This is a genomic window from Acinetobacter sp. WU_MDCI_Abxd143, from assembly GCF_025514195.1.
GTDB classification, from domain to species: Bacteria; Pseudomonadota; Gammaproteobacteria; order Pseudomonadales; family Moraxellaceae; genus Acinetobacter; species Acinetobacter pittii_H.
In genome coordinates, this window is record NZ_JAHPTH010000010.1 from 1 (window position 1) to 115,343 (window position 115,343).

The 115,343-nt window shown below is 38.5% G+C and carries 108 protein-coding genes, 1 tRNA gene and 1 pseudogene; 61 read left to right on the forward strand and 49 right to left on the reverse strand.

Annotation, left to right across the window (positions count from 1 at the left end):
* Positions 1 to 452: 452 nt before the first annotated feature.
* The 4 genes from KTI79_RS15020 to yccS form a co-directional block, all read right to left on the reverse strand.
* Complete coding sequence (locus KTI79_RS15020; protein ID WP_032056171.1) at positions 453 to 1,238, reverse strand: YdcF family protein; 786 nt, start codon at positions 1,236 to 1,238, stop codon at positions 453 to 455.
* Between the two features lie 113 nt (positions 1,239 to 1,351).
* Complete coding sequence (locus KTI79_RS15025; protein WP_086375824.1) at positions 1,352 to 3,934, reverse strand: PepSY domain-containing protein; 2,583 nt, start codon at positions 3,932 to 3,934, stop codon at positions 1,352 to 1,354.
* A 155-nt stretch (positions 3,935 to 4,089) separates the two neighbouring features.
* Positions 4,090 to 4,665: an SdpI family protein gene (locus tag KTI79_RS15030; RefSeq protein ID WP_002116136.1), complete on the reverse strand. Its 576-nt coding sequence runs from the start codon at positions 4,663 to 4,665 to the stop codon at positions 4,090 to 4,092.
* 100 nt (positions 4,666 to 4,765) lie between these two features.
* Complete coding sequence (yccS, locus tag KTI79_RS15035; RefSeq protein ID WP_032056169.1) at positions 4,766 to 6,940, reverse strand: YccS family putative transporter; 2,175 nt, start codon at positions 6,938 to 6,940, stop codon at positions 4,766 to 4,768.
* Positions 6,941 to 7,067: 127 nt separating this feature from the next.
* Here yccS and KTI79_RS15040 point away from each other — a divergent pair, with 127 nt between their 5' ends.
* Complete coding sequence (locus KTI79_RS15040; RefSeq protein WP_086375825.1) at positions 7,068 to 8,282, forward strand: multidrug effflux MFS transporter; 1,215 nt, start codon at positions 7,068 to 7,070, stop codon at positions 8,280 to 8,282.
* Positions 8,283 to 8,307: 25 nt separating this feature from the next.
* Here KTI79_RS15040 and KTI79_RS15045 read toward each other — a convergent pair whose 3' ends face one another.
* Entirely contained in the window at positions 8,308 to 9,015 is a 708-nt protein-coding gene (locus KTI79_RS15045; protein ID WP_032056167.1) for a nitroreductase, read from the reverse strand.
* 511 nt (positions 9,016 to 9,526) lie between these two features.
* Between KTI79_RS15045 and KTI79_RS15050 the strand changes: the two genes are divergently transcribed.
* From KTI79_RS15050 to sbmA, 6 genes are all read left to right on the forward strand, one after another.
* Positions 9,527 to 9,730: a hypothetical protein gene (locus KTI79_RS15050; protein WP_032056166.1), complete on the forward strand. Its 204-nt coding sequence runs from the start codon at positions 9,527 to 9,529 to the stop codon at positions 9,728 to 9,730.
* A 184-nt stretch (positions 9,731 to 9,914) separates the two neighbouring features.
* Positions 9,915 to 10,055 carry a hypothetical protein gene (locus KTI79_RS15055; protein ID WP_079284424.1) on the forward strand — a complete coding sequence of 47 codons (141 nt, stop codon included), beginning with the start codon at positions 9,915 to 9,917 and terminating at the stop codon, positions 10,053 to 10,055.
* Positions 10,056 to 10,154: 99 nt separating this feature from the next.
* Positions 10,155 to 11,630 carry an alanine/glycine:cation symporter family protein gene (locus tag KTI79_RS15060; RefSeq protein ID WP_032056165.1) on the forward strand — a complete coding sequence of 492 codons (1,476 nt, stop codon included), beginning with the start codon at positions 10,155 to 10,157 and terminating at the stop codon, positions 11,628 to 11,630.
* A gap of 170 nt (positions 11,631 to 11,800) precedes the next feature.
* Positions 11,801 to 12,775, forward strand: a complete 975-nt coding sequence (locus KTI79_RS15065; protein ID WP_025469745.1) for a patatin-like phospholipase family protein — start codon at positions 11,801 to 11,803, stop codon at positions 12,773 to 12,775.
* Between the two features lie 204 nt (positions 12,776 to 12,979).
* Positions 12,980 to 14,215: a threonine ammonia-lyase gene (locus KTI79_RS15070; RefSeq protein ID WP_032056164.1), complete on the forward strand. Its 1,236-nt coding sequence runs from the start codon at positions 12,980 to 12,982 to the stop codon at positions 14,213 to 14,215.
* 237 nt (positions 14,216 to 14,452) lie between these two features.
* Positions 14,453 to 15,649, forward strand: a complete 1,197-nt coding sequence (gene sbmA / locus KTI79_RS15075; RefSeq protein WP_032056163.1) for a peptide antibiotic transporter SbmA — start codon at positions 14,453 to 14,455, stop codon at positions 15,647 to 15,649.
* A 38-nt stretch (positions 15,650 to 15,687) separates the two neighbouring features.
* Here sbmA and KTI79_RS15080 read toward each other — a convergent pair whose 3' ends face one another.
* Positions 15,688 to 16,437 carry a DUF4850 domain-containing protein gene (locus KTI79_RS15080; RefSeq protein ID WP_032056162.1) on the reverse strand — a complete coding sequence of 250 codons (750 nt, stop codon included), beginning with the start codon at positions 16,435 to 16,437 and terminating at the stop codon, positions 15,688 to 15,690.
* A gap of 124 nt (positions 16,438 to 16,561) precedes the next feature.
* Between KTI79_RS15080 and KTI79_RS15085 the strand changes: the two genes are divergently transcribed.
* Positions 16,562 to 17,626 carry a DUF1176 domain-containing protein gene (locus KTI79_RS15085; protein WP_032056161.1) on the forward strand — a complete coding sequence of 355 codons (1,065 nt, stop codon included), beginning with the start codon at positions 16,562 to 16,564 and terminating at the stop codon, positions 17,624 to 17,626.
* 83 nt (positions 17,627 to 17,709) lie between these two features.
* A complete protein-coding gene (locus tag KTI79_RS15090; protein WP_032056160.1) occupies positions 17,710 to 18,228 on the forward strand; it encodes a hypothetical protein in 519 nt (172 codons plus the stop codon).
* Positions 18,229 to 18,283: 55 nt separating this feature from the next.
* Here KTI79_RS15090 and KTI79_RS15095 read toward each other — a convergent pair whose 3' ends face one another.
* The 8 genes from KTI79_RS15095 to gatC all read right to left on the reverse strand — a co-directional run bounded on the left by KTI79_RS15095 (position 18,284) and on the right by gatC (position 25,261).
* Positions 18,284 to 18,955, reverse strand: coding sequence for a uracil-DNA glycosylase (locus KTI79_RS15095; protein WP_032056159.1), 672 nt, complete (start codon positions 18,953 to 18,955; stop codon positions 18,284 to 18,286).
* Positions 18,948 to 20,093 carry a hypothetical protein gene (locus tag KTI79_RS15100; RefSeq protein ID WP_050679142.1) on the reverse strand — a complete coding sequence of 382 codons (1,146 nt, stop codon included), beginning with the start codon at positions 20,091 to 20,093 and terminating at the stop codon, positions 18,948 to 18,950. The genes KTI79_RS15095 and KTI79_RS15100 overlap by 8 nt, the downstream gene beginning before the upstream one ends.
* The gene (locus KTI79_RS15105; RefSeq protein ID WP_032056157.1) at positions 20,083 to 20,688 is read right to left on the reverse strand and encodes a hypothetical protein; all 606 of its coding nucleotides are present in this window, start codon (positions 20,686 to 20,688) and stop codon (positions 20,083 to 20,085) included. Before KTI79_RS15105 ends, KTI79_RS15100 begins: the two co-directional genes overlap by 11 nt.
* Complete coding sequence (locus KTI79_RS15110; RefSeq protein WP_032056156.1) at positions 20,685 to 21,089, reverse strand: hypothetical protein; 405 nt, start codon at positions 21,087 to 21,089, stop codon at positions 20,685 to 20,687. The genes KTI79_RS15105 and KTI79_RS15110 overlap by 4 nt, the downstream gene beginning before the upstream one ends.
* 104 nt (positions 21,090 to 21,193) lie before the next feature.
* Positions 21,194 to 21,775, reverse strand: a complete 582-nt coding sequence (locus tag KTI79_RS15115; protein ID WP_199964129.1) for a DJ-1/PfpI family protein — start codon at positions 21,773 to 21,775, stop codon at positions 21,194 to 21,196.
* A gap of 170 nt (positions 21,776 to 21,945) precedes the next feature.
* Entirely contained in the window at positions 21,946 to 23,415 is a 1,470-nt protein-coding gene (gatB, locus tag KTI79_RS15120; protein ID WP_032056154.1) for an Asp-tRNA(Asn)/Glu-tRNA(Gln) amidotransferase subunit GatB, read from the reverse strand.
* Positions 23,415 to 24,893, reverse strand: coding sequence for an Asp-tRNA(Asn)/Glu-tRNA(Gln) amidotransferase subunit GatA (gene gatA, locus KTI79_RS15125; RefSeq protein WP_032056153.1), 1,479 nt, complete (start codon positions 24,891 to 24,893; stop codon positions 23,415 to 23,417). Before gatA ends, gatB begins: the two co-directional genes overlap by 1 nt.
* A 53-nt stretch (positions 24,894 to 24,946) precedes the next feature.
* Complete coding sequence (gatC, locus tag KTI79_RS15130; RefSeq protein WP_000107700.1) at positions 24,947 to 25,261, reverse strand: Asp-tRNA(Asn)/Glu-tRNA(Gln) amidotransferase subunit GatC; 315 nt, start codon at positions 25,259 to 25,261, stop codon at positions 24,947 to 24,949.
* A 133-nt stretch (positions 25,262 to 25,394) separates the two neighbouring features.
* Here gatC and KTI79_RS15135 point away from each other — a divergent pair, with 133 nt between their 5' ends.
* The 6 genes from KTI79_RS15135 (at position 25,395) to KTI79_RS15160 (ending at position 30,216) form a co-directional block, all read left to right on the forward strand.
* Positions 25,395 to 26,435, forward strand: coding sequence for a rod shape-determining protein (locus tag KTI79_RS15135; RefSeq protein ID WP_000601379.1), 1,041 nt, complete (start codon positions 25,395 to 25,397; stop codon positions 26,433 to 26,435).
* Between the two features lie 16 nt (positions 26,436 to 26,451).
* Positions 26,452 to 27,309, forward strand: a complete 858-nt coding sequence (gene mreC, locus KTI79_RS15140; RefSeq protein ID WP_016143153.1) for a rod shape-determining protein MreC — start codon at positions 26,452 to 26,454, stop codon at positions 27,307 to 27,309.
* Entirely contained in the window at positions 27,296 to 27,787 is a 492-nt protein-coding gene (mreD, locus tag KTI79_RS15145; protein ID WP_086375826.1) for a rod shape-determining protein MreD, read from the forward strand. Before mreC ends, mreD begins: the two co-directional genes overlap by 14 nt.
* A complete protein-coding gene (locus tag KTI79_RS15150; protein WP_032056152.1) occupies positions 27,775 to 28,335 on the forward strand; it encodes a Maf-like protein in 561 nt (186 codons plus the stop codon). The genes mreD and KTI79_RS15150 overlap by 13 nt, the downstream gene beginning before the upstream one ends.
* 113 nt (positions 28,336 to 28,448) lie before the next feature.
* Entirely contained in the window at positions 28,449 to 29,903 is a 1,455-nt protein-coding gene (rng, locus tag KTI79_RS15155; RefSeq protein WP_016143155.1) for a ribonuclease G, read from the forward strand.
* 139 nt (positions 29,904 to 30,042) lie between these two features.
* The gene (locus KTI79_RS15160; RefSeq protein WP_002116397.1) at positions 30,043 to 30,216 is read left to right on the forward strand and encodes a PA1571 family protein; all 174 of its coding nucleotides are present in this window, start codon (positions 30,043 to 30,045) and stop codon (positions 30,214 to 30,216) included.
* Between the two features lie 29 nt (positions 30,217 to 30,245).
* Here the strand turns inward: KTI79_RS15160 and KTI79_RS15165 are convergent, their stop codons facing one another.
* Both KTI79_RS15165 and KTI79_RS15170 read right to left on the reverse strand, forming a co-directional pair.
* Positions 30,246 to 31,631 (reverse strand): WS/DGAT/MGAT family O-acyltransferase, encoded by a 1,386-nt coding sequence (locus KTI79_RS15165; protein WP_016143156.1) that lies wholly within the window; start codon positions 31,629 to 31,631, stop codon positions 30,246 to 30,248.
* Between the two features lie 171 nt (positions 31,632 to 31,802).
* Positions 31,803 to 32,537 (reverse strand): phosphoadenylyl-sulfate reductase, encoded by a 735-nt coding sequence (locus KTI79_RS15170; RefSeq protein ID WP_005064416.1) that lies wholly within the window; start codon positions 32,535 to 32,537, stop codon positions 31,803 to 31,805.
* A gap of 184 nt (positions 32,538 to 32,721) precedes the next feature.
* On the opposite strand from KTI79_RS15170, the gene thrH reads away from it, so the two are divergent.
* A complete protein-coding gene (gene thrH / locus KTI79_RS15175; RefSeq protein WP_002116438.1) occupies positions 32,722 to 33,339 on the forward strand; it encodes a bifunctional phosphoserine phosphatase/homoserine phosphotransferase ThrH in 618 nt (205 codons plus the stop codon).
* Positions 33,340 to 33,397: 58 nt separating this feature from the next.
* On the opposite strand, the gene KTI79_RS15180 is transcribed toward thrH, so the two are convergent.
* Entirely contained in the window at positions 33,398 to 34,753 is a 1,356-nt protein-coding gene (locus KTI79_RS15180; RefSeq protein WP_032056149.1) for an outer membrane protein transport protein, read from the reverse strand.
* Positions 34,754 to 35,350: 597 nt separating this feature from the next.
* Positions 35,351 to 36,049 (reverse strand): NAD(P)H-dependent oxidoreductase, encoded by a 699-nt coding sequence (locus KTI79_RS15185; protein WP_032056148.1) that lies wholly within the window; start codon positions 36,047 to 36,049, stop codon positions 35,351 to 35,353.
* Between the two features lie 159 nt (positions 36,050 to 36,208).
* On the opposite strand from KTI79_RS15185, the gene KTI79_RS15190 reads away from it, so the two are divergent.
* Positions 36,209 to 37,234, forward strand: a complete 1,026-nt coding sequence (locus tag KTI79_RS15190) for an AraC family transcriptional regulator (RefSeq protein ID WP_086375827.1) — start codon at positions 36,209 to 36,211, stop codon at positions 37,232 to 37,234.
* 48 nt (positions 37,235 to 37,282) lie between these two features.
* On the opposite strand, the gene KTI79_RS15195 is transcribed toward KTI79_RS15190, so the two are convergent.
* On the reverse strand, positions 37,283 to 38,275 hold the full coding sequence (locus KTI79_RS15195) for a fatty acid desaturase family protein (protein ID WP_032056146.1): 993 nt from the start codon (positions 38,273 to 38,275) through the stop codon (positions 37,283 to 37,285).
* Positions 38,276 to 38,380: 105 nt separating this feature from the next.
* Positions 38,381 to 39,181 carry a PaaX family transcriptional regulator C-terminal domain-containing protein gene (locus KTI79_RS15200; RefSeq protein WP_086375828.1) on the reverse strand — a complete coding sequence of 267 codons (801 nt, stop codon included), beginning with the start codon at positions 39,179 to 39,181 and terminating at the stop codon, positions 38,381 to 38,383.
* A gap of 354 nt (positions 39,182 to 39,535) precedes the next feature.
* On the opposite strand from KTI79_RS15200, the gene KTI79_RS15205 reads away from it, so the two are divergent.
* From KTI79_RS15205 to hchA, 4 genes are all read left to right on the forward strand, one after another.
* Positions 39,536 to 40,354, forward strand: a complete 819-nt coding sequence (locus KTI79_RS15205; protein ID WP_016143164.1) for an undecaprenyl-diphosphate phosphatase — start codon at positions 39,536 to 39,538, stop codon at positions 40,352 to 40,354.
* A gap of 158 nt (positions 40,355 to 40,512) precedes the next feature.
* Complete coding sequence (locus tag KTI79_RS15210) at positions 40,513 to 41,409, forward strand: AraC family transcriptional regulator (RefSeq protein ID WP_032056144.1); 897 nt, start codon at positions 40,513 to 40,515, stop codon at positions 41,407 to 41,409.
* 32 nt (positions 41,410 to 41,441) lie between these two features.
* Positions 41,442 to 42,452, forward strand: a complete 1,011-nt coding sequence (locus KTI79_RS15215; RefSeq protein ID WP_079284423.1) for an NAD(P)H-quinone oxidoreductase — start codon at positions 41,442 to 41,444, stop codon at positions 42,450 to 42,452.
* Positions 42,453 to 42,660: 208 nt separating this feature from the next.
* Complete coding sequence (gene hchA / locus KTI79_RS15220) at positions 42,661 to 43,536, forward strand: glyoxalase III HchA (protein WP_032056142.1); 876 nt, start codon at positions 42,661 to 42,663, stop codon at positions 43,534 to 43,536.
* 13 nt (positions 43,537 to 43,549) lie between these two features.
* Here hchA and KTI79_RS15225 read toward each other — a convergent pair.
* Together KTI79_RS15225 and KTI79_RS15230 are read right to left on the reverse strand one after the other, a co-directional pair.
* Positions 43,550 to 43,622: transfer RNA gene (locus KTI79_RS15225), tRNA-Arg, on the reverse strand.
* 59 nt (positions 43,623 to 43,681) lie between these two features.
* On the reverse strand, positions 43,682 to 45,061 hold the full coding sequence (locus KTI79_RS15230; RefSeq protein WP_031946772.1) for an amino acid permease: 1,380 nt from the start codon (positions 45,059 to 45,061) through the stop codon (positions 43,682 to 43,684).
* 378 nt (positions 45,062 to 45,439) lie between these two features.
* On the opposite strand from KTI79_RS15230, the gene prpF reads away from it, so the two are divergent.
* The 3 genes from prpF (at position 45,440) to KTI79_RS15245 (ending at position 48,127) form a co-directional block, all read left to right on the forward strand.
* Positions 45,440 to 46,627, forward strand: a complete 1,188-nt coding sequence (gene prpF / locus KTI79_RS15235) for a 2-methylaconitate cis-trans isomerase PrpF (protein ID WP_032056141.1) — start codon at positions 45,440 to 45,442, stop codon at positions 46,625 to 46,627.
* A gap of 161 nt (positions 46,628 to 46,788) precedes the next feature.
* Complete coding sequence (locus KTI79_RS15240; protein ID WP_086375829.1) at positions 46,789 to 47,700, forward strand: polyprenyl synthetase family protein; 912 nt, start codon at positions 46,789 to 46,791, stop codon at positions 47,698 to 47,700.
* Positions 47,701 to 47,758: 58 nt separating this feature from the next.
* Positions 47,759 to 48,127 carry an MmcQ/YjbR family DNA-binding protein gene (locus KTI79_RS15245; RefSeq protein WP_032056139.1) on the forward strand — a complete coding sequence of 123 codons (369 nt, stop codon included), beginning with the start codon at positions 47,759 to 47,761 and terminating at the stop codon, positions 48,125 to 48,127.
* 74 nt (positions 48,128 to 48,201) lie between these two features.
* Here KTI79_RS15245 and KTI79_RS15250 read toward each other — a convergent pair whose 3' ends face one another.
* The 4 genes from KTI79_RS15250 to KTI79_RS15265 form a co-directional block, all read right to left on the reverse strand.
* Positions 48,202 to 49,056, reverse strand: coding sequence for an SPFH domain-containing protein (locus KTI79_RS15250; protein ID WP_002116544.1), 855 nt, complete (start codon positions 49,054 to 49,056; stop codon positions 48,202 to 48,204).
* Between the two features lie 28 nt (positions 49,057 to 49,084).
* A complete protein-coding gene (locus KTI79_RS15255; protein WP_032005387.1) occupies positions 49,085 to 49,546 on the reverse strand; it encodes an NfeD family protein in 462 nt (153 codons plus the stop codon).
* Between the two features lie 105 nt (positions 49,547 to 49,651).
* Positions 49,652 to 50,569 carry a patatin-like phospholipase family protein gene (locus KTI79_RS15260; protein WP_032056137.1) on the reverse strand — a complete coding sequence of 306 codons (918 nt, stop codon included), beginning with the start codon at positions 50,567 to 50,569 and terminating at the stop codon, positions 49,652 to 49,654.
* A 66-nt stretch (positions 50,570 to 50,635) separates the two neighbouring features.
* Positions 50,636 to 51,262, reverse strand: coding sequence for a lysophospholipid acyltransferase family protein (locus KTI79_RS15265; RefSeq protein WP_086375830.1), 627 nt, complete (start codon positions 51,260 to 51,262; stop codon positions 50,636 to 50,638).
* 128 nt (positions 51,263 to 51,390) lie between these two features.
* On the opposite strand from KTI79_RS15265, the gene KTI79_RS15270 reads away from it, so the two are divergent.
* The 6 genes from KTI79_RS15270 (at position 51,391) to KTI79_RS15295 (ending at position 58,383) form a co-directional block, all read left to right on the forward strand.
* The gene (locus tag KTI79_RS15270; RefSeq protein ID WP_032056136.1) at positions 51,391 to 52,650 is read left to right on the forward strand and encodes an MFS transporter; all 1,260 of its coding nucleotides are present in this window, start codon (positions 51,391 to 51,393) and stop codon (positions 52,648 to 52,650) included.
* Positions 52,651 to 52,723: 73 nt separating this feature from the next.
* Positions 52,724 to 52,915: a hypothetical protein gene (locus KTI79_RS15275; protein ID WP_032056135.1), complete on the forward strand. Its 192-nt coding sequence runs from the start codon at positions 52,724 to 52,726 to the stop codon at positions 52,913 to 52,915.
* Positions 52,916 to 53,179: 264 nt separating this feature from the next.
* Positions 53,180 to 54,508, forward strand: coding sequence for a DcaP family trimeric outer membrane transporter (locus KTI79_RS15280; protein ID WP_032056134.1), 1,329 nt, complete (start codon positions 53,180 to 53,182; stop codon positions 54,506 to 54,508).
* A gap of 178 nt (positions 54,509 to 54,686) precedes the next feature.
* On the forward strand, positions 54,687 to 56,336 hold the full coding sequence (locus tag KTI79_RS15285) for a phosphoethanolamine transferase (RefSeq protein WP_086375831.1): 1,650 nt from the start codon (positions 54,687 to 54,689) through the stop codon (positions 56,334 to 56,336).
* Between the two features lie 14 nt (positions 56,337 to 56,350).
* Positions 56,351 to 57,025, forward strand: a complete 675-nt coding sequence (locus tag KTI79_RS15290) for a DNA-binding response regulator PmrA (RefSeq protein WP_002116411.1) — start codon at positions 56,351 to 56,353, stop codon at positions 57,023 to 57,025.
* 23 nt (positions 57,026 to 57,048) lie between these two features.
* Positions 57,049 to 58,383, forward strand: a complete 1,335-nt coding sequence (locus KTI79_RS15295; RefSeq protein WP_032056092.1) for a two-component system sensor histidine kinase PmrB — start codon at positions 57,049 to 57,051, stop codon at positions 58,381 to 58,383.
* Between the two features lies 1 nt (position 58,384).
* Here the strand turns inward: KTI79_RS15295 and KTI79_RS15300 are convergent, their stop codons facing one another.
* On the reverse strand, positions 58,385 to 59,092 hold the full coding sequence (locus KTI79_RS15300) for a phosphatase PAP2 family protein (RefSeq protein WP_079284418.1): 708 nt from the start codon (positions 59,090 to 59,092) through the stop codon (positions 58,385 to 58,387).
* A 69-nt stretch (positions 59,093 to 59,161) separates the two neighbouring features.
* Here KTI79_RS15300 and KTI79_RS15305 point away from each other — a divergent pair, with 69 nt between their 5' ends.
* Entirely contained in the window at positions 59,162 to 59,323 is a 162-nt protein-coding gene (locus KTI79_RS15305; RefSeq protein ID WP_104075282.1) for a hypothetical protein, read from the forward strand.
* Between the two features lie 48 nt (positions 59,324 to 59,371).
* Here KTI79_RS15305 and KTI79_RS15310 read toward each other — a convergent pair whose 3' ends face one another.
* Positions 59,372 to 60,559, reverse strand: coding sequence for an ammonium transporter (locus KTI79_RS15310; RefSeq protein WP_016143347.1), 1,188 nt, complete (start codon positions 60,557 to 60,559; stop codon positions 59,372 to 59,374).
* Between the two features lie 302 nt (positions 60,560 to 60,861).
* The gene (locus KTI79_RS15315; protein ID WP_032056095.1) at positions 60,862 to 61,746 is read right to left on the reverse strand and encodes a LysR family transcriptional regulator; all 885 of its coding nucleotides are present in this window, start codon (positions 61,744 to 61,746) and stop codon (positions 60,862 to 60,864) included.
* 116 nt (positions 61,747 to 61,862) lie between these two features.
* Between KTI79_RS15315 and KTI79_RS15320 the strand changes: the two genes are divergently transcribed.
* The 5 genes and pseudogenes from KTI79_RS15320 (at position 61,863) to KTI79_RS15340 (ending at position 66,098) form a co-directional block, all read left to right on the forward strand.
* Positions 61,863 to 62,768: an AEC family transporter gene (locus KTI79_RS15320; RefSeq protein ID WP_032056096.1), complete on the forward strand. Its 906-nt coding sequence runs from the start codon at positions 61,863 to 61,865 to the stop codon at positions 62,766 to 62,768.
* Positions 62,769 to 62,863: 95 nt separating this feature from the next.
* Positions 62,864 to 63,880 carry a molecular chaperone DnaJ gene (locus KTI79_RS15325; protein ID WP_032056097.1) on the forward strand — a complete coding sequence of 339 codons (1,017 nt, stop codon included), beginning with the start codon at positions 62,864 to 62,866 and terminating at the stop codon, positions 63,878 to 63,880.
* Positions 63,881 to 63,994: 114 nt separating this feature from the next.
* Positions 63,995 to 64,384 (forward strand): annotated as a pseudogene (locus KTI79_RS15330) (endonuclease domain-containing protein).
* A 197-nt stretch (positions 64,385 to 64,581) separates the two neighbouring features.
* Positions 64,582 to 65,217, forward strand: coding sequence for a hypothetical protein (locus tag KTI79_RS15335; protein ID WP_032056098.1), 636 nt, complete (start codon positions 64,582 to 64,584; stop codon positions 65,215 to 65,217).
* Positions 65,218 to 65,240: 23 nt separating this feature from the next.
* Entirely contained in the window at positions 65,241 to 66,098 is an 858-nt protein-coding gene (locus KTI79_RS15340; protein WP_032056099.1) for a hypothetical protein, read from the forward strand.
* A gap of 45 nt (positions 66,099 to 66,143) precedes the next feature.
* Here the strand turns inward: KTI79_RS15340 and KTI79_RS15345 are convergent, their stop codons facing one another.
* Positions 66,144 to 69,041 (reverse strand): valine--tRNA ligase, encoded by a 2,898-nt coding sequence (locus KTI79_RS15345; protein WP_032056100.1) that lies wholly within the window; start codon positions 69,039 to 69,041, stop codon positions 66,144 to 66,146.
* 196 nt (positions 69,042 to 69,237) lie between these two features.
* On the opposite strand from KTI79_RS15345, the gene KTI79_RS15350 reads away from it, so the two are divergent.
* From KTI79_RS15350 to KTI79_RS15360, 3 genes are read left to right on the forward strand one after another with little or no spacing between them, the layout of a single operon-like run.
* Entirely contained in the window at positions 69,238 to 69,909 is a 672-nt protein-coding gene (locus KTI79_RS15350; RefSeq protein ID WP_032056101.1) for a hypothetical protein, read from the forward strand.
* A 25-nt stretch (positions 69,910 to 69,934) separates the two neighbouring features.
* On the forward strand, positions 69,935 to 70,741 hold the full coding sequence (locus KTI79_RS15355; protein ID WP_032056102.1) for an SDR family NAD(P)-dependent oxidoreductase: 807 nt from the start codon (positions 69,935 to 69,937) through the stop codon (positions 70,739 to 70,741).
* Positions 70,742 to 70,794: 53 nt separating this feature from the next.
* Positions 70,795 to 71,229 carry a nuclear transport factor 2 family protein gene (locus KTI79_RS15360; RefSeq protein ID WP_032056103.1) on the forward strand — a complete coding sequence of 145 codons (435 nt, stop codon included), beginning with the start codon at positions 70,795 to 70,797 and terminating at the stop codon, positions 71,227 to 71,229.
* Here the strand turns inward: KTI79_RS15360 and KTI79_RS15365 are convergent.
* From KTI79_RS15365 to sdsA, 8 genes are all read right to left on the reverse strand, one after another.
* Entirely contained in the window at positions 71,226 to 71,660 is a 435-nt protein-coding gene (locus tag KTI79_RS15365; protein WP_032056104.1) for a YbjQ family protein, read from the reverse strand. The genes KTI79_RS15360 and KTI79_RS15365 overlap by 4 nt on opposite strands.
* 7 nt (positions 71,661 to 71,667) lie before the next feature.
* Positions 71,668 to 72,018, reverse strand: a complete 351-nt coding sequence (locus KTI79_RS15370; RefSeq protein WP_017402611.1) for a YbjQ family protein — start codon at positions 72,016 to 72,018, stop codon at positions 71,668 to 71,670.
* A gap of 108 nt (positions 72,019 to 72,126) precedes the next feature.
* Positions 72,127 to 73,581 carry a multidrug efflux RND transporter outer membrane channel subunit AdeK gene (adeK, locus tag KTI79_RS15375; RefSeq protein WP_032056105.1) on the reverse strand — a complete coding sequence of 485 codons (1,455 nt, stop codon included), beginning with the start codon at positions 73,579 to 73,581 and terminating at the stop codon, positions 72,127 to 72,129.
* Entirely contained in the window at positions 73,581 to 76,757 is a 3,177-nt protein-coding gene (gene adeJ, locus KTI79_RS15380) for a multidrug efflux RND transporter permease subunit AdeJ (RefSeq protein WP_032056106.1), read from the reverse strand. Before adeJ ends, adeK begins: the two co-directional genes overlap by 1 nt.
* 12 nt (positions 76,758 to 76,769) lie before the next feature.
* Positions 76,770 to 78,020: a multidrug efflux RND transporter periplasmic adaptor subunit AdeI gene (adeI, locus tag KTI79_RS15385; RefSeq protein WP_016143195.1), complete on the reverse strand. Its 1,251-nt coding sequence runs from the start codon at positions 78,018 to 78,020 to the stop codon at positions 76,770 to 76,772.
* Positions 78,021 to 78,044: 24 nt separating this feature from the next.
* Positions 78,045 to 78,671: a phosphatase PAP2 family protein gene (locus KTI79_RS15390; protein WP_032056107.1), complete on the reverse strand. Its 627-nt coding sequence runs from the start codon at positions 78,669 to 78,671 to the stop codon at positions 78,045 to 78,047.
* 183 nt (positions 78,672 to 78,854) lie between these two features.
* Positions 78,855 to 80,915 (reverse strand): site-specific recombinase, encoded by a 2,061-nt coding sequence (locus KTI79_RS15395; protein WP_032056108.1) that lies wholly within the window; start codon positions 80,913 to 80,915, stop codon positions 78,855 to 78,857.
* Between the two features lie 14 nt (positions 80,916 to 80,929).
* Complete coding sequence (gene sdsA / locus KTI79_RS15400; protein WP_032056109.1) at positions 80,930 to 81,907, reverse strand: All-trans-nonaprenyl-diphosphate synthase; 978 nt, start codon at positions 81,905 to 81,907, stop codon at positions 80,930 to 80,932.
* A 441-nt stretch (positions 81,908 to 82,348) separates the two neighbouring features.
* On the opposite strand from sdsA, the gene rplU reads away from it, so the two are divergent.
* The 7 genes from rplU (at position 82,349) to KTI79_RS15435 (ending at position 88,136) form a co-directional block, all read left to right on the forward strand.
* Positions 82,349 to 82,660, forward strand: a complete 312-nt coding sequence (gene rplU / locus KTI79_RS15405) for a 50S ribosomal protein L21 (RefSeq protein ID WP_000271409.1) — start codon at positions 82,349 to 82,351, stop codon at positions 82,658 to 82,660.
* Positions 82,661 to 82,678: 18 nt separating this feature from the next.
* Entirely contained in the window at positions 82,679 to 82,936 is a 258-nt protein-coding gene (gene rpmA / locus KTI79_RS15410) for a 50S ribosomal protein L27 (protein WP_002116037.1), read from the forward strand.
* 239 nt (positions 82,937 to 83,175) lie between these two features.
* Entirely contained in the window at positions 83,176 to 83,871 is a 696-nt protein-coding gene (gene lolA / locus KTI79_RS15415; RefSeq protein ID WP_032056110.1) for an outer membrane lipoprotein chaperone LolA, read from the forward strand.
* 116 nt (positions 83,872 to 83,987) lie between these two features.
* A complete protein-coding gene (locus KTI79_RS15420) occupies positions 83,988 to 84,788 on the forward strand; it encodes an RsiV family protein (RefSeq protein WP_032056111.1) in 801 nt (266 codons plus the stop codon).
* Positions 84,789 to 84,906: 118 nt separating this feature from the next.
* Positions 84,907 to 86,178 carry a serine--tRNA ligase gene (serS, locus tag KTI79_RS15425; protein ID WP_032056112.1) on the forward strand — a complete coding sequence of 424 codons (1,272 nt, stop codon included), beginning with the start codon at positions 84,907 to 84,909 and terminating at the stop codon, positions 86,176 to 86,178.
* Positions 86,179 to 86,245: 67 nt separating this feature from the next.
* A complete protein-coding gene (gene cysG, locus KTI79_RS15430) occupies positions 86,246 to 87,619 on the forward strand; it encodes a siroheme synthase CysG (RefSeq protein WP_032056113.1) in 1,374 nt (457 codons plus the stop codon).
* 43 nt (positions 87,620 to 87,662) lie between these two features.
* Positions 87,663 to 88,136, forward strand: coding sequence for a tRNA (cytidine(34)-2'-O)-methyltransferase (locus KTI79_RS15435; RefSeq protein WP_002116042.1), 474 nt, complete (start codon positions 87,663 to 87,665; stop codon positions 88,134 to 88,136).
* 63 nt (positions 88,137 to 88,199) lie between these two features.
* On the opposite strand, the gene KTI79_RS15440 is transcribed toward KTI79_RS15435, so the two are convergent.
* Positions 88,200 to 88,580: a winged helix-turn-helix transcriptional regulator gene (locus KTI79_RS15440; protein ID WP_032056114.1), complete on the reverse strand. Its 381-nt coding sequence runs from the start codon at positions 88,578 to 88,580 to the stop codon at positions 88,200 to 88,202.
* Positions 88,581 to 88,697: 117 nt separating this feature from the next.
* Here KTI79_RS15440 and KTI79_RS15445 point away from each other — a divergent pair, with 117 nt between their 5' ends.
* Complete coding sequence (locus KTI79_RS15445) at positions 88,698 to 89,258, forward strand: flavodoxin family protein (RefSeq protein WP_032056115.1); 561 nt, start codon at positions 88,698 to 88,700, stop codon at positions 89,256 to 89,258.
* 38 nt (positions 89,259 to 89,296) lie between these two features.
* Here KTI79_RS15445 and KTI79_RS15450 read toward each other — a convergent pair whose 3' ends face one another.
* From KTI79_RS15450 to rpoD, 6 genes are all read right to left on the reverse strand, one after another.
* Positions 89,297 to 90,682 (reverse strand): APC family permease, encoded by a 1,386-nt coding sequence (locus tag KTI79_RS15450; protein WP_014207482.1) that lies wholly within the window; start codon positions 90,680 to 90,682, stop codon positions 89,297 to 89,299.
* A 265-nt stretch (positions 90,683 to 90,947) separates the two neighbouring features.
* Entirely contained in the window at positions 90,948 to 92,132 is a 1,185-nt protein-coding gene (locus KTI79_RS15455) for an iron-containing alcohol dehydrogenase (protein ID WP_086375832.1), read from the reverse strand.
* Between the two features lies 1 nt (position 92,133).
* Positions 92,134 to 92,667: a hypothetical protein gene (locus tag KTI79_RS15460; RefSeq protein ID WP_032056119.1), complete on the reverse strand. Its 534-nt coding sequence runs from the start codon at positions 92,665 to 92,667 to the stop codon at positions 92,134 to 92,136.
* An 81-nt stretch (positions 92,668 to 92,748) separates the two neighbouring features.
* Entirely contained in the window at positions 92,749 to 93,402 is a 654-nt protein-coding gene (gene lipB / locus KTI79_RS15465) for a lipoyl(octanoyl) transferase LipB (protein ID WP_032056120.1), read from the reverse strand.
* Between the two features lie 204 nt (positions 93,403 to 93,606).
* Complete coding sequence (locus KTI79_RS15470; RefSeq protein ID WP_016143210.1) at positions 93,607 to 93,894, reverse strand: YbeD family protein; 288 nt, start codon at positions 93,892 to 93,894, stop codon at positions 93,607 to 93,609.
* A 97-nt stretch (positions 93,895 to 93,991) separates the two neighbouring features.
* Positions 93,992 to 95,878: an RNA polymerase sigma factor RpoD gene (rpoD, locus tag KTI79_RS15475; protein ID WP_016143211.1), complete on the reverse strand. Its 1,887-nt coding sequence runs from the start codon at positions 95,876 to 95,878 to the stop codon at positions 93,992 to 93,994.
* Positions 95,879 to 96,236: 358 nt separating this feature from the next.
* On the opposite strand from rpoD, the gene KTI79_RS15480 reads away from it, so the two are divergent.
* From KTI79_RS15480 to KTI79_RS15490, 3 genes are all read left to right on the forward strand, one after another.
* Positions 96,237 to 96,443: a PA3496 family putative envelope integrity protein gene (locus KTI79_RS15480; RefSeq protein ID WP_002116495.1), complete on the forward strand. Its 207-nt coding sequence runs from the start codon at positions 96,237 to 96,239 to the stop codon at positions 96,441 to 96,443.
* 74 nt (positions 96,444 to 96,517) lie between these two features.
* A complete protein-coding gene (locus KTI79_RS15485) occupies positions 96,518 to 97,042 on the forward strand; it encodes a YecA family protein (protein WP_032056121.1) in 525 nt (174 codons plus the stop codon).
* 226 nt (positions 97,043 to 97,268) lie between these two features.
* Positions 97,269 to 98,390, forward strand: coding sequence for a hypothetical protein (locus KTI79_RS15490; protein ID WP_032056122.1), 1,122 nt, complete (start codon positions 97,269 to 97,271; stop codon positions 98,388 to 98,390).
* 61 nt (positions 98,391 to 98,451) lie between these two features.
* Here the strand turns inward: KTI79_RS15490 and KTI79_RS15495 are convergent, their stop codons facing one another.
* Positions 98,452 to 99,384 carry a rhodanese-related sulfurtransferase gene (locus KTI79_RS15495; RefSeq protein ID WP_005064553.1) on the reverse strand — a complete coding sequence of 311 codons (933 nt, stop codon included), beginning with the start codon at positions 99,382 to 99,384 and terminating at the stop codon, positions 98,452 to 98,454.
* Between the two features lie 111 nt (positions 99,385 to 99,495).
* On the opposite strand from KTI79_RS15495, the gene KTI79_RS15500 reads away from it, so the two are divergent.
* Positions 99,496 to 99,981, forward strand: coding sequence for a DUF1289 domain-containing protein (locus KTI79_RS15500; RefSeq protein WP_005064555.1), 486 nt, complete (start codon positions 99,496 to 99,498; stop codon positions 99,979 to 99,981).
* A 73-nt stretch (positions 99,982 to 100,054) separates the two neighbouring features.
* Here the strand turns inward: KTI79_RS15500 and gltA are convergent, their stop codons facing one another.
* Complete coding sequence (gene gltA / locus KTI79_RS15505) at positions 100,055 to 101,329, reverse strand: citrate synthase (protein ID WP_002116327.1); 1,275 nt, start codon at positions 101,327 to 101,329, stop codon at positions 100,055 to 100,057.
* A 364-nt stretch (positions 101,330 to 101,693) separates the two neighbouring features.
* Positions 101,694 to 101,798, reverse strand: coding sequence for a hypothetical protein (locus KTI79_RS15510; RefSeq protein WP_079284422.1), 105 nt, complete (start codon positions 101,796 to 101,798; stop codon positions 101,694 to 101,696).
* 447 nt (positions 101,799 to 102,245) lie between these two features.
* Here KTI79_RS15510 and sdhC point away from each other — a divergent pair, with 447 nt between their 5' ends.
* The 10 genes from sdhC to sucD all read left to right on the forward strand — a co-directional run bounded on the left by sdhC (position 102,246) and on the right by sucD (position 113,902).
* Positions 102,246 to 102,647, forward strand: coding sequence for a succinate dehydrogenase, cytochrome b556 subunit (sdhC, locus tag KTI79_RS15515; protein ID WP_079284419.1), 402 nt, complete (start codon positions 102,246 to 102,248; stop codon positions 102,645 to 102,647).
* The gene (gene sdhD / locus KTI79_RS15520) at positions 102,647 to 103,012 is read left to right on the forward strand and encodes a succinate dehydrogenase, hydrophobic membrane anchor protein (RefSeq protein WP_000833672.1); all 366 of its coding nucleotides are present in this window, start codon (positions 102,647 to 102,649) and stop codon (positions 103,010 to 103,012) included. The genes sdhC and sdhD overlap by 1 nt, the downstream gene beginning before the upstream one ends.
* Positions 103,013 to 103,024: 12 nt before the next feature.
* A complete protein-coding gene (gene sdhA, locus KTI79_RS15525; RefSeq protein ID WP_002116225.1) occupies positions 103,025 to 104,860 on the forward strand; it encodes a succinate dehydrogenase flavoprotein subunit in 1,836 nt (611 codons plus the stop codon).
* A gap of 14 nt (positions 104,861 to 104,874) precedes the next feature.
* On the forward strand, positions 104,875 to 105,585 hold the full coding sequence (locus KTI79_RS15530; protein WP_004705893.1) for a succinate dehydrogenase iron-sulfur subunit: 711 nt from the start codon (positions 104,875 to 104,877) through the stop codon (positions 105,583 to 105,585).
* Positions 105,586 to 105,868: 283 nt separating this feature from the next.
* Positions 105,869 to 105,997, forward strand: coding sequence for a hypothetical protein (locus KTI79_RS15535; RefSeq protein WP_002116082.1), 129 nt, complete (start codon positions 105,869 to 105,871; stop codon positions 105,995 to 105,997).
* 157 nt (positions 105,998 to 106,154) lie between these two features.
* On the forward strand, positions 106,155 to 108,995 hold the full coding sequence (locus KTI79_RS15545; protein ID WP_016143215.1) for a 2-oxoglutarate dehydrogenase E1 component: 2,841 nt from the start codon (positions 106,155 to 106,157) through the stop codon (positions 108,993 to 108,995).
* Complete coding sequence (odhB, locus tag KTI79_RS15550) at positions 108,995 to 110,188, forward strand: 2-oxoglutarate dehydrogenase complex dihydrolipoyllysine-residue succinyltransferase (protein ID WP_016143216.1); 1,194 nt, start codon at positions 108,995 to 108,997, stop codon at positions 110,186 to 110,188. The genes KTI79_RS15545 and odhB overlap by 1 nt, the downstream gene beginning before the upstream one ends.
* Before the next feature lie 61 nt (positions 110,189 to 110,249).
* The gene (gene lpdA / locus KTI79_RS15555; RefSeq protein WP_002116053.1) at positions 110,250 to 111,683 is read left to right on the forward strand and encodes a dihydrolipoyl dehydrogenase; all 1,434 of its coding nucleotides are present in this window, start codon (positions 110,250 to 110,252) and stop codon (positions 111,681 to 111,683) included.
* 147 nt (positions 111,684 to 111,830) lie between these two features.
* Entirely contained in the window at positions 111,831 to 112,997 is a 1,167-nt protein-coding gene (gene sucC, locus KTI79_RS15560; protein WP_001048573.1) for an ADP-forming succinate--CoA ligase subunit beta, read from the forward strand.
* Between the two features lie 14 nt (positions 112,998 to 113,011).
* Positions 113,012 to 113,902, forward strand: coding sequence for a succinate--CoA ligase subunit alpha (gene sucD, locus KTI79_RS15565; RefSeq protein ID WP_000114637.1), 891 nt, complete (start codon positions 113,012 to 113,014; stop codon positions 113,900 to 113,902).
* A 409-nt stretch (positions 113,903 to 114,311) separates the two neighbouring features.
* Here the strand turns inward: sucD and trpS are convergent, their stop codons facing one another.
* Positions 114,312 to 115,325, reverse strand: coding sequence for a tryptophan--tRNA ligase (gene trpS, locus KTI79_RS15570; RefSeq protein WP_032056127.1), 1,014 nt, complete (start codon positions 115,323 to 115,325; stop codon positions 114,312 to 114,314).
* Positions 115,326 to 115,343 lie beyond the last annotated feature (18 nt).

Sequence of the window (115,343 nt, forward strand, 5' to 3'; positions counted from 1 at the left end):
GGCGCTTAGCTCAGTTGGTAGAGCGTCTGCCTTACAAGCAGAATGTCGGCGGTTCGATCCCGTCAGCGCCCACCATAATTTCTATCAGAAATTTAAAATTCCCTAAATTTATACTCATCTATAAATATCTTATACTTACATGTAAATTTATTTACTATGTGATTCAGTATAGATACAACTTTTCTATTCTAAAATTAAAGTCCTTATATCTTTAAGTTATTCTTTTTATTGATCGCTAGTTTTTTAATTTTTTAGCATTAGTGTTTCTTCATGCTTTTGATGGGATTCCTCAACCTCATTAAATTGCATTACTAGTAGTTAAAGATAAGCATCTAGCCTGTAATTTACTAGTTTTAGCTAATATCAGCTTTGTATTTGTACCGATCACCAATATTTTACAAGTAAAAAAACTGCTATTTTTTTAAATAACAGTTTTTTTTATTAAATTATTTTTAATATTCGTTTAAAAGCCAGCCACTTGCATATGCGAAATATTCACGTAACCATGCATTGTAGCGAGTAGCCAATAGCGTCTCGGCAGCGACTCCATAAACTTGGGTATAGCCCTGTTTTTTTGCGATTGCTACTGCTCGAGGTATATGAAAATCACTTGTCACAATAGCGATTGGCTGGTTTAAGGTAATCTGATGTTGTTCTAATAAGGGTTTACTATTTTTTAAATTAAGCTCAGTACTAGTACTCTTATCTTCAAGGATCATTTGATCTTTTACGATATGATACTTTTGTTCAAGATAACGAGACATAACCAATGCTTCGCTTTCTTTTTCTGAAAAATCAAGACCACCTGTTAGAATAATCTGTGCCTGCTGCTGTTTTAGGGCTAAAGGGCCGGCTTTATCTAAGCGTTTTGCAAGAATTGTGGATGGTTTGCCATTTTCGATACCACTTCCTAAGACAATAATTGCTTTTACAGGAGGAATATTATTTGAAGTATCTTTATTTTCTTTAATAAAGCTAAAAAAATAGCCTAAGCCAATTAACCATATCCAGAAGCATAACCATCCAAAACGCCAAAGTGTGTGTAAGCGATAGTGATAGAAGAAAAAGCGTTCTAAATGATAATAAAATAAGGAATATAGGCAGAAGAAAGCACCTAAAATTAAAGGAATAACGGTGCCTACATTAATTTTATTGAGACAAATTAGAACTAATCCATCTAGAAATAAAATCGAACCAATGATTGCTAGGAAAATACGGATCCACTTACTGACTTGCATTGTGCTTAGAGTTGCAATTTAAATTGCAGACAGTGTAAGCAAAATCATTCTGAATGCAATAAAAAACCGAGTAAAGCATTAAGCCATTACTCGGTTTTAGTTTTTATTGATCTTTAATAAACATCACGGCGGTAACGACCTTGTTGTCTTAACTCATCTACCCGTTCTTCACCTAAAATTTCGATAAGTGCTTGATCAACTCCGCTTGCCATACCATCAATACTACCGCATACATAAAGAACAGCGCCGCGTTCTATCCAGCTTACTAATTCTGCTGCATTCTGACGAATTACATCTTGAACATACATGCGTTGTTCTTGGTCTCTCGAAAATGCTAAATCAAGGCGTTTTAACATTCCTGTGGTTTTCCAGGCCTCAATAGTCGATTCATAGAAGAAATCACATGCTCTTTGACGTTCACCGAAAATTAACCAGTTTTCAGTGTAATCATGACGCGTACGGGTGTGTAATAGGCTCATTAAGCCAGCAATACCTGTTCCGTTACCAATACAAATAATAGGGCGGTTGTCATCAATTAGATGGAAAGATTCATTGGTACGAATACGCAAAGCAATTTCATTATTAACTTGGGTATGTTGAGTGAGCCAACCCGAACCTAAACCTAAGTTACTAGACGCATCATATTGTTGACGTACGACCAAACGAAGGACTTGTTGAGAAGGAATACTCGCAATCGAATACTCTCGTGTTGGTAAGTTAGGAAGCTGTTCTAATAAATGGTCCAGATTAGCAAATGGCTCAATTTCACCAGTTAAATCTTTATTCCAAAGTGCTTTTTCAATTGAAATCTGTAATGAATCAACTTTTGAATTTTTAAGAATATGGTGGTGCTGCAAAAACTCATTAATTCGTTCAGCACTATTGCCTGGCTGTATTTCAGCAATATCACCCGCTTGCCATATTGCCTCATGACTTGCTTTAAGTTCGATATTATAAGCAGGTTGACCTAAGCTATTTGGATTGAGTAAGTCGCGTTGCTGTAATGTCCAACTATCAAATACTTTTTCCAGATTTACCACATGCAAATCTAATTTAGTTGCCTTCGCGAGAGATTGATTCCAATTTTGAATATCCGATGGGTTTGCATTATCAACTTCAATTGTATTGAAGAGAGCATGGGCTCCATTGGCTTTGAGCCAAGCATCCACCGCATGGCCAAAACTACAATAAGTGTCTGGATATTCTTTAGAGCCTAGCGCTAGAACAGCATAGTTGATGTGCTTAAGATCCACATTCAATTTTAAAAGTTTCTTAGCAAAGCTTGTAGCAAGATCAGGAGCATCACCAGTACCATAAGTACTGATCACGAATAAAACCTGTTGATGTTGCTCTAAATCAGTTTGTGTTAGCTGCTGTACAGGTTTTACCTGAACAGGTTGATGAGCCTCTTGTAAACTTGTTGCCGTGCTCCAAGCTAGTTGTTCAGCTACACCTGTTTGAGTTGCATAGGTAATAAGCCAAGGTTTCGCATTTGGATCAATGTATTGTCCTGCTAAAGACTGACGAGCCGCCTGTGTTAATTTTTTCTGTTTACGGCGTTTAAGATACAGCATCCACCCAGTAACCAAGAACAAAGGCATTGCTAGAGAAGCAAGCATTGCAAAGAATTGATAAATTGGTCCAAAGAAGCTACCGCGGTGTACGGGTAACATGCTGCTCATAATCTTTTGATTAAGCTTTTTGTCTTCGTAAAGCTCCATCTTTTCGATGTTGCCAGTTTGATAATTATAGATGGCTTGGTTACGTGCCCGTTCGTGTTGTGGGGTAGCATCGACAAAGCTTAACTCAATTTTTCCATCATCTTTTTTCGGTAAGCTTAATGTTAGAGTCGAATAATCACGTCCGACCTGACTATTAAAGCCGCTCCATGTTTGATTAAGTGCTGTAATGAGCTGAGTATTATCTAATTGAGGCTCTGATTTTTTATCATTATTACGATCAGATTGTTTACCTTGCTGCATTCCACGATTTTGAGGAGTAGTGCCATGATCTTGTCGTTTAGGTTGTTCAACTCCCATCACTTTGAACATGCCACTACGCCACCAGTCATAAGACCAATATAGTCCTGTACATGCGAAAAGAAGATAAAAAACAATGACCCATGTGCCGACAACAGCATGTAGATCCCAAATAAAATTCCGGCCTTTGAGTTTCGGTTTAACAGCCAACCATTGACGAGCAGAATGCTTTTTAGGCCAACGTAAATATAACCCACTGAGTACGAAGTAAATTAGCATGAGTGCGCAGGCACCAGTAATTTGTTTACCAACTTCACCTGCTGTTAAATTACGATGAATTTGTTGTATGAGTAACAACAACTTTCGGCCTTTAACATCTGGAAGAACCTCAGCGTTATAAGGGTTCACCATCATATTATAGCCACGGCGTTCACCTTCTTTTTCAATGTTTACAATAGAAGAAGAGGTGGGGTTCTTGGCAATCGTAATGCTATTAATTTTGATTTCAGGTTGGGTTGTATTGAAATGCTGGTAAAGCTGAGCAGGAGTTAATTTTGGAGTGTTTTCAGCTTGAACAACATAACTATCAGAATTCACCCATTTTAAAATTTGTTGGTCATAAGAATAAATTGCACCTGTAACACCCATAATGGATAAGATTAGGCCAGCAGTAATACCCAGAAACCAATGAATTTGAAATAAAATTTTTTTAAACATGGTCGAAAATGTAAATATGATGGAGATCTTGTAACGAAGTATAGCCGAAGATTGGGGAGATAATATGGATTTTGGAGATAATATTAATTTTCATTATCATTTATTTTTAGCTTAATAAAAAACCTCCATGAGGAGGCTTTTTATAAAATCTAGACTTACAAGGTTTTTGGTTCGCCTACAGATTCTTTTAAGTGTGTGCGAATTGTGTTGAACGAGAAGTTTTTAGAATCCATGCGCTTAGGTAGGATATAAGCACCTTGTTGTTCTTGGCCTTTTGGATCTTTTACTTTGAAATTGACCAAAATAAAATCAGGTGTATTGTACCATTCGTAGATATTTTTCCATCCAATAGTACCTACGCCTTCTTGTAAGCCCATTTGTTGACGCATCACAATACCATGAGGCTGCACACCTAAACGAATACCTTTGATTTCCTGTACCGGAAATTCATTCATTTTACGTTTAACGTACCACTCTAATCCGTATTTACGACCTAGGTAGTAAAGTACAACAGCGACAATAGCAACCCAGCAAAAAACAGTAGAGTAGTTCTTAATAAAAATAAGACCTAATATAGCTAGGGCTAAAACGACACCCATAATTGCCCAAATTTTTGTGCTGATTTTATTAGTGCTGCGCCAGATAAGAAGCTGTGCATTACGTTGTTCAGCTTCTGACACGTCATAGGGAACAGGCTGAAGCGTATAAGCGTATAAAGTTTTCGCGGTCATAGTGCAAATAACAAATTGTAAACTGTTTTAAGTTTAGCATTAATTGGCATAAGTCAGGAAAGGATATTATGCCAATTTCATACTAATTTCTGACTCAAATTTATAATGATGCAAGCTCACTGGCATCATTATCAAGATCATGACTTAGCCGTTGTTTTAACATACTAAATCGGTTCAATACACCAAGCATGAGCGAGAGCTGCTGTAAAATAATGAGTGATTTTTGGTCTTCCTCATTATTTTGACTTAAACGTTGGCGTATCGTTTGGAGCATATTTTGCGCTGTAAGATCAGGCATCTCATCTCTTAGTAAAGCACCTTCAATGTCATCTAGCGCTTGGTCTAAAAGTTTAAGAACAGCTTGGTCCTGAATATTTTCTCGATGTGCCCCAAGTGCTGCGATATAACTTAAAAACGTATGGTTTAAACATAAAAATTCAAAGATATCGGATTTACGGGTAGGGTCAAAGTCTGGCTCAGTCGCTAAAGTTGAGATAAGTGAAGCAACCTCGGCATCAGTATTATGAGCAGCCCGTCTTACAATACGGTAATTCAGCGCATGATTGCGGCCTTCATGATATTGTTTAACGACTTCAGCTAAATAGTTACATTGAGCTTGTAATGAACGTCTGATGTTGCGGGGTAAACGTCGGAATTTCCAGTCAGGCCAAATAAAAGTCACGCCAAACCAAGCTAGCGCACATCCAATTAAAGTATCTACAAATCGAGGAATGGCAGCAGCCATTGCTGAACCGTCAAGATTAAAGTTGATTAATGCAAGAATGGTAATAAAGGCTGTTGCTTGAGCATATTGCTTACTACGTAACTCAAAAAATAGAACCCCACTTAATATCAACATAAATAGTTGTCCTTCGGTTGAAGGAATTAAGAAGATAATCGCAAGTCCAACGACAATACCAATTAAAGTTCCGACAATTCGTAAGCGTAAGCGACGTTTAGTTGCGTTGAAGTTGGGTTGGCTTACAAACAGAGCCGTAAGCATAATCCAATAGCCATACTCAATATTGGTCATTTGAATCAATACATATCCAATAAAAAGAACAATTGAGACGCGAATTGCATGGCGGAAGAGTACAGATTCGGGAGTTAAATTCTGTTTTATTCGGATAACAATATCATTCCATCCTTGTAAATCATCATCTTTAAGCTGGTTCTCGGCTTGTTTTACTTTATCGGATTGAATGTGTTGTTCAGTTTCCAAATTGAGCAACTGAGAGTCGATAGACTTTAAATTTTGGTACAAAGCGAAAAGAGCATTTACCCATAAAAGGTCATAATGCTGATCACGTCTTAACTTCTCTAAAGATAGTCTTAAGTTCTCAAAACTCTGCTTAAAACGTTTGTTATGGTTATAAGGTTTGCGTTGTAAAATACATTCGTTTAACTCTTGGCAAGCTTTGCCTTGAACCGCCAAAATTCGTTGAAATCTAAATAAAATATCGCTGTGTTGAAAAATTTTGGCTAACTTTTGATAGTCGATATGGGCTGAGTCAGCACGCTCATGAATGTCTTGAGCAACAAAATAATAATGTAGGCTTCGGCGTGTATCTTTTTGTCCACGGTCACCTTTTAAACGAGTCAATAATGCTGTTTTTAAGTCATTAAAAATCGTAATTAATTTACCATTTTCTAATGACAGCTCAATCATACTTTGCTGATAGCTGGCAGGCGTCATATCTACATCAAACAAATTTGACTTTGCAAATAGAAAATCACCTAGAGATGCATAAGACGCTGCGAGTTTGTCTTGAAGTTGGCGGACCGGAAATAATAAAAAGCTAATAGTGGCAATGAGGCCATACCATGCAGCACCTGCGACTAAAAGGGCCGGTTGAATATACCACTGATCGAAAAGGTGAACACCCAACATGGTATAGACCGAAACAACCAAACAGCCATAAGAAATGGTGGCGTAACGACGTCCCAGTGAACCTAGTAAAATCCAGCCAATACATGAAGCAATCAACCCTAAGGCAAAAGCCATTGGGTAGGGGAAAAGTAGTTGTACAGAAGCTGCAGTAACGAAGAACCCAATATAAGTATAAATTAGGTTCATGATTCGCACGGAAAAGCGATCATCAATATCACTCAAACCTGCTGCGACCACACCTAAAGTGAGTGGAATAGTTGCTAATTGATAGCCTAAAAAATAAGGCACGAAAGCAGTTCCTGAAAAGGCTATCAGCATTCGCACGTTATACATAAATGTTGTGTTATAAGTCGCTCTTTTTAGGCGTTTAAACCAAGATTTCAAAGGAAGTCCTTGCTGATCAACCTGAGTGATAAAGGATTTGTGTATTTCTACACCAATGTTGCACAAATCATACGATAGACAGTGTAAGCTTGTCTGTATGCAAATGAGTGAAAAATGAAATATCGTTATGTCTGAACAAACAGCCCAGCGTCAATACTCTATTGGCTGGATTATGTTGCTCGCTTTACTTACGGCTTTAGGGCCGTTATCCATTGATATGTACTTACCTGCGTTACCACAAATGGCCCATGATTTTGGGGTAAGTACGCAAATGGTGGCAAATACTCTACCAGCTTATTTTTTTGGTTTAGCCATTGGACAACTAGTTTATGGCCCTTTAAGCGATCGTATTGGTAGAAAGAAACCACTTTACTTTGGCCTCGCGCTTTATGCAGTCGCAAGCTTATTTTGTGTAATGGCTACTAATGAATGGAGCTTGATTGCGGCCCGTATTTTACAAGCTTTAGGTGGTTGTGTTGGTGTAGTCATGGCTCGTGCGGCAATACGTGATAAATTGGACGTTCAAGGCTCTGCACAAGCTTTCTCAAGCATGATGATTGTCATGGGACTTGCACCAATTTTGGCTCCTATGATCGGAGCATGGATTTTAATTTGGTTTCCGTGGCAGGCTATTTTTATTGCGCTTTCAATTGTGGGTGCGCTGTGTTGGCTATGCGTACATTTCTTTTTTAAAGAAACTTTGGCAAATGATAAAAGGCTTAAGCTATCGCTCTATCAAGTGGTGACTTTATATGGAGCTATTTTCAAAGATGCGAGTTTCCGCTTACCTACGTTTGCAGGCTGTTTAACAGGGGCTGCATTATTTTGCTATATCAGCTCAGCACCTGCAGTGTTTATGGATCAGTACGGACTTAATCAGCAAGAGTTTGCTTACGTGTTTGGACTAAATGCTTTTGGCATTATGTTGATGTCTTCTTTAAACAAGCATTTAACAACACGTGTTGAAATTACTAAACGCTTAAAATCGGGTTCCCTTGTGCAAGTGACTGGAGCCATCATTGTATTTATTGCTGGTTTAATCCCTGCAGCGCCTTTATGGCTTGTTATGGTAGGGTTATTTTTAGCTATTTCGGGTATTGGTTTAACAGGCCCAAATGCTATGGCGTTAGCAATGTCCAAACAAGGTGCTCGCGCTGGGACAGCAAGTGCAATTATGGGAAGTATGCAATTCGCTTGTGGCCTTTTAGGGGGCGTGCTTCTTAACTTCCTGATTTGGTCCGCATCGCTCAATATGGGCGTAATGATGGTGTTATTTACACTAAGTGGTTTTATTGTCGTATTGAAAGCGACACAACAGGTCAAAACCAAGCCATTCTCATAGCTTTTAGAGAATGGCCACTTATAGCTTATTCGTCTAGAAAAACTGTGAAATTTTCAACAGGTTCTCTAGGCGTAATAAAGGTATTTACAATGTGGTTAGGATCGGCATGACCTAATGCAATTGCACATACCAGTTCTTCGTCATCTGATGCACCTACTATATCTAAAACAATAGGGTGAAAATGATTCCAAGCTGCTTGTGGGCATGTATCTAAACCACGTGCCTTGGCAGCGACCATCACGTTTTGGATCATCATCGCGATATCCATTTTAGAACCGATTCCCATCGTTTTATTTACGGTAAAGAAAAGGCCGACTGGTGCATCAAACAATTTAAAATTGCGTAACTGCTGCTCAGCCATTTTTTCTTTTTCACCTTTTTTGATTTCGAGTAAACCATAAAGCCCCCAACCATTTTCACGGCGGCGGTCAATAAAAGGAGATATCCATTTTTCAGGATAATAGGCAAAAGTTTCTTTGTATTCTTCTGCAAGTTCAGGATTTTTTGAAACTTCAATTTGTGCAGCACAGACACGTTCAACTATTTCATCACGCTTTTTGCCTGTGACCACATAGATTTTCCATGGTTGGGTATTCGTTCCAGAAGGTGCTCGACTTGCGACTCGTAATATATCTTTAATGACTTCTGGCTCAATTGGGGTATTTAAAAAAGCGCGGACAGAATGTCGAGAAGTGATAGCTTCATCAACGAGACGAACTTGTTCCAGATTCATGAATACTCCTATATCCTTTTCTTAAATACTTAATACTTTTTGAAGCTTAATTTCACGTTTTGAAAGTACTTCATTTATAAGCAAAAAATATTAGAAAAGAGATATCCTTACAGATATGATAACTCGTTTGGTTTGGACATAATGTCTGATTAATTCTAATGTGAATATGCCACTTTAGATCTAAATAGACAAACAAAGTATGATGTTTTTTGACTATAAAAATAAATCTATGGCATCAGTTGGATTAAAAATCACTCAATTGAAAAAAAGGTATAATATGTTTAAAAACAGTACAAAGCAGATGATTTTGAATAAAAAACAATCGGAAATAACATAAAATTTTAATGAAAAACATACACAAAATTTTAAATTTCTGCATAATACCGACTTTTTTACGCAGGTATGATTTCTCCATACTCATGTTAGGAAAGAAATGGCTGCATACAAAATCCCTTTACAAAAGAATTTTGATGTAGAAATGGAGAAATACACGAGGAATAAGGAGCTTTACATGAGTCTACCACTCATCAACAAGCAGTTCATGAAACAAGGATTGGCGATTACCATTGCAACCATGAAAATGAACATGACTCACGCAACTACTGAGCTACAAGAAAAACAACAGCTTAGTACAGATCTAAACGCACTCTTCTTCAATCAAGGGGAAAGGAGCGCAGATAGTCGCGTTATGGCGATGGCTTGTTACAGTCTTTGAAATTTATATCCAGTTTAGACATTCGCTCTCAAGTATATGTAAATATGCTTATTGGCTTAAATCCAAATTTTGTATAACTCGATTAATTGATGGGAATCATTAGACGAGATTATTTAGCGGTGGTCATTTGTTAGTTTCCAAGTTTGTAGCTGAGTCGATCTATACTACTTTTCCGAAAAAGGAAGTGTTCAGTAGTGCGATGATATTATTTTTTTTGAAGGTCACATTCTCTCATGCAACCTTCAAAGGCTTAGTGTTGGGCATGATGTTGCTTAAACTTGTGACGATAATTGCTATTCAATTGACATTAAAAGTTTTTTCTTAAATGTACTGAAGGAGTCCCAATTTTGAGGGGCTTTTTTGTTTATTGCAGTATTTTGGCTTGTGCTAATAGCACATTAGCAAGAACGTAAGCGGACCGAGTATGAATGAACAACTCAATGCCACACTGATGTCGTGGGTACAATTTTTTAATGATCCTTTATGGGATTTTCTGGTTATTTTCTTGCTGGCTGTCGGTATTTTTTATACGGTCTTAACAGGGGCAGTGCAAATTCGCATGTTCTTGCAAAGTATTCGTGTCATGAAAAGTAGCCGTACAGAAGGCACAGATGAGCATGGCCTTACACCTTTCCAGGCGTTTGTAACGGGTCTTGCGAGCCGTGTTGGGGTGGGTAACATTGCCGGTGTGGCAATCGCGATTGCAATTGGTGGTCCTGGTGCAGTGTTCTGGATGTGGGTAACTGCTGTACTTGGTATGAGTTCTGCTTTTATTGAGTCTACACTTGCTCAGCTCTTTAAAGTTAGAGATAGCAAGACTAAGCAATTTCGCGGTGGACCGGCTTACTATATTACTCAAGGTTTACGCAGTAAAACCTTTGGTGTGGTCTTCGCACTAGCACTCATCTTTACTTATGGGTTCGTATTCAACTCAGTCCAAATCAATGCGATTGCTAATGCTTCTTCACATGCTTGGGGTTGGGACAAAGCTAATCTTATTGCTCATTTAGGTGGTGTTGATCTAGAAATTTCATGGGTTGGCCTTGCGCTTGTCGTTATGGTTGCATTGGCAATTTTTGGTGGTATTAAACGTATCGCTAAATTTGCAGAGATGTTTGTACCTTTAAAAGCGGGTCTTTATCTAGCCGTCGCTCTATATATCGCATTAAGCAACTATGCAATTTTGCCTGATATTTTAAAACTGATTGTGACTGAGGCTTTCCACTTCAATGCTGCGGCAGGTGGTTTCTTTGGTGCGGCTGTATCAATGGCAATGATGCAAGGGATTAAGCGTGGTTTATTCTCAAACGAAGCAGGTATGGGTTCGGCGCCAAACGCGGCTGCTGCATCTGATGTAAAACATCCTGTAAACCAAGGTTTAGTACAAATGCTTGGTGTATTCGTAGATACGTTCATTGTATGTACAAGTACTGCAATCATCATCTTAGTTTCAGGCGTTTACCAAGACGCAGGTTTTGTTGGTGTTGAATTAACACAACGTGCCTTAGAAACTCAAGTTGGACATTGGGGATCTGATTTCCTAGCTGTTCTATTATTCTTATTCTGTTATTCAGCTGTATTAGGTAACTATGCTTATGCAGAAGGTAATGTACAGTTTATTAATAACAACCCGAAAGTCATGTTCATCTTCCGTATTTTCGTATTGGTGATGGTGTACTTCGGTGCAATCGGTAGTGTTCCACTCGTTTGGTCAATGGCTGACTTGTTTATGGGAATCATGGCAACCATTAACTTGATTGCAATTTTACTATTAACGCCAATGGCACGTACTTTGTTAAAAGATTACCGCGAGCAATTAAAACGAGGCATTAAAGAGCCTGAGTTTAAAATTGACAAGTATCCAGAATTGAAGAAAAAAGTTGATTCAGATATCTGGTAAGTTTCAAAAGGCCTCTTATATATAAGAGGCCTTTTTCATATAGGGGATAAATAAAATACTTGAGTCTAAATTTTAAACATGACAAATTAAATAAATTCACTACAGCTTTTCACGAAAGTAGCAACTAAAATTGCAATCCGAACTTAATCCTCATAGTGCGAAGATGGGCCATGAAACAGCTTAAATTGTGGGTTCTCGGACTCTCTATGGTGTTGGCGGGATGCCAGACCACCACACACTTGTCTGCTGCTCTAAAACCGCAAACGACAGAAGCTTATGCTCGTTCTGTTGATCAGCCATTTGCAAGAATTAAAAAAATGCAAAAACGTCCTGTTGTCGCGCTTGTATTGGGTAGTGGTGGAGCACGAGGTTATGCTCATATCGGGGTGATTGAAGTTCTAGAACAACATGGTATTCGCCCGGATTTTATTGTAGGTACGAGTGCGGGTAGTATTGTTGGGGCAATTTATGCCAGTGGTAAAACACCTGCTGAACTGCGTGATACTGCTTTAAAAATGAAAGCTGGTGATGTCCGTGATATTAGTATCGGATTAAAAGGTTTTTTTGATGGCAAAAAAGTAGAGAACTACGTTAATCAGCAAGTAAATAACATGCCACTCGAAAAAATGAAGATTCCAATGTATGTGGTGGCAACTGAACTGAAGCATGGTACCAAAACCGTATTTAACTACGGCAATACTGGTCAAGCCGTAAGAGCCTCTGCTTCCATTCCGAGTATGTTTGTGCCGACTAAAATTGGTAAATCTGAATATGTCGATGGCGGGTTAGTGAGCCCTGTGCCAGTTGAAGTGGCTCGTGATTTAGGTGCTGATGTCATTATTGCAGTTGATATTTTAGCTCAACCTATTTACACAGAAACTTCGAATGTATGGGGATTGTTTAACCAGAATATTAATATCATGCAAGGGCGTTTGGCAGCAGAAGAATTGCAATATGCAGACGTTGTTATTCAGCCAGACTTAAGAGAAAAAGCACATATTTTTGATGTCAAAGGCCGTGAAGCTACTATGAAATCTGGTATAGACGCAGCTAATGCCAAGCTTTCTGATATTCAGTTTGCTATTGATGAAAAAATAGCTGAACAAAATATGTCTACGGAAGGTTTAAGTGCTCAAAGCCAATAAATAAACGTTAATATTTTGAGAATTAAATAAAAAAGTCCACAACGGGCTTTTTTTATGGAAGTTAAAACTCCAATTTTTGGAATAAAATTTTTTGTATATTAGAGACATGTTGGATATGCTGAAAACTCTAATGGTTAATATGAAATATTGTTGCCGTTTTTTAAAAAATAATTGATTTGTAGTGTATTGAGGCTGACTAGATAAATGATACAGCAACAGGTTAAAAATGGCTTTCCAACATTAGATGATGTTTATGCTGCCGCAGAGCGTTTGGAAGGTTTAGTTGTAAAAACTCCCTTTGTTTTCTCAGAAACCATTTCTAAAACCTTAGGGGCTGAGATGTGGTTGAAATTTGAAAACTTACAATTTACAGCTTCATTTAAAGAGCGGGGTGCTCTGAATAAACTGTTGTGTTTATCTGAACAAGAAAAGCAACATGGTGTTATTGCAGCTTCGGCAGGCAACCACGCCCAAGGTGTAGCCTATCATGCTCAGCGGACAGGTGTGACTGCGACTATTGTAATGCCGAAATCTACGCCAAACGTTAAGGTACAACGAGTACGTGAGTATGGTGCGCGCGTTATTTTGCATGGGCAGGATTTTTCGGAAGCTGCTGCTGAAATGCACCGTGTTGCGCAAGAAGAATCTTTAACGATTATACACCCATTTGATGATGCTGAAATTATTGCGGGTCAAGGCACCATTGCACTTGAAATGCTTGCGGCTGTGCCTGATTTGGATATTTTGGTTGTGCCAATTGGTGGTGGTGGTTTAATTTCTGGTATTGCAATTGCTGCTAAAGCGATCAATCCAAAAATTAAAATTATTGGGGTGCAATCGGTTGTATACCCAAGTATGGCAAAACTACTGTGCAATTATCAACATGCGGTTTCAATGGGCTCTACTGTTGCTGAGGGTATTGCGGTAAAAACTCCAGGTGAGCTTACGACCCAAGTTGCTAAAGAATATGTTGATGACATTGTCGTTGTCACTGAAGACATGATTGAAGAAGCGATTGCACTATTACTTAATATTGAAAAAACAGTATGTGAAGGAGCAGGAGCGACAGGTATTGCTGCAATTATGTCGCGTCCCGATCTGTTTTTAGGTCATAAATTGGGCGTGGTGCTGTCGGGTGGCAATATTGATACACGTGTTATGGTCTCTGTGTTGCAACGCCATTTAACGCGTACAGGCCGTATGGTGCGTATTCGTGTTGAATTACCGGACAATCCAGGTGCTTTAGCTCGTTTGACGGCCATTATTGCTGAGCAAGGTGGTAATATTTATGAACTACGTCATGAACGCTTTGCGGCAACAAGCCGTGCCAAAGAAAGCGCTGTAAGCGTTGATGTAGAGTTAAAGAGTGCCTCAGACCTAGATTTGCTCATTCAAGCAATGCAATTAGAAGGCTATATTGTTCGTAAAGAAGAGATTTAATCTCTGATATCACTGTGTTATAAAAGCTGTATATGGCTCTATCAAGAGTCATATACAAGGTAATTTAAATGGATTAAATTGCCAAAAAGGGATTAATTTACAAAAAAACGATCAAATCCTTCAATGGAATAGGAAAAACTGACAATTCTCTAAACTTTACCCTTCACAATTTTAAGGTTTAGGTTTTAGTATTCCTTTCATTGTAAATTTGAAGAAATATAGGGATATCCACGCTCAATGTTCAAATCATTTTTTCCATCACCAAGGTATTTCTTTATATCTGCGGTCATTTGGATCGCGCTCAATATGGTGCTCTGGTATACAGGTGGAGATCACTGGGGAGAGTATTTAGGCTTTCCGCAGGGTTATGCAGAGGCTGAATTGCCTATTGGCGTAAGCCGTTTTTGGTCGCCTGCTTTTTTATGGTTCTATCTTTGGTTTTTAATCTCTACTGCGCTTTTTGCTGGCTTTTGGAAAATTATTTCTAATAATCCTTGGCAGCGTTGGTCAGTGTGGGGTTCAGCGTTTATTCTGTTCAATATTTGGTTTGCTGTTCAGGCTAGCGTTGCGATTAATGCATGGTATGTACCATTTTGGGATTTAATTCAAAAAATGCTTTCGAGTGGAGGAGGAGATCTCTCGGCATTATATAGCGAGACAATGGTCTTTCTTTATATTGCTATGGTTGCCGTGACTCTTGCTGTGATTAATGCCTTTTTTACAAGCCATTATGTATTCCGCTGGCGTACAGCAATGAATGAATATTACACAGAAAATTGGGAAAAACTACGTCATGTTGAAGGTGCTTCGCAGCGTGTGCAAGAAGACACTATGCGCTTTGCAACAATTCTGGAAGATTTAGGGGTAGAGTTAGTAAAAGCGGTTATTACCTTGATTGCGTTTTTACCGATTCTATTTCAACTGTCTAAACATGTTCCCGTTTTACCAATTGTTGGTGAGTTAAATCATTCTTTAGTATGGGCCGCAATAGTGTGGTCAATTTTCGGTACAGTTCTATTAATGGTAGTAGGGATTAAGTTGCCAGGTTTGCAATTTAACAATCAGAAAGTAGAAGCGGCTTATCGTAAAGAACTTGTTTATGGTGAAGACCATGCTGATCGTGCAAAACCTGCTACCTTGCGTGAGTTATTTAGTAATGTACGTAAAAATTATTTCAGACTTTACTTCCATTATGCCTATTTTAATATGACAGCTATTTGGTATGGCCAACTTGATGTTTTATATAACTTGGTTGTCCTTTTCCCATCAATTGCTGCTGGTAAACTCACATTAGGTTTAATTCAACAAATTGCAAATGTATTTGGGCGTGTACGGGAATCCTTCCAATACTTAATTAGTTCATGGAAAACAATTATTGAACTGCTTTCAATTTATAAGCGTTTAAAAGCTTTTGAATCGATATTACATAAGTAAAAAAAGCCCGCGAAAGCGGGTTTTTTATAAGTATTGGATTAGTGCATTGTATTATAAAAATTGAGAATAGGACCAACTAAAGACTGCTGCGATTTATCTAAGGTGACTTGAATTTCTTTATAGTTAAACGTGTCTTCATCATCATATTTGGCAATACCATGGGTTTTATTGTTCACTTGCGGAATTTGGTAACTAAAAAAAGCCACTTTTTTAGAAGGGTAAACAATATTAATCAGTTTTTTAGGGTCTTTGAATCCGCCATATTCATTTACAAGACTTTCTTTTAATAGTTCAGGAAAATAAAGCGTTGCATTTGGTAGTCCACAGCCAACGCAAAATGAAGAGTCGTAAAGTTCTATAGCTTGTTTTTGATCTGTACTCATTATTAGAGCAAAACCAGTCCCATTAGCGCCTGCATTTGCTTGCACATCTTGCCAATTACTTGGAACGAGCACCAAACCTGTTTCAGGTAATGCAAGAAGCTTGAGTTGTTTTGCATGTTGAGCATCGAGTTTAAAATTAAAATGGCAGCTTTTAGGTGTACAGGTTTCAAAGTCTTTAAGTAAACCATTCTCTGTTGGGCTTTGTGCTGTAACACCATAAAACGGGACTGTAACGCCGTTTAAAAACTTTGCCTCTCCTAGAGCGTAGAATTGATTATCTGCTTTGCGGGTTGCAGCAGAGCTATAAAACTTTGGAAAATGGGGAGTAAAGCTTTTTACTTCTGCATAAACATTTGAATTTAGGCTGACTAATGTTGCCCATAATAAAAAATTTAGTTTTTTCATTTTTAGAAAGTAATCAATTTAAATCTTATATAAATCTAACATATTCTTTTAAACTAGACGGTAACTCAAAATTTAACGCTATTGTTAACTTCATAATAAAACAGACGTGTAGAGACATGAAAAAATGAAAAATATACTTTCAATTGGTTGTTTGGCAGTAATAAGCTCTTATAGTTTTGCTCAAGATATAAAAGGTATTTCATTTTCTCACCAAGAGTGGGAAATCTATTGCAGTAATACAGGCACCTGTAAGGCAGCAGGGTATCAAAATGAGGAAAATAGTGACAATCCTGCTTCAATTTTATTAACACGTAAAGCTGGCCCAAAACAACCTGTGCAGATTGAATTTGCTTTATCAGACTATGAACAAAGCATGCCAGCAAACCAGCTTAAAAATATTCATTTTTATATAAATGGCAAAGATTTAGGAGCTGTGAGTGTAGATGGTACTGAGTTACCACTTATGGGTAAACTGAACAGCTCGCAAGTCAATGCTGTACTACAGCAATCCAAACAGAAGACCGAAATTGTATTTAAAAATGCACAGCATAAATGGAAAATTTCTGATGCTGGTATGACTGCTGTGTTACTAAAAATGGATGATTTTCAGAAGCGTATCGGAACTGTTGGGGCTTTGGTTAAAAAAGGCAGCACCAATGAAACCAAAGTGCTTATGCCTGAGCCAAAACTACTTGTTAAACGTATTAAGACTTCAAACAAACCTTATTTAACTTTACAGCCTAAAAATAAACAGTACCAGGCAATACACCGTAGTTTGATGACTGCTAAACCCAATCCTAAAGAAGACTTTTGTGAAGGAATTTATGGTGGTAATAGTGATGAAGCCCAACCACAGAAAATTGAGCTATATAAACTAACCAATAAGAAAGTTCTGGCGACTACGTTGTGTTGGAGAGGCGCCTATAACGAAGGATATGGTGCTTGGGTACTCGATGAGTCTTTAAATGGTAAGGCCGCGTTTGTGACTGAATCCGCTTCAGATTTTGATAGCGGTATTATCAGTAGTGCTCAAAAGGGAAGAGGCATTGGAGACTGTTGGGCAAGTGAAGAATGGGTGTGGGATGGCAAGAGTTTTGTACAGACTAAGGATATGTGGACAGGGATGTGCAAAGGCTTGGCAGCAGGTGGAGTGTGGGAACTTGATCGAATAGAGTCTGTGGTGAAATAGGTATTTTGCGGTTACAGAGTCATAACAGGTAACACCACTAGCTCTGTGATACAAAGAACAGATTGTTTATTGGAGCTAGACCTATGTCACGTCAAGTTTATGCGATTGCCCGCCGTAAGTTTTCACATTTGAGCCGTTCAGTTTGTATGGCAGTTGCTGTACTGGGTACAACACAAATTGCGATGGCTGGCCCAACAGTTGATCAGTTAAGTGACTGTTTAGTTAAGGCTACAACGGCTTCAGACAAAACTACGGTACTTCAATGGACATTTACAGCTTTAGCTGCCCATCCAGATTTAAAAGCATTTAGTAATGTAACGCCTGAGCAAAAAGATCAGTTAGACCAAAAACTGGCTCAGGTTTTACAACGTGTGATTGTGGAGCAATGTTCTACCCAAACTAAAGCTGTGATTCAGACTGAAGGTGTTAAGGCGGTTGGGGAAGCTTTCCAACAGTTAGGCCAAAGTGCTGGTGAAGATATTGTTAAAGATCCCGCAGTTAAACAGCAACTGCAGGGCACATTACGCTATATCGACTTAAATAAATTAGTGACTACGTTTTTAACACCAGAGATTTGGAATAAGTTAGGAATTACACGGTAATTTTATATGTGAGATAGATCCATAAACTTAAATTCGATAATTAAACAAATAAATCTTAAAAAAGATTTATTTGTTTTTCATTGTCAATCTGATATAAATTTTTCATTTGAGTTTTAAAAATGGTAACTCCACCATAGCTAGGATGCCTTACCGAAGCTATTGGAATATCAACAAATTTTATTTTTTTTAAGGAATTAACAGAATCATTGCCAATGCAAATAATTCTTTTTATATTCAAAGAGGTAATCAATAGCTCAAGTATTCTTAAACCAAAAATTTCCTCTTCTCTATTAAATTTTCTATTGGTAAGTTGATTATTTGTTTCATAAGGGTGAAAAGGATATATATTCCAAAATATAATATTATTAGGAAGATTATTGAAAATTTCCCATATTGTATTAGCTGAGACTTCTGATGAAATAATTTTGCTTTTTGATAATATTTTTAGATCTAAACCTAACTTTAAATTTAGTTTCTCAATATTATTTTCACTTGTAAATGGAATACCCGTTCTTCGGCCTCCTTTATAACCTAAATCTCTTCCTATCCATAAATCAATAGTATTTAACTTAGAAAAATATTTTAAGTATTCCTCTAAATTTTTCTTTCTCACTTTATATGAGTTCTTGGCATCAAAATAATCACATGTATCTTTGTATGGGTTAAATGAATCCTCAAAACTTTGCTTTGATAACTCAGATATGATTAATTTTAATTTCTTATTCATTTTTTATTTTCTCAAACTCTATGGATCTTTCTGTCAAATCAATATTTATTATTCCGACTTTATGAGTTGTTAATTCCCTAAAAACTTTGAAACCCTCATAAATAGCCTTTTTCCATAAAGCTGGTGGACAATTTTCTACTTCATATCCTTTTACAAAAAGTTGGACGTTTTTTATTAGTTTTGTTGATATATCTTTTTGATTTACAAAATAATTGTATTCTTTTGCTTGATTGAAAATCCAAGCGGAAATTCCTTCTTCAACAACTATGGCTCTTCCAGAATCTTCATTTTCGTCAAAATCAGGTTTACTTTTCCTTTTTCTTTTTAATAAAGCACGGAATACTGGAGACCAATGAAGTATTGCAGTATATGAAATATGGAATACATCATGATATCGATAATTATCTCTGTCTTTATGATTATCAGTTAAAGGGTCACCAAGAAATACATCTCCATATTTCATGTGAATACGTCCAGAAGAGCGTTGAACAAACTCGATTTTTATTTTATCAGGAAATTTTTCATCTTCTGGAAATGTATAGTCAAAAGGTTTTTCAATTTTAGGATATTCATCTTTAATTTTATCCCATTCAAAATTATCATTTTTAATTTTTTTAGAGTTTGTATTTATAATCTTTTTCAAATCTTTTTGATAAAAAAATAAAATTCTCCAAAAAGTTTTAAGAAATCCAGTGAAACTATCTTCATCTTTATTTTTTAGTTCTTTAGACTTCTCATTTAAACTGAATAATAGATCATTTTTAAATTTTTGATGATCTTCTAAAGAGTCTTTTTCTACAATATAAGGAAGATATTTAGGTTCAATCTTTTCTAAAAATTCAGGTTTATATAATATTTGGCTAGTCTTTTGAATGAGATCTTCTAATGAAAAGCCTAATTCAATAGTTGCCATTGTAAAGTACCATAAAATATCCCCAAGTTCTTCTTCAACTTCTAACTGAGTAATTTTAGTCATTTCACCTAAAGCTTCTTCTTTAATTTTTCGCTTGGATATAGATAATAAGCTACCTATTTCTCCATATAATCCAAGAAGAGCGTAATCAAAGCGATTTTTCTCAATTTGACAAGTGTTATTAACAAGGCACTGATAGTCTTCAATGAAGTTATTACCATTCATTAGGATCCCCCTGTATTCCTCTTGGTAAACTATCCCAATAGTTTTTTAAAAATTTTTTAAAATCTGGATGAAATCTATTTTTATGATGCCTTTTTATTGAGATATTTTTATAAGTATCTCTATCAGTACATAAACCTAAAGGTATATCTATAGAATTACTACCAAAATAAACGAAGTTGTCACTAATAAGAACTTTATCTACTTGGGTGTCATGTAAGATATTCCCTTTATGGTTAATACCATTTTTATAAGAGTGATGTGAATCGAGTTGTTTAAAATCACCATTTTTATCATTATAATAGATATTATCTCCATATTGTCTTTTAGGAGTTGCATAGACAATTGGTTTTTTAAATTCAAATCTTGGATCATTAAAATACTCATTAAAACTTAGTATTTCAGTAACCTGCATTGCATAAATTATCTTTTTTGTATTTGCTTTCCTATACTTGGCCCCTGCTAAACCAAAAATTACATCACCAATTTGAGCAGATTTTCGTGTTCTAGGTTTACAATCCGCTAAAGTGCAATAGCCGAAAAATGGATTAGGTGCAAATCCATAATCTCGATCTACTATATAAGAAAAGAATTTCATTTTAACCGTTTTCCTGTTTTACAATTCACTCTAATTATTTCTTTAGTTTCTAGTTCTAAACAATCTGGTGTTTGAAGTATTACTTTCTTCTTTTCTAAAATTGAGTTTAATAAAGGAATATTGTCTTCACAAATAATAGAGTCAAAAAGATCTTCTAAGTTTTTAGAAAGATATTTTGTCGAAGATGATTTTGCCCATACACCTAAAATATAAGTAGACTGTCTCATCTTTTCTAAAATTTTTTCTTCAAATGGATGTAGGTCTTGATCTATCAATATGATTAATTCATTAATATTAATGTTGCTATTATCTGTATAAAGATAGCTTAAATACTCCTTATCTAAGGTATTTTGAATTTTATTTAGCAAAGTTGAATTTTTCCCATATAAAATGATTGTCATTAATTTTTCCTTAATATGTCTATTTTAATCTATAAAAGTTTTATATTATCTGTAAATATATTGAAATTAGTTCTATCAGTAAAGAGTTGAATTAAATTAAATATTTAATAAATACTAATCTTAGCCCCTAAAACTTTCACAAATTGAGCTAACCAAGCTGGATGTGCCGGCCAAGCTGGAGCAGTCACCAAATGACCATCTGTAAGTGCTTCAGTCACAGCAATATCTGCGTATTGTCCACCTGCCAATTTTACTTCGGCTGCACATGCTGGATAAGCTGAGCAGAGGCGGTCTTTTAATACATCTGCCGCAGCGAGTAACTGTGCACCGTGGCATACAGCTGCAATTGGTTTTTTCACTCTATCAAACTCACGTACAATTTCAATAACACGTTCATTCATGCGTAAATACTCTGGTGCACGGCCACCCGGAATCACTAGACCTACATAGTCTTCGGTATTAATGGCATCAAAATCATAGTTAATGGCAAAATTGTGACCGCGTTTTTCACTATAAGTTTGCTCGCCTTCAAAATCATGAATAGCCGTCGCAATATGATCACCGTTCTTTTTATTTGGGCAAACAGCATGCACGGTATAACCTAAACCTGTTAAGAACTGAAAGGGAACCATAGTTTCATAGTCTTCTGCATAGTCACCGACCAACATTAAAACCTTTTTAGACATGATTTATCTCTCTTTTTAAAATATAAGTTATCTAAATTCTTAATTTAAATTAGCACAGTCACTGAGTAATTTTTTAGGAAAAAAGTGCATTCTTTAGTCGAAGGGTGTTTTAGAAGGAGATAAAAAAGCCCCGATAAATCGAGGCTTTTTTATTGAGTTAGCTAATGAAATTAACCAATCAATTTTTTCATTAATTCATTTACTTGAGCAGGGTTGGCTTTACCCTTAGAAGCTTTCATGACTTGACCAACAAGACCGTTAAAGGCTTTTTCTTTACCAGACTTGTACTCTTCAACCATTTTTTCATTGGCTGCAAGTACTTCTTTAATAATCGCTTCAATTGCACCTGTGTCAGTTTCTTGCTTTAAACCTTTTTCAGCAATGATGTCATCGGCAGATTTACCTTCCGATTCCCACATAAAGCCAAAGACTTGTTTAGCAATCTTACCGCTAATGGTGTTGTCAATAATGCGTGCAATCATGCCGCCAAGTTGTTCAGCAGAAACAGGAGAGTCTGCTAAGTCTAGGCCAGCTTTGTTTAACGCACCTGAGAATTCACCCATTACCCAGTTTGCTGATACTTTACCTTGCTTCGCACCGCCAGCAGCAGCCACAACAGCTTCATAGAAGTCTGCCATTTCGCGTGAGAGCGTAAGTACGTGAGCATCGTACTCAGTTACACCAAACTCTGCGATAAAGCGCGCACGGCGAGCAGCAGGGAGCTCTGGAAGTGCAGCGCGAGCAGCTTCAATTTGCTCATCAGCAATAATCACAGGTAACAAATCTGGATCGGGGAAGTAGCGGTAGTCATTCGCTTCTTCTTTAGAACGCATAGAGCGCGTTTCCATTTTGTTTGGATCGAACAAACGAGTTTCTTGGTCGATACTTCCGCCGTATTCCAAAATTTCCATTTGGCGTTCAATTTCAACATTGATCGCTTGCTCAATGAAACGGAATGAATTGAGGTTTTTAAGTTCACAGCGCGTACCAAAAGGTTGGCCCGGACGACGTAAAGACACGTTACAGTCCGCACGGAATGAACCTTCTGCCATGTTACCGTCAGAAATACCCAACCAACGTACTAATGTGTGAATCGCTTTGATGTAAGCAACTGCTTCTTCAACCGAACGCATGTCAGGTTCAGAAACGATTTCAAGCAAAGGTGTACCAGCACGGTTTAAGTCAATGCCAGACATACCTTCAAATTGGTCGTGTACAGATTTACCTGCATCTTCTTCAAGGTGAGCACGAGTTACACCAATACGTTTAGTCGTGCCATCTTCAAGTTGGATGTCGATATGACCCAAGCCGACAATCGGATTGTCCATTTGGCTAATTTGATAGCCTTTTGGCGAGTCAGGATAGAAGTAGTTTTTACGTGCAAATACAGAAGCTTGGTCGATATATGCATCAATTCCAAGACCGAAGCGAATAGCAAGATCAACCACTTTTTCATTCAAAACAGGCAACACACCCGGCATAGCCAAGTCTACAAGGCTTGCTTGCGTGTTTGGGTCTTGACCAAATTCAGTCGATGAACCAGAGAAAATTTTAGAATTGGTTGCAAGCTGAGTGTGAATCTCGATACCAATAACGACTTCCCAACCGTCAATCAATTTCAACTTTTGAGCTTCAGCCATTATGCATTCTCCTCAGCAATTGCCGCACGTTGAGTATGGAAATCGGTGTTTTGTTGGTATTGATGAACAATCGACAACAGTTGTGATTCTGACCAGTAGTTACCAATCAACTGTAAGCCAATGGGCAAGCTATCTTTATCAAAACCAACAGGAGCGTTAATCGCTGGTAAGCCTGCCAAGTTTACTGCAAGTGTATAGATATCGCCTAAATACATTTCAGTTGGGCTTAAGTTTGCACCAATTTTATAAGCAGTTGTTGGTGCAGAAGGAGCCGCAATCACATCTACATTTTCAAATGCTTTTAAGAAGTCTTGTTGAATCAAACGACGTACTTTTTGAGCTTTTACATAATAAGCATCGTAATAACCCGCAGAAAGCGCGTAAGTACCAATGAGAATACGACGTTGAACTTCTGGACCGAAACCTTCTGAACGCGAACGTTTGTAAAGATCCATCAAGTCAGCTGGGTTTTCACAGCGGTAACCGTAGCGAACACCGTCATAACGTGACAAGTTAGATGATGCTTCTGCTGGCGCAATCAGGTAATACGTCGGCACATAAGCTTCAGTCATGTTGAGATCGATCTCAACAAGTGTAGCACCCATTTCTTCAAGCTTTTTCAAAGACTCTTCAACACGTGCTTTTACGTCAGCATCTAAACCTGCAACGTTAAAGTATTGTTTAGGAATACCAATACGTAAACCTTTTACAGATGTGTTATTCAAGTTTGCAACGTAGTCATCAACTTCCTTTTTAACCGAAGTTGAGTCTTTCACATCGTGACCTGCAATTACATTCATTAGGTAAGCACAGTCTTCGGCAGAACGAGCCATCGGACCTGCTTGGTCTAAAGATGATGCGTAAGCAATGATACCGAAACGAGATACACGACCATAAGTTGGTTTTAAGCCTGTTAAACCACAGAAAGAAGCAGGTTGGCGAATTGAACCACCTGTATCAGTACCCGTAGCGAAAGGCGCTAAATCTGCCGCTACAGCAGCAGCAGAACCACCTGATGAACCACCAGGAACGTGGTCAAGCGCCCATGGGTTGCTAGTTGCCCCAACATATGAGCTTTCTGAAGTTGAGCCCATCGCAAACTCGTCCATGTTCACTTTACCTAAAGTGACAAGACCAGCAGCTTTTGTTTTTTCAACAACAGTTGCATCGTAAGGAGAGATGAAGTTGTCTAGAATTTTTGAACCAGCAGTTGTTTTAATGCCTTTGGTACAAAAGATATCTTTATGCGCAAGAGGAATACCCGTTAGAGCAGTTGCATTGCCTGCTTTTAAAGCAGCATCGGCAGCGTCTGCTTCCGCGAGCGCCTGTTCAGGTGTAACCGTCACATAGCTTTTTACCAGTGGGTCAATTTTAGCAATACGTTGCAAATAATGTTCAGTCAGTTCGCGAGATGAAAACTTCGCTTGGCTTAAGCCCTCAGCAAGTTCACGAATTGATAAGCGATGTAAATCAGTCATGAGTAAAATTTCTTTACATTCAAAATAGGGAAGATGGGTTAATTGAGTAAAAGTTATTCAATCACGCGAGGAACAAGATACAAACCATTTTGAGTTGCAGGCGCAACTGCTTGGTATTCATCTCGATGATTGCTTTCAGTTACCACATCAGCACGTAAAGGTTGAGGATTGTCAAAAGGACTTTTCAAAGGTTCTACGCCTTCCGTATCAATGCCTTTTAAGGTTTCCATCATGCCTAAAATTTTATTTAGACTTTGAGCATATTCAGCAGATTGCGTATCATTGAGCGACAATCGAGCAAGATTGGCGATTGCTGAAACTGTTTGTGCATTTAAATCTGCTGAATGCTGTGCATCCGATGTAGACATAACATCACCTAATCAGTATTAAAAATTTTCAAAATATCGTGCGTTATAATAAGCGATTGACTTGTTCAAATCATCACATTTAGTTTAAAGTTGCCACCTTGCATCCACATGAAAGTTTAACTGAGAACGAACCGTGATTCTAAAACGACTAATTGGCTTGTTTTCGCCGGATCTAGCCATTGATTTAGGTACAGCAAATACACTTATTTATGCACCAGGCCGCGGCATTATATTAAATGAACCAACAGTTGTGGCAATTCGTCACAGTGGTTCACAAAAAATTGTTGCTGCTGTAGGTCTAGATGCTAAGCAAATGCTGGGCCGTACGCCTGCGAATATTTCTGCAATTCGTCCAATGAAAGACGGTGTAATTGCGGATTTTGAAGTGACTGAAACCATGTTGAATCAGTTTATTGGTAAAGTTCACGAAAAACGTTTGTTCCCACCTGCACCTCGTGTAGTTGTATGTGTACCATGTAAATCAACTTTGGTCGAGCGTCGTGCGATTCGCGAAGCAGTATTTAATGCTGGTGCCCGTGATGTTCGTTTGATTGAAGAGCCTATGGCTGCTGCAATTGGCGCAGGTATGCCAGTTGAACAAGCGTGTGGTTCTATGGTTGTGGATGTTGGTGGTGGTACAACTGAAATTGCAATTATTTCATTGCAAGGTTGTGTTTATGCTGACTCTTTACGCATCGGCGGCGATGTTTTTGATGAGCAAATCATCAATTATGTACGTAAAGCTCACGGTTGTGTAATCGGTGAAACCACTGCTGAAATTATTAAAAAAGAAGTCGGTATGGCTGTTTCTGATGGTACAACATTAGAAATCGAAGTACGTGGTCGTAACCTTGCAGAAGGTGTGCCTCGTGCAATTACCGTAACTTCTGACGAAATTACTCAAGCTATTTCTGATCCGTTACAAAGCATTGTAAGTGCTGTGAAATCTGCTCTTGAACAAACTCCTCCTGAACTTTCTTCTGATATTGCTGAGCGCGGTATTGTGTTGACAGGTGGTGGTGCGCTACTTCGTAACCTTGATAAATTATTAGCTCAAGAAACTGGTTTACCGGTTGTTGTTGCTGAAGATCCTCTTACTTGTGTAACCCGTGGTGGTGGTAAAGTATTAGAATTCTTCGACAATCCGAACCATGACATGCTTTTCGTCGGTTAAGTTTAAGGATTAGGCGGTGCAACCGAATATTTTTTCAAGACAGCCGCCATCTTTCCGCTCGTTCATTATTGCGGTCATTACATGCTTGGTTGTGCTGTTCTTTGATTGGCGCATGCCTTATGTAATTCAGCCAGCAAGGGATGTCTTGTACGCTGCATATAACCCAATTTATGCATTGGCCAGTTATCCAGTACTGTCGAGAGAATGGCTGAATCAACAAACAAAATCTGAAGCACAACTGCGTCGTGAAAATACCGCGATGCAGGCTGAGCTTTTACAAGCTCAAGTCCGCTTACAGAAGCTTTCTGAATTATCTGCTGAAAATACTCGTTTACGAGGACTTCTTGATACACCGTTAATTATTGATGGACGTATGGAAATTGCCGAAGTGATTGGGACAGATGCAGATCCATTGCGTCATATCATCATTATTAACCGAGGCTCTATGGACCATATAAAGGTCGGACAAACGGTTTTAGATGATAAGGGGATTATGGGGCAGATCATTAATGTGTATCCTCATAGCTCACGTGTAATGTTGTTATCTGATAAAGAGCATTCACTGTCGGTACGTCTTGAGCGTACAGGAATGCGAGCGATTGTTTCTGGTACAGGTGATTTAGGCCGTTTAAAAATGGAATATGTTCCGACCAGCGCTAATATTCTGGTGGGTGATAAAGTGTTTAGTTCAGGCTTGGGTGAACATTTCCCAGCAGGTTACGCTGTAGGTACAGTTGCCAAAATAAGACGTCATAATTCAGGCGAGTTTGCTGAAATTGATGTCACACCAGCAGCACAATTAGCCACAGGACACCATGTAGTTGTACTTTTCTCTGAGTCCTTAGCGAAGGAGCAGCCTTATGCCGATCGCTAAACTGAAACGAGAAAAGCGTAAAGACCCATTATGGGGAATTATTCTCTCTGTTATTGTGGGTCCTGTACTCATGGTTTACCCGCTATCCTATGATATTTCAGGTTGGCGACCATTATTCATGTTAATGATTATGCTATTTTGGGTAGTATGTCAGCCAACATGGTGTGGAGTTTGGTTTGCGTTTGGGATGGGGATTTTTACAGACTTACTACTTGATGCGCCTTTAGGTCTCAATGCCTTAAGTTTTGTAATTGTGACTTTTCTTACCCGTTTTTTAATTCGGGAACGCCGTATTTTAACTTTTGTTAATTTATGGACGATAGCAACGCTGGTCATTATTGCCCACTTAGCATTTATGTGGGTAACACAGACGATGGGCGGAATTCATTTTTCGATTGCTAGACATTGGCAACCTTTGATGACAAGTATCATTACGTGGCCAGTCGTCTATTATTGTTTGGCAAAATGGCGCATATAGTTTTAGCATCTAGCTCTCCTCGTCGGAAAGAGCTGTTACAACAGCTAGGCTTAGATTTTGAAATCTATAGTCCTGACATTGATGAATCTGTTCATGAAAATGAGCTGGTTCATCATTATGTTGAACGTTTAGCTAGAGAAAAGGCAAAAACTGTATTGAAGCTTTTTCCAGAAGCAATTGTTATTGCTGCTGATACAAGTCTAGGACTTGATGGTCAAATTATTGGTAAGCCTGAATCGAAAAATCATGCCTTTGAAATCTGGAAACAATTGTCTGGACGTTGGCATGATGTGTTTTCTGGATTATGCGTTGCGACTCAACAACAAATGTTAAGTCAGGTGGTGCAAACACAAGTTGAATTTCAGCACCTAACTACACAAGATATGGAAGATTATTGGTCCACGGGTGAGCCTGTTGGAAAGGCGGGTGGATATGCAATTCAAGGAATTGCTTCGCAATATATTCCCCAAATTCAAGGAAGTTATAGTAATGTGGTAGGACTTCCTTTATACGAATTTGCACAGTTATTCAAAAGAGTAAAGACATAAGGGGTTGTTATCATTCTTCATTGAATAGCATTGTCGATGAACATTAGACAACGTTAAAGTTAACAGCTTCTCTGACTCTTTAATAAAAATTTTATAATGCTTTGAGTTTATGTATGTCAGAAGAACTACTTATTAATGTCACGCCTATGGAGTGTCGGGTGGCATTAATCGAAAATGGAACTGTTAATGAGCTGTATGTCGAGCGTACAGTCAAGCGCGGTCTAGTCGGCAATATTTACAAAGGTAAAGTAGTAAGAGTGCTTCCGGGCATGCAAGCTGCCTTTGTGGATATTGGTTTGTCTCGAACAGCCTTTTTACATATCAATGATATGGTTTGGCCTCGTTCACAGCCTACCCCAAATGTCTTTGAATTATTACATCCTGGACAAACCCTTACTGTCCAAGTTATGAAAGATATGTTGGGTACAAAAGGTGCGCGTCTAAGTACAGATCTTTCAATTCCTTCTCGCTATCTGGTTCTCATGCCATATGGAAATCATATTGGCGTTTCTCAGCGTATTGAGTCAGAAGAGGAGCGAGAGCGACTACGTAATATTATTGAAAGTATTCAAGCAGAACATAATTTACCCGGTAGCGTGATTGTCCGTACGGCTGCCGAAGGTGTGGATGAGGCAGAAATTGCACAAGACATGTGCTATCTGAGTAAGTTATGGGAATACATTCAGCGTAAACAGACTGATGTTGCTGTCCCTTCTTTAATTTTTGAAGAACTTCCATTACCTCAACGTATTATTCGAGATTTGGCGAGCGAAGAAACGGCAAAGATTTATGTCGATTCGCGAGAGATTCATGCAAAGTTGCTCGAATTTGTAGAAGAGTTTGTTCCGAATATGAAGAGTCGTCTTATCCATTATCCGGGCGAGCGACCACTATTTGATCTTTATAATGTTGAAGAAGATATTCAAAAAGCCTTACAAACTCGCGTAGCTTTGAAGTCGGGCGGTTATCTGATGATTGACCAGACTGAAGCCATGACAACGATTGACGTTAATACAGGTTCATATGTAGGCGGTCGTAGTCTTGAAGACACGGTTTTTAAAACCAATATGGAAGCGACTCAAGTTATTGCGCGTCAACTTAGACTGCGTAATTTGGGTGGTATTCTTATTATTGATTTTATTGACATGCAAGAAGCCACTCACCGTGAAGAGGTGATGCGACAGTTTGAGAAAATGCTTGAGCGAGATCACGCGAAGACCAAAATTACTCAAGTGTCAGAACTTGGTCTGGTGGAAATGACTCGTAAACGAACTCGTGAATCATTAGAACACTTGTTATGTGAATCATGTCCAACATGCCAAGGGCGTGGTTTTGTCAAAACAGCGGAGACAGTGTGTTACGAAATATTTCGTGAGATATTACGATATACCCGCGCATTTGAATCAACGAGTGGCTTTACTGTTGTTGCGCATCCTTCTGTGATTGATCGATTATTAACAGCAGAAGCACCAGCAGTAGCCGATTTAGAGCATTTTATTAACCGTGTTATTAAATTTCAGGTCGAAAATTTATATACGCAAGAGCAATACGATATCATTTTAAGTTAAAGTTGTAACAAGATATCGCTTAATCCTTGTTACAACTGAAATTTTACTTTCATTCATGAATTTTAAATACTACTTACATACAGTAGCCCTAGACGTTCTCCCTATTAAACGTCTTAGCAAACAATAAGAGGTATAACCCATGAATGTAAGTGAAAACTTAATTAGCAACGGCCTTAAACATGTTTTAGAAAGCACGCCAGTAAATAGCTGCTATATGTTGAATGACCAAGGTAAAGAAGTACCGATCACAACTGCAATGATTCGTTCAGTATGTCATCAGTTGCTTAACCAGTGCCGCACAATCAAAAAATAAGGGGCCAATTTAAAGCCCCTTAACTTTTTCTAACTTGCTGAATGATGTTTCAGCTGTTTCTCTGCAATAATTTCTTCAAAACGTTGAATCTCATCTTCTAAATGAGTCAAAAGGTTTTGCATTTTTGGCAAAGCATTTCGACAAGCTGTTAATCCAACTTCAAGCTTATCCAAATAACTGGTCATGGTAATGTTTAGAGCTTGTCCATCCATGACAATCGAAGCAGGGTAGAGGGCATCTAATTTCGCGCCATTCCAATAAAGCGGCTCACGTGGTCCTGGTACATTGGAAATCACTAAATTGAACGCCTGACGCTTAGGAAGCATTCCTGACATGATGTTTAATCCTGCCGGACCATAAACTACCGCACTATAGTTTAAAATTTCATTCGCTGTCATGCGGCTAAAACGTTGCTTTGAATTTTGCATGCTGCGACGAATGATTTCTAGGCGTTCTAACGGTTGATCTTTATGCGTCCCTAAATTTGCCAAAATCATGGTAATTCGGTTGCTCATGTCAGAATCATCTGTACGTAATGAAGCTGGAACCATGGCAATCAGTGGCTTTTTTGGTAAGCTATTTTGGCTAATTAAATATTCACGTAAAGCACCTGAACATACAGCCAGCACAACATCATTAATCGTTACGCCTAATGCTTTTGAAATTTTTCTAAGGCGGCTGAGTTCAAATGATTGGGCTGCAAACCGACGTGAAGCACTGACCCTCTGGTTCAAAATCGACACTGGTGCCTGAAAGGTAGAAACATAATCAGGGTTTTTGCCCATTTCTTTGAAGATCGTCTGAGATAGCTCTTGCATAACTTTTGGAGCGATATCGAGTTGAGACTTAATGCCGCCTAAAATACTTTTAATTTTACTTGTACTTGGCGTCGGTACTTTTAGGCGTTTAGTTCTTTTGCTCTCAACACACCATAAAGGAACAACATGTTTTTCTTCTGGTGTCTTTGATAGAGATTTCTCGATCAAACGCATACCTGCAACGCCGTCGACCATTGCATGATGGATTTTAAAATACATGGCAAAACGATTGCCTTCGATTCCTTCGATAATGTCACAAGTCCAAAGTGGCTTTGCACGATCAATTAGTGAACTATGCTGCTGTGAAATATAAACCAGAAGTTCACGAATACGGCCAGGATGAGGCAGCGCAATGTGACGAAAGTGATGATCGATATCAAACTCTTCATCTTCATCCCAAAATAAGCCATTTAAACGGTTATTGAAGGGAGGAATAGGAATACTTTTTGAACGTCGAATATCTTCTACTAAATCATGTACAAAAGTTTCTGGCGCATTTTCAGGAATTTCAAATAAAAATAATCCACCGACATGCATGGGTTGCTGTCTTTTTTCAAGTGACAGAAAAATGAAATCAATTGGGTGTAATGGACGCATAAATCATTGTGCCTCATGCATTTTTCTAAGAAGCTCTTATCTGAGCTCTTGTTAGAATTATAGAACCGTAAAATTAAGTATATAGCGTTTAGAGTAGAGAAAATATGACTTTGTGTACGGAACATGACATAAAAAAAACCACTGATTTACCAGTGGTTTTTTGATAATAAATTACTTTTTCATATTACCTGCATGTAATCCACATTCTTTTTGAGTGGCTTCTTCCCACCACCAGCGACCTTCACGCTCATGTTGGTTTGGTAATACAGGTCGAGTACATGGTTCACAGCCAATAGAAACAAAACCGCGCTCATGAAGAGGATTATATGGAATTTCCATCATACGGATGTAGCTCCATACCTCAGCACTTGTCCAGTTTGCTAGAGGATTATATTTAATAAGTTGCTTTCCTGGACCCGAGAAGCCAGCATCAGCTTGTACTACAGGAATCTCTGTACGTGTACCAGGGCTTTGATCTTTACGTTGACCCGTAATCCAGCCATCTAAAGTCGCAAGTTTTTTACGTAAAGGCTGAACTTTTCGGATACCGCAACATTCTTGATGCCCATCTGTAAAAAAGCTGAATAAACCTTTTTCGTTTACCATGTTTTGAACAGCTTCAGATTCAGGGAAACAAATTTCGATATTGATATTGTAGTGTTTACGGACAGTTTCAATAAATTGATAGGTTTCAGCGTGGAGTCGGCCAGTATCAAGACTAAACACACGGAAAGGCTTACCCAAACGTGAAGCAATATCAATTAACACAACATCTTCTGCTCCCGAAAACGAAATTGCAATTTCACCTTGTTGGCTTAAGGCAAGTTCTAAAATTTCTCGAGGGCTTTTGGTTGCATATTCAGCAGCAAGAGCATCTACGATATCAATAGTCGGAATAACGGTCATGTGTGTTCCTGGCAAAAGGCTTGGGCGCATTGAGTTATGAAAAATATTCTAAAGGATAGTTGATAAAGTGCTTAGCACTTTAATTTCGATCCTTATGAATAAAATTGATTTGATCAATAACAACGCAAAACTGAAAATCTTAATGGTATGATACAGCAATTTTTAACCAACGTTGGAAGCATTCATGGAAATCGTATGCCTAGATCTGGAAGGGGTTTTAGTTCCTGAAATCTGGATCAATTTCGCAAAAAAAACAGGGATTAAAGAACTCGAAGCAACAACTCGTGATATTCCGGATTATGATGTTTTAATGACTCAGCGCCTTAATATCTTAAAACAACACGGTTTAGGCTTAAATGATATTCAAGAAGTCATTGCTGAGATGGGGCCATTACCGGGGGCAAAAGAGTTTGTTGAATGGGTGAGTACGCATTTCCAACTCGTGATCTTATCAGATACCTTCTATGAATTTGCGCATCCTTTAATGAAGCAATTAGGGTGGCCAACGATTTTCTGTCATAAGTTAGAGACAGATGAAGAAGGAATGATTACGGCTTATAAGTTACGTCAGCCAGATCAAAAACGTGAGTCTGTCAAAGCACTACATGGTTTAAATTTCCGAGTAATCGCTGCAGGTGATTCGTATAACGATACAACCATGCTTGGTGAAGCAGATCATGGTTTCTTGTTTGATGCACCAGCAAACGTGATTGCTGAGTTTCCACAGTTTCCAGCTATTCACGGGTACGATGCATTAAAAGAAGCAATCCGTTCAGTTTCACAGCGTACAATCCCAGCTTAAGAATAAAGAATAAAAAAGGCGCTTAAAGCGCCTTTTTTATATGAATGAGTTTTGAAACTTAGAATTTATAACCAAGTTTTAAACCATAAGCGATTGCATTGTTGTCAGAAAATTCTGCAACGTATTGATCCGTACCTGCCTGTGCGCCAGTTTGAGCTTTAGCATCACCCAACCAGAAATATTTTACGCCGCCAGCAATAAACGTTTGTGGGGTAGGGCTGTATTGAACACCTAAACCTACGTTCCAGTAACCTTCAGTTGGACCTAAAGTAGTTACAGGGTTACCTGCACCAGAGTCCCAACCTACAGAAACGTTACCAGCCCATTTATCATTAAGTTTACGGCCCACACCAGCGTTCACAGACCATTGGTCATCAGAATATTCAACTAAGTTAAAGCCGTTCGGACGCCCAATAAGTCCACCTACAGCTTCTGATACTTTGCCAAATTTATACGGACGAATCGCGAAATCTTTCCAATTCACCCAGCGTACATTCGCGAATGCGACTGTATTTGCCATAATCCCTGTCTGGAAATCAAGGTTTACAGACTGAGGTGTAGTAATTTTAGTTTGACCTTCTACTTGGTTTGCAGCAATAGCTTTACCAATTGTCTGTTGGATCGCTCCTGCTTGAGCGGGAGTTAACTGACCAGCAGCAACTAATTGCCCAATAGTTGATCCAAGCATCCCAGCATTTGCCGTGATTGAGTCTGCAAGTGCGATAGTTTCATCTGCATTAATTTTATGATCAATTTCTGAACGATATGTAATAGACGCTTTAAGTGCAATTTCTGGAATCTGGAAAGCGGCCCCTGCTAACCAACCAGCTGCTCCATCTTCAGGAATAGAAGCGTCATAGCCATTATATAAACTATATGCAGAACCTCTTAAATGAACATTTCCTTTAATCGTTTGGTATACACCACCACCATAAAAGTTAAAGTTTTCAGTAGGCTGGAAACCAAAAATCATTGAAATATTTTGGCTATCAACTTCAACAGAAGTTCCACCTTGAGTTCCGCCTAAAGCACCTGTTGTAATTGGTAAACTACCAAGGATTGGATCTGAAGGGCTTGCTACGAAAGCATTATTTCCAGAATATTGTGCATCAGCTCCAAATGGTTGATCGTAAAGTAAACCAAAAGAAAATTTATCAGTAAGTTGTAGTTTTAAGGCTGCACTTGGGAAATAATAATCATCTCCCATATCGCCAATGTTCCGACGCGTTGTGGTTGTACCTGCTTCTTTCCCAGCTACATCTGGATCTAAAACAGAAATACCCGCTTCAAAGTAATTGCCTGGCTGCAAAAATGCAGAGATAGATTGTCCAGAGCGATCCAATGCTGCTGCAAAAACCCCAGTTGCAGGCAGCGTTGCTAAAATCATTGCAGTGCTCAGATGTTTTAATTTCATTTTAATCTTTCCTTGAACTTCAAGACATTTTTTTAAAAGTAACAGAGTTAAACCGTTTAAACTGTGTTGCCTTCAAAGCTACTAATTACAAGTAATAGAAGCTTTGATAACTCCATGTAACAAAAATAGCATAATTACAATAAGAGTAAATCTGTTATATGAACTGAGGAGTACTCACTTTTTATACAAATAATGTCAATAATGGATGAAATATGAAGGAATATTTGCATTGTTAAATTAATTTAATTAATTGATATTTATATTTTTTATCTATTAGTGGTAGCCTTTATTTTTATGACATTTTTGTCACAAATCCAAGAAAAATGGTCAAAGATTTTTTTGTAAAAATATGAATTAAGTGATTATGAAATGAGTATTAGTTGTCATTTTTAGTTGATAAGTCCAGTTTCTCTACATCTGTATATTATTGATTAAATTTTATATTATTCATTTTATGAAAAAGTTTACCTTAATTTTTTTACCATTTGATCTATTTTTTGAGCGAATTTGGATTCTATATTTGAAAGTTATGTGTATAAAAAACCGAAAATAATGATCTAAATTCGGTTATTTAATTTTAAGAGCTAAAACATTGCATTAGAGTGGGTAGAGTTGTTCATCAAATTGCTCAAGTTTGGGAAATGTTAATGACTCGAGCTGGTCCAGATGAGTAAGGTAGATTACATAGTCTTCAAGAAGGGTTTGTCGTGCTTCTTGGCTAATGTATGGTACATGGTAAGCAATGAATGGAGGTAGGACTTCAAAACCAGCATATGCCAAAGTACCACGTTGAATCGGCGATAAATAATTTTCGATTGGTCCATGAATTGAGTTCTCTCCAAACATGTGTGTTCTACCACCGAGTGTTAAACACAACATCGCTTTTTTACCTATCATGCCGCCATGGTTGTAAAACCGCTTACCCCCATAAAAAAGCCCAGATACAAACACACGATCAATCCAGCCTTTTAAAATTGCTGGCACAGATGTCCAATAAAGTGGGAAATTTAAAATGACGAGATCAGCTTTTTTTACCTTTTCAATTTCTACTTGAATATCTGGAGCTAGAAGCTGATTTTTGCTGGCATTTCTTTGTTCTAGTGCATAGTTAAAATACTCAGGCTGATTAAGCTCTAAAAAATCCTCTTGGGATGCAATAGGGTTAAATTGCATCGCATATAAATCTGAAATTTCTACGCTGTGCCCCAATTTTTCTAAGGTTTGCTTAGCTGTACTTTTTAAAGCAGTGGTGAAAGACTGTGGTTCTGGATGAGCATGGACAATTAGAATGTTCATAGGGGAGGACCTGTATTCTTTTCAGAAATTGTGCTGTCTAGTGCAATTCAGCGGATTTTGTTTTGAATAACTATGCATCAATTTAAAAGCATGGCATAGTTCATGAACTGACAGTTTTTACCATTTCGCGCCATTTTATTTTGCTCATATGGGTTGCTCATGAATCCAGAATTACCCGGAACTTATATTAATTTAATCGTTGAGACTGTTAAGCGGTGGGGTGTCTCTGGTGAGCAGCTTTTAGATGGAAGTGGAATAACTTTAGATCAATTAAAAAAGCCCTACTGGTATGTTGAGTTCAACATCTTAAATCAGCTTATTGAACGGGCGATCGAGTTATGCAAAGAGCCAGCATTAGCAGGATATTTAGCTTTAAGCATGACGGCTTCATGTTATGGTTCAGTCGGAATGGCTGCCATAGTTTCTCCAAATTTAGGAGAAGCACTGAAAATACTTGAACAATTCATTGGTTCACGTTGTAAGGTTTTTAAACCAGAATTAAAACAAGAAAATAATGATGCATATTGGTCCATTCATCAGCCCGTCAATGCATTTCAGCTGAGCCCCAATGCCAACATTTTTTTGTTAGTCGGTTTTGTTCAAATTGCAAAAAAATTAACAGGGCTTTCTCATTTGGGAAAAGTTGAATTACAAATGCCAGAGCCGATAGGTTTTGGCCAAATCAGTCATCAACTGGCTGTGACTTGTTTATTTAACCAAAAGGGTAATCGTTGGATATTTCCAAAAGAGTATTTAGCACAATCTGTATTAACGGCAGACCCAATGCTAGTGCCGTTATTAAATGCGCAATGTAAGCGGGATATAGAGAAATTAAACTTAAAAAGTGGTTGGAAAGGACAAGTCAAACAAGTTGCCGAAAAATTGCTTTTGAATGGGGAGATTGAGGCATTAAAAGTTGGGCAAGTGGCTCATATCATGAATATGTCAGAGCGAACTTTGCAACGCTATTTAGCTCTTGATCACACTAGTTTTACCTTTTTGGTGGACTCACTGAAAAAGGACCATGCTCAGAAACTTTTAGCACAAAATAACATGTCGGTTGAAAAAGTGGCTTTAATGCTGGGGTATGCCGAGACTTCTCACTTCACTCGTGCGTTTAAGCGCTGGATGGGGATGACGCCTAAATATTTCCAAACCCAGCATAAAATGGCGGATTCAAATTAAAGGGCCACAAATTTAAATTCATGGCCTTTCATTTATGATTTGAGTCAATTAAGTAGATTGTTCTGGCTTAGATGAGAGTGATTCAATCACTTCAAAATAGCTAGGCGGTGCAGGAACATGTCCGCGATCTCTCAATAGACGATGCATGCGCGGCAGTTTGAAGTAGGGCACCGAAGCCATTAAATGGTGTTCCATGTGGTAATTGACATGAATAGGCGCCACAAAACTTCTAGCAATCCAACCTGCACGTGTAGTACGGGTATTGGTTAAAGCTGTATTACTCGTTTGCATACCTGCATGTTCGGCCATTGAGCGAATTCTTAAAAATAAAGGAAAGGGTGTCAAATACGCTAAAGGCCATAACCAATAAAACCGTTGCTGGCCAAAAGCTTTTAAAACACCATAAAGAGCAACATTGGTAGCAATGGCACCACTACTGTTTTTTATAAGACTTTTGGCATAGTCAACGAAATCTTTATTGCTTCGATCTAGCCACACCTGATCATTTGCAACGGTCCATTTCATTAGATCTAGGTCCATTAATACTCGGCCAAAGCTAAACTTTAATCCCGTCATACCCGTTAAGTCGCGTAAAAATTTACGAGTAAGCGATTTTTTGCTTACAGGAAAACCAGAAACTAAAGAAAGATCTGGGTCATCTGGAGTAGATGTTTTTGCATGATGACGAACATGATGTACGCGATATTTTTGTAGATCATTCCAGATTGGGCGGGCACATAGCCATTCACCTACAAAGTCATTTATTTTTTTATTTTTGAACAAGCTTTTATGCGATGCATCATGCATCAAAATTGCTAGACATAACTGGCGACCCGCCAATATGGCCAAAGCTAGCATACAAGCAAGTAATTTGCCCCAGCTCGGTAAGTAATCCCACATCATGATTAAGCTCGCAAATGTTCCGCCAATAACGGCCCATGTGCTTGCAACAGCCCAAGCGCCGTATGCATCTGAGGGTTGTGTGAGCTCTTGTATTTCTTCTCTGCTAAATAGATCGGTCACACTCACTTGTGCATTCATTTTTATTCTCCCAAATCAGATTTTGGCATTCATATTTTATATTACAAATATAATCATAAAATTTAATAATGTGAAATATTTGTTTGTAAAAAAATAAATCGCCCGTTAGTGGGCTAATTCATTTTCATAAAGTTTCTGCCACAGCTTTTGTCCAATCGAATCGAGCTGCTGTACATTTTGAGCAAACTGATTGCGGGCATGTTCATCAACAAATGGAGAAGGCAGTAGAGGATCATTCATGAGTAAGGTAATGGTTTCACGTCCTAATAATAAAGCTTGGGTAGCGGCCTCATTTAAGGATAAATTTTTATATTTCAAAAGCCATTCTTGAATATCTTGACTATACATTTCATAGTTCTTTTCAAGCTGTTTGGTATCCCACAAAGAAGGAATTAACGAAACTGTTTTTGCGTCAAATTTTTGAATAATAGAAATTTTAGCTTCATTTTCAAGACCTGCTAAAATGAGCTCTTCACATGTTTTTTCAAAGCTATACGCTAAATTATCTGGACGTATATAAATTCCAGTTTCGAGTTCTCTAAAACCAAATTGACTTAAAGCGCGTTCTCTCTTTTTTAAAGCGGTCCGATAAATACGACCTAAAGTTCCAGTAAAGACTACCAGATATTGATGTTGCCATTCTTTAGTCTGCTTAATGCCATTTTTACGATTCAAAATGACTTTTGCCCATTCTTTGGTGGATGGCGAAAGTTGATAAATACCGCGTTCTACACTTTCTATCATGCCTTCATTTAATAGCCGAGTCGTAGCCACACGAATACCATTGTCACTCATATTAAAAAGTTTAGCGGCAATCAATATTTGTTTAATGGTGAGCTGAGGATAAGCAGAGGAAAGAAATAAATCGATAATGAGATGGCGTGCATTAATTTTGGTATTTTTCATTCAGATAGAATTTTTGATATGAGCTGCATTTGATCAGAATAATATCATGTTTTTTTAAGGACTTTTTAAGATCATTTTGTAGAGTAAGTAAAGGTAAAAAGCTTTGTCTATAACAAGAAAAACTTTGGTAGTTATTAACCAAGTTTTATCTTTTTACGATAGTTAACCCAAGTTTGTCATCATGATGTGATACATTATCGCACTTTAAATAAACTGCCTTTAACTAGGGGCAATAACCACAAACGTTAGAAATGATCTGATATTGAACATGTGTTAAGTCTAATTTATTGACTTACCAATTTCGATAAAACAAATTTTAGGTCGTTCTAATGATTAACTTTCTTTGAGCAAGTTATGGAAAATTTTGAAGTTATAAAAGCACTGTTTTTAGGCTTTGTCGAAGGCTTAACTGAATTTTTACCCATCTCGAGTACAGGCCATTTAATTTTATTTGGTCATATTATCGATTTCCACTCAGACGGCGGTCGTGTATTTGAGGTCGTAATCCAGTTAGGTGCTATTTTGGCAGTGTGCTGGTTATACCGACAAAAAATTATTAACTTGATTAAGGGATTCTTTAGCGGTGATGTGGAGTCACGTCATTTTGCGATCAGTGTGCTTATTGCATTCTTTCCAGCAGTCATTATTGGTGTTCTAGCTGTCGACTTTATTAAAAGTGTTCTATTTAGTCCAATTGTGGTTGCGATTGCTTTGATTGTCGGTGCTCTTATTATTTTCTGGGTGGAATCTAGACAGTTTGAACATAAGACCCTAGATGCAACTAAAATTACTTTTAAACAAGCGCTTTTAGTAGGTCTTGCTCAGTGTGTGGCGATGATTCCGGGAACTTCACGTTCAGGCGCAACAATTGTAGGCGGAATGTTTGCAGGCTTATCACGTAAAGCGGCTACAGAGTTCTCTTTCTTTCTGGCAATGCCGACCATGTTGGGTGCTGCGACTTTTGACTTGATTAAAAATGCTGACGTACTCACTTCAGACAATATGATTAATATTGGGGTAGGTTTCGTTGCTGCTTTTATTGCCGCGCTGTTTGTTGTAAAAGCATTGGTACTGTTTGTTGAGCGTCACACGTTACGTGTATTTGCTTGGTACCGAATTGTACTTGGCGTAATTATTCTGATTGCAGCAATGTTCTTTAATTTATCGGCTTAAATAGCAAGATAAAGTGAAAAAACCTAGAATGCTCTAGGTTTTTTTATGCCTAAAAATTGATTTGAATTGCCTATTTATACAAAGTAAACGTAAGACAGATGTTTTCATTTTAAGTTCATTGTTATATTGATTATTAGATTACCTCTCACAATAAAACTATGCCGCAAAATCATCTTACAGAACATTTGGTCGATGCATTTTTGCACTTGGCTCCAGCAGAAGGCCTCTATCCTACTTTTATCTCTAACATCACCTTAATGCGGGTAGATCATTCCACACCACCTATTGCCGTGCTGCAAGAACCCTCAATTGTTTTAGTGATACAGGGATTAAAGCGTGGATATATTGGTAAAGAAATCTTTCAGTTTCAACAAGGACAGTGCTTATTTATCTCAATTGCAATACCGTTTGATTGCGATACTGTAGTTGAAAATAATGAACCCCTGTTGGCAATCGCAATAAAGTTTGAACCACAAATGATGACTGATCTCATTACTAAAATGGATAAACAGCAACAAGGGCTTACTGAAGATGCTCATTCAGAAGATTTAAAATTAAGCTGTGGGCTTAGAGTGATTGACATGAATGTGACTATTTCAGAGGTTGCTCTACGATTACTCAATTTACTTCGTTCTAAACAAGATACTTTTATATTGGGTGAGCAAGTTAAAAGAGAATTGGTTTATCGTGTGGTGCAGGCTTCAGGCGGCAATCTAGTCGAAAGTTTATCTGCTATGGCAAGTCGAAATGGCGTGATTTATACCATTTGTGAAATTATTCAGCGTGATTATTACCATAACTTAACAGTTCAAGATTTGGCGAAACAAGCGGGCATGAGCATATCGCTTTTTCATCAGACTTTTAAAAAGGTGACGAATTATTCTCCCTTACAGTACATCAAAATTACTAGGTTACATAAGGCACGTGAGTTAATCATGAATAATAAAATGGGTGTAGCAGAAGCAGCCTATGAAGTTGGTTATGTCAGTGCTTCTCAATTTAGCCGAGAATTTAAGCGACTGTTTGGAGTTCCACCCAAGTCCTCAATTATTTAACGTAGATTAGTATTTTGAAATATAAATCAAACATGGAGCATTATATGACCCTTCCAACAACCATGAAAATTATTGAAATTACGGCTCCGGGTGGACCTGAGGTTCTAAAACTTCAAGATGCAAATATTCCAGCACCTCAACCAGATGAAGTCTTAATTGAGGTAAAGGCTGCTGGAATTAACCGTCCTGACGTTTTGCAGCGTATGGGTTTATATCCTATGCCTAAAGGTGTTACTCAAATACCCGGACTTGAAGTCGCTGGTGTTGTGGTTGCTGTAGGCGAGCAAGTCGATCAATTCAAGGTTGGCGATAAAGTTTGCGCCCTAACAAATGGTGGCGGTTATGCAGAATATTGTGCGGTAACTGCAACTCAAGTATTACCAATACCTGAAAATTTATCATTTACTCAAGCTGCTGCGATTCCGGAAACATTTTTTACAGTTTGGGCAAATCTATTTGATATTGGCCGTTTAAAGAAAGATGAAACCGCACTGATTCATGGTGGGGCAAGTGGTATTGGAACCACAGCTTTAGCCATTTGCCATGCTTTGGGGATTAAAACTTTTGCTACGGTTGGTAGTGAAGATAAAGTTGAAGCACTCTCAAGTTTAACGACAGCAATTAACTATAAAACCCAAGATTTTGAGCAAGAAGTTTTGAAACATACTCAAGATCAAGGTGTTGATGTTATTTTGGATATTGTGGGTGGTTCTTATTTCACAAAAAATTTAAATCTATTAAAACGTGATGGCCGACTTGTCATTATTGGTTTTATGGGTGGTCGAATCGCAAAAGAATTTGATTTACAAAAACTGATTTTAAAACGTGCCACAATTACGGGTTCAACGATGCGAGCACGTAATAGCCAAGAAAAAGCAGAGATTGCACAATCTTTGCATGAGCATGTATGGCCATTATTGGCTCAAGGTAAATGTTTACCACAAATTTATAAAACGTATGCTTTTTCAGATGTACAAAGTGCTCACGAATGTATGGAACAAGGTGATCATATTGGAAAGATCGTTTTAGAAATGAATGCGTAATACTGTAATCATTGAAGTTTGGGCGAACGACAGGTTCGCCTAAACTGAATTTTATAATTCTAGATTCTGCCTATTTCTCTATAAAAATTGCCAAATTCTATTGGCAGATTGCACCAGTTCCATAACTTCACTTATAAATTGAGTAAGAAATAAAAATGGGTTCTTACCTTATTATTTCTTTCCATACTGATGAAAAAGGATAGTAACAATGAATACCGCAAATATTGATGATAAAAATCCTACTCCAGATTTGGCTGAAGATAATGCCTTTTTCCCATCACCTTATTCACTGAGTCAATATACTGCACCTAAAACCGATTACGATGGCACGACTTATTCAACGCCGTATGCGGGCAATAAAAAAGTTTTAATGATTGCAACTGATGAACGTTATATTCAGATGCAAAACGGTAAGTTCTTTTCAACAGGTAACCATCCTGTAGAAATGCTTTTACCGATGTTTCATTTAGATAATGCAGGCTTCGAAATTGATATTGCGACACTTTCAGGTAATCCAGCCAAGCTTGAACTGTGGGCAATGCCAAAACAAGAACAAGTGGTATTAGACACTTTTCAGAAATATGCAGATAAATTAAAAAATCCGCTAAAACTAGCTGACATTTTAGAAAATGCAGTCGGTGAAAACTCACCATATGCGGCTGTATTTATTCCGGGTGGGCATGGCGTATTAGCTAAAATTCCACATAGCCTTGAGGTGAAAGAAGTCCTTAAATGGGCGGTTGAACAAGATAAATTTATTATTACTTTATGTCATGGTCCAGCTTCATTACTGGCTGCGGCAGTAGATGAACAGCCAGAAAACTGTATTTTTAAAGGTTATCAAATTTGTGTATTCCCTGACTCATTAGATAAGGGAGCAAATATTGATATCGGTTATATGCCAGGTGCTTTACCTTGGCTAGCAGGTGAAAACCTTGAAAAACTCGGTGTCGAAATTTTAAATAAGAGCATTACAGGTCAATGTCATAGAGACCGTAAATTGCTAACTGGTGATAGTCCGCTTGCTTCTAATAATTTAGGCAAACTTGCAGCTGAAACGTTGTTGGCTGAAGTGAAGGATTAAGTTATGAAATATGTGCGCCCTGCGGGACTCGAACCCACGTCGGTCGCTTAGGAGGCAACTGCTCTATCCAGTTAAGCTAAGGGCGCATAATTTTCTGATTATAAACAAAAAAGCCATTGTCGAGACAATGGCTTTTTAGATTTATTTATTCTTCCGGATTCTCAATGGAATCTAGTTTTTTAGGATTTAAATAGTCAAAAAGTACGAGCATTGCAGTAATCCAAATAGGGATCATCATTACTGACTCTTTGAAACCTTGAGTCCACATAATATAGAGAACCACAGCAATAAACGCTAAAACTAAGTAATTACTAAAAGGTGACCATAACGCTGGAAAAGATGTCTTAATATTCGCATGCTTAACAAAGCGTCTATACTTCAAATGTGTAATTGATATCATTGCCCAGTTTAGAACAAGTGCACCAACCACAACGTACATAAGATGTCCAAGAGCATCTTCAGGTACAAAGTAATTTAAAAGAACGCAACCAAAGATTAATAAAGCAGAAAGCAGAACAGCGGGAATAGGAACCCCCTGTTTATTGGTTTTTGCAAAAACTTTTGGTGCATTACCTTGTTGAGCGAGACTGTATAGCATACGACTATTTGCAAACATCCCACTGTTATAAACAGATAGAGCAGCAGTTAAAATAATAAAGTTAAGTAAGTGTGCAGCCCAACCAATTCCCATTTGGCTAAAAATCATAACAAATGGACTTTTGTCGAGACCGCCAAGATCTAATTGGTTCCATGGCACTAATGAAAGTAAGATCGCTAGTGAACCGATATAGAAAATCAAAATACGGAAAACGACTTGGTTAATTGCTTTTGGAATCGTTTTTTTCGGATCTTTTGCTTCTGCTGCGGCCATACCAATCAGTTCAATACCACCAAAGGCGAACATCAAGAAAGCCAACATATAGAAGAGGCCGCTAAAGCCATTTGGAAAAAATCCACCATGAGACCAAAGGTTACTAAATGAAATATTTGAGCCTACATCTGCTGTAAATAGTAAATAAAGCCCAAAAACAATCATAGAGATGACCGCAGCAACTTTAATAATAGCGAGCCAGAATTCGGACTCACCATAAAATTTGACGTTTGTTAGGTTAATTGCCGTAATCACGACAAAGAAAAATAAGACAGAAGTCCACGCTGGAATATGAGGCCACCAATAATTAATATATTTGGCTACCGCGGTGAGCTCGCTCATCGCAACCAGAACGTAGAGTATCCAATAGTTCCATCCGGTTAAAAATCCGGGAAATTTCCCCCAATATTTATACGCAAAATGGCTGAACGATCCTGCAACAGGTTCTTCAACAATCATTTCTCCCAAGTGACGCATAATCAAAAACGCGATTAAGCCGCCAATGGCATATCCTAAAATAATGGATGGTCCCGCAGATTGAATCACTTGCGCCGAGCCTAAAAATAATCCGGTACCAATTGCTCCACCCATAGCAATTAATTGGATGTGTCGATTTTTTAGTCCTCGTTGCAGTGTAGAAGATTCGTTGGTCAAAGGTCTTCACTCACAATGAATAAGTAAATTATTCTAATAGATGGAGTTATTTTAGCCTAGACTACAAATTAATAAGCTGTGACTGAAAAGTAATTATAAAAAATATTTAAAATCATAATCTTACTTTTAATATTTTAATATCGAGTGAAAAGTACGCTAAAAAATATAATTTCATATAGACTTTTTTTCTTAGATTTTGCTTAGATTAAGTCATTGTCAGCATATTGCTTAATTCTCAAAATATGCTCGCGTCAATACGATTGATGTATAAAGCAGATCGCTATCTCTTGGCCTTAAAACAATTTAAGATGCAGAGAAGGGTAAACAAGAATGCTTGTTTTGATATAGAAGAACATAATAGTAAGGATAACAGTTGATATGAGTTCAGTACCGCAAATTAAAATTCCAGCAACTTATATGCGTGGTGGAACTAGTAAAGGTGTCTTTTTTAAACTTGATGATTTGCCGGAAAGAGCTCAAGTTGCAGGTCAAGCAAGAGATCAGCTGTTACTACGAGTCATTGGTAGTCCAGATCCTTATGGAAAACAAATTGATGGGATGGGAGGAGCCACTTCGAGTACCAGCAAAACTGTTATTCTCGCTAAAAGTTCTCAGCCAGATCATGATGTCGATTATTTATTTGGTCAGGTTTCAATAGATCAGGCTTTTGTAGATTGGAGTGGTAACTGCGGTAATTTGACTGCTGCTGTTGGTTCTTTTGCGATTTCAAATGGCTTAGTTGATGCAGATCGTATTCCTGAAAATGGCCTCTGTACGGTTCGAATCTGGCAGAAAAATATTCAAAAAACTATTATTGCGCATGTGCCTATCACCAATGGTCAAGTTCAAGAAACCGGAGATTTTGAACTGGATGGAGTGACGTTTCCTGCCGCTGAAGTTCAAATTGAGTTTTTAGACCCAGCCGATGATGGTGAAGAAGGCGGTGATATGTTCCCGACAGGAAATATCGTTGATGAATTAGATGTTCCTGATATTGGCCGTTTCCAAGCGACATTCATTAATGCAGGTATTCCAACTATTTTCTTAAATGCAGAAGATTTAGGTTACCAAGGTACAGAATTACAAGATCATATTAATAGTGACGCGACTGCACTAGCACGTTTTGAAAAAATTCGTGCCTATGGCGCGGTACAAATGGGTTTGATTAAAGATATTTCAGAAGCAGCAGCGCGTCAGCACACACCAAAAATTGCTTTTGTTTCTAAACCTAAAAACTATACCGCTTCAAGTGGTAAGTCAGTTTCAGAGAGTGATGTCGATTTACTGGTTCGTGCTTTGTCGATGGGTAAATTACATCATGCGATGATGGGAACAGCAGCGGTTGCGATTGGCACAGCAGCTGCCATTCCGGGAACGTTAGTAAACCTTGCTGCTGGCGGCGGCGAACGTGAAGCAGTACGTTTTGGTCATCCATCTGGAACATTACGTGTTGGTGCTCAAGCGGAACTGATTAATGATCAATGGGTCGTGAAAAAAGCCATTATGAGCCGCAGTGCACGTGTGTTAATGGAAGGTTGGGTACGCGTTCCAGGTGACAGCTTCTAAAAGTTGTTAAATAAGAAAAAGCCTCTCAATCATGTAGAGGCTTTTTACAGTTGCCTTCAAAAACTCATCACCCACTTTTAACAGCGAATCGTGTATGATGTAGCGCATGAATGCTTCATTACATTCAATAAAATTTCTCTACTGATTTTATCGAGGCGACTGTGTCATCACTCTCTCAAGTTAATGCGGATGTTTTAAAACAAGCTCAACAACGTATTCAACAAGATTTATTGACGACACTGGCCGCGTTCTCAATTCCAGAGCCTTTAAAAAGTGCAGTACACCATGCAGTCATGCTTGGTGGAAAACGTGTACGTCCGGCTTTGTGTTATGCCACGGCTTCTTTACAGTCAAATCCGAATTTTGCTGCGGCTCGCCGTGCTGCGGTCGCAGTTGAACTTATTCATTGTTACTCATTAGCGCACGATGATTTGCCTTGTATGGACAATGATTTGCTTCGTCGTGGTCAGCCGACTTGTCACGTTGCGTTTGGTGAAGATACGGCTTTGCTTGCAGGCGACATTTTACAATCAATGGCTTTTGAGGTTTTAGGTAGCCGTTTGTTTGATGAACAAGGGCAGGGTACCGATGCCGCAATTGTACTAAAACAAATGCAGATTTTAGCAACTGCCAGCTCTAAAATGGTCTCTGGACAAGTTTTAGATTTGCAAGCTGAAGGCAAGCAAATCACTCAAGACGAACTTGAAAATATCCATCGCAATAAAACCGGTGCGCTCATTCAAGCGGCCATTATGATGGGTGCAGTGACAATTTTCTCTGGAACAGATCAAGCAATTCCAAAGTTACGTCAATATGGGCAGACCATTGGTTTGGCTTTTCAGGTGTTAGACGATATTCTTGATATTACTTCGAGTACCGAAACCTTGGGTAAAACTGCAGGTAAGGATGAACAAGTACAAAAGTCGACGTACCCAGCCTTAATGGGGCTCGAACAAGCAAAGGCCTATGCTAAAGAATTGCATGATCAAGCTTTTGAAGCTTTAGCTCATTTTGGTGACGATGCAAAAGAATTAGTAGATATCTCACAATTCCTTTTAGCACGTACCAATTAATAATATTAAATCAATATTCATAACTTCTATTCATATTCAATGAATAAAGGAGAAAAGAATGAATGGTGCCCAGCTTCATCAAAATGCAATTGAAATCGCTCGAAATCTTCCTTTTAGTGAGCAGACTCATCCATTTGGGCCTGAATATGAAGTTTTTAAAATATTAGAAAAAATATTCATGCTGACTACAGAAGTCGCGGGCGTCAAAATGATTAATATCAAATGTGATCCTTATAAAAGTCAGGAATATCAAGAACTCTATTCATTTATTGTTCCGGGCTATCACATGAATAAAAAACACTGGATTTCGATTACACCGCATAAGAACTTAACAACCGATTTACTTCAAGATTTAATTCACGATTCTTATGATTTGGTTGTAAAAAAACTCCCTTTGAAAGATCAGAAAAAATTAAAAAACCAATAATATAAAATATAAAAAAACGGCGACATAATAGTGGTCGCCGTTTTGATTTCAATTACGTATTGAAAGTAACTAAATTAATTATGTTTTCCCATAATTCCGCGAATTGTATTTAAAACATCGGCAGGTAAAACCACAGTTTTAGCATTGCTTGATTTCGCCATATCTTGCATCGCTTTGACATACTGTTCACCTAATAGGTAGGCAACTGGCGTTTCTTTATCACCCACTGCACTTGTCACCATCTCAATGGCCTTTTGCGACGCTTCAGCCAAAACAACTTGTGCTTCTGCATCACGGCGAGATGCTTCTAAGCGACCATCAGCTTCTAAAATTGCAGCTTGTTTTTCACCATCAGCTCTCGTTACTGTAGCACGACGTTGACGTTCTGCCGCAGCTTGAGCTTCCATGGCAGCTTGCATGGTAGAAGAGGGTTGAATATCTTGAATTTCGACAGTTTTTAAAGTGATGCCCCAATCTGAAATATCATCGGAAATCGCAGCTTTGAGCTTCGCTTTAATATGATCTCGTGAAGACAAAGCATCATCTAGATCCATTTCACCGACAATAGAACGTAACGAAGTTTGTACAAGGTTTTGAATGGCCCATGTATAGTTTTCAATACCATAGACCGCTTTTTCTGGTGTGGTTAAATTAATATATGCCACAGCATTCATGAGTAATACAGCATTGTCACGCGTAATCACTTCTTGAGATGGGATATCTAACACAATATCTTTAGTGGTAACTTTATAAGCCACTTCATCAACATAGGGAATCACAAAATTAAGCCCGGGATTAAGGGTAGAATGATATTTCCCTAAACGTTGAACAATCCACTTATAACCCTGAGGAACAATACGAACCCCTTTAAAAATGGTGACAGCCACAAAAGCCAAAAAGGCTAAAACAATAATAGTGCCGACTGGCATGAAAATACCCTCTCTTTATCTTTAATGTTTATGAAGTACCATGGGACTGGACAATTAAGTCGTTACCCGAAATATCAATAACTCTAACACGATCACCAACTCTGACTGGTGTGGTGCTTCGACAGTTCCACTCATCGGCCCCTAAAATAGGCATTGGAAAGCGAACGATAATTTGATCATGGTCGAGACCGGTTTGGATCACCATACCAATTTGACCAATAGTCGCTTCACGGGGTAATCCCGCTTTCGTTTTATCAATTGATAATGGTTTAATAAATTTGAACCAAAGAATGGTGCATAGCACTGACAGAACTATCCACAATACAATTTGCGTTGTGAGGCTAATATCTGGAAATAACCAGTAGAGAAAGCACACCATAATGGCGGCAATACCAAACCAAAGCGCGGCAAAGGCGGGTAGAATCAGTTCAGAAAGAATAAGTAAGATACCCAATACAAACCAGTGCCAAGGTTGTATAACAAACTCCATAGATCTGCTCTTTTATATATCTTTATGATGGGTAAAAGTGACTCAATATCACTTTTACCACTGTAGCAGATGATGGGGAGTGTGGATAGAAAAAAACCACCTCAATTAGAATTTAGGGCGTGGTGCAGGCTTAAATGCAGCTGGAGATTTTTTGAAGTTTGCAATTGCAGTTTCAACTTGGCGTATTTGTGCTTGAGCAGCTTTTTCGCCTTCCAAAATTGCTTGGTTACTTGACTTGAGATCAAGCGTGCCTAAGTGGCCCACTTTAGGTTGGATGACAACATTTGCCTGCTTGAGTTCTTCATTAATACTTTGTTGACCCATAATATTAATGGTTTGATCCAGTAATCCCCACATATTGGCTGGGCGATTTCCTGCTGGACGCGCAGAAATATCGACTGCAATCACAATATCTGCACCCATGTCACGAGCGGTTTTAACAGGAATTGGGCTAACCAATCCACCATCGACATATTTCTGTTTGCCAATTGTTGCCGGTACAAACACATTCGGAATACTACAAGATGCACGTACGGCTTGGCCTGCATTACCTTTAATGAAGTCAGCTTTTTGACCATTATCAAGGCGTGTTGCCACGGCAGCAAAACGGATTGGGAACTTCTCAATCGGTTTATTGCCTACATTACGGTTAACGTAGTCCTGTAACTTTTGTCCAAGAATAATACCCTGACGATTAAGTGTTAAATCGCGGATATCTGACTCTTGTAACTTTAGAGCCAGACTTTGCAATTGATAAGGCGTTTGTCCACTTGCGTAGATACTTCCAACAAAGCTACCGGCACTGGTACCCGTTACAATTTTAGGTTTAATTCCGTGAGACTCTAAAACCTTAATTACACCAATATGTGAAAATCCTTTTGCTCCACCGCCACCTAAAGCAAGTGCAATCACAGGTTCACGGGCTTTTATTGAGGTTGTCGGTGTTGGTGTCTTGCTAAATTTATCACAGCCAAATAGTGCTAGAGAGATAAATCCAATACTGGCAAATTGAGCAATTTTCATCTTTAAAAATAATCTATGTCGAGATAAATTAAGAAGGGCCATGAGACCAGATTTGCTCAATTTTTGCTAGGTTTTTTTCACTAGATTTTGTAAAGGTTCAGCGAGCCAATTGCGATTTTTAGGTGAAATTTTTCCTTCATAACGCTCAAAAATCTTGGTGAGATCTTCATCATAGTTGCCACTTGGGTTTAGGTGACCTAAGCAGTGAATCGTCTTGTGATCATAATCAAAAGAAAACATCACAATGGGAATATTGGCTTTTGCAGCGATATGATAAAAGCCACTTTTCATTTTTTTTGCTTTTTTACGTGTGCCTTCGGGCGCCATTCCAATCCAGATCTTGTCATATTTTTGAATGGTTGCAACGACTTGCTCCGTAAGTCCATTGGCTGTGTCACGTTTAACTGGAATGACTCCAGCCCAATCTAAAGCTCGTTTAAACGGTGGTTTAAAAAGGGCATCTTTACCTAATACCGTAATTTGGATACCTAATCCGAAAATCGCAAGAAAGCCATACCATCCATCAATATTGGAAGTATGGGGGGAAATAATCGCAACTGCTTTTGGAAAATTAGGAACTTCGCCTTCAATTGTCCAACCTTGCGCTAAAAAAAGTTTTTTAAATAGCGCCCGGCTTAAAGCAGTACCGCGTTGAGGTACTAAATCAGGTAAATTAGGGAAATATTGATCCATATTTTTTTAAATTTTAACTTGTCCTAGTTTTATCTTAATCTTTTGAAATATATGCTTCATTGGCAAAATGTAAGAACAACATGACATTTGATGTTATTCCTCATTAAACAAATAAAAAGTAGGTTTCTATGTTGCGGCAGCAAAATTTTTATCTTCTGCTATTTTCTTTATATTGGGCACAAGGACTGCCTGTCGGCTTTATGACGCACGCTTTACCCGTGATCTTAAGGGCAGAAGGAGTTTCACTCGCCCATATTGGTGGCTTTGGCTTATTAATGTTGCCTTGGTCAATCAAGATTTTTTGGGCGCCGTGGGTTGACCGACACGCACTTTCCCGTTTAGGTCACTATCGTAGTTGGATATTACCTACTCAGTTTTTGACTGTAGCTGTACTGTGCATTTTGTCTTTTTTCCCCGTTCAAGCTTTAGATCAACCCATTTATTTATTTGCCTTTTTTATTTCACTTCTTTTTATGAATTTAACTGGAGCAACACAAGATATTGCGACCGATGCTTTGGCAGTCAATTTGTTAAAACATGATCAGCAGCATTGGGGCAATACATTTCAGGTCATTGGTTCGCGGTTAGGTTTTATTGTTGGGGGAGGTGCCGTACTTTGGTGCTTAGACTGGTTAACATGGCAACCCACTTTTTTGCTATTAGCAACCATAGTATTTTTAAATACTTTACCCGTTTTATTATTTAAAGAGCCTCAACACACTTCTCATCTAAATGAAGAACCCAAACTTGGCCAACAAAATTTAGTTCTAAAAATTAAAGCCTATTTGAGATATTTTTCCCAAAGTAAAAAGCTCCGTTCTTGGTTAATAGTACTCATCACTTTTAAAGTCGCGGACGGCTTAGCGGGACCATTACTCAAACCTTTAATGGTGGATATGGGATTAAGTTTTACTCAAATTGGTGTTTATATCACGATGCTCGGTGCAGTAGCGGCACTCGCTGGGGCGGCAATAGCAGGAGGAGTGCTTAAGTACTTTTCAAGACCAACAGCATTAATGGGTTTTTCAATTTTTAAAATTATGAGTCTAGGAGCCTATGCTTATTTAGCCTATGCGTATGAACGAAAAATTCAGCTCAATGTTTGGGCTATCTATATAGTAAATGCGTTAGAAGACGCCTTCTCGGCAATGTTATTGGTGGTTATGTTGACTCTAGTCATGCATTACAGTCGCAAAGAATATGCGGGGACAGATTTTACCTTTCAGGTTTCAGTCATGGCGACTGTGAGTGGTCTTCTTTATAGTTTTAGTGGGGTGATTGGTGATGTACTTGGTTATTTCTATTATTTGATAGCTATTGTCATTATTGCAGTGATTACTTTACTGCCTATTTATCTCTGGAAACATGAAAAACTACAGGAAAATTAATGTTAACTAAATGAAATAAAGAAACTTAATATTGCTTAAGCCATGATCTAGCCTAGATCTAATACCTTTGTCTATGTTTTTAAAAATGTATATTTTTAGCTATTTAAATGCGCTATTAATTGTGCCATCTTGTGTGGGTAGCAAATGGAAGCTAACTGGAGAAAAAATGGATTTCGATAACAAGAAAAATCATGTGAATCAATCAAAATCGGCAGAAAAATGTTCAATTAGATTGGTTATTAGCCTAAAGTCTAAAAAAGAATAATGAAATAACGATTTAATCATTCTATAAGATAAGAGAGTTGTGTAGGATTCGTTACAACATGAAGTTAAGGTAAAAATCTGTAAAACAAAGTATGTCTTTGGTTATGGGCTTTAGTCTTGCACAGCGTTGAAATTGGTTTTGGTTGCGGTAATAAAATTAATGTAACCAAAGTGGAGGAGAGTTGATTTTTTAGCCCCTTAATTTAATGGCGTAAATCAACTTGGCATGGATAGGCAACATAAAATATATTTTTAGGAGTTCTTGATGGATCTATTCCTTAATCGTAAATCTTTCGTTATTAAAAGTTTAGCTCTTACAGTAACAGCTTTAATGATGAGTGGGGCACATGCTGCAACTTCCGACAAAGCGGAAATTCAACAGCTTCGTAAAGAAGTTGAAGCACTTAAAGCTTTAATTCAACAGCAACAACAAGTACAGCAACAACAACAGCAAGTACAGCAACAACAGCAAGTACAACTCGCTGAAGTTAAAGCACAACCTCAAGCTGCTGCGCCAGTTTCACCTTTAGCAGGATTTAAATCTAAAGCTGGCGCTGATGTGAATCTATATGGTTTTGTTCGTGGCGACGCTAACTATATTATTGAAGGTGCTGATAACGACTTTGGTAAAGTAGCTGAGTCAAAAGGCGAAGCAAAAGACAAAATTCGTGCAACTGCTAAAACGACTCGTCTAGGCCTTGATTTCACAGCTCCAGTAAATGATGCTAAAGTTGGTGGTAAACTCGAAGTTGACTTTGCTGGTTCAACAACAGATTCAAATGGCTCATTGCGTGTTCGTCATGCTTATGTAACATATAATAACTGGCTATTTGGTCAAACGACTTCAAACTTCTTAGCTAATCATGCACCAGAAATGATCGACTTCTCGACAAACATTGGTGGTGGTACTACTCGTGTTCCACAAGTACGCTATAACTACAAACTAGGACCAACAACACAATTGTTTGTAGCGGCTGAAAAAGGTGATAGCGCTGGTCTTACTGGTACAAAAGATACAGATGGTAGCTGGGTAAATGACAGTATTAAATATAGTTTGCCAGTATTAACTGCTAAAATCACTCAAGGCTATGCAGATGGTAAAGGTTCTGCTTCAGCTCGTGCATTAGTTGAAAACTATAAATCAAAAGCTGGCGGTGATAACCAAACTGGTTGGGGGGTTGCTGTTGGTACAGACTTTAAAGTATCTGATCCTTTAAAACTATTTGCGGATGCATCTTATGTTGTAGGTAACAGTAACTACTTATATGGTAGTAATAAGGCCTATACAATCGTAAACGGTGATATTGAGCAAAATGAATTTGTAGCCGTACAAGTGGGTGGAACTTATAAAATTTTACCTAACTTACGTTCTACTCTAGCATATGGTGCTCAGTTCTCTGATGACGGCACTGATTATGCTAAAGCATATGCAGCTGGTAATGAAAAAGTTCAACAAGCATGGCTTAACGTCATTTACACACCAGTTAAACCAATTGATTTAGGTGTTGAATACGTTAACGGTAAACGTGATACATTTGATGGTAAGTCTTACAAAGACAACCGTGTTGGTTTAATGGCTAAATATAGTTTCTAAAAACAATATTTAGTTAAAAACTCAAAAGACGAGGTTAAATCTAACCTCGTCTTTTTTTATATAAATTAAAAGAATTAGTATGCTTTAAAGCTTCTGAATTAGATCATTTTTTATTTAAGTCATTTTTAAGTTTCAATTTCTACATTAGAGCATCATAAAAAGATTGTAGTCACCCAAGATGCTGAATTTTTTTTCTACTTTAAAAAATAAACAGATTTCGCTGTTTATGTTTAATTTAATTTTAGCTATTTGGTTGGGGGCCATTCTCAATATTGGTTTCTTCCATAGCATTGATATTTTAACTCCATATTTTGGAGTAAAGGCTATTCTATTTTTAGCTGCCACAGTGTTTATTGTGGTTACTGCTTATTATGCGCTTTTACAAATCTTAAACTGGAAATGGACGGCCAAACTTTTTGCAATTTTGCTGGTCTTTATTGGTGGTTTTAGCTCTTATTTTGTAAATACATTAGGTGTAATCATCTCGCCAGATCAGATTCAAAATATGATACAAACCGATGTCTCTGAAGTTTCTGATTTAATTTCATTACGTTTTGGGCTTTGGACAATTTTCTTTGTGGTTTTACCTATTATTTTAATTACGCAGGTAAAACTTAAAAAAGAAAAAGTATCTTATTTATTGATGAAAAAGCTTGGTTCGATTGTAGCCTCATGTGCAATCGTGGGTATTTTACTATTTGTTTACTATGTTGATTTTGCATCTATTTTTCGTGAGCATCGTGATTTGAAAGGTATGATCTCACCACAAAATAGCATTTCTTCCTTAATGTCTTATTACCACAAAATGGCACCTAAGAAGAACTTGCCACTTATACATTATGGAGAAGATGCTCATCAAGTTCAGCAAGTACAAAGCAACTTGCCTAAATTAATGGTTCTCGTTGTTGGTGAGACAGCTCGTGCGGAAAGTTTTGCATTAAATGGTTATTCGAAAAATACGAATCCGGAACTTTCTAAACAAGATATTTTGAATTTTTCCCAAGTCAGCTCATGTGGTACAGCAACTGCTGTGTCGGTTCCATGTATGTTCTCTGGAATGCCTCGTGTTGATTATGATGAACAGTTAGCAAGTCATCGTGAAGGTCTATTGGACATTGCTAAACGTGCGGGTTACCAAGTAACTTGGATTGATAATAACTCTGGCTGTAAGGGCACTTGTGATCGTGTTGAACAGTACAAAACACCTGAAAAGTTAAAGCAAAAATGGTGTAAAGATGGCGAATGCTATGATGATATTTTAATTGATAGCTTAAATGAGTATTTAGCGACTATTCCTAAAGAAGACACTCGTCCGCGACTCATTGTTTTACACCAAGTCGGAAGTCATGGTCCAGCCTATTACAAGCGTGCACCTGCCCAATATCAACCGTTTAAACCGACTTGTGATACTAATGCGATACAGGGTTGTTCTCAAACAGAGTTATTAAATAGTTATGATGACACAATTGTATATACAGACCATGTGTTAAGTCAGATCATTAATAACCTAAAAGAATTATCGAAATATCAAACAGGTTTATGGTATTTATCTGATCATGGTGAATCAACGGGTGAACATGGTTTATATTTACATGGTTCACCGTATGCAATTGCACCGACCCAACAAACGCATGTACCAATGATGATGTGGTTTTCTGATAGCTGGAAACAACACAACCTTGCACAAGTGAGTTGTTTAGGCCAACAAACTAAAGAAAAGTTAAGTCAGGATAATTTATTCCCAAGCTTACTGAGTTTGTTAGGTGTAAAAACTCAGGTCATCAACCCTCAACTGGATATGCTGCACTCTTGTGCCCATGTGAATTAAAGCGAGCCTAGAACATGACAAAAATCTTGATGATTGAAGATGATTTTATGATTGCAGAGTCAACAATAACGTTGCTGCAATATCATCAATTTGAAGTGGAGTGGGTCAATAATGGCTTAGACGGTCTGGCTCAGTTGGCTAAAAATAAATTCGATTTAATTCTTTTGGACTTAGGGCTACCTATGATGGATGGCATGCAGGTCTTAAAGCAAATTCGCCAAAGAGCGGCAACTCCCGTCTTAATTATTTCAGCGCGAGATCAGTTACAAAACCGTGTTGATGGTTTAAACCATGGTGCAGATGATTACTTGATCAAACCATACGAGTTTGATGAGTTACTTGCCCGTATTCATGCGCTATTACGCCGTAGTGGCGTAGAGGCTCAGCTTGCGAATCATGAGCAACTATTACAAAGTGGTGATCTGGTTTTAAATGTTGAACAACATATTGCAACCTTTAAAGGACAGCGTATTGATTTGTCTAATCGTGAATGGGCAATTCTGATTCCTTTAATGAGTCACCCAAATAAAATCTTTTCTAAAGCAAATCTTGAAGATAAGTTATATGATTTCGATAGTGATGTGACCAGTAATACGATTGAAGTATATGTGCATCACTTGAGAGCCAAACTTGGGAAAGACTTTATCCGAACTATTCGAGGATTGGGTTACCGTTTAGGGCAATCGTAACTTAATTTTGGAACTTCATAACAGTGCATTATTCATTAAAAAAACGACTGATTTGGGGCACCTCAGTTTTCAGTGTCATTTTAGGTTGTATATTAATTTTTAGTGCTTATAAAGTTGCACTGCAAGAAGTCGATGAAATTTTAGATACGCAAATGCGTTATTTAGCTGAGCGCACAGCTGAATATCCATTGAAAACGGTAAGCAGTGAGTTTGATTTTCATAAAACTTATCATGAAGAAGATCTATTTGTAGATATTTGGGCTTATAAAGACCAAGCTCATTTATCTCATCACCTCCATTTATTGGTTCCACCCGTTACACAAGCAGGTTTTTATTCGCATAAAACTAGTCAAGGTTTAATCCGTACTTATGTTTTGCCATTAAAGGATTATCAAATCCAGATTAGCCAACAAGAAAAAGTCCGTGAAGCTTTTGCTTGGGAGCTTGCGGGCAGTATGTTTATTCCATATTTGATTATTTTACCTTTTGCGATTTTTGCTTTAGCTGCAATTATTCGTCGTGGGTTAAAGCCGATCGATGACTTTAAAAATGAACTGACTCATCGTGACTCAGAAGAGCTGACGCCTATTGAAGTTGTAGATTATCCTCAAGAATTGTTACCCACAATTGATGAAATGAATCGACTTTTCGAGCGCATTTCTAAGGCACAAAACGAGCAGAAACAGTTCATTGCAGATGCAGCCCATGAACTTCGAACCCCTGTGACTGCTCTGAATTTACAAACTAAAATTTTAATTAGTCAATTTCCTGAGCAGGAATCGCTGCAAAATTTGAGTAAAGGATTAGCGCGTATTCAGCACTTGGTGACACAGCTTTTAGCGCTGGCTAAGCAGGATGTTTCTTTAAGTGTGATTGAACCGACGAGAGCTTTTCAGCTTAATGATGTCGCTTTAAATTGTGTTGAACAGCTTGTTAATCTGGCTATGCAAAAAGAAATCGACTTGGGCTTTGTTCGTAACGAGCCAATTGAAATGCATAGTGTTGAACCAACTGTTCATTCAATTATTTTTAACTTAATTGATAATGCAATTAAATATACACCCCATGAAGGGATGATTAATATTTCTGTTTTCACTGCTACAGATGGCGATGCGTGTATACAAGTTGAAGATAGCGGGGCGGGGATTGACCCAGAGCATTATGATAAAGTTTTAAAACGTTTTTACCGTGTACATCATCATCTTGAAGTGGGGAGTGGTTTAGGTCTATCGATTGTAGATCGAGCAACTCAACGTTTAGGTGGGAATTTGACACTAGACAGAAGTTTAGAGCTTGGTGGACTTTCGGTCTTGGTCAAACTTCCAACGATTTTACATGTTCATGAAACAAGGACTTGAGTTAGGCAAGTTCTTGTTTGACTCGTTTCTCAAATTCAAAGCGGTGAATACAAATGGCATAAAACAAGATATTTACCGCCCAAACCACCCAACCTGTCCATAAATTATGACTCAGGAAATGTGCTCCACGCATCATTTGTGCCCATCCCATCATAAAGCCTAATAAAATGCCTGAAATGAGATAAAAATAGGCACGTTTAGGTTGCTCAAGACGATAAACAAAATAACCTGTCATTAAAATGAAACCAGCACTTGCATGGCCGCCCGGAAAACAATGCCCATGCTTAGCAGTAAAATCCCATACATAACTTAAAGCAGTCGGATGAACCATATTCCAAGGGCAGGCATGAGCAGATTGTGATTTTAAGAGACCAACCAGTGCGCTACCAATCATGCTCACAAAAAACATATAACCATTTTGCCAGCGATAAAGCTTTAATTTCTCAACTTTAAATGATACAAGCCATAGACCGAAAAAGATGACATAAATGCCAGTAATGATCTGCTTTACAATCTCATGATTAAGTCTTTCTAGATACCAATTGTCTCGATTGAAAAAATGACCTGTTGAATCAATCCAAGGCTGGATGAGGTACATATCAATTTTCCCACCCACTGGAAAAACGATTAAAAGCAGGAAAAAACTGAGAAAAAGAAAAATGATATTAATCTGGAAAAATTGTTTTTGTTGATTCATGCCATGCAACATCAATTAGATCGTGAGTAAAGGCATTACATAAAATAAAACTTAAATTGCTCTTAAACTAAATTTAATTTCGTGACCAAAATGATGAGTGAGTGTATCCATTCACAACCTGTTGAGCATAAGAAGTTTAAAGTTTTTGCAAACTATTTGAATAGTAATAAACAAGGAACAGGTTTTGTGAATGGAAATGGTTTTGGTTACTTTTGCCGAAACAAAAGTAACGTAATTGACTGATGTTATTTGCTATTACAGAAGAAAAGACTCTGTCGTGCCTACACAGAATTAAAACATACCTTCTTCAGAGTTTGCCGAAATTTTATGAATAGACAAATCTGCACCACGAAACTCATCTTCTTGAGATAAGCGAATGCCAATGGTCGCTTTAAGTAAACCGTAAACAATAAAGCCGCCAGCAAGCGCAATAGCAATTGCGAGCGCTGTTCCGATGAGCTGTGAGATAAATGATACGCCGCCTAAGCCACCAAGCCATTGTTGACCAAATAGGCCTACTGCAATACCACCAAATGCGCCACATACACCATGTAGCGGCCATACACCTAACACATCGTCAACTTTAAGTTTGTTTTGAGTATAGGTGAATAGATACACAAACATGGCACCCGCTGCACCACCAATAACAAGTGCACTGATTGGATGAACAATGTCAGAGCCTGCACAGATTGCCACTAAACCAGCAAGTGGACCGTTGTGTAAGAAACCAGGGTCATTTTTCCCAATCGCATTTGCTGTAATTGTACCGCCAACCATTGCCATAAGTGAGTTAATGGCAACTAAGCCAGAAATTGCATCAACACGCTGAGCACTCATGACGTTAAAGCCAAACCAGCCGACAATTAAAATCCATGAGCCAAGTGCCAAAAATGGAATAGAAGAAGGTGGATGAGCACTTACACGACCATCTTTCTTATAACGACCAGAACGGGCACCCAATAAAATGACAGCAGCAAGTGCAATCCAACCGCCCATGGCATGAACTACGACTGAACCTGCAAAGTCGTGAAAAGCTGCGCCAAAGGTTGTTTCTAACCACTTTTGCAGACCGTAGTTACCATTCCAGACCATACCTTCAAAAAATGGATATACCAGCGCAACTAAAGCAAGTGTGGCAATTGCTTGTGAACGCATTTTTGCACGTTCAGCAATACCACCCGAAATAATGGCAGGAATTGCCGCAGCAAAAGTAAGTAAAAAGAAGCAACGCATGAGGTTATAGCCATGATCACTTGATAAAACCGTACCATCATGGAAGAAGTGCTGGCCATAAGAAATGTAGTAGCCAACAAAGAAATATGCGATTGCAGAAAGGGCAAAGTCAGTCAGAATTTTACTAAGTGCGTTCACCTGATTTTTATGGCGAACCGTACCAAGTTCCAAGAATGCAAAACCTGCGTGCATGGCAAGAACCAAAACTGCACCAAGTAATAAGAAAAATAGATCTACATTTTGCATAGCATGCTCGAAAAAAGTGCTAAATTCCATTTTGGAACAAATCTGGGTCTGTAAATTGCACCAAAATAGATTTAAGGAATCTAAAAACCTAAGTTTGTCGAAACAAACTCAATTGCATAAAAGTGAATATGCAATAAGCGCACCAATTTGGATTAAATAAGTGGTTTTTGGCGATAAATGGTGCGTTGATTTGGTTAAAGAGGGGTAGTTTTGGCGCTTTTTATGTTACAAGTCATCTAATACGCTTATAAAATGACCTGAAAGAGTTCGTTATAAAATTCCTAAAAATTATTTGTAATCATTTAATGATCTGACCAAACCGATTGTGCGACTTCAATAAAAGCTTTTGCAGCGGGACTCATGTGCTTTTTATTTTTGACCGCGAGACCAATAGAACGTTTAAGGTTCGGTTTAAAAGGGCGTTTAACCACGTGGGGATAAAGTGAGAGTAACTCTTTGGTGAGCACCATATCAGAGACAATCGAAATCCCTAACTGGTTATGGACCATGCTGACGATACTTAGAATTTGTGAAACATAAAATTTGATGTCGGGTTTCACATTAAAGTTTTTTAAAATTAATTCGACCTGATGTCGACTACCCGCCATTGTCATAATAAAAGGGCAGTTTTCTAGCTGTGCTGGATCAATATAGAGTTGCTGCGCAAGCGCGTAACTATTCGGAATTAGGGCCACAAAACGATCTTCAATTAATGGAAACGTGTCAAAACGCTCATCTGGCATAATTAAAAAACCAACCTCTATGCGCCGTTCCAATAACCACTGGGCAACTTCTTTATCTTCACCTTCATCAATATAAATTTCGATTTTAGGGTAGCGCTGCCGAAAGGTTTCTAAAATTTCAGGCAATAGATATATGGATGATGAAGCCCCAAAAGATCCAATACGTAATGTGCCTTCATTTAAACCGTGGATTGCAGCCACTTCTTTTTCTAAGGTATCGGAAATGCTTAGTAGCTCTTTTACATGAGTAAGTAGCTGCTGTCCTGTCGTAGTCAGCTCAATATCACTCTGGGATCTTGAAATCAGGTTAATGCCCCATTGTTGTTCTAATGATTTAAGCGCATGAGAAACTGCCGACTGTGAAATTCCCAATTTTTCTGCTGTAGCAGTAAAGCTTTTTAGTTCTGCAATGAGTGCGAAAATTTCAAGTTGGGTAAATGTCATGTTGTATTTGTTATGAGTAAAAACTCATTTTATCATGAGTTTTCATTATCTTTAATATATGAGTAAGCCAAGGTAGTTCCTAAACTAGCAAGCCCCGACAAAACTCGAGAAAAGAAATGAATAGCATTGTTTTATCTCTTTTTCCTTTAGTTGCACTAATTGCATCGGGATACTTATTTAAAAAATATCGTTTTTTTAGCGATGAGTTTTGGGCTGGGGCTGAGAAGCTGAATTACTATATTTTATTTCCTGCTTTGCTTTTCAGTACGTTATCGACCGCGAAAATTGACTTACAAAGCTTGAGTACAGCCATCATTGCGATGTTGATTGTGGTTTTAGCAGTCACCGCCTTTTTATACATCCTCCGAATGTTTTGGCAAATACCCCCTGCACGTTTTGGTGTGCACGTACAAAGTATGGTTCGCTTTAATACCTATATTGGTTTGGCATTAGTGACTTCGCTTTTTAAAAGTGAAGGAATGGCAATACTGGCAATTTTATTGGCGCTTTGCATTCCACTGGTAAATGTTATTTCGGTGCTTGCTCTAACCTCTAAAGAACACATGGCAATTAAACCTGTTTTGATTGCACTCCTTAAAAATCCTTTAATTGCATCGTGTGTAGTAGGGGCAGCAGTCAATGCACTTCAAATCCCGATTTGGGAAGGCTTTACTCACTTTATCAAGCTTTTTTCAGTGTCGAGTTTGCCACTGGGTTTGTTATGTGTTGGCGCAGCTTTACAGTTTATGCAAATTAAAAAAGACATTGTGGTATTGGCGGCAGACACGTTTGCACGACTTTTAGCAGTACCTGCTTTGGCTTACGCAGTTTGTATGTGGTTTGGTTTGCCAAGCTTGCAAACACAAATTTTAGTTATTTTCTTTGCGCTACCGACTGCTTCAGCTTCATACATTTTAACCAAAGTTTTAGGTGGCGATAGTCAGCTTATGGCAGCCGTGATTAGCTTTCAAACTCTATGTGCTGCCGTCACTTTACCACTGGTGATTTGGTGGATTTCTTAAGATATAAATTTTAGGTCTCTTAACACTTAAAGAATGCTTGGCTACCTTCCTCATCTGATTATTGCTACACTTTTTTCTTTTTCAGGTGGATGAATATGTCCTTTGATCTCAAAGTGAGCTTGCAGCAAAGGTCTGAACCATCTGCACAGCAGAAAAAACTGAATCGCCTGATTGATAAAATAGAACAGCAAAAAGTTAGCCTGAGCACATGGCAAAATGCGCAAGCCGAGATTCAACAGCATATTCGGCAAAAACTGATGCCTGTGTATAGTGATTTACATGCAGTCTTATTTCAGCAGTTGGATCAACTTTGGAATATGTTGCATAGCTATGAGTTTTCTAAAGCAGACATGCAACAACTCGATGAAAAAAATGCCCAGCTTGCACAAATGTTGAAGCGTTCCAAAATGCTATCTGCTGAGCAGTTGGACTTAGTGAAGCAAATTGATACCTTTTATCAGCAACATACTCAAGAGTTAGTAAAAAAGAATAAAAAAGCTCAGCCAATAAAATCTGAATATGAAGAAAGCGTTGATGAAAGTCCAGAACTTGAAGAAGACTTTGAACAGTATGCTGCCGAGCAACAACAAGCGCGAGAACAAGCCAAGCAGCAAAGACAGCAACAGAAACGTGAACAAGCTGAGCAAATGGCAGCGCAGTCACTCAAAACAGTTTATTTAAAAATTGCCGCGATGATTCACCCAGACCGTGAGCAAGATGAAACAAAAAAACAGGAAAAAACTGAGTTATTCCAACAAGCAAGTCAGGCCTATGAAAAGCAGGACTTGTTCTATTTACTCAAACTCCAATTACAACTTGAACAGAATAAAGGGCTAGGCGCTAAAGAATTATCTGCCGAGCAGTTGCGGTTTTATAAACTGGCATTAGATGCACAAAGTCAGCAGCTTGAAAGCCAAATTGCTGAGATTTTGGATTCTTTTCAGTTAGCCAAGAATGTGAAAGCAGAGCATGTACATATTAGTGATGTCTATAAAGCTGTAGATGCTGACTGTGCTGAGTTAAAACAACAGTTGAAGTGGGAAAAGGAACGTTTAAAACATATGAAAAAAGTGAGTGGGGTAGAGATGTTATTGGGGCATGGGGTTTTGTAACCTATCCCTCTCCGATGAGGAGAGGGAACTTCACTGTTTATCGAATAATAAGTTAATTCACAAAGGATACTCCTTCTCCCTTAGGGTGAGAGTAATTAAAATGGAAAATAAAGAATGAAGCTAAATCTACAATTATTAGAATTTGCCAAAACCATGTGAAGCAATGCGACAGATGCCGAAAATCTTATGTGGCAATTTTTTCATTCTAAACGATTCATGAAGTTGAAATTTCGCAGACAGCATGTGATTGCATTATATATTGTGGATTTTTATTGTCATGAATTAGGCTTGGCCATTGAGTTAGATGGTAGGCAGCATGGTACTGATGATGAGAAAGAATATGACGCTGAATGAACTAAGTTTTTAGAGACTTTGGGTTTTAGAGTTTTAAGGTATTGGAACAGTAATACATTAGGTCGGACGGATGTGGTGTTAGAGGATTTGTGGCGGAAATGTTCTGAACTAATACTCACCACTTCTATAAAGAGAGAGAATTTCATGTGAAATTTATGCACGTATATATCTATCGATGATTTAAGTATCATGTGAAAAATATTAACTGAATTAAATAAAAATCTTAAATTTAAGATTAATAAAATCACATTTTTAGTATTATTGCGACAAACTATGTCTCTGATAAGATGTTAAATAATTAATTTGATATGATAATTAAGGGACGTTATAAAGTAAGGAATGAAAAAATGTTAGTAAGAAATATTGTACATTTATGCCTTACAATGATTTCAATGGCTCTGGCGGTTCTAATTTTTCTTATTTCACATGAAAAATTATGGATCGATGAGTTCAAGATGCGTATCAATTATACGGAACTTTTATCTTTGCCAATAATTAACAAAATTGATAGCAGTGTTTTAAAGCTAGTTTTCCCTTATGTAACTTACGGTCTAATTCTACTGATATTGATTTTTTTAACTAATCTTTCAATTAAATACTTAATTTTTAAATTAGATAAAATTCTTTTTGATAAAGAACAAATAGATGTTTTTGAACAGGCTAATGATTTTTATTTGCCAGTGTATTTGGGGTATGCATTTGTAGCTATTAGTCTACCAACAATAAAATCTTTTATTTTATTTTTTATTTTAATGTTATTTATTTTGTATAACACTCGCTTCTTCTACTTCAATCCATTGTTTTTAGTCTTGGGGTATAAATTTTATTTTGTGAATAACAAAGATAAATCTAGAATATTGATCATTACAAAAAAAGAAGTAAAGATAGCATCAGATTTTTTCATAAATTCTGATGGTAGTAAAACACAAGAGGTTGCTTTAATTAAGATTAATAATCATACTTATCTTTTAAAAAATAGCTAATTGAGAAAAATGGAATTCACTTTATGAATTGTCTTTATGCTAGGGCTAACTCAAAATTTTATCTTGTATTGTCTGATGATAATTGTCCGGATCTATTTACATTTTTAGATACAGATAACATAAAAGCTGTTCCATATACATATCCAAGTTCTCTTGAAGATGACGAATGGTTTTATCATGTTTTAAAAAAGGATGAGGATGAGGATGAGGAATCTGATGAAGATGAAAAAATTTCAGATCCTTTAGAAAGATTAAATCGTCAAATTAAAACAAGCCTACCAACTATAGATGAGAGTGATTACCAAAAAATTCTATATATTGTCTATAGAAAAAGTGGTACTGATTGGTTTGTTTTACAAAAAATCCCTAATAAATCTAAGGTTTATGGTAAGAAAGTCTTAACTTTTTCTGAGCAGGCTCAGGTGGTTACAAAACCATTTATTATTATCAATGAAGAACCAGACGCACTTTATAATATCACTACAAATACCTTATATTTCAAAAATATTAGCCGAATAAATAATGTTTTTAACAACTTAAATTTATTATATAGAGAAGCATCTAAGCCAGAAAAACAGACTTTTTTAAATCTTCCACTTTTGAATGTTTCTAGTGATTTTGATATTGATAAAATTAGTATGGTAAATAGTAAACATATTGCTTTAGTTTTATCGCAATATAATTCATATGATGATGCTGTTAAAACAGAGTTACATTCTTATATGGAGCAGATTAATGATTTATCAAAAGATGAAAATGGTAAATATATTATTAATAATGATGAAGATTTGAGAATCTTTATTTATGCTTTACAAGAGCGTTACTACACTACATTTGCTACTAAAGAAAATAGATTAGCGAAATCATTTATTAAAAAATAAAAAAATCCCCTCATTTGAGGGGATTTTTTGAATCAAATTACTGCATTAAAGCGCAGCAATTTGCTCCATATTCGCTTTAACTTTCTCTAACTGAGCAGCAAACTCAGCAAGCTTCGCTTTTTCACCTTCAACAACAGCCGCTGGTGCTTTAGAAACAAAGCCTTCATTTGCAAGTTTGCCCGCGATTTGGTCGTGTTGCTTTTGGATTTTATCCAAGTCTTTTTGCAAACGAGCAAGCTCAGCTTTAGGGTCAATTAAGCCTTTCATTGGTACAAATACCGATGCATGGCTTACAACGCTAGAGCAAGACAAAGGTGGCTCTTGGTCTTTATTCAAGAACTCAATGCTTTCAACTTTTGCCAATGCTTTGAACAATGCTTCAATACGAATGATTTGTTCACGTTCAGCATCAGATGTGTTTTGAAGTAATACTGGCAACAAGCGCGCATTACCTAAGCCCAACTCACCACGAATGTTACGTACTGCACCAATCAAACCTTGAAGCCACTGCATATCTGCTTCAGCTTGTTCATTGATTTTTGCTTGCTCTGGAATAGGGTATTGAGCAGTCATAATCGTTGGACCACCTTGACCAAGCATTGGTGCAAGAGTCTGCCAGATTTCTTCTGTCAAATACGGCATTAACGGATGAGCCAAACGTAAAGAAGCTTCCATCACAGCAAGCAATACACGGCGTACTTCAGCTTTACGCTCTTCTGAAACTTCTGCATCATTCAGAACTGGTTTAGTTAACTCAACATACCAGTCACAGTATTCATTCCAGATAAAGTCATAAATCGCTTGTGCAGCAAGGTCTAAACGATACGTTGCAAACGCTTGATGTACAGCAGCTTCAGCTTTTTGCAGACGGCTGATGATCCATTGTTCTGGAAGTTCCCAAAGATCAGGGCGCGCTTCTTGACCAACAGTTTGACCTTCAACATTCATCAGAACGAAACGAGTCGCGTTCCAGATTTTGTTACAGAAGTTACGGTAGCCTTCAACACGTTTTAAGTCGAACTTGATGTCACGACCAGTGTTTGCAAGTGCACAGAACGTGAAACGAACTGCGTCAGTACCATAAGCATTAATACCTTCAGGGAACTCTTTGCGCGTTGATTTTTCAATCTTCGCTGCATCTTTAGGGTTCATTAAGCCAGTTGTACGTTTTGCAACTAAGCTTTCTAAATCAATACCGTCAATCAAGTCTAATGGATCAAGTACGTTCCCTTTAGACTTCGACATTTTTTGACCTTCACCATCACGTACCAAGCCGTGAACGTAAACAGTCTTAAATGGAACTTGAGATGTACCATCTTCATTTTTCATGAAGTGTAGGGTCATCATGATCATGCGGGCAACCCAGAAGAAAATGATGTCAAAACCAGTCACCAATACATCTGTTGGGTGGAAAGTTTTTAAGAAATCATTTGCTGCATCTTTTTGTGCATCGCCAGTCCAACCTAAGGTTGAGAATGTCCAAAGTGCAGATGAGAACCATGTATCAAGAACATCTTCGTCTTGTTTAAGTTCAACGTCAGCAGCGATGTTGTTTTTCGCACGTACTTCTTCTTCGTTACGACCTACATAGATATTGCCATTTGCATCGTACCAAGCCGGAATACGGTGACCCCACCAAAGCTGACGTGAAATACACCAGTCTTGAATGTCACGCATCCACGCCATGTACATGTTGCTGTACTGCTCTGGAACAAACTTAATGCGGCCATCTTGAACTGCTTCAATTGCAGGTTCAGCAAGCGGAGCAATTTTTACGTACCATTGGTCAGTAAGTAACGGCTCAATGATTACACCTGAACGGTCGCCACGTGGCGCTTTTAAGTCATACGGTTGGATTTGGTCTAACCAACCTTCAGCTTCAGCTTGGGCAACTAATTTTTTACGTGCTTCAAAACGCTCTAAACCAGCATAGTCTGCAGGTGCAGTAATGGTTTTAGAAATTTGTTCGCCAGCTTTTGCAATATATTCAAACTCACCTAAAACTTCGGCGTTTTTGTTGAAGATATTAATGATTGGTAAGCTATTGCGTTTACCTAGGTCATAGTCATTGAAGTCGTGAGCAGGCGTGATTTTTACACAGCCAGTACCGAAGTCTTTTTCAACGTAGTCGTCGGCAACGATTGGAATTAAACGACCCGTAATTGGCAAGACGATGTTTTTACCAACAAGGTGCGCATAACGCTCATCTTCAGGATGAACAGCAACGGCAGTATCACCGAGTAAAGTTTCAGGACGAGTTGTTGCAACCACTAAATAGTCTTTGCCGTCTTGAGTTTTAACTGATTTGTCTTCAAAGAAATATTTAAAATGCCAAAGTGAGCCTTTTTCTTCTTTGCTTTCTACTTCAAGGTCAGAAAGAGCTGTTTGAAGTTTAGGGTCCCAGTTTACTAGGCGCTTACCACGGTAAATTAAACCGTCTTCGTGCAAACGAACGAATACTTCTTTAACTGCGTTTGATAAACCTTCGTCCATCGTGAAGCGTTCACGTGACCAGTCTACAGAAGAACCCAAGCGACGGATTTGTTTAGTGATCGTGCCGCCAGATTGTTCTTTCCATTCCCAAACTTTTTCAATGAACTTTTCACGGCCTAAGTCGTGACGAGTTACACCTTGTAAGCCAAGTTGACGCTCAACAACCATTTGAGTTGCAATACCAGCATGGTCTGTACCTGGTTGCCACAACGTGTTTTTACCCATCATGCGGTTATAACGGGTGAGGGCATCCATAATGGCATTGTTAAAGCCATGGCCCATGTGCAAACTACCAGTGACGTTTGGTGGCGGAATCATGATACAGAATGATTCACCGTGACCAGAAGGTTTGAAGTAACCTTGTTCTTCCCACGTTTTGTACCACTTCTTTTCGATCTCGGTTGGATCGTATGTGGTTGCAATATTTTGAGCGGTTTGAGCGTCAGTCATAGTAGCTTAGATCGAATATGCATAAAAAATTGCATCTATTGTAGCAAAAAAATGCCTCGAAATTAATGTGCTGAAAACAGATAAACGGTTTTGTATTTTTTTCAAAAAACGGTAGATTTATGAAAGATGGATCACAATTTAATCGTGTGGCGACACGGCACAAAAATTACAAAAGTATTGAAAAAGGATGCTGCTGATGAGTTATGAAGTTTTTTTGAAAATTTCCGATTCAACTTATACCCAATTCGAGGCCATTCGGCAAAAACTACATGATGGGGTAAGTCAAAGTCAGGCAAAAGTTTTGGGGGATGTATTGTCTGATCTTTCTTGTGAAATTATTGAGCAGGTTTTTTCTGTGCTTTTACAGTCAGGAAATGCAACCATGTCTCCAAAACAACAGGCTGAGTCTGAAAAAGTCATTCAGCAAGTTTTAGAGACTTTTCGAAAATACATGCCTTGGTCGGTTTCATTCTTTGGAAATGAACGTCTTTTACCCTTGGTTGACTACATGACATCTCTCATGAAAGAGCAAGGGCAGCAAGTTTATATTACCTATCCGGTCACGCTTCAACTTGTGCAACAAGCCCAAACCCTTACACAGCAAATTCGTGACGGTAATATGCAAAGTATTACGGCTGCTTTCGAGACGCTTATACAAATTGTGGATTTAGGCGTAACAAGCCTAGTACGTGAACCTAAAAAGCGTTTAAAATTTAATTTGGTTGTCGATAAAACTCTTAACGGAGTCATCAACATGACGACGCATTTGGGCTATAAACGTTTGGAAAAGTTAGGGACACAGGTCGATCAGACCACAGCAACTCATTATATCAACCACTTTTTGGCCTTCATGCATCAAGCAGCATAATTTAAAAAGATAATAGGAACATCACATGGCCAAACTTGATACTTTGCAAAATAAAGTGGTATGGATTACGGGCGCATCTTCTGGTTTGGGTAAGGCCTTAGCAGGGGAGTTGGCTTTACAAGGCGCAAAGTTGATTTTGACCTCGCGTCGTTTTGAAGAATTAGAAGAAGTGCGGGTTGGCTTATTAAACCCCGATCATCATTTGTCTGTGGTTGCAGATATTACTGATGAAAAGCAGGTTCAAGAGGCTTACAAGCAGATTTTAAAGGCGAAAGGCCGTATTGACTGGCTCATCAATAATGCAGGTTTAAGTCAACGTGCTTTAATTAAAGACACGACCATGGCAACTGAACGGGCCATTATGGAAGTTGATTATTTTTCACAAGTCGCGTTAACTAAAACCGTATTACCGACCATGCTAAAACAAAAGTCTGGCCGAGTTGTATTTGTTTCGAGTGTAGCGGGTTTATTGGGAACACAGTACCGTGCAAGCTACTCGGCTGCTAAAGCGGCGATTCACATGTGGGCAAATAGTTTACGTGCTGAGGTCTCCGATCAAGGTGTCGAAGTTTCAGTTATTTTCCCTGGTTTTGTAAAAACTAATGTTTCTTTCAATGCACTCAATGGTGCAGGGGAACCTCAAGGCCATCAAGATGAAGCAATTGAAAATGGTTTAGAGGCAGATATTTTTGCAGAGCAAGCTGTAAAAGCGTTAGTACAGGGTCAAGAATATATTGTTGTGGGTGGGGCTAAAGAAAAACTAGGAGTAATGGTTTCTCGGATGTCACCAAAACTTCTTTATAAAATGATTCGGAAAACAAAAGTAAAATAAAAAAGTGATTTCGCTGTGCTAAATTGGTGAAAAACCCGCATAGAAGGTTCACCATGGATCAGGATTATCACCGTATTTTAGAAGTCGTCACGCGTTTTCAATTGGTCTTTGATCAGAAAAATTGGGACGCTTTTGATGAGTTGTTGGCAGATCAACTTGAGGTGGACTATTTCCAATTTAGAGGAGAACCTTTATGTGTCGTGTCTTGTCATGAATATAAAGGCTCTCGGCAACAAGCTTTATCCCATTTACGACTACAGCATAACCTAAGTAATCCTCTAATTCGGATTGAACAAGATCAAGCATGGCTAGAATGTAATTATCAAATTTATCGTTTTTCAGAAAATGATTATTTTCATTCTTTTGGTCGTTATTATTTTACTTTGGCAAAACAACAAGACCAATGGAAAATTACCCGAATTTGCCAACACTTAACTAAAAAAATTGGCAATCCGCGCATTCATTTTTCTGAGGTTGGGCAGTATTAATCTTTAACTGCTGTTCCATAAGCAAAAACTTCGACCATTCCGCCTTGCATTCCGAGTTCGGTTGTACTCAGCCGAACTCCCATAATATGAGTAGCACCGACACTTTGAGCTTGTTGTTTTAAACGTACAATCGCCTCTCGGCGAGCGCGTTCAACAATACTTTCATAACTGGTCAGTCTTCCACCTAAAACATTTTTTATAGATGCCAATACATATTTAAAGTAATCATGAGAAATCACAACATTGCTACTAACAAAGTGGCCTAGCTGATCACTCGTTGCAAAACGATTAGTATCAATTCTGATATGGGTAAATTGTCGCTCTTTTTCTAGAAGTTCATTCAAATGTTTTCGTTCAATATGGCGGCCAAAAGCCCAACCAATGCTGAAAAGAATGAGAAAAATAACAAGCTGAAAAATAAGATTGTCCATTTTCTACCTATGCATTAAATGGATCGGGTAGATGAGGGGCTTGAGGCTGCACAACCACTGCTGTGCCATATACAAATAACTCAGAAGCACCTTGTGCAATATTGGAAGTTGAAAAGCGAATACCCACAATTGCATTCGCACCAAGTTGCTGGGCTTTTACAATCATACGCTGCATGGCTTCTTGGCGAGATTCTTCTAATAATTCTGTATAACCCGTCAGTTCGCCACCTACGATATTTTTTAAACTTGCCATCAAGTCTCGGCCAACATGCTTACTACGAACGGTACTTCCGTAAACAACATCCAGCTGCTTTACAATGTGGTGGCCTGGAACACTTTCTAAATTACTCAATAACATTGTTTTTTATCAATCTAAATTCTTAAGGTTTCAAGATAAAAAATATTCAGATGAGTTGCAATAAAAAAGCCCACCGAAGTGAGCTTTTGTGAATAAGTTATTTAAAACTTATTGCTTTTTAAGTTCAGCACTAGATGGTTGATTAACCACTGTATCTGAAGTATTTGCTTTTAAACCACCACCTAGAGTTTTGTATAACTCGATTTGGTTGTTTAAGTTTGCTTGTTGAAGCAATAACAAACCTTGTTCTGCTGAATAAGATGAACGCTGTGCATCAAGAACCGTCAAGTAACTATCAATACCGGCACGGAAGCGGGCATTTGAAAGTGTGTAGTTGCGGTTAGTTGCTTCTACTAGACGTTGTTGAGCCGTTAAACGCTCACCAATGTTGGCACGAGTTGCAAGCGCGTCATTAACTTCACGGAACGCAGACTGAACTGATTTTTCATAATCAGACAATGCAATTTTCTGATCAGTTTCAGAAATTTTTACATTGGCACGACGAGTGCCCCAGTCAAAGATTGGTAAGTCTAAGCTTGGTCCAATTGACCATACAAAACCACCAGACTTAAATAGATCACTTAAGTCAGTTGATGCATAACCTGCAGAACCCGTTAAGCTAATGGTTGGGAATAAACGTGCTTTTGCAGCACCGATATTCGCACCAGCAGCGCTTAAGTTATATTCAGCAGCTTTTACATCTGGACGGTTGTTAAGCAAGTCGCTTGGTAAACCCGCTGTAAATACATTTTGTTGCGTAATGCGTTTTACAGGTTGGGTTGGCAACAAGTTTTGTGGAACTGATTGGCCAACTAACAAGTTCAACAAGTTTTGCGCTTGAGCAATCTGTGTTTTGTAGTTCGCTACATCATTACGCGCAGTTTCTACAGAAATCTGTGCCTGACGGAGTGGAACTTCACTATCGATGCCCACATCAAAACGTTTTTTGTTGAGATTGTAAGAATCTTGCTGTGCTTTAAGTGTTTGCTCTGCAAGTCTTAAATTCGCTGTTGCGAAAGAATAGTTCAACCACGCTTGAGCCACTTGACTGATTAGACTGATTTGAGTCGAATCACGTGCGCTTTGCGTTGAAAGATAACTATCTAACGCAGCATCTTTTAAGCTACGTACGCGGCCCCAAAAATCAAGCTCATAGGCAGTTACACCCAGACCTACTTGATAAGTAGAGTAGGGGTTATTCGGATCACGGCTTTGAGAAACCTGACGAATTGCACTACCACTTGCTCCGATTGTTGGAAGCTGGTTATTCTGTGTAATTCGATATTGCTGTTGAGCACGTTCGATATTGAGCGTTGCTGTACGTAAGTCGCGGTTGTTGGCAAGTGCCAAATCAATCACTCCGAGCAAACGAGGGTCGCTAAAGAACTGTTTGTAACCCTGTTCAGCAATAGACGTACCAGAAGCGCTATTATATGCATAGCTTTGTGGAATATCGGTTTTCACGACTGGTTCTGGGCCGCGCATGCTTTGACAAGCTGACAAAGCAAGCGCAAGTGCAGATACCGCAATGCTACGACCTGAAATAGACCATACGTTTTGCATCACGATTTATGCTCCTGAGTGTTTATGGTTTTTGGTTTGTACTTAAAGATACTACGAATCCACACATAGAATACAGGGATAAAGAAGATACCTAAGAACGTTGCACTGAGTACGCCACCGAGTACACCGTAACCGACAGAGTGCTGACTTCCTGCACCAGCACCTGTTGAAAGGGCAAGCGGGAGTACACCAAAACCGAAGGCAAGGGTAGTCATGATAATTGGGCGTAAACGCATTTTTGCGGCATGTAAAGTTGCCTCAATCAGGTCTTCACCTTTTTCCTGCAGCTCTTTTGCAAACTCAACAATTAAGATCGCATTTTTTGCAGAAAGACCGATTACCGCGATCATCGCTACTTGGAAGTAAATGTTATTTGAGAGATTTGGATCTCCTTTAATAATCATACCCAAGTAAGTTAATACGATTGCACCAATAATACCGAGTGGTACTACAAGTAAAACCGAGAACGGAATAGACCAGCTTTCATACAATGCAGCCAAGCAAAGGAAAACGATTAACAATGAAAGTGCATATAAGAATGGAGCTTGAGCACCAGACTCACGTTCTTCAAGTGATAAACCTGTCCATTCATAGTCGAAACCTTGTAAGCCCATAGATGGTAACTTAGCAATAATTTCTTCCATCGCTTTCATCGAGTCACCAGAGCTCACGCCAGGTGCAGGTGTACCTTGAATGTTAACCGATGACACGCCGTTATAACGTTCAAGACGTGGAGAACCATATGTCCATTCGCCAGTAGCAAATGCAGAGAATGGAACCATTTCGCCTTTGTTATTACGTACATACCACTTATTTAAGTCTTCAGGCATCATACGGCTACCCGCATCACCTTGAACATAAACTTTCTTCACACGTCCACGGTCAACGAAGTCGTTAATGTATGAGCCACCCCATGCAATACGCATTGTATTGTTAATGTCGGCAATGCTCACACCCATGGCACCAGCTTGAGCTTGGTCTACATTAATTTGATACTGAGGTGTATCTTCTTGACCATTAGGACGAACACCCACAAGACGTTTATCTTGTGCAGCCAAACCTAAGATCGTATTACGTGCAGCAATAAGTTTCTCATGGCCTTGACCACTTGAATCTTTAAGTTGCAAGTTGAATCCGGCTGTTACACCTAATTCAGGCATTGCTGGAAGCTGCAATGGCATAACGTATGATGCGTCTTTAACGATCATGTTCAATGCCATACCACGCTGAATCAATGCGCCAATTTGAGACTCTGGTGAAGTACGTTCACTCCAGTCTTTCAATTTAACGAAGCCAATACCAGCATTTTGACCAACACCTGTGAATGAGAAGCCCGAAACGGTGAAAATAGATTCCACAGTGTCTTTTTCATTCATGAAGAAGTTTGTCATGGTGTCAATCACTTTACCTGTACGGTCAAGCGTTGCATTTGGTGGTAATTGAACAAGTGTCATTACCACACCCTGATCTTCTTCTGGTAAGAATGAAGATGGGAGTTTTTGGAACAAGAACACTAATAAAGCAATAACCACAGCGTAAAGTACGCCAGAGAAGATTTTGCCTTTAAGCATGCGATTAACACCATTTTGGTAGCTATGCGACATGCGGTCAAAACCATTGTTAAAGCTTCTAAAGAAACGAGCAAAAATATTATTACTTGGTTCTTTATTAGGATCATGCTGTTTTAAAATGGTTGCACAAAGTGCTGGTGTGAATGTTAACGCCACAATTAACGATAGAACCATTGCTGTTACAAGGGTAATCGAGAACTGACGGTAAATTACACCAGTTGTACCACCAAAGAATGCCATTGGTACGAATACAGCTGTTAATACACTTGTAATACCAACTAACGCACCAGAAATTTGTTGCATTGATCGTGAAGTCGCCGTGACCGGATCGGTGTGCTCTTCACTCATAACACGTTCGACGTTCTCGACGACGACGATGGCGTCATCGACCAGAAGACCAATTGCCAACACCATAGCGAACATGGTTAAGGTGTTAATTGAGAAGCCAAAGATATTAATAACAGCGAATGTACCTAATACAACAACTGGTACAGCAAGTGTTGGAATAATCGTTGCACGCCAGTTCTGTAAGAACAAGAACATGACAATGAATACCAAAATTACCGCTTCAATTAATGTGTGTACAACACTTTCAATTGAAAGGCGAATAAATGGAGTCGTGTCATAAGCCAGTTTATCTTCAAGACCCGCTGGATAGTTCTTACGTAATTCAGATAAACGATGTTCAACTGCTTCGGCAGTATCAAGTGCGTTGGCACCAGTTGCAATCTTAATTGCAAGACCAGCTGCTGGTTTACCATTAAACTTCGAGTCGAATTGATAGTTATCAGAACCTAATTCTACGCGAGCAACATCTTTTAATCGAACCTCAGCACCAGATGCAGTGTTCTTTAAGAAGATATTTTTAAACTGTTCAGGAGTTTGCAGCAAACTTTGTGCATTTACTGTTGCGTTAAGCACTTGACCTTGTACAGCCGGTGCACCACCTAATTGACCTACAGCTACTTGTGAGTTTTGCGCTTGTAAAGCTGTCGCAATATCACTAGGTGTAAGCTGGTAACTTGTTAACTTAGCTGGATCAAGCCAGATACGCATTGCGTATGAACCACCAAAGACTGTTACCTCACCAACACCAGCCACACGGCTAAGCGGTTCTTTAATAGACGAGTTTACATAGTCTTTAATGTCAGAGTCAGACAAGTTGTTATCTGGTGAATAAAATGCAATAACTTGCAAGAAGCTTGCACCAGATTTAGTAACAGTTACACCTTGACGTTGTACATCTTCAGGTAAAAGTGCAGTTGCAGATTGCAGCTTGTTTTGAACCTGAACCTGTGCAATATCTGGATCAACACCTTGTTCAAAGTTTAATTGAATAGAGGCTTGACCGTTACCAGCACTGTTAGATGAAATATAACGTAAACCATCTAGACCATTCATTTGTTGTTCAATGATCTGGGTTACGGTGTTTTCAACAGTCTCAGCCGATGCACCAGGATAAGTTGCAGCAATCGTAACTGTCGGCGGTGCAATCGTCGGATACTGTGCAATAGGCATTTTCGTTAGCGTGAGAATACCCGCCAACATAATGACTAATGCAATCACCCACGCAAAAATGGGGCGATGAATAAAAAATTGTGCCATTCAATCTACCCCTTATGCATTTGAAGATGCTTTCTGTTCTGCTTGAGGTTTACCTGATTGAGCCGGTTTTGTCGCATTTGGAGCTGCGCCTTGTGGATTTGCTGGTTGAGCTTGGTAAGGTTTTGCTGAAACTTCTTGCCCTTCTTTAACCTTGGCAACACCATCAACAATCACTTTATCACCAACTTTGAGACCGTTAGTCACAATCCAGTTTTGTCCTTGAACACCAGAAGTTTCAACAGGACGACTCTCAACAGTACCTTTGGCATTAACAAGCATTGCTACAGCTTGACCTGTAGGTAAACGCGTAATTGCAGCTTGAGGAATCAAGTAAGCATTAGGCACTACACCTTGAACAATCTGTGCAGTGGTATACATGCCTGGAAGTAACAGATGATTCGGGTTTGAGAATACGGCACGTAAAGTAATCGTTCCTGTATCCTGATTAACCGAAGCATCAGAGAAAGCAAGTTGTCCTTCGATTGGATAGGTTGAACCATCTTCGAGCTTCAATTTCACTTTCGTGTTGTTACTATTGTTTAAACTGCCTTTACTGAGTTGTTGACGTAAACGCAATAACTCGGCACTAGACTGGTTAATATCAACGTAGATCGGGTCTAACTGCTGAATCGTCACTAAAGGATCAGTTTGGTTTGCAGTAACTAAAGCACCTGCTGTGACAGAAGAACGTCCAGACTGACCAGAAATTGGTGAACGAATTGTAGAGTAGCCAAGATCAACATTTGCATTCGTTACTTGAGCTTTTGCTGCAGAAACTTGTGCTTCGGCAACATTAACCTGACCAAGTAAGTCGTCATATTCCTGTCTAGATACAGCATTACTTGAAACAAGTTGCTTATAACGGTTTAGCTTGGTACGTAGTGAAGCTAGATTTGCCTGTTGTTGTAAAAGAGCAGCTTTTGCATTTTCAAGCGTTGCACGGTTCGTTCTAGAGTCGAGCTCATAAAGCGCCTGACCTTCACGAACATAGCTTCCTTCAGCAAACAAGCGTTTTAAAATCACACCGCTTGTTTGAGGGCGAACTTCAGAAATTTGATATGCTGAAGTACGGCCGGAAAGCTCAACGCTTTGTTCAACACTTTGTGGTTGAGCAACAATAACACCTACTTCTGCAGGCGGCATTTTCTGAGCAGCAGCAGCTTGCTGTTTCTCATCGGAGCCTTTGCTACAACCAACAAGTGCGATACTTGTTGCTAATGCGCAAGCAGTAAGGGCAGGAGCCCAAAGCTTAGCCGACATCATTGTTCCACCTCGTTTAGATAAAATCTAAAAATATATTTGTTTTCTACTTAACCTACTTTGTGTTTGTAATAACCAGAGCCAAAGCAGTGCAATCCAAATAAAACCTATGCCCCAACCGGCGAGTACATCTGTTGGAAAATGAACTCCAGCATATATTCTTGAAAGCCCCATGCAGATAAACCAAAAACAGGAGATCAAAATGATATAAGGAGAGTTAATGTTGGGCCTATGGCATAACATTAACATTGCCAAACAAGCTAGTGTTGATGCATAAACACTGTGTGCACTTGGGAACGATGCACCATAACTTTCGACAATATGATATGCCTGTGAAGGTCTAGGACGGTCTACACACCACTTGAGCAGCCAACCCATGGTGATACTGCCAAGAACCCCCACGCTAATGAAAATAACAGTAATATATTTTTTATACCATGCTTGATATATACATACCAGAAAGGATAAAAAACATACAAAAGGCATACCGCCTATACGTGCTAAAAAGATCGTAATAGAGTTAAGATAATCTGAACGATTTTCACTCAATATTTGAACGGTGAGAAGATCCAAAGATTGAAGTCTCGGTACAAAAAGACCAAGAATACCTAATCCTAAAAAAATACAACCAATAAAAAGCAATATATAGGGCATGTATATACCTTTGCTTATTCAAGCAGTGTCCACTACTGAAAGCCGTTAAAAGTGTACTTGCCAGTACACTTTTTTTCAAGCCTGATAGATCATCGTAAATTCATTTTGAAATTTTTTTAACATTTGGAAAAACAATCACAACAAAATTGACGAAAGTCACATTCTGTGTACAAAGCAGAACTTTTAGTGTTCTGCTTTTTTCCCGCTATTTGTTGACGTATTTTCTTCAAGTTCTAATGGTTGTTTTGGTGGCCAGAAAAAATCGCTTGGGCGAGTCAGAAAATGGGTCATGACTAACTTGGCTAAAGGTTTCCATTGTTCAAAGCGAACTCGACGCGCTCGTAATGCCACAATAATCGTTAAGGTGAAACTCACAAATAAGTTAGTAAGACCAATACATAGCACACCGAGAAAGGACACGATAATCAGTCCTATATCTGGGCTGCCATTAATTGTCATTAAACCTTGAATAAAGTTAGCAGATGCAAAAGCAATATGACGAATATCTAAAGGTAGCCCTAAAATAAAACCTATGGTCCCCATACTTCCTAACATGATCCCGAATAAGAAGTTACCGGCTAAAGCACCTAAATTACGTTCAATATATTCAGCAAAACGATTCAGTCGATCTTGTCCAAACCAGTTGGCTAAACGTCGATGCGCTCTTAAGCGTGGACCAACTTTTCGATAAACAGCCATGTTGTCAAAATATCCAGCAATCAGGCCGGACAAAAATAGACATACTCCCGCAATTGCGGCATGTGGCACGGCTAATGACGTAAAGGGGTTTAGGCTGTGTAGGAGATAAGTTGCTTTAGTATGGGTTAATAACGGTTCATCAAGATAAAATTGCCATGCAAAAGTGATGAGTGCAGCAGTAGGGATCGCAATTGAAATGTTACCCAAAATAGCAATAAATTGTGTTCGGATAATATTAATAATAAGCGCCGCTAACTCTGCAATCTGAGCTGTTTTAGAACCTTTACGCTGTTGTACCGTTGCAGCGAGGGCCGCAGCAGTCATAGCGGGTTGTTTAGTTGCAACAGTAAAGTGCAGAACATGAATCAGGATGAAACCCAGAGAATAATTCATACTGAACGTAAAGGCTTGCATGAGCGGAGCCATGGTCATTCTTGATGCAAGAATTTTTAAAGATGCCATAAAGGCAATAATGACACCTGCACCAGCGGCAGCTTTATACATTCCCCAAAAGCCTTTGGTATCTGTACTTACGTAATGTTCACCTGTTCGGCTAGCATTTTCTGTTACCTGAAAGGCAATGAGTTCACTAGTTGTACTGAGTAATGAGCGAACACTTTTTTCGCTGTAGTGCGCCTTGGTTAAATCGGAAATAAGATGTCCTAATGAAACATATTTTCCATGAGTGTTGTCTACGACCAGATAAAGTAATAATTCAATACGATCAAGACATTGTTCAAGTAATGACAGTAAATAAGTCAAACTTAAACTAACACCAATTCTTTTGGTCGCACGGCGAATCTTTAAAACCACATCTCGGCATTGTTCCAACATAACAAATGCTTGTGATGCATCGGGAGGAGCAATAACTGCAATTTCATGATCAGACAGTTCTTGTTTCTTATATTTTTCTATAAACTCAATAATTTCACGATTTTGAACTAAAAATGGAGATTCATATTCCGTTAATTCTGGTTGAGCATTAATAAATTCGGGATAAAGACCAATTCCACTAATTCGATAAGATAAGACAGTGATGGCTTTAATCATTTCACTTTGAATGACTAGCTTTTCATCGACATTACTTTGGCTTTGCCCAATAAGACTAAATAAATTTGACCAATCTTCATCAGCAATATTATTGAGCCAGATTTTGTCACTCTCTAAATAGAAAATTTTTCCAATTAATATTTTGAGTTGGCTTGAGTCTTCAATTAGCGGTAAAAAATGTGCTCCGAGTCTTTGTCCAAGCTGGTTCCAAAAGCCATCTAAAGACAAAATTCCGCTATCCGCATATAAGCTGACTTGCTTATAGCGATTAATCAAACGTAATAAGAAAGTTTGTAATAGAAAGGGCGCTGTAGGTGTGCGTAAAAGACTTTCAATTAAAGCCTGTATTTTGTTCTTAATTTCATCCGTATCCTCTGGGTCGGATGGGCGGATGACATTGACGAGTTCAATCAGTAGATTTTCATCAATGACAGCTTGAGGATCCTCAAGCTGATTCTGTATTTTTAAAAAATGTTCTGAAAAATTTACATGCATAGGCAAAATAATATCTATTGTATTCGATGTAACGCAAGCTGAGTTAAGTTAATCAATGCCTGACGATACGGTGTATCGGGTAGGTTTGATAAAGCTTGCAGTGCTGCTTCTGTTTCTTCTTGGGCACGTTGGTTGCAATAATCTAAAGCACCAGACTTCTGTACAATTTCGATGACTTGAGGTAATTGGTCTACTCCACCGGTTGCGATACTACGACGAATAATCGCCTGCTCTTCACCAGTTGAGTGTGCTAATGCAGAAATTAACGGTAAAGTTGGCTTACCTTCCATTAAATCATCACCAATATTTTTACCTAATGTTTCAGCATCTGATGTGTAGTCTAAAATATCATCAATAATTTGGAACGCATTACCAAAATGACCAGCAAACAATCTTAATGGTTCACGGTACGCTTCTTGTCCTGCCAAAATAGCAGCACCTTCTGTAGCCAGTTCAAATAGGCGAGACGTTTTACCATGAATAATTTTTAAATAAGTTTCTTCAGTTGTATCTGGTTGATGCTGTGATTGAAGTTGTAATACTTCACCTTCAGCAATTTCACATGTTCCTGTTGAAAAGTCTTTCAATAAAGTCATGTTGTTTAAATCGACCAGTAAATCGAAAGCACGAGCAATCAGGAAGTCACCGACTAAAACAGCTGTCTGATTGTTCCACGTTGCATTTGCTGTAGGGCGACCACGACGAAGCCCAGATTCATCTACTACATCATCATGCACCAATGTCGCGGTATGCAACATTTCAATGATTGCAGCTAAACGCTGTGCATTTACCATGTTATCTAAACCACAAGCACGGGCTGCAAGTAAACACATGATTGGACGCATACGCTTTCCGCCAGCTTCAACGACGTGTTTGCTGACAGACATGACTAAACCGACTTTTGAGCTAATTCCTTCATTAATCAAGTGATCCATCGCAGCAAAGTCTGAGGCAACAGGCGCAAGAATGTCTTGCTTGAAATCGATGACCATATGAAGAAAAACCCCGTATTGGTAGATAAGTGGCGTTAGTGTATCAATTAAAGATGACTTGCACAGGTTAACAAGTGGCTGATATTAATCATTTCTATTGTCTTTAAGCGTTCTTTGTTTTTTATTTAAGCAAAACATGATGTTTCCGGCAAAACAATAAATTTAATGACATCAGCATTAATACAACTTGTTCTTGACGCAATTTGTGTCTGGAACTGTATTTTAATTTTCATTCAGAATCAATGAAAACTGCTAAATTCCAATCCAAGCTGTTCGATTTTGTAAGAATAGGGGATCATGCTTTACTGATAGATAGAAAATACTTGTCGTTTGATCAAATTTCACTTAAAATCTGTCGCCTTGTATAACCCCAGTGGCGATCGTTTTAAGATCGATATATCCCTTTATCGACACGACGACACGGGCTGATTGGAGTACATTATGTACGCAGTAATCCAAAGCGGTGGTAAACAGCACCGTGTAGTTGAGGGCGAAACCCTTAAAGTTGAATTATTGAAAGCTGAATCTGGTGCGACTATTACATTTGATGATGTATTAATGGTTGTAAACGGTGACAACATTCAAATCGGTGCTCCAGTTGTAGCTGGCGCTAAAGTAACTGCAGAAGTGATTGGTCATGGTCGTCACGACAAAATCCGCATCATCAAAATGCGTCGTCGTAAACACTACCGTAAACAACAAGGTCACCGTCAATGGTTCACTGAGTTGAAAATTACTGGTATTTCAGGCTAATCACGAGGAGTAAGAGACATGGCAACTAAAAAAGCCGGTGGATCGACGAAGAACGGTCGTGATTCAAACCCAAAAATGTTAGGTGTTAAAGTTTACGGCGGTCAAGCTGTAACTGCTGGTAACATCATCGTTCGTCAACGTGGTACAGAGTTCCACGCTGGTGCAAATGTTGGTATGGGCCGTGACCATACTTTATTTGCTACTGCTGACGGCGTAGTAAAATTCGAAGTGAAAGGTCAATTTGGCCGTCGCTACGTAAAAGTTGAAACTGTATAAGTTTTAGCTCGAAAAAAGCCCACATTTTGTGGGCTTTTTTTATGGCATTTATTTTCATTCATCTTCATCATGATGAATGAAATTCTACAAACAACATGAATAACATAACAAAATATCTTATTTTCTCAATGATTAGCACAGAGTTTGTCGGTTAATATGAGTCTTGAATTAAGAGCTTACTCAGTTTCATAACTTTGAAAGAGAGTAAGTTGTCTTACAGCAACTAAAAAGGTGATGACATGAATATGCTTCGTAAAACTATGTGTGCTATTACACTTAGCGCGTCAGTGCTTGCTCCTGTAATGAGTACTACAGTGTTTGCTGCGCCTATAGCAGCACCGGAGCAACAGGCAATTGGGAACCTGGTTAATCAGTTATCCGGTTTACAGCGTTTGACTGCCGACTTTGAACAAACAACTAAAGCCAATACAAAAACTGCGGCACAGAAAAAGAGTTTAAGTGCACAGCATATGAACCAGACATTTAAAGGCTCAATGAAAGTTGAGCGTCCGGGGAAATTTTATTGGGAAACAGTAAGTCCTGCTAAACAAACGATTGTAACGAGCGGGAAAACAGTTTGGATCTATGATCCAGATTTACAACAAGCGGTCCGTCAAAGCTTAGATGAGCAGGTTGCAGATACGCCAGCGTTATTACTCTCTGGTAATACCAACCAAATCATGAAGTCTTATCGTGTAACACAACCTGATAAATCTAAACTTTATTTCACCTTATTCCCTAAAAAAGAAGATGGGGCATTCCAAAGCTTAACGATTAGCTTCGGAGCAAATAAAGCGCCTACACTTATGGTATTACAAGACTCATTAGGTCAAACCACCTATGTACGCTTTAAGAACGTTAAAGTAAATGCTTCAATTCCGGCATCAGTCTTTAACTTTACGCCGCCAAAAGGTACAGATGTTATTGACCAATAATTAAAGTCTCTTCAAAAAAGCTACCGTAAAAGGTAGCTTTTTTTATATAAGAGAGACAGATACATTTTTTAACCCCGTCTTATTCTTACGCTTTGTATAGTGTTAGAGGTAAATTCATGGGGATTATTATGCGACTTTACGATAAGAAAATTATTTGTATTCTTCCATTAATGGCTGCAATGGCAATTGTGACTGGTTGCCAACCAAAGTCGGCAGCCAAAGAAGAGCAGGCTGCTTCGACTGCAAAAGTTAAAGAAACGAAAGAGGTTGGTGTTCCTGTAATTCAAGCAAAAGTAATCCCAGTAAAATTGCCAAAATCAAAAGTTTGCTTAGAAGATGGTTGTACTGAGTATGATTTTCAAACAGTACAGACCAACCAAAAATGGATTAATGATTACTTCACCAATCGTATAAAGAAAGCAGATCCGAATGCTTTTGCAAATTTAGCCGATCAACCAGTTGAAGTACCTGAAGGTGAACCAAGTTCAAGTCAAAGTGCAATTTATGTTCGCTATTTAGGGCAAAACTATAATCTTGCCACCTTTGCATTACAGACTTATTCGTACTCAGCTGGTGCTGCACACGGTATGTCTCATCAAGAATTTGTAAATTTTGATTTGTTAAATAAAAAGCACATTACTGTTGCTGAACTTATTCAGCCAGATGTTGAAAAACAGTTGGTTGATGCTCTTTTTGAAGCAAATACAAATTGGCTTCAAGCACATAATATTAGCCGTGAAAAACTTCAGCTAAGCGATAATTTTTACTATGGCGCTAATGGCATTGTATTTGTCTATCCAATTTATGAGCTAGCTTCATATGCAGAGGGAATGTCTGAATTAACGCTGCCATATTTTGAAGCGGGTAAGTTCATTAAACCTGAGTATTTACCAAGTGTGCCAAACTATAACTTTTAAAATAAGTGATCTATTCTAAGAATTGTGTGAAAGCTATTCGTTATGAAGATGATCACTATATTTTTTAGTGTTAAGGCCTTACACTATAGCCAGTTTTTTACCCATATTATGATTGATTATGATCGACCCTAAGTTACTCAGAAATAATATTGAAGCCGTTAATGCGGCTTTGGCAAAACGCGGTATTCAATTAGATGTTCAAGAATGGGCTTCTTTAGAAACTCGCCGTAAAGATTTGCAATCAAAAACTGAAAAATTGCAGGCAGAACGTAATGCCGGTGCAAAACAAGTGGGTCAGATTAAAAAATCCGGTGGTGATGCTTCTGAGATCATGGCGCGTATGCAAGCCATTGGTGATGAAATTAAAGCTGCTGAAGTTGCTTTGTCAGAGTTACAAAACGAGATTGAACAAAAAGCGCTGAGTATTCCTAACTTACCAGATGAGTCTGTTCCTGCTGGTAAAGATGAAGATGATAACGTTGAAATCTCAAAATGGGGTACGCCTCGTCAGTTTGATTTTGAAATCAAAGATCATACTGACTTAGGTGAATGGATGGGCGGTTTAGAGTTTGAAACTGCTACTAAATTGACTGGTTCACGTTTTAGCGTATTGAAAGGTTCTTTAGCGCGTCTACAACGTGTATTAACACAGTTCATGCTTGATACCCATACTTTAAAGAATGGCTATACAGAAGCTTACGTGCCTTATTTGGTCAATGCTGATTCACTTCGTGGAACTGGTCAGTTGCCAAAATTTGAAGAAGATTTGTTCAAACTTCAAGGTGAAAAAGAATATTACCTCATCCCTACAGCAGAGGTTCCTGTTACTAACTTCGTTCGTGATGAGATTATTGATACCGAACGTTTGCCTTTAAAATATGCAGCGCATACGCCATGTTTCCGTAGTGAAGCTGGTTCTTATGGACGTGATACCCGTGGTTTAATTCGTCAGCATCAATTTGATAAAGTTGAGATGGTGCAAATCGTTAAACCTGAAACATCTATGCAAGCACTTGAAGAGCTTACTGCACATGCTGAGGGCATTTTACAGGCACTAGGTTTGCCATACCGCAAGATTTTGCTTTGTGGTGGGGATATGGGTTTCGGTGCCACTAAAACTTACGACTTAGAAGTTTGGGTTCCAAGCCAAAATACTTATCGTGAAATCTCAAGCTGCTCTAATATGGGTGATTTTCAGGCACGCCGCATGAAAGCACGCTACAGAATGGATCAAAAGAAGACCGAATTGGTGCATACACTAAATGGTTCAGGTTTGGCAGTTGGACGTACTTTGCTTGCTGTAATGGAAAATTACCAACGTGAAGACGGTTCTATCGAAATTCCAGAAGTATTACGCCCATATATGGGTGGTGCAACGTTTATTGATTAAGCTTTGCATCTAAATTGTGCACGGTTTTTGCTTAACCCAAATCAGATGATTAATGTAGAGGTTTAAGGTGGATATTTTTCCAATCTCTTTAAAGTTGCAACAGCAACATTGTCTGATTGTGGGTGGTGGGCATATTGCATTGCGCAAAGCAAACCTTTTAGCTAAAGCGGGAGCGGTAATTGATATTATTGCTCCTGCAATTGAAGAGCAGCTTTTACAGTTAGTCAAAACGACAGGCGGAGAGTATTTTGCCGAGTCCTTTGCTGAAAAAATATTAAATACACCATATCGATTAGTGATTGCTGCAACTAATGATGCCCACGTGAACAAAGCTGTTTTTGAGCAATGTGAAGCGCGTAATTTACTGGTAAATAGTGTCGATGATATTCCACATTGTCGCTTTATGGTTCCAGCTATTATTGATCGTTCTCCATTAATTATTTCTGTCGCCTCAAATGGCGCATCACCAGTTTTATCGAGACAACTTCGTACTCAAATAGAAACAATTGTTCCGCATGGCATGGGTAAGTTGGCTGAGTTTTCTGGTCACTGGCGTAAGCAGGTAAAAGAAAAAATTCCCAATCCAGATGAGCGTCGGATTTTTTGGGAAAATCTCTACGCTAGCCCATTAAAAGAACAAGTTTTCAATGACAATTTAGAAGTTGCGAATGGTTTGATTCAGCAAGCCTTAACAGAATGGACTGCACCTAAAGGTGAAGTTTATTTGGTAGGCGCTGGACCGGGTGATCCCGAGTTACTGACACTAAAAGCATTACGTCTTATGCAACAAGCTGATGTTGTGATTTATGATCGTCTTGTTTCTGCACCCATTTTAGAGCTTTGCCGTCGTGATGCGACTAAAATTTATGTAGGTAAAGCGCGTTCAAATCACTCCGTTCCCCAAGATGGCATCAATGCTTTACTGGTTGAGTATGCTCAAAAAGGAAAGCGTGTTTGTCGTTTAAAGGGTGGTGATCCATTTATCTTTGGACGTGGTGGTGAAGAGATTCAAGAGCTCGTTGAGGCGAATGTCACTTTCCAAGTTGTACCAGGTATAACAGCAGCATCAGGCTGTTCAGCTTATGCGGGCATTCCATTAACACATCGTGACTATGCACAAAGTGTTCGTTTCTTGACTGGGCATTTAAAGGAAGGTTCACCTGAACTTCCTTGGAATGAGTTGGTTTATGAAAATCAAACTTTGGTTTTATATATGGGGCTAGTTGGTTTAGAACGCATTTGTGAGCAACTTATTGCTCATGGCCAACGTGCTGATATGCCGGTAGCTTTAATCTCTAAGGGAACCACACCAGACCAGAAAGTTGTAGTTGGAACATTAGCTGATATCGCAACAAAAGTGTCTGAACATCATATCGTAGCACCAACTTTAACCATTATTGGTGAAGTGGTGAATTTACGTGAACAGTTAAAATGGCAATAAATTCATTTGAGTTTATTGCTGGTTATTAAAGTCGAGAAAATTTGTGATTCATGTTGTCCTATACGAGCCTGAAATTCCTGCCAATACAGGCAATATCATTCGTTTATGTGCTAATACTGGTGCACAGTTACATTTGGTTAAGCCTTTAGGTTTTGAATTGGATGATAAAAAGCTCAAACGAGCAGGCCTTGATTATCATGAATGGGCACGTATGCAAATTTGGGACAACATAGAACTTTGCCTTGCTGACTTGAAAGCTAAAGGTGTCGAACATGTTTTTCCACTCACCACTAAAGGTTCTGCAACTCCACATACGGTTGATTTGAATCGACCTGTGGCTTTACTGATGGGGCCAGAGACACGCGGTTTGCCTGAGCATGTTCGCTTGATGTTTCCACAAGAACAGTGGATTCGTTTGCCGATGGCGGAAAACTCAAGGAGTTTAAATTTATCTAATGCAACGGCTGTGATTGTTTATGAAGCATGGCGTCAGCAGGGTTTTAAAAACTTAGGATAAGTTAATAGTTTTTAAATAAAAATAAGGCCACAGTTGTGGCCTTATTTTTTTATATAAATCCATTTAAGCTTGCTCTAGCACTTTTTCGTCATAAGTCATTTGGGCTGCTAAAACCTGTTCAATATTGGTTTCAGCCCATTCCTTTAATTGGAATGCCATCGCTGCGACATTTTGCCCTAAAGAAGTCAGTGAGTAATCAACACGAATAGGAGTGGTATTTTGGATTTTACGTTCGATAAAACCGTCTCTTTCTAGCATTTTTAGTTTTTGTGATAAGACTTTAGGCGAAATACCTTGAATATTCTTTTTGAGCAAGTTGAAGTGCTGAGTGTCCTCTTCAAGCACATTTAAAATTAATAAAACCCACTTATCTGCAATTTTTTCAAAAAATAAACGAGCAGGGCAATGTTGTTGAAAAACATTATATTTTAGACATTCATTCATATTATTTACCTGCTAATTTCTTAAAAAATTACCATAGTTACCAGTTAGTAACTAATTGACACCTAGTTTCTAAAATATATCATAAAGTGGAATTTAATAAAACAAAGGTTTGCTCCCATGTCTAACTCTAATATCGCGGTTGTATATTTCTCTGGTTATGGCCATACCAAAGTCGTGGCTGAAACGTTTGCAAAAGAAATTAATGCTCAGCTCATCCAAATTGATCAAGAAGGTAATATTACTGATCAAGATTGGCAGACATTAAATGATGCGAAGGGGATTGTTTTTGGTGCTCCAACTTATATGGGTACAGCACCATGGCAGTTTAAAAAGTTTGCTGATGCAACTTCAAAAGTTTGGTTTACACGGGGTTGGCAAGATAAAGTCTTTGCAGGTTTTACAAACAGCGCGAGCTTAAATGGGGATAAGCAGGTTACTCTTATTCAATTACAGACTTTAGCATCGCAACATGGTGGAATTTGGGTAAGCCTTGGTTTATTACCAGCGAATACAAAAGATGCAACACGTGAAGATGTAAATAACTTAGGTGGTTCAGTTGGACTTTTAGTTCAATCGCCTTCTGATGCAAGTGTAGAGGAAGTCCCTACTGGAGACCTTGAAACAGCGAAACTCTATGCTCAACGTGTACAAAATATTGTGAACAAAATTTTTGGTTAATTTGACCATAAAAAAAGGCGCTTTAAGCGCCTTTTTTATTATTCGTGTTCATTATGCTGTGGAGCATTATATTTGAAACCTTTGGTTTTGTAGGCCAAATAACCTACACCAATAACGGCCCAAGCTAAGCCAATTTGTAAGGCAAGCTTATCAATCTCTAGCCACATCATAAATACACTGGCAAAACCAAGTGTTGGTATAACAATATAATTGATGATGTCTTTAAACGTTTTATTTTTGCCATCTCTTAATGCATAGCGAGAAATAACCGAGAAGTTAACAAAACTAAAAGCGGTTAAAGCACCAAAACTAATCAAGTTGACAATATGCTCAAGATCTAAGAAACCAGCAGATAAAGCAACTACACCCACAATAAGAATGTTGTAAGTTGGAGTATGCAATTTTGGACTAATATGACCAAATAATTTCTTATTGATTACGCCGTCACGTCCCATTACATACATTAAACGAGATACACCAGCATGAGCAGAAATACCTGATGCCATAACAGCAACTACAGCAAAATATAAAACCAAAGTTTTAAACGCAATACTACCAATCGCAGCAACCATCACAGGCTGTGATTCATCGAGAGGATTAAAATAAGTATTTGGGTTACTAGGGAAATATAATTGGATGAAGTAAGTACTTACAATGAAAATAATACCGGCAAGTAATGCTGTCGTAAAAATAGCTTTTGGAAGCGTTTTCTCTGCATCTTTTGTTTCTTCAGCAAGAGAAGATAAAGCATCAAACCCTGTGAAAGAGAAGCAGAGTACAGTTGCACCAGCAATTAAAGCACTTACGGATGTCATGTCGTTCCAAAAAGGAGTTAATGACCACAAGGCAGCTTTATCCGGATTTAAAGTTCCATCTGCATATACACCTTGAGTGAGTAAAATGTATACCTGATAAACGAAATAAAAAATTACGCCAAGCTGAATAATAACGATCGTGCTGTTAAAGCGCGCGACAAATCGTGCACCAAATAAGTTAATAACAGTCATTAGGGTGGTTAAACCAATTACCCATAACCAGTTATTTACCTCTGGAAAAAGAGCTCTTAGATAAATATCTGCCAAAATAATATTAACAAGCGGTGACAGTAAATAGTCTAACCAAGAAGACCAACCCACCATAAAACCAACATTAGGGTGAATTGATTTTTGAGCATAAGTATAAGCTGACCCAGAAGAAGGGTAGCGTTTAATCATATGTCCATAACTGATCGATGTTAATAAGATTGCGACTAATGCAAAGATGTAGGAAGTTGGTACATGACCGCCACTTCGCTCTGATACTAAACCAAAAGTATCGAATAACGTTAATGGCTGAATATAAGCTAAACCAATAATAATAATGTGCCAAAGCACAAGATTCTTTTGAAGTTTAGCTGTTGGTTTAGTCCCAGATAAATTTGTCAACGGCGTTATCCTCATAATCGTTGATCAAGGATCAGCTTGGTGTTAAGGATCGTTTGAGACGAACGATCCCCCCTACAGAAAAAGATAAAGTGCGCCAATCTATCCTAAATTGATGCAAATTGTCAGTACTTTCATCGATTTTTTAGCAAATTTTTTGCCATATTTCCAAATAAAATGATGAACAAAAATTCATGACTATAAAAAAGGTCTGATTTCATTTAAAAATCAGACCTTTAGAATTGGGGTTTAAATTTAACTTATCGAATTACCATGCTTTTTGTAAGATATCTCGAATATCTTTTAAGCTAGCTTCTTTAGGATTGTAAATAATTGAGCCATCATTTAGTGCTTTTTCTGCAATTTCATCGAGCTGTGCTTCAGTTACTTTACCTGTTTCGCGTAAGGTGCGTGGTAACTTGGTTAAAGTAAATAGACGATCACGCATTGCCAAAATCGTAGCAATTGCTCTATCTGCGCGTTGAGTTGCTGGAGTTTGAGCATAAATATCCGCACCAGCTAATGATAATAGTAACTCACCAACTTTCTGTCCATTTACCTGCTTATTATATTCAAGCACATAAGGTAAGAATAAATTCATGCATAACCCATGGGGTAGGTGAGCAACAGCACCTAAAGCATGCCCTAAAGAGTGTACAAGTCCTACCATTGAATTAGAAAATGCAATACCTGCCATTGTAGAGGCTTGCGCTAGTTCTAAACGACCTTGTGAGTCATTTGGATTTTCTAAGACATTAAATAAGTTTTCGCTGATTTTTTTAATGCCAGCACTTGCATACGCATCACTTAATGGATTAGCAGCCAGACATGTATAGGCTTCAACACAATGCGTTAAAGCATCCATACCTGTCATTGCAGTTAAATGAGGTGGTAGTGTAAGGGTCATGCGTGGATCTAAAATCGCTGCATGTGGCATTAAGTAATAAGAAGCGAACGCTAACTTAACATTCTTTTGAGTATCTGAAACCACAGCAACCATAGTCACTTCAGAACCAGTTCCTGAAGTTGTTGGAATTACAAAAAATGGTTTTAAGGGTTTTGGTAAGTTATGCGCACCCGCATATTGAAGCAGATCATCTCCACCTTCAGATACTAAAATGTTAGTGGCTTTAGAGGTATCAATAACTGAGCCGCCACCGACAGCAATAATCGCGTCACATTTGTTTGCACGATAAGCTTCTGCCGCAAGACGAACGACTTCTAAACTCGAATCTGGTGGAACATCATCAAAAACGTGACCAATAACAGCATCAGTCGTGCTGAATGCAGCTTCAATAGGGTTGAGTAAACCATTTGCGCGTACACCCTTATCTGTAATAATAAGAGGGCGTTTTGCACCTAAGGTCGCCAGTTCAAACGGAATATGTTCTAACGCAGCATTACCAGCAATGACTTTTACAGGACAAAAGAATTCGTAGTATGGTTTAGCCATGTTATGCGCTCCGCTTGAAATAGGACTTAGCTACTTTTAAGTAAATATTTGCAGCTTCGTTGAATTTTTCTTTTAGGGTAAGTTCGGTTGGATATTCTTTGACTGCAAGTGAAGCAACCAATTTGGGTAAAATAAGAGATTCCATTTTATTTAGACAGCGTACTAAGCGAATGGCAGCAGATACATCACCATCAGCAATCATGCGGTCATTAGCAAATGCTTGAGCAGTACTTTCTTGAAAAGAAAATACTAAAAATGCATGAGTTACATGTTTGAAGGTAATGGTTAGGTCCGGCTTTCTTTCAGCTCTTTTGAGTAGCTCTAACTGTTTGTCTTCTGTGACTCGAGCAAAAAATGCTGGTCCATTTGGGAAAACATTCATTGAAAGTACAAAGTGAACAGGAAATTTAGATACTTCCTCTTGTATTTCAGTGTCCACTTGACTCGCCATGACTAAGCCACGACCAATAACATCCATCATGAGCTTAACGTAGGCAAGTTGCAGAGTAGGCTTTACAGCTTTTGTCGAAATCACTCGCGTATCCCTTGTTAAAATTATGCAAAAGCAAATTTAGAGTAATTACTCTAATCCATTTTTATTTCATCGCAAAGCGATTTATTCAGATTTGACTTCTGGGTCATTAAAGTACCCAGTATTCTTAATATACTCAATAAAGTCTTGGCAAAGTTGAGTGAATGATGGATAGGGAGTCACTAAATCTTGTATACGAACCATTTCTAAGCCTGCGTAACCGCAAGGATTAATAGTTTGGAACCCATCTAAAGCACAGTCTAAGTTTAATGCTAATCCATGATAGCTACGGCCACGACGAATTTTAAAACCTAAAGAACCAATTTTACGGCCTTCCACATATACCCCAGGTGCATCGGGCTTGGCATATGCTTCAATTCCATATTTTTTCAAAATATCTATCATGAATTGTTCAGCAAAACTGACCAACGTACGTACGTTCCATTTTAGACGATTAAGATCAAACATGAAGTAGGCAACAAGTTGACCTGGTCCATGCCAAGTTACTTGCCCACCACGGTCAGTTTGTACTACTGGGATATTTGATGAAATTAGGATGTGTTCAGGTTTACCAGCTTGACCTTGGGTTAAGACATTATGATGTTGAAGTAACCATAACTCATCTGGCGTATCTTGATCACGCTCGTTTGTTAAGAGTTTCATGTTTTCAAACTTGCTTTGATAATCTTGTAAATCATTCCATTGCCGAATGATCAAGTTGGGTTTATCAAGGCTCATCACAATATCTTCCTATAAGTTAGTTTATGCGGCACTCAGTTAATATCTACTAGATAGAAGCCGAAAACTTTGTAATTTTAAAGGATTTTATAAAAGGAATTCTAAATATTTATTGGGCTTTTCGTGGCTAGTTAACTTTAAAATTTCCAAAAAAAATACCACAGTAAGAATGTCTAACTGTGGTATTGATTGAAGAACTTAAAATTAAAGCGCAGTTCTAATCTGCGGACAAGCAGCCAAGTCAGCATAAAGTGCATGAACTTGTTCTAATTCTTCAAAGCGCAATTGTGCTGTTAAAGAATGATACTTGCCGGTGCGAGATTCTTGAACTTTTAATGTTGAGTCATCGAAGTCTGGGAAATGTTTCACCAAAATATCGACTACAGCAACACGTAATTCTTCACCCGCATCGCCAATAAGTTTAATTGGATAATCCATCGGAAATACCCAAAGATGTTCTTGTAGTTCGCGAGATGGAGTGCGGTCTAACATAAGTTACCTCATGATTTGAAACGCCTGCATTATCGCAGGCGTTTATAGCTCTTTCTATTAAATGGGGCTTAGTTTTGAAATTTCAAGTTTTCAAAACTTAGTCATTTTCCAGGAAAGAACGTAAGTGTTCAGAACGAGAAGGGTGGCGTAATTTACGCAATGCTTTCGCTTCAATCTGACGAATACGTTCACGTGTTACGTCAAATTGCTTACCTACTTCTTCAAGGGTGTGATCGGTTGGCATATCAATACCAAAACGCATCTTCAATACTTTCGCTTCACGTTCAGTTAAGTTTTCCAATACTTCACGTGTTGCTTCTTTTAAGCCTTCTGAAGTCGCAGCATCAATTGGAGAAGTGATGTTTTGATCTTCAATGAAATCGCCAAGATGCGAATCTTCATCATCACCAATAGGTGTTTCCATCGAGATCGGTTCTTTCGCAATTTTAAGTACTTTACGAACCTTAACTTCATCCATTTCTAAACGTTCACCTAATTCTTCAGGTGTTGGTTCACGGCCCATTTCTTGTAACAATTGACGAGATACACGGTTGATCTTGTTAATTGTTTCGATCATGTGTACTGGAATACGAATTGTACGAGCCTGATCGGCAATCGAGCGAGTAATTGCCTGACGAATCCACCAAGTTGCATAAGTCGAGAATTTATAACCACGACGGTATTCAAACTTGTCTACAGCTTTCATTAAACCAATGTTCCCTTCTTGAATCAAGTCAAGGAACTGTAAACCACGGTTAGTGTATTTCTTCGCAATCGAGATTACCAAACGAAGGTTGGCTTCTACCATTTCTTTCTTGGCGCGACGTGCTTTCGCTTCGCCAATTGCCATACGTTTAGAGATATCTTTAATTTCAGCAACGCTTAAACTAAGCTCTTTCTCAATATCTGCAATCTTTTGCTGGAATGCTAAAACATCAGGACGAACTTTTTCTAAATGTGCCTTGATTTCAGCAGGAGCTTTAGCAATTTGTTCATCTAACCAAGCTGGATTAGATTCTTGTTTAGGGAAAGATGTACGGAATTGAGTACGGTCCATACGGCCACGACGTACCGCATAACGCATGATTTCACGTTCATTCGCACGAATTTGCTCATGTGTGCCACGAATCATTTCAGAAATGATATCGAATAAACGTGGTGTAAATTTAAACATCATGAACACAGTAGCTAAAGCTTCTAAAGCTTCTTCTGCCTCAGGACTGTTACGACCATGTTTTTCAACTGCAGCTTTTGTTTTAGCCCAAGCAGCTTCTAGTTCAGTAAAACGAACTTTCGCTACTTCAGGGTCTGGACCTGAATCACCTTCAGAGTCATCATCACCTTCAGACTCTTCTTCTTCATCGTCATCATCAAGCTTAACTTCTTTGGTTGATTTTGAAGATGATTCGTCTTCTTCCTCAAGCTCTTCAACTTCTTCTAAAACTTCTGGAATATCTTCATCAGTTTCAGGATCGAGATAACCAGATAAAATATCGGCAAGACGACGTTCGCCAGTTAAGAAATCATTATATTCTTTTAATACAACTTCAACAGCATTGGGCCAGTAAGCGATTGAATTAAGGACATCACGGATACCTTCTTCAATACGTTTGGCAATGCTGATTTCACCTTCACGGGTTAACAGCTCAACTGTACCCATTTCACGCATGTACATACGTACAGGGTCTGTCGTACGTCCAGGCTCATTTTCAACCGATGCAAGTACGGCAGCAGCTTCTTCTTCAGCAACCTCATCAGTTGCTTCAGCCGACTCACCGAACATGGTATCGTCAGATTCAGGTGCACGCTCGTGTACAGGAATACCAACGTCTTGAAGCATTTGAATAATGTCTTCAATCTGTTCGCTTTCAGTAATCGAGTCCGGCAGATGATCGTTAACCTCAGCGTAAGTTAAGTAACCTTGTTCTTTGCCTCGGCTAATCAGAGCCGCTACTTGAGAAGTAGGGGAATGCATATCGCTCATCTTTGCTTACTCTTTGTTGAATCTGTGGCAGTGAAAAACCGTGCATGATAGCACAATTTGCTTGAAATGTTTTGGCTTTGATCAGTAACCGTTAAATAAAAAATATCTTTGAATTCACGTCTGTTTTTTGAATATTGGGCTAAAATCATTTTTTTCAAGCTTAAATCATCGAAAAGATCATAGAATTTTTTTTTGATCAAAAAAATAGTTCAGGTTTATAAATACACAATTTTTTGGGTGAAAAAAAGTACAAATATGCAGTTTAATGAAAAAAATATAAATAAAACTTGACACGGTTAGATAAGCAAGATAAATAGCGGCTAGACCCATTCACATTTTTTCATTAGAGGTAGTTTTAGTGTCTTCTACAGATTTTGAATTAGATGATAACTACGGTGATGATGATGATGTCGGTTTTGATGAGTCATCAGGCAAAATCACTGCGAAAGAATCATTAGAAAAACGTAGATTAATTGATGATCTATTGGCTCAACGTCGTTTAGAGCGTGAGTTAAAAGATTTTGATTACGATTTAGACGATGATGATCTTGATGATGAAGACTAATCAAATCTGAATAGGGCATCGTCAGCTTAGATGCTATGCTATCGTAGATTTCTTTTTTATAGTCAGGTAACACAATGAGTGCGTTAGATTTAGACCAATTAAGTGAATATCTAGATGGAGACCACAATGAGTATGGTCTAGATTTCGCTGCAACTCATGGTTTTCTGTGTGCAATTGCAGTAGGCCCTCAGTTTGATCGTTGGTTAGATGAATTATTTGATAATAACCATAAAAAGGTTCCTGCCGAAATTATTCAGCAGATCAAAGCATGGTTAGAGTCTATTCGACAAGACTTAGCAAATGAAAATGGGATTGAATTTCCGTTTGAAATTGAAGAAGCCGATGTCGAGTCTAGCTTAGGCGACTGGAGTGTTGGATTTGTTGATGCAATGTTCTTAAATGAAGATGCATGGTTTGCACCTGAATACGAAGAACAACTAATTGATTTAACTTTACCAATGATGGTATTTAGTGGAATTGATGAAGAAGATCCACACATGGAATCTTTCCGTCGTAATGGACAGTTAATGGATGAGCTGGCAGAAGAAATCCCAGATAATTTGAATGAATTATACTTGATGTATCATACGCCAAATTAATTTATTAGAAGAAATAATAAATAACGTCCTTTCTAGGGCGTTTTTTATTGCCTGAATTTTTTAATAGGTAATTGAGTATAATAATATTTTTACATTAATTTTATTTATATATAATATTTATTGTTATTTTAAAATTATACTTTTAATAGAGTTTAATTTACCTATCATCATGTGTTAGTCCATGATCGATATAAAAATCTTTAGTGTTATAACAATGCGATTTAATATGAATATAATTTGTAAAATTAGTGGCTTGCTCTTAGTAATATTACTTATAGCTTGTGGTGGTGAAAATAGTAACAGTGTTAGTGAAGCGAAAATTTCACAATCTAATCAAAATGAAGTTACTTATAAATTAATCTCTGGTACAGCATTTTCAACTTCTGCTTTGAATGGTGCAAATGTAACAGCAATTTGTAAAGATGGAATCGGTTTTAAAAATACTGTAAATGTTAATGCCCAAGGTAAATGGCAAGGTGAAGTAGACAATAGTAAGTTTCCTTGTCGTTTACAGGTAAAAGCTAATGGACAAAGCTACTATAGTTATGTTGAGCGTGAGGGTAATGTAAATATTAATCCGCTTACGGATATGGTCGTTGCTTATGCCAGTAACCAAGTTCCTGCAACATGGTATCAATCTGGAACCATGACTACAGAAAAGTTAAATTCTGCAAATTCTGCTTTGGTAGCTGAACTTATTAAAAAGGGGTATGGTATTAATAATGATGCGGATCTATTTAATGCTGAGATGAAAGTAAATAGCCCTATTCATCAAGCTATTCAAGAGTTGTTGGAAGCTATTAAGAATAATGAAAACATTAAAGACTATGATGCACTGTTAATGTTAATTAAAGATGGAAATTTATCTCAATTACCTAAGAAAGTTGATATTTTGAATAACTCAATACCAATGATTTTTAATTTTAATGCGAATGCCTGTCAAATACTTCCTGCATTAGAAAATATGCAGCAATACAATAAATGTTCAGATAAGGTTATTAATAATTTCATTGAAAGTAATTTGGTGGCTGCCGACTCAGATGAAAAGTGTGTTTTGGTAAAACAAGGTAATAAAGTGAGTTTAACCAAAGGGAATCAAACAGTATCAGCATTATTGGATCAAGAACTAGAAGATGGCATGAGCTTTACTTTTGATGAGGGTGAGTTAGAGATTGTAGATATTATGATTAATACCGGACCTTATACAGATATTAATACCTATAGTCAGATTGGATTAGACTTTTCTAATGATGGGAAGTTAAGAGGAGTTGTTGGGAAATCTCCAACTGTTGCGCCAATGAATTGTGTAAGTATTGAGTTTAAGAAAATTATGGAGCAGTATAAATAATATTGATTTTTAATAGATTCACTAGATGGAAGAGGAGGATCATTGGATCCTCCTGTTTTTATTACAAGCGTTTACGCTTTGCAGCAGCAATTTGTGACTGGCGCATACGGAAACCAGCTTTTTGCTTTTCAGTGGTTTTGTCGATGCAATAAACGCAAGAAACACCGTGTTCATAACTTGGTAGAGCAGACTCTTCAGGAGTTAAAGGCCAACCACAAGCATGACATTTAATATTCACGCCTTCCTCTACCCCATGAGTTACAGCAGTGCGTCCGTCAAATACGAAACATTCACCTTCCCATAAGCTTTCATCAGCAGGGGTTTCTTCTAGGTACTTAAGGATACCGCCTTTAAGATGGTAAACCTCTTTAAATCCTTCTTGAAGAAGTAAAGAAGTTGATTTTTCACAGCGAATACCACCAGTACAGAACATCGCAATTTTTTTGTCTTTATGTTGCTCTAATTCTTTCTTGACGTATTCTGGAAACTCACGGAATGTTTCAGTTTTAGGGTCAATTGCGCCCTTAAATGTACCCGCTTTATATTCATAATCGTTGCGTGTGTCGATTAAAATTACATCATCACGTGCGATTAAATCATTCCACTCTTTAGGATCAAGGTAGTGACCGACTAAGTCACGAGGTTTAACCTCAACACCTAAAGTCACGATTTCTTCTTTAAGTTTAATTTTCATTTTGCGGAAAGGTTTGTCAGAACTATGGGATTCTTTGTATTCCATAGCGCCAAAGCCTTCATTGAGCAAAAACTGATGTAGTGTATCAATTGCTACGCGATCACCAGCAACAGTACCATTAATTCCTTCACCTGCTACAATCAGAGTTCCACAGAGGTTAATTGTTTTCACTAAGTCTAATAAACGTTGTTGAAGATCGGCAGGATCTTGAACTTCTTTAAATTGATATAGTGCTGCAACAACCCAACCTGCGGTCGCTTGCTGTTCTACAGGTGCAAGCTGTTCTACAGTAGCGTTCATGGAAAACTCCAAATGTATTAAGATAGAAATTTAAGGCGCATATTTTAGCGCGAAAATTTGTAATAAGCGAGAAAACCATAAAAAGTATATGGTTTATTTAAGGAGTTTGTTTTGAGTAATGATCATCGAACGCTCTCTCTCACCCCATGTGCAGGGCGTTGTTCAACAGTTTTTGGTGATCAAGTTTGTCGTGGTTGTCGTCGTTTTAACCACGAAGTGATTCAATGGAATACTTATACAGCAGAGCAGCGTTTGGCTGTGTGGAAGCGTTTAGACGATCAGTTGAATCAAATCTTAGTGCCGATGTTGCCTCATGCAGACTTGCAGCATGTTGAGGGCTTTATTTTAAGTAAGCGTGTTCGGTTAATGGAAGGGGCGAGCCAAGGCCGTAAGCTTTACCACGCCTTAAAAATATGTGAAAAAAATAAACATCTAGCACACGAGAGTGGTTTGGGTATTTCGGAGTCTCAAGTCAAAACGATATGGGTTGAGTTTGAAAGACGTGTTTTAGCTTTGGCTAAAGCGAGCTATGAGTTGGCTTGGTTGCGAGCAGATGGAATTAGCCATCACTTATTAACTATGTATGAAGAAGAATAAGTCTAGAGTAGAAAAAGACGTAAATAAAAAAGCTGCCAGAAGGCAGCTTTTTTCATTAATTTTCTTTCGAATATTAACGTTTGATGTCGCGTTGAGTTTCACCAGTATAAAGCTGACGAGGACGACCGATTTTGTAAGGACCGCTGTGCATTTCTAACCAGTGGCTGATCCAACCAACTGTACGAGCAAGAGCGAAGATTACAGTAAACATTTCTGTTGGGATACCAATCGCTTTAAGGATGATACCTGAGTAGAAGTCTACGTTAGGGTAAAGTTTACGCTCAACAAAGTACGGGTCGTTCAATGCGATACGCTCAAGTTCCATAGCAAGTGCTAATTGAGGATCATTGATACCTAAAGCTTCAAGAACTTCGTCACAAGTTTGCTTCATTACTTTAGCGCGTGGGTCGAAGTTTTTGTAAACGCGGTGACCGAAGCCCATAAGTTTAACTTCTTTGCGTTTAACTTTTTCCATGAACTCTGCAACGTTTTCAACGCTACCGATTTCATCAAGCATCTTAAGAACTGCTTCGTTTGCACCACCGTGAGCAGGTCCCCAAAGTGCAGAGATACCAGCAGAGATACATGCATACGGGTTTGCACCAGTAGAACCAGCAAGACGTACTGTAGATGTAGAAGCATTTTGCTCATGGTCAGCATGAAGCGTGAAAATACGATCCATTGCGCGAGCAAGAACAGGATTTACTTTGTAATCACGGTCGGCAGGAGTAGCAAACATCATGTGCAAGAAGTTTTCCGCATAACTTAAATCGTTACGTGGATAGATGAATGGTTGACCTACTGTGTATTTGTAACTCCAAGCAGCAAGTGTTGGAATTTTTGCAATTAAACGAATTGCAGTAATTTCACGGTGGTTGATATCTTCAATATCTAGGTTGTTGTGATAGAACGCAGATAATGCACCTACAACACCTACCATGATCGCCATTGGGTGAGCGTCACGACGGAAACCATTGAAGAAACGGCTAACTTGATCATGAACCATAGTATGAGCACGAACTTTCGTATCAAACTCAACTTTTTGCTCAGCAGTTGGGAGCTCGCCATTTAATAATAAATAACAAGTTTCAAGATAGTCTGCTTGAGTTGCTAACTGGTCAATTGGGTAACCGCGGTGTAATAAAATACCTTTGTCACCATCAATGAAAGTAATTTTAGATTCGCATGCGGCTGTCGCCATAAAACCAGGATCGAAAGTAAAATGACCTTCTTTCAGTATGCTGCTGACATCAATTACATCTGGACCTAAAGTGCCACTGTAGATTGGTAAACCAATTTCTTTGCCATCAAGATGTAATACGGCTTTTTTGCCATTTGCTTCAGACATTCAATAGATCTCCTGTCCTGGTGAATGTTGATCTGACTCGAAATCCTAATGTTCTCATGTGCGAATCAGACGGTGTCAAAATTTGCTATAAGATTAGTGAGTACTGAAATTTTGTCAATTATACTTATGGATAAAAAATGACGTTCCCACAGAGAGTTAGTCATCAAGACCCGAGCAAAAAAGTCAGTAAAATCACTGCATCGGGATGGTATAATAAGTCAATTCAACAGGAACGTGCAGAAAAAAAATGAAGGGTGAGTACAATTGTAAGCAAATTTTTAAATTGAAATTTAAAATAATAAGACGGTAGAAAATGCCAATCTAATTAAAAAAATCATAAAACTCATGATGTAATTTCAAATTGCTAATCAAAAAATAATGTATTTTTATTTAGTTGTAACAAATAATATTGTTCTTTTTTTAAGTTTAATTGTATAAAAAATAGCTTATCAGACGTGTTTGAAATGATAGGAAATTTTTTAAAAGAAATTTAACTTTTTAAAAAGTAGGGCAGATTCTTTAATATATATTTGAATTGGGGCCTAGTACAAAATATGAGGTATGACAATCATTTTTCTATTTATATGAGGAATTTATAACTTTATCTTTAGTCTAAAATAGACTTATTTAAAAGAAATTTCAGAAAAAATGAAATTAAATAAAAAGTTATTTTAAACAATGACATGATGTATAGGAACTTCTTCTTTTTATAGAAGTAGTGAAGGAATATTGTTATGAATGATTCTTATTTAATGATTTTTTCCTGAAAAGGCAAAGTGGATCGTTTGTATTTTGATACTTCGCGTTTTATAATTCAGTGTCGTTTATAGGTTAGGCATGAGCTGTGCTTGCCTAACAATGCCAGCTTTCCTTGGAATTAATTCAACAAACTCCGGTCGGAGTTTCTACCTACAGGATGCCCGCTGTGAAAAGCAACAGACCTGTCAATTTGTCCATGGGTCAGGTGTTAGCGGTAAATTTACGCTCACCCGTGGCTATTGCATCAATTTTACACCGTTTATCAGGTGTCATCGTTTTCTTATTAGTACCAGTTCTCTTATGGATTCTAGATAAATCATTATCTTCACCAGAAGGATTTGACTACGTTAAAAATGTCGTTTTTGGAAATATCCTTGTACGTTTTATTGTTTGGGTATTTGCAGCCGGCTTGATATTCCACTTTATTGCTGGAGTTAAGCACTTACTTGCAGATTTAGGTTTTGCTGAAGAACTGCAAAGTGGTCGTATTGCAGCGACAATTTCATTGATCTTATCTGTGGTAGCCATTATCGCAGCCTTTGTATGGATTATGTTCTAATGAAAAGTGCTACAGGTTTAACTGGTTCAGGTTCTCGTGATTGGTTTATCCAGCGTGTAAGTGCGGTTGTATTAGCAGCTTATACTGTTGTTCTTTTTGGTTGGATTCTCTGCAAAGGTGGATTTGACTATCAACAGTGGGCTGGTTTCATGATGACATTACCAATGAAGATTTTTTCTTTATTGGCAATTTTATCGCTTATCGCACACGCATGGATTGGTATGTGGCAAGTTTTCACTGACTATGTCACTACTCGTCAAATGGGTCCTTCAGCGAAAGGTTTACGCCTTGTACTGACGACGGCTGTCATTATTGCAGTGTTTGTGTACGCAATCTGGGGTATCCAGATTTTCTGGGCGAATTGATAGGAAGATATCATGGGCGCGATAACCCCTAAAGAAGATTATTCAAATATTCAAAACCTCACTTTCGATGCAGTTATCGTTGGTGGTGGTGGTTCTGGTATGCGTGCATCTTACCAACTTGCTCAAGCAGGTTTGAAAGTTGCAGTACTTACTAAAGTTTTCCCAACACGTTCACATACAGTTGCTGCTCAGGGCGGTATTGGTGCGTCGTTAGGTAACATGCAAGAAGATAACTGGCATTTCCACTTTTACGATACGGTAAAAGGTTCTGACTGGTTAGGTGATCAAGACGCAATTGAATTTATGTGTCGTGAAGCACCAAAAGTTGTGTATGAACTTGAACACATGGGTATGCCGTTTGACCGTAACGCTGATGGTACAATTTACCAACGTCCGTTCGGTGGTCACTCTGCGAACTATGGTGATAAACCAGTGCCACGTGCTTGTGCTGCTGCTGACCGTACTGGTCACGCATTATTGCACACGCTTTATCAAAGCAACGTGAAAATGGGTACTCAGTTCTTCGTTGAATGGATCGCGCTTGATTTGATCCGTAACGAAGCAGGTGATGTTCTTGGTGTAACAGCGATTGACCAAGAAACTGGTAATATCGCAGTATTCCAAGCAAAAGCGACATTGTTTGCGACCGGTGGTGCTGGTCGTGTTTACCGTGCATCAACAAATGCTTATATCAATACTGGTGACGGTCTTGGTATGGCTGCTCGTGCTGGTATTCCATTACAAGATATGGAATTCTGGCAATTCCACCCGACAGGTGTTGCGGGCGCTGGTGTATTGTTGACTGAAGGTTGTCGTGGTGAAGGTGCAATCCTTCGTAATAAAGACGGCGAACCATTCATGGAACGTTATGCACCGACTTTAAAAGACTTGGCTCCACGTGACTTCGTATCACGCTCTATGGACCAAGAAATTAAAGAAGGTCGTGGTTGTGGTCCAAAAGGTGATTATATCTTACTTGATATGACTCACTTGGGTGCTGATACAATCATGAAGCGTTTACCATCTGTATTTGAGATCGGTAAAAAATTCGCAAACGTTGACATCACTAAAGAACCAATTCCTGTAGTACCAACAATCCATTATCAAATGGGTGGTATTCCTACGAATATGCATGGTCAAGTGTGCTTACCTGAAGCAGGTACAGACAACTACACTAAACCTGTAAAAGGTTTCTATGCAATTGGTGAATGTTCTTGTGTATCAGTACATGGTGCAAACCGTTTAGGTACTAACTCACTTCTTGACTTGGTTGTATTTGGTAAAGCTGCTGGTGAGCACATTATCGACTACGTAACTAAGCATCATGGTGATGAATATGCACCGCTTCCAACAAACGTATTAGAGCAAACATTAGATCGCGTACGTAAGTTGGATGAGTCAACTTCTGGTGAAAATGCTCAAGAAGTTGCTGATGCAATTCGTGATATCGTTCAAGACCACGCTGGTGTATTCCGTACTCAAGCTTTGCTTGATAAAGGTGTAAAAGAGATTCTTGCTCTTGAGCCACGTGTACGTAATATTCACTTGAAAGATAAATCTAAAGTATTTAACACTGCACGTGTTGAAGCGCTTGAAGTTGAAAACTTATATGAAGTTGCGAAAGCTACATTAATTTCAGCTGCTGCGCGTAAAGAATGTCGTGGTGCGCATACGGTAGTTGATTATGAATTACCAGCTGATCACCCAACTTATTCATACGGTCGCCGTGATGATGAGTGGATGAAGCATACTTTATGGTATTCATCAGACAACCGTTTGGAATATAAGCCAGTGCGCTTCAAACCGTTGACTGTTGATGCAATTCCACCAGCGCCACGTACATTCTAATCGGGAGTATAAAGATGAGTAGAGGTACTCGTACATTCGAAATCTACCGCTATGATCCTGATAAGGATAAAGCGCCGTACATGCAAACTTTCAAGCTTGAATTGACTGATAAGCACCGTATGTTGCTTGATGCATTGCTTGCATTGAAAGTTCAAGACGAAACATTAACATTCCGTCGTTCTTGCCGTGAAGGTATTTGTGGTTCGGATGGTGTGAATATTAATGGCAAAAATGGTTTGGCTTGTTTATGGAATTTAAACGACCTGCCTGAGAAAATTGTAATTCGTCCATTACCAGGTTTGCCGGTTATTAAAGATTTGGTTGTTGATATGAACCAATTCTATGATCAATATGACAAAATTCAGCCATTCTTGATCAATAACCAGCCAGCTCCACCTAAAGAGCGTTTGCAGTCTCCTGAGGAGCGTGAACACTTAAATGGTCTGTATGAGTGTATTCTTTGTGCATGTTGTTCAACTTCATGCCCATCATTCTGGTGGAACCCTGATAAATTCTTGGGTCCTTCAGCATTGTTGAATGCATACCGTTTTATTATCGACTCTCGTGATACTGCTACTGCAGACCGTTTGGCTCGTCTTGACGATCCGTTCAGTTTGTTCCGTTGTAAAGGTATTATGAACTGTGTGTCAGTATGTCCTAAAGGTCTAAACCCTACAAAAGCAATCGGTCACATCCGTAATATGCTATTAGATCAAGCGGGTTAATTCTGCACAAATGAAAAACGCGCATCCTTGATGTGCGTTTTTTTTTAATTTTATAATGTAAACTTTAGACTTTGGTCGAAAAGAGCGAGGATTTTATATATTGCACCATATATTAAAAGATAAAATCGCTTATGTATTTCGCCAATTTATAGGTGGTATGTGTCAAAAAAATCAATCGTTGTTTAAGAACATGATACGATTTGCCACAAAGTTATAGGTGAAAAAAGCGTATACTAGTAGAATTAATTTAAGCGGCACGATCTTGGATCTGTGCTTAATTTTTATGGTTAAAGTCATTTTAGAAAAGTTAATTTTAAAGTTAATTTTTCTAAAAAGATTTGCAAAAAATTGCTCGGTTTTAATCGAGTATAAGGTGAGTGATGATGCCATTGAGGGCGTTGTGATTCATTAATTACCTATGGAGTTTTCTCTCTAGGTAGTATGACGCCCCATGGTCTTAAAGACCTGTTGGGTAAGTAATGCCTTTTTTACCAATTTGGCATTATGCATCATGGGTATGCTTAAAAGGCAGCCTGTAATATTTTTTGCAATAGGAAATGGGTCCACAAATGCAAGAAGTTGCTGACGCATTGCGTCTTGACACTGAACTTTCCGCTGATAGTGCAGCGTATATTGAAGAACTTTACGAGCAGTACCTGACTTCCCCAACCTCTGTAGCTGAGGACTGGCGCCAATATTTCGATAAATATCCAAAGGGTGACCAACCACACAGCGCTGTGCGTGAGCAATTCCTATTACTAGGACGTAATGCTAATCGTGTTCAACCTGTTGTACAAAGTACGGTAAGTACTGAGCATGAGCGTCGTCAAATTGGCGTTTTACAACTTATTGCTGCTTATCGTAATCGCGGACATCAAAAAGCTAAATTAGATCCATTAGGTCTTGCTAAGCGTGAAGAGATTCCAGATTTAGATCTTTCAGCTCACGGTTTAACCAAATCAGATTTAGACACTGTATTCAATACCGGCAATCTTGAAATCGGCAAAAGTGAAGCAACGCTTGCTGAAATGATTGAAGCAATGGAAGCAATCTATTGTGGTTCAATCGGTGTTGAATATATGCATATCGTGGACACAAAAGAAAAGCGTTGGATTCAACAGCGTCTTGAAAGTGCTCGTGGTAAATTCAATTACACAAATGATCAAAAGAAAGGCTTCTTAGAGCGTTTAACTGCTGCAGAAGGTCTTGAAAAATATCTTGGTAATAAATACGTCGGTGCTAAACGCTTTGGTGTTGAAGGCGGCGAATCTTTTATTCCTATGGTAAACGAGATTATCCAGCGTGCTGGTGCTGTAGGATGTAAAGAAGTTGTTATTGGTATGCCACACCGTGGCCGCTTAAACCTTCTTGTGAATATTATGGGTAAAAACCCTGCGGACTTATTTGGTGAGTTCGAAGGTAAGTCAATTCATAAAAAAGGTTCTGGCGACGTTAAATACCACCAAGGTTTCTCAAGTAATGTAATGACTCCAGGTGGCGAAGTTCACTTGGCATTGGCATTTAACCCATCTCACTTGGAAATTGTTGGGCCTGTAGTTGAAGGTTCTGTACGTGCACGTCAAGTACGTCGTAGAGACATTGGCGGTGATGACGTTTTACCAGTGATTGTTCATGGTGATGCGGCATTTGCAGGTCAAGGCGTGAACATGGAAACCTTCCAAATGTCACAAACTCGTGGCTATACGGTTGGTGGTACAGTTCATATTATTGTGAACAACCAAGTAGGTTTCACAACTTCTGACCCTCGTGATGCACGTTCTACGGAATACTGTACAGACGTTGCTAAAATGATTCAGGCACCAATTTTCCATGTAAATGGTGATGATCCTGAAGCTGTTATCTTTGCTACTCAATTAGCACATGATTTCCGTCACGAATTCCGTAAAGATGTTGTTATCGATTTGTTCTGTTATCGCCGTCGTGGCCATAACGAAGCAGATGAGCCATCTGGTACACAACCATTGATGTATCAAGTAATTGCTAAGAAGGCAACTACTCGTACACTTTATGCTGATCAACTTGTTCAACAAAAAGTAATTGATCGTGCTGAAGCAGACCAAATGGTTGAAGATTATCGTTCTGATTTAGAAGCGGGTAATCATGTAGCAAATGCGTTAATTCTTGAACCAAATACCAAAATGTTTGTAGATTGGACTCCATATTTGGGCCATGACTACACAGACGATTGGGATACTTCATTTGACTTAAATCGCTTAAAAGAATTAGGCGAGGGCATGAGCAAACTTCCTGAAGGGTTTGTAATGCAGCGTCAGGTTCAAAAAGTAATTGAAGATCGCGTAAAAATGCAAACTGGTGAAACTCCTTTAAACTGGGGTGCAGCAGAAACTTTAGCTTATGCAACTTTATTAGATGAAGACTACCTAGTTCGTATTACTGGTGAAGACGTGGGTCGTGGTACCTTCTCACACCGTCATGCGAAATTGCATAACCAAGCTGACGGTTCAACTTACATTCCTCTTTGTCATGTTAAAGAGAACCAACCACGTTTTGCAATTTACGATTCTTTATTATCTGAAGAAGCTGTTCTTGCATTCGAATATGGTTATGCAACCACAATTCCTAAGAGCTTAATTATTTGGGAAGCACAATTTGGTGACTTCGTAAACTGTGCTCAGGTTGTAATTGACCAGTTCATTGCTTCTGGTGAGACTAAGTGGGAGCGTGTTTGTGGTTTAACAATGTTGTTACCACACGGTTTCGAAGGCCAAGGTCCAGAACACTCATCAGCTCGTTTAGAACGTTTCTTACAGTTATGTGCTGAAGACAACATGCAAGTGATCACTCCAACGACACCTGCACAGATTTTCCACGCATTACGTCGTCAAGCTGTACGCCCAATTCGTAAGCCATTGATTGTAATGTCACCAAAATCTTTACTTCGTCATAAACTTGCGACTTCTACTTTAGAAGAGCTTGCAAATGGTTCATTCCAAACTGTAATTGACGAAATCGATCAAATTAATAAGTCAGATGTAACTCGTCTTGTACTTTGTGGCGGTAAAGTTTATTACGACTTACTCGAAAAACGTCGTGAACAAAACTTAACTAATGTCGCAATTGTACGTATTGAACAGTTGTATCCATATCCAGAGCAACGTCTTGCAGAAATCTTGGCTGCATATCCAAACGTGAAAGAACTTGTTTGGGCACAAGAAGAGCCGAAGAACCAAGGCGCATGGTTATTTATTGCACCACGTTTATATGACGATATCTTAAAGTCTGGCAAACAAATCCGTATTAGTTTTGCAGGTCGTGAAGCTTCTGCTGCACCAGCTTGTGGCTCACCGTACTTGCATGCAAAACAACAAGCTCAGCTAATTAATGATGCATTGGCAATCGAAGCTGAACAATCAGGAGATTCTCAATAATGGCAACCGAAATTAAAGCACCGGTATTCCCAGAGTCTGTTGCAGATGGAACCATCGCAACTTGGCATAAAAAGGTGGGTGAACCTGTATCACGTGACGAAGTGATCTGTGATATTGAAACCGACAAAGTTGTTTTAGAAGTTGTTGCTCCTGCTGATGGTAGCTTAGTTGCGATCATTAAAGATGAAGGTGATACAGTTCTTTCTGACGAAGTGATTGCTCAGTTTGAAGCTGGTGCTGGGGCAGCAGCAGCTGCTCCTGCAGTAGAGCAAGCGGCTGCTCAGACTCAAGCTGGTGCGGCTCCTGTTGTTGAGCGTACAGAAACTGTATCTGACCAAGCTCCTGCAGTTCGTAAAGCGTTAACTGAATCTGGTATTGCTGCTGCTGACGTACAAGGTACTGGCCGTGGTGGTCGTATCACTAAAGAAGATGTGGCAAACCATCAAGCTAAACCAGCTGCTAACGTTACTCCGTTAAGCGTAGCTGTTGGTGAGCGTATCGAAAAACGTGTTCCAATGACTCGTTTACGTAAGCGTGTAGCTGAGCGTCTTCTTGCTGCTACTCAAGAAACAGCAATGTTAACTACATTCAACGAAGTTAACATGAAGCCAATCATGGAATTACGTAAGCAATATAAAGATGCGTTTGAAAAACGCCATGGTGCTCGTTTAGGCTTCATGTCATTCTTTGTTAAAGCTGCTACTGAAGCACTTAAACGCTACCCAGCGGTAAATGCTTCAATTGATGGTGATGATATTGTTTATCACGGTTACTATGACATCGGTGTTGCAGTATCTTCTGATCGTGGTCTTGTTGTGCCAGTATTGCGTGATACTGACCGTATGAGCTACGCAGAAGTTGAAGCAGGTATTGCTGCTTATGCTGGTAAAGCACGTGATGGTAAATTATCTATCGAAGAAATGACTGGCGGTACTTTCACAATCACTAACGGTGGTACTTTCGGTTCATTACTCTCAACTCCAATTTTGAATCAGCCACAAACTGGTATCTTGGGTATGCACAAAATCCAAGAGCGTCCTATGGCTGTAAATGGTCAAGTTGAAATCTTGCCAATGATGTATTTAGCACTTTCTTATGACCACCGTATGATCGATGGTAAAGAAGCTGTAGGTTTCTTGGTAGCAATCAAAGAATTGTTAGAAGAACCAGCTAAACTCATCCTTGATCTTTAATTTCTTCGAATAATATTACCGAGGTAGAGTGATCCTCTATCTCGGACCATGGAGATAAACAATGTCTCAACAATTTGATCTTGTTGTTATTGGCGGTGGTCCTGGTGGTTATGAAGCTGCGATTCGCGCTGCTCAACTAGGTTTTAAAGTCGCTTGTATCGAAAAACGTATTCACAACGGTAAACCATCTTTAGGTGGTACATGCTTAAACGTGGGTTGTATTCCTTCTAAAGCATTACTTGACTCTTCTCACCGTTATGAAGATACAGTACATCACTTAGCTGATCACGGTATCACTACAGGTGAAGTGAATTTTGATCTTGCTAAGCTTCTTGCTCGTAAAGACAAAATTGTTGACCAATTAACTGGTGGTATCGATCAATTGCTTAAAGGCAATGGTATTGAGTGGTTAAAAGGTACTGGTAAATTACTTGCTGGTAAAAAAGTTGAGTTTGTTTCTCATGAAGGTGAAACTCAAGTTTTAGAACCTAAATACGTTATTCTTGCGTCTGGTTCTGTACCTGTAAATATTCCTGTAGCTCCTGTAGATCAAGATATTATTGTTGATTCAACTGGTGCATTGAACTTCCCAGAAGTACCTAAGCGTTTAGGTGTTATTGGTGCTGGTGTAATCGGTTTAGAGCTTGGTTCTGTTTGGCGTCGTCTTGGTGCTGAAGTTGTTGTTTTTGAAGCAATGGATGCATTCTTACCAATGGCTGATAAAGCTTTGGCAAAAGACTACCAAAAACTTTTAACTAAGCAAGGTCTTGATATTCGTATCGGTGCTAAAGTTTCTGGTACTGAAATTAATGGTCGTGAAGTGACTGTTAAATACACTCAAGGCGGCGAAGAAAAAACTCAGACTTTTGACAAATTAATCGTTTGTGTAGGCCGTAAAGCTTATGCAGAAGGTTTATTGGCAGATGATTCAGGCATTAAATTGACTGAACGCGGTCTAGTTGAAGTAAACGATCACTGTGCAACTTCTGTAGAAGGTGTATATGCGATTGGTGACTTGGTTCGCGGTCCAATGCTTGCTCATAAAGCAATGGAAGAAGGTGTAATGGCTGTTGAACGTATCCACGGTCATGCAGCTCAAGTGAACTATGACACAATCATTTCTGTTATCTATACACATCCGGAAGCGGCTTGGGTTGGTTTAACTGAAGAACAAGCTAAAGAAAAAGGTCATGAAGTTAAAACTGGTCAATTCGGTTTTGCTGTAAATGGTCGTGCTTTAGCGGCGGGTGAAGGCGCTGGTTTTGTTAAGTTTGTTGCTGATGCAAAAACTGACCGTTTATTAGGTATGCATGTTATTGGACCTGCAGCATCTGATATCGTACACCAAGGTATGATCGCTCTTGAATTTGTATCTTCTGTTGAAGATCTTCAGTTAATGACATTTGGTCATCCAACATTCTCTGAAGTTGTTCATGAAGCTGCACTTGCTGTAGATGGTCGTGCAATTCACGCGATTCAACGTAAGCGTAAATAAAATAAAGAGCGGTTCTCCGCTCTTTTTCACATTCGATGGTGTGATTAAAAAAGCATCAAGGTGAAAGACGTAGACAGCAATTTGCATATGCAACATGAGAATGTTGCGCAAATTGAAGACAACAAACAAAGTTAAGTAGGTAACTAAATGAACTTACATGAGTATCAAGCTAAAGCGTTATTGAAAGAATATGGTATGCCAGTACAAGAAGGTATCTTGGCTACCAATGCAGACGAAGCAGTTGCTGCATTTGAACAGCTTGGTGGTAAATTCGCGGTAATGAAAGCGCAAGTTCATGCTGGTGGTCGTGGTAAGGCTGGTGGCGTTAAAGTTGCAAAATCTAAAGAAGACGTTATCGAATTTGCAAACAATATCATTGGTACTCGTCTTGTAACGTATCAAACAGATGCAAATGGTCAACCAGTAAACAGCATTATTGTTGCTGAAGACGTATACCCAGTTGAGCGTGAGCTTTACTTAGGTGCGGTTGTAGACCGTTCTAGCCGTCGTATTACTTTCATGGCTTCTACAGAAGGTGGTGTAGAAATCGAGAAAGTTGCAGAAGAAACTCCAGAAAAAATTATCAAAGTTGAAGTTGATCCATTAGTTGGCTTACAACCATTCCAAGCGCGTGAAGTTGCGTTTGCTTTAGGTTTGAAAGACAAACAAATCGGTCAATTTGTAAAAATCATGACAGCTGCTTACCAAGCATTTGTTGAAAATGACTTTGCATTATTTGAAATTAACCCACTTTCAGTTCGTGAAAATGGCGAAATTTTATGTGTTGATGCGAAAGTAGGTATCGACTCTAACGCGCTTTACCGTTTACCTAAAGTTGCTGCTTTACGTGACAAATCTCAAGAGAATGAGCGTGAATTAAAAGCATCTGAATTTGATCTTAACTATGTTGCTTTAGAAGGTAACATCGGTTGTATGGTTAACGGTGCTGGTCTTGCAATGGCAACTATGGACATCATTAAACTTTATGGTGGTCAGCCTGCAAACTTCCTTGACGTTGGTGGCGGTGCAACTAAAGAGCGCGTAATCGAAGCGTTCAAAATCATCCTTGCTGATACATCTGTACAAGGTGTTTTAATCAACATCTTCGGTGGTATCGTACGTTGTGACATGATTGCTGAAGCAATTATTGCAGCGGTTCAAGAAGTAAACGTAACTGTTCCAGTTGTTGTTCGTTTAGAAGGTAACAACGCTGAGTTAGGTGCTAAATTACTTGATGAATCTGGTTTGAAATTAATTTCTGCAAACGGCTTGTCTGATGCCGCAGAAAAAGTTGTAGCTGCAGTTAAAGCGTAAGGGGAGTATCAATCATGAGCGTATTAATTAATAAAGACACTAAAGTATTGGTACAAGGTTTTACTGGTAAAAACGGTACTTTCCACTCTGCACAAGCTTTAGACTACGGTACAAAAGTTGTTGGTGGTGTTACTCCAGGTAAAGGCGGTACTACTCACCTTGACCTACCAGTATTCAACACAATGAAAGAAGCTGTACGTGAAACAAATGCAGATGCATCTGTAATCTATGTACCAGCTCCATTCGTTTTAGACTCAATCGTTGAAGCGGTTGATTCAGGTGTTGGCCTAATCGTTGTGATCACTGAAGGTGTTCCAACAATCGACATGCTTAAAGCAAAACGCTACTTAGAAACTAACGGTAACGGTACTCGTTTAGTTGGTCCTAACTGTCCAGGCGTGATCACTCCGGGTGAATGTAAGATTGGTATTATGCCTGGTCATATTCACCAACCAGGTCGTATTGGTATCATCTCGCGTTCAGGTACATTGACTTATGAAGCTGTTGCTCAAACAACTAAGCTTGGTTTAGGTCAGTCTACTTGTATCGGTATCGGTGGTGACCCAATCCCAGGTATGAACCAAATCGAAGCGCTTCAATTGTTCCAAGACGATCCAGATACTGATGCAATCATCATGATCGGTGAGATCGGTGGTACAGCGGAAGAAGAAGCTGCTGAATTCATCAAATCTAACGTGACTAAGCCTGTAGTAGGTTACATTGCTGGTGTAACTGCTCCTAAAGGTAAGCGTATGGGTCACGCTGGTGCGATTATTTCTGGTGGTCAAGGTACTGCTGAAGAGAAATTCGCTGCATTTGAAAAAGCAGGTATGGCTTACACTCGTAGCCCAGCTGAGCTTGGTTCAACTATGTTGCAAGTTTTAAAAGAGAAAGGTTTAGCTTAATCGCTTTACGCTGAATCTTAAAAGGCACCGCATCTGAAAAATGATGCGGTGTTTTTTTATTTATTAAAGAAAAATAAGAGTTTTTATAAGTATAGCTAATTCATAAATAAAATTTTTAGGCAAAAAAATACGCAATGATTGGGGTGATCATTGCGTAGAACAACGAATCTGTAAAAACAGTTTCGGTTTAAGGAGAAATGTCGTGAGGCTCATATGATGTAACCTACATAGAGGATAATAGATAAAGTTAAAATATTCTTCATCGCTATTAGCGTTAATAAGTGTTACTTCACGTTAATAGGGTAAAAGCCTGTGAATGGCTATCAATACATTAGTAATTCTAAAAAATGAATATTATGAATCTAATAAATAAAAAAAGCCCCGCAGGGCTTTTAGTTTCTAAAGATGATTAAAATTTAAATAAACCTAAACCATCTTTAACTTCATCTAAAGTCTGTTGAGTAATAAGACGGCACTTATCTGTACCTTGACGTAAAACATCCATAATATAGTCAGGATCTTTAGCAAGTTCTTCGCGACGTTCACGAATAGGCGTAATTAACTCTTTTAACACACCTTCAAGACGCTTTTTAACCGTACCATCACCAAGACCACCACGACGATAATGAGCTTTTAACTCTTCAACTTCCTCTTTATTTGGATCAAATGCATCTAAGTAGGTAAATACAATATTGCCTTCAACTTGACCTGGATCTTCGATACGAAGATGATTTGGATCGGTGTACATCGCATTTACAGCTTTCTTAATGTCTTTATCAGAAGCATTTAAAACGATAGTATTGCCTAATGATTTAGACATTTTTGCTTTACCGTCAAAGCCAGGTAAACGTGCCATGTTAGAAAGCAAAGCTTTACATTCAGGCAAAAGATCTTGACCAATTTGACGGTTTACACGGCGTACCACTTCATTCGTTTGTTCAATCATTGGAATCTGATCTTCACCTACCGGAACGACAGTCGCTTTGAAAGCAGTAATATCAGCCGCTTGTGCAACAGGGTAGCAGAGGAAACCAGCTGGAATATCACGCTCGAAACCACGCATTTGAATTTCAGATTTAATGGTTGGGTTACGTTCTAAGCGAGCAACAGTTACGAAGTTAAGATAGAGCATTGTGAGCTCATTGAGTGCTGGCAAGCAAGATTGAACACAAATGGTCGTTTTTGTTGGATCAATGCCGACAGCTAGATAATCTAGAGCCACTTCCAAAATATTGCGACGGACTTTATCTGGGTTATCTGCATTGTCTGTTAATGCTTGTGCATCTGCTAACAAGAGATGTTGATGATGACTATCCTGTAAACCTACACGAGAACGCAAAGAACCGACAAAATGCCCAAGATGAAGTTGTCCGGTTGGGCGGTCGCCTGTCAAAATAATTGGACGCTGATCAACATTACTCATTATTTATTCCACTGTCTT

Coding starts and splice junctions, on each gene's coding strand:
- KTI79_RS15020 (WP_032056171.1), bottom strand. CDS start 1,238: ATGCAAGTCAGTAAGTGGATCCGTATTTTCCTAGCAATCATTGGTTCG.
- KTI79_RS15025 (WP_086375824.1), bottom strand. CDS start 3,934: ATGTTTAAAAAAATTTTATTTCAAATTCATTGGTTTCTGGGTATTACT.
- KTI79_RS15030 (WP_002116136.1), bottom strand. CDS start 4,665: ATGACCGCGAAAACTTTATACGCTTATACGCTTCAGCCTGTTCCCTAT.
- KTI79_RS15040 (WP_086375825.1), top strand. CDS start 7,068: ATGTCTGAACAAACAGCCCAGCGTCAATACTCTATTGGCTGGATTATG.
- KTI79_RS15045 (WP_032056167.1), bottom strand. CDS start 9,015: ATGAATCTGGAACAAGTTCGTCTCGTTGATGAAGCTATCACTTCTCGA.
- KTI79_RS15050 (WP_032056166.1), top strand. CDS start 9,527: ATGAGTCTACCACTCATCAACAAGCAGTTCATGAAACAAGGATTGGCG.
- KTI79_RS15060 (WP_032056165.1), top strand. CDS start 10,155: ATGAATGAACAACTCAATGCCACACTGATGTCGTGGGTACAATTTTTT.
- KTI79_RS15065 (WP_025469745.1), top strand. CDS start 11,801: ATGAAACAGCTTAAATTGTGGGTTCTCGGACTCTCTATGGTGTTGGCG.
- KTI79_RS15070 (WP_032056164.1), top strand. CDS start 12,980: ATGATACAGCAACAGGTTAAAAATGGCTTTCCAACATTAGATGATGTT.
- sbmA (WP_032056163.1), top strand. CDS start 14,453: ATGTTCAAATCATTTTTTCCATCACCAAGGTATTTCTTTATATCTGCG.
- KTI79_RS15080 (WP_032056162.1), bottom strand. CDS start 16,437: ATGAAAAAACTAAATTTTTTATTATGGGCAACATTAGTCAGCCTAAAT.
- KTI79_RS15085 (WP_032056161.1), top strand. CDS start 16,562: ATGAAAAATATACTTTCAATTGGTTGTTTGGCAGTAATAAGCTCTTAT.
- KTI79_RS15090 (WP_032056160.1), top strand. CDS start 17,710: ATGTCACGTCAAGTTTATGCGATTGCCCGCCGTAAGTTTTCACATTTG.
- KTI79_RS15095 (WP_032056159.1), bottom strand. CDS start 18,955: ATGAATAAGAAATTAAAATTAATCATATCTGAGTTATCAAAGCAAAGT.
- KTI79_RS15100 (WP_050679142.1), bottom strand. CDS start 20,093: ATGAATGGTAATAACTTCATTGAAGACTATCAGTGCCTTGTTAATAAC.
- KTI79_RS15105 (WP_032056157.1), bottom strand. CDS start 20,688: ATGAAATTCTTTTCTTATATAGTAGATCGAGATTATGGATTTGCACCT.
- KTI79_RS15110 (WP_032056156.1), bottom strand. CDS start 21,089: ATGACAATCATTTTATATGGGAAAAATTCAACTTTGCTAAATAAAATT.
- KTI79_RS15115 (WP_199964129.1), bottom strand. CDS start 21,775: ATGTCTAAAAAGGTTTTAATGTTGGTCGGTGACTATGCAGAAGACTAT.
- gatB (WP_032056154.1), bottom strand. CDS start 23,415: ATGGCTGAAGCTCAAAAGTTGAAATTGATTGACGGTTGGGAAGTCGTT.
- gatA (WP_032056153.1), bottom strand. CDS start 24,893: ATGACTGATTTACATCGCTTATCAATTCGTGAACTTGCTGAGGGCTTA.
- gatC (WP_000107700.1), bottom strand. CDS start 25,261: ATGTCTACATCGGATGCACAGCATTCAGCAGATTTAAATGCACAAACA.
- mreD (WP_086375826.1), top strand. CDS start 27,296: ATGCCGATCGCTAAACTGAAACGAGAAAAGCGTAAAGACCCATTATGG.
- KTI79_RS15150 (WP_032056152.1), top strand. CDS start 27,775: ATGGCGCATATAGTTTTAGCATCTAGCTCTCCTCGTCGGAAAGAGCTG.
- rng (WP_016143155.1), top strand. CDS start 28,449: ATGTCAGAAGAACTACTTATTAATGTCACGCCTATGGAGTGTCGGGTG.
- KTI79_RS15160 (WP_002116397.1), top strand. CDS start 30,043: ATGAATGTAAGTGAAAACTTAATTAGCAACGGCCTTAAACATGTTTTA.
- KTI79_RS15165 (WP_016143156.1), bottom strand. CDS start 31,631: ATGCGTCCATTACACCCAATTGATTTCATTTTTCTGTCACTTGAAAAA.
- KTI79_RS15170 (WP_005064416.1), bottom strand. CDS start 32,537: ATGACCGTTATTCCGACTATTGATATCGTAGATGCTCTTGCTGCTGAA.
- thrH (WP_002116438.1), top strand. CDS start 32,722: ATGGAAATCGTATGCCTAGATCTGGAAGGGGTTTTAGTTCCTGAAATC.
- KTI79_RS15180 (WP_032056149.1), bottom strand. CDS start 34,753: ATGAAATTAAAACATCTGAGCACTGCAATGATTTTAGCAACGCTGCCT.
- KTI79_RS15185 (WP_032056148.1), bottom strand. CDS start 36,049: ATGAACATTCTAATTGTCCATGCTCATCCAGAACCACAGTCTTTCACC.
- KTI79_RS15190 (WP_086375827.1), top strand. CDS start 36,209: ATGAATCCAGAATTACCCGGAACTTATATTAATTTAATCGTTGAGACT.
- KTI79_RS15195 (WP_032056146.1), bottom strand. CDS start 38,275: ATGAATGCACAAGTGAGTGTGACCGATCTATTTAGCAGAGAAGAAATA.
- KTI79_RS15200 (WP_086375828.1), bottom strand. CDS start 39,181: ATGAAAAATACCAAAATTAATGCACGCCATCTCATTATCGATTTATTT.
- KTI79_RS15205 (WP_016143164.1), top strand. CDS start 39,536: ATGGAAAATTTTGAAGTTATAAAAGCACTGTTTTTAGGCTTTGTCGAA.
- KTI79_RS15210 (WP_032056144.1), top strand. CDS start 40,513: ATGCCGCAAAATCATCTTACAGAACATTTGGTCGATGCATTTTTGCAC.
- KTI79_RS15215 (WP_079284423.1), top strand. CDS start 41,442: ATGGAGCATTATATGACCCTTCCAACAACCATGAAAATTATTGAAATT.
- hchA (WP_032056142.1), top strand. CDS start 42,661: ATGAATACCGCAAATATTGATGATAAAAATCCTACTCCAGATTTGGCT.
- prpF (WP_032056141.1), top strand. CDS start 45,440: ATGAGTTCAGTACCGCAAATTAAAATTCCAGCAACTTATATGCGTGGT.
- KTI79_RS15245 (WP_032056139.1), top strand. CDS start 47,759: ATGAATGGTGCCCAGCTTCATCAAAATGCAATTGAAATCGCTCGAAAT.
- KTI79_RS15250 (WP_002116544.1), bottom strand. CDS start 49,056: ATGCCAGTCGGCACTATTATTGTTTTAGCCTTTTTGGCTTTTGTGGCT.
- KTI79_RS15255 (WP_032005387.1), bottom strand. CDS start 49,546: ATGGAGTTTGTTATACAACCTTGGCACTGGTTTGTATTGGGTATCTTA.
- KTI79_RS15260 (WP_032056137.1), bottom strand. CDS start 50,569: ATGAAAATTGCTCAATTTGCCAGTATTGGATTTATCTCTCTAGCACTA.
- KTI79_RS15265 (WP_086375830.1), bottom strand. CDS start 51,262: ATGGATCAATATTTCCCTAATTTACCTGATTTAGTACCTCAACGCGGT.
- KTI79_RS15270 (WP_032056136.1), top strand. CDS start 51,391: ATGTTGCGGCAGCAAAATTTTTATCTTCTGCTATTTTCTTTATATTGG.
- KTI79_RS15275 (WP_032056135.1), top strand. CDS start 52,724: ATGTTTTTAAAAATGTATATTTTTAGCTATTTAAATGCGCTATTAATT.
- KTI79_RS15280 (WP_032056134.1), top strand. CDS start 53,180: ATGGATCTATTCCTTAATCGTAAATCTTTCGTTATTAAAAGTTTAGCT.
- KTI79_RS15285 (WP_086375831.1), top strand. CDS start 54,687: ATGCTGAATTTTTTTTCTACTTTAAAAAATAAACAGATTTCGCTGTTT.
- KTI79_RS15290 (WP_002116411.1), top strand. CDS start 56,351: ATGACAAAAATCTTGATGATTGAAGATGATTTTATGATTGCAGAGTCA.
- KTI79_RS15300 (WP_079284418.1), bottom strand. CDS start 59,092: ATGTTGCATGGCATGAATCAACAAAAACAATTTTTCCAGATTAATATC.
- KTI79_RS15310 (WP_016143347.1), bottom strand. CDS start 60,559: ATGCAAAATGTAGATCTATTTTTCTTATTACTTGGTGCAGTTTTGGTT.
- KTI79_RS15315 (WP_032056095.1), bottom strand. CDS start 61,746: ATGACATTTACCCAACTTGAAATTTTCGCACTCATTGCAGAACTAAAA.
- KTI79_RS15320 (WP_032056096.1), top strand. CDS start 61,863: ATGAATAGCATTGTTTTATCTCTTTTTCCTTTAGTTGCACTAATTGCA.
- KTI79_RS15325 (WP_032056097.1), top strand. CDS start 62,864: ATGTCCTTTGATCTCAAAGTGAGCTTGCAGCAAAGGTCTGAACCATCT.
- KTI79_RS15335 (WP_032056098.1), top strand. CDS start 64,582: ATGTTAGTAAGAAATATTGTACATTTATGCCTTACAATGATTTCAATG.
- KTI79_RS15340 (WP_032056099.1), top strand. CDS start 65,241: ATGAATTGTCTTTATGCTAGGGCTAACTCAAAATTTTATCTTGTATTG.
- KTI79_RS15345 (WP_032056100.1), bottom strand. CDS start 69,041: ATGACTGACGCTCAAACCGCTCAAAATATTGCAACCACATACGATCCA.
- KTI79_RS15350 (WP_032056101.1), top strand. CDS start 69,238: ATGAGTTATGAAGTTTTTTTGAAAATTTCCGATTCAACTTATACCCAA.
- KTI79_RS15355 (WP_032056102.1), top strand. CDS start 69,935: ATGGCCAAACTTGATACTTTGCAAAATAAAGTGGTATGGATTACGGGC.
- KTI79_RS15360 (WP_032056103.1), top strand. CDS start 70,795: ATGGATCAGGATTATCACCGTATTTTAGAAGTCGTCACGCGTTTTCAA.
- KTI79_RS15365 (WP_032056104.1), bottom strand. CDS start 71,660: ATGGACAATCTTATTTTTCAGCTTGTTATTTTTCTCATTCTTTTCAGC.
- KTI79_RS15370 (WP_017402611.1), bottom strand. CDS start 72,018: ATGTTATTGAGTAATTTAGAAAGTGTTCCAGGCCACCACATTGTAAAG.
- adeK (WP_032056105.1), bottom strand. CDS start 73,581: ATGCAAAACGTATGGTCTATTTCAGGTCGTAGCATTGCGGTATCTGCA.
- adeJ (WP_032056106.1), bottom strand. CDS start 76,757: ATGGCACAATTTTTTATTCATCGCCCCATTTTTGCGTGGGTGATTGCA.
- adeI (WP_016143195.1), bottom strand. CDS start 78,020: ATGATGTCGGCTAAGCTTTGGGCTCCTGCCCTTACTGCTTGCGCATTA.
- KTI79_RS15390 (WP_032056107.1), bottom strand. CDS start 78,671: ATGCCCTATATATTGCTTTTTATTGGTTGTATTTTTTTAGGATTAGGT.
- KTI79_RS15395 (WP_032056108.1), bottom strand. CDS start 80,915: ATGCATGTAAATTTTTCAGAACATTTTTTAAAAATACAGAATCAGCTT.
- sdsA (WP_032056109.1), bottom strand. CDS start 81,907: ATGGTCATCGATTTCAAGCAAGACATTCTTGCGCCTGTTGCCTCAGAC.
- rplU (WP_000271409.1), top strand. CDS start 82,349: ATGTACGCAGTAATCCAAAGCGGTGGTAAACAGCACCGTGTAGTTGAG.
- rpmA (WP_002116037.1), top strand. CDS start 82,679: ATGGCAACTAAAAAAGCCGGTGGATCGACGAAGAACGGTCGTGATTCA.
- lolA (WP_032056110.1), top strand. CDS start 83,176: ATGAATATGCTTCGTAAAACTATGTGTGCTATTACACTTAGCGCGTCA.
- KTI79_RS15420 (WP_032056111.1), top strand. CDS start 83,988: ATGGGGATTATTATGCGACTTTACGATAAGAAAATTATTTGTATTCTT.
- serS (WP_032056112.1), top strand. CDS start 84,907: ATGATCGACCCTAAGTTACTCAGAAATAATATTGAAGCCGTTAATGCG.
- KTI79_RS15440 (WP_032056114.1), bottom strand. CDS start 88,580: ATGAATGAATGTCTAAAATATAATGTTTTTCAACAACATTGCCCTGCT.
- KTI79_RS15445 (WP_032056115.1), top strand. CDS start 88,698: ATGTCTAACTCTAATATCGCGGTTGTATATTTCTCTGGTTATGGCCAT.
- KTI79_RS15455 (WP_086375832.1), bottom strand. CDS start 92,132: ATGGCTAAACCATACTACGAATTCTTTTGTCCTGTAAAAGTCATTGCT.
- lipB (WP_032056120.1), bottom strand. CDS start 93,402: ATGAGCCTTGATAAACCCAACTTGATCATTCGGCAATGGAATGATTTA.
- KTI79_RS15470 (WP_016143210.1), bottom strand. CDS start 93,894: ATGTTAGACCGCACTCCATCTCGCGAACTACAAGAACATCTTTGGGTA.
- rpoD (WP_016143211.1), bottom strand. CDS start 95,878: ATGAGCGATATGCATTCCCCTACTTCTCAAGTAGCGGCTCTGATTAGC.
- KTI79_RS15485 (WP_032056121.1), top strand. CDS start 96,518: ATGAGTGCGTTAGATTTAGACCAATTAAGTGAATATCTAGATGGAGAC.
- KTI79_RS15490 (WP_032056122.1), top strand. CDS start 97,269: ATGAATATAATTTGTAAAATTAGTGGCTTGCTCTTAGTAATATTACTT.
- KTI79_RS15495 (WP_005064553.1), bottom strand. CDS start 99,384: ATGAACGCTACTGTAGAACAGCTTGCACCTGTAGAACAGCAAGCGACC.
- gltA (WP_002116327.1), bottom strand. CDS start 101,329: ATGTCTGAAGCAAATGGCAAAAAAGCCGTATTACATCTTGATGGCAAA.
- sdhC (WP_079284419.1), top strand. CDS start 102,246: ATGCCCGCTGTGAAAAGCAACAGACCTGTCAATTTGTCCATGGGTCAG.
- sdhD (WP_000833672.1), top strand. CDS start 102,647: ATGAAAAGTGCTACAGGTTTAACTGGTTCAGGTTCTCGTGATTGGTTT.
- sdhA (WP_002116225.1), top strand. CDS start 103,025: ATGGGCGCGATAACCCCTAAAGAAGATTATTCAAATATTCAAAACCTC.
- KTI79_RS15530 (WP_004705893.1), top strand. CDS start 104,875: ATGAGTAGAGGTACTCGTACATTCGAAATCTACCGCTATGATCCTGAT.
- KTI79_RS15535 (WP_002116082.1), top strand. CDS start 105,869: ATGGTTAAAGTCATTTTAGAAAAGTTAATTTTAAAGTTAATTTTTCTA.
- KTI79_RS15545 (WP_016143215.1), top strand. CDS start 106,155: ATGCAAGAAGTTGCTGACGCATTGCGTCTTGACACTGAACTTTCCGCT.
- odhB (WP_016143216.1), top strand. CDS start 108,995: ATGGCAACCGAAATTAAAGCACCGGTATTCCCAGAGTCTGTTGCAGAT.
- lpdA (WP_002116053.1), top strand. CDS start 110,250: ATGTCTCAACAATTTGATCTTGTTGTTATTGGCGGTGGTCCTGGTGGT.
- sucC (WP_001048573.1), top strand. CDS start 111,831: ATGAACTTACATGAGTATCAAGCTAAAGCGTTATTGAAAGAATATGGT.
- sucD (WP_000114637.1), top strand. CDS start 113,012: ATGAGCGTATTAATTAATAAAGACACTAAAGTATTGGTACAAGGTTTT.
- trpS (WP_032056127.1), bottom strand. CDS start 115,325: ATGAGTAATGTTGATCAGCGTCCAATTATTTTGACAGGCGACCGCCCA.